Annotated in this window: 98 protein-coding genes, 2 tRNA genes and 1 pseudogene (2 of these 101 running past the window's edge); 27 read left to right on the top strand and 74 right to left on the bottom strand. The window is 41.8% G+C overall.

What is annotated here, in order from left to right; all coding sequences use genetic code 11:
* Positions 1–435 carry the 3' portion of a succinate dehydrogenase/fumarate reductase iron-sulfur subunit gene (locus tag J4N22_RS08385; protein ID WP_242692097.1) on the top strand. It extends 336 nt beyond the left edge of the window, so 435 of the gene's 771 nt are visible here — the last part of the coding sequence; its start codon lies beyond the left edge, outside the window; its stop codon occupies positions 433–435.
* Between the two features lie 141 nt (positions 436–576).
* On the opposite strand, the gene J4N22_RS08380 is transcribed toward J4N22_RS08385, so the two are convergent.
* The 9 genes from J4N22_RS08380 to J4N22_RS08340 all read right to left on the bottom strand — a co-directional run bounded on the left by J4N22_RS08380 (position 577) and on the right by J4N22_RS08340 (position 11,943).
* Entirely contained in the window at positions 577–2,043 is a 1,467-nt protein-coding gene (locus tag J4N22_RS08380; RefSeq protein WP_207493476.1) for a pectate lyase, read from the bottom strand.
* Positions 2,044–2,313: 270 nt separating this feature from the next.
* Complete coding sequence (locus J4N22_RS08375; protein ID WP_207493475.1) at positions 2,314–4,629, bottom strand: PAS domain-containing sensor histidine kinase; 2,316 nt, start codon at positions 4,627–4,629, stop codon at positions 2,314–2,316.
* 62 nt (positions 4,630–4,691) lie between these two features.
* Complete coding sequence (locus J4N22_RS08370) at positions 4,692–6,176, bottom strand: Lcl domain-containing protein (protein ID WP_207493474.1); 1,485 nt, start codon at positions 6,174–6,176, stop codon at positions 4,692–4,694.
* A 245-nt stretch (positions 6,177–6,421) separates the two neighbouring features.
* Positions 6,422–6,724, bottom strand: coding sequence for an RNA recognition motif domain-containing protein (locus J4N22_RS08365; RefSeq protein WP_207493473.1), 303 nt, complete (start codon positions 6,722–6,724; stop codon positions 6,422–6,424).
* A gap of 121 nt (positions 6,725–6,845) precedes the next feature.
* Entirely contained in the window at positions 6,846–8,084 is a 1,239-nt protein-coding gene (locus J4N22_RS08360; protein ID WP_207493472.1) for a DUF2254 domain-containing protein, read from the bottom strand.
* Positions 8,085–8,198: 114 nt separating this feature from the next.
* Positions 8,199–9,824 carry a L,D-transpeptidase family protein gene (locus J4N22_RS08355; RefSeq protein ID WP_207493471.1) on the bottom strand — a complete coding sequence of 542 codons (1,626 nt, stop codon included), beginning with the start codon at positions 9,822–9,824 and terminating at the stop codon, positions 8,199–8,201.
* Positions 9,825–10,042: 218 nt separating this feature from the next.
* Positions 10,043–10,579, bottom strand: a complete 537-nt coding sequence (locus J4N22_RS08350) for a YciE/YciF ferroxidase family protein (RefSeq protein ID WP_207493470.1) — start codon at positions 10,577–10,579, stop codon at positions 10,043–10,045.
* 127 nt (positions 10,580–10,706) lie between these two features.
* The gene (locus J4N22_RS08345; protein ID WP_207493469.1) at positions 10,707–11,483 is read right to left on the bottom strand and encodes an ion transporter; all 777 of its coding nucleotides are present in this window, start codon (positions 11,481–11,483) and stop codon (positions 10,707–10,709) included.
* A gap of 25 nt (positions 11,484–11,508) precedes the next feature.
* A complete protein-coding gene (locus tag J4N22_RS08340; RefSeq protein ID WP_207493468.1) occupies positions 11,509–11,943 on the bottom strand; it encodes a hypothetical protein in 435 nt (144 codons plus the stop codon).
* A 226-nt stretch (positions 11,944–12,169) separates the two neighbouring features.
* On the opposite strand from J4N22_RS08340, the gene J4N22_RS08335 reads away from it, so the two are divergent.
* Entirely contained in the window at positions 12,170–13,201 is a 1,032-nt protein-coding gene (locus J4N22_RS08335) for an AI-2E family transporter (protein ID WP_207493467.1), read from the top strand.
* A 110-nt stretch (positions 13,202–13,311) separates the two neighbouring features.
* Entirely contained in the window at positions 13,312–13,485 is a 174-nt protein-coding gene (locus J4N22_RS08330) for a DUF3606 domain-containing protein (protein ID WP_207493466.1), read from the top strand.
* Positions 13,486–13,572: 87 nt separating this feature from the next.
* On the opposite strand, the gene J4N22_RS08325 is transcribed toward J4N22_RS08330, so the two are convergent.
* The 4 genes from J4N22_RS08325 to J4N22_RS08310 all read right to left on the bottom strand — a co-directional run bounded on the left by J4N22_RS08325 (position 13,573) and on the right by J4N22_RS08310 (position 17,700).
* Positions 13,573–14,508, bottom strand: a complete 936-nt coding sequence (locus tag J4N22_RS08325) for a DUF2167 domain-containing protein (RefSeq protein ID WP_207493465.1) — start codon at positions 14,506–14,508, stop codon at positions 13,573–13,575.
* 137 nt (positions 14,509–14,645) lie between these two features.
* Positions 14,646–15,728 carry an acyloxyacyl hydrolase gene (locus tag J4N22_RS08320; protein ID WP_207493464.1) on the bottom strand — a complete coding sequence of 361 codons (1,083 nt, stop codon included), beginning with the start codon at positions 15,726–15,728 and terminating at the stop codon, positions 14,646–14,648.
* 41 nt (positions 15,729–15,769) lie between these two features.
* Complete coding sequence (locus J4N22_RS08315) at positions 15,770–16,933, bottom strand: prolipoprotein diacylglyceryl transferase (RefSeq protein ID WP_207493463.1); 1,164 nt, start codon at positions 16,931–16,933, stop codon at positions 15,770–15,772.
* 353 nt (positions 16,934–17,286) lie between these two features.
* Positions 17,287–17,700 (bottom strand): BrxA/BrxB family bacilliredoxin, encoded by a 414-nt coding sequence (locus J4N22_RS08310; RefSeq protein WP_207493462.1) that lies wholly within the window; start codon positions 17,698–17,700, stop codon positions 17,287–17,289.
* 210 nt (positions 17,701–17,910) lie between these two features.
* On the opposite strand from J4N22_RS08310, the gene J4N22_RS08305 reads away from it, so the two are divergent.
* Together J4N22_RS08305 and J4N22_RS08300 are read left to right on the top strand one after the other, a co-directional pair.
* The gene (locus J4N22_RS08305; protein WP_207493461.1) at positions 17,911–18,333 is read left to right on the top strand and encodes an Hsp20/alpha crystallin family protein; all 423 of its coding nucleotides are present in this window, start codon (positions 17,911–17,913) and stop codon (positions 18,331–18,333) included.
* Positions 18,334–18,502: 169 nt separating this feature from the next.
* Positions 18,503–19,369: a TraB/GumN family protein gene (locus J4N22_RS08300; RefSeq protein ID WP_207493460.1), complete on the top strand. Its 867-nt coding sequence runs from the start codon at positions 18,503–18,505 to the stop codon at positions 19,367–19,369.
* On the opposite strand, the gene J4N22_RS08295 is transcribed toward J4N22_RS08300, so the two are convergent.
* The 8 genes from J4N22_RS08295 to pyrR all read right to left on the bottom strand — a co-directional run bounded on the left by J4N22_RS08295 (position 19,366) and on the right by pyrR (position 25,007).
* The gene (locus J4N22_RS08295; protein WP_207493459.1) at positions 19,366–19,818 is read right to left on the bottom strand and encodes a nuclear transport factor 2 family protein; all 453 of its coding nucleotides are present in this window, start codon (positions 19,816–19,818) and stop codon (positions 19,366–19,368) included. The genes J4N22_RS08300 and J4N22_RS08295 overlap by 4 nt on opposite strands.
* A 225-nt stretch (positions 19,819–20,043) precedes the next feature.
* A complete protein-coding gene (locus J4N22_RS08290; RefSeq protein ID WP_207493458.1) occupies positions 20,044–21,441 on the bottom strand; it encodes a type III PLP-dependent enzyme domain-containing protein in 1,398 nt (465 codons plus the stop codon).
* Between the two features lie 119 nt (positions 21,442–21,560).
* Positions 21,561–21,905: a 50S ribosomal protein L20 gene (gene rplT, locus J4N22_RS08285; RefSeq protein WP_207493457.1), complete on the bottom strand. Its 345-nt coding sequence runs from the start codon at positions 21,903–21,905 to the stop codon at positions 21,561–21,563.
* 88 nt (positions 21,906–21,993) lie between these two features.
* Positions 21,994–22,191, bottom strand: coding sequence for a 50S ribosomal protein L35 (gene rpmI, locus J4N22_RS08280; protein WP_207493456.1), 198 nt, complete (start codon positions 22,189–22,191; stop codon positions 21,994–21,996).
* 209 nt (positions 22,192–22,400) lie between these two features.
* Positions 22,401–22,835, bottom strand: a complete 435-nt coding sequence (locus J4N22_RS08275) for a hotdog fold thioesterase (RefSeq protein ID WP_207493455.1) — start codon at positions 22,833–22,835, stop codon at positions 22,401–22,403.
* A gap of 54 nt (positions 22,836–22,889) precedes the next feature.
* Positions 22,890–23,363, bottom strand: coding sequence for a pantetheine-phosphate adenylyltransferase (gene coaD / locus J4N22_RS08270; protein WP_242692096.1), 474 nt, complete (start codon positions 23,361–23,363; stop codon positions 22,890–22,892).
* 115 nt (positions 23,364–23,478) lie between these two features.
* The gene (locus J4N22_RS08265; RefSeq protein WP_207493454.1) at positions 23,479–24,405 is read right to left on the bottom strand and encodes an aspartate carbamoyltransferase catalytic subunit; all 927 of its coding nucleotides are present in this window, start codon (positions 24,403–24,405) and stop codon (positions 23,479–23,481) included.
* A gap of 77 nt (positions 24,406–24,482) precedes the next feature.
* The gene (gene pyrR, locus J4N22_RS08260; protein ID WP_207493453.1) at positions 24,483–25,007 is read right to left on the bottom strand and encodes a bifunctional pyr operon transcriptional regulator/uracil phosphoribosyltransferase PyrR; all 525 of its coding nucleotides are present in this window, start codon (positions 25,005–25,007) and stop codon (positions 24,483–24,485) included.
* A 772-nt stretch (positions 25,008–25,779) separates the two neighbouring features.
* Here pyrR and J4N22_RS08255 point away from each other — a divergent pair.
* Positions 25,780–26,277: a ferritin gene (locus J4N22_RS08255; protein ID WP_207493452.1), complete on the top strand. Its 498-nt coding sequence runs from the start codon at positions 25,780–25,782 to the stop codon at positions 26,275–26,277.
* 35 nt (positions 26,278–26,312) lie between these two features.
* Here J4N22_RS08255 and J4N22_RS08250 read toward each other — a convergent pair whose 3' ends face one another.
* A complete protein-coding gene (locus J4N22_RS08250) occupies positions 26,313–27,488 on the bottom strand; it encodes an MFS transporter (protein ID WP_207493451.1) in 1,176 nt (391 codons plus the stop codon).
* Positions 27,489–27,596: 108 nt separating this feature from the next.
* A complete protein-coding gene (gene pruA, locus J4N22_RS08245) occupies positions 27,597–29,228 on the bottom strand; it encodes an L-glutamate gamma-semialdehyde dehydrogenase (protein ID WP_207493450.1) in 1,632 nt (543 codons plus the stop codon).
* A gap of 237 nt (positions 29,229–29,465) precedes the next feature.
* Here pruA and J4N22_RS08240 point away from each other — a divergent pair, with 237 nt between their 5' ends.
* The gene (locus J4N22_RS08240) at positions 29,466–30,494 is read left to right on the top strand and encodes a metal-dependent hydrolase (RefSeq protein WP_342450931.1); all 1,029 of its coding nucleotides are present in this window, start codon (positions 29,466–29,468) and stop codon (positions 30,492–30,494) included.
* An 84-nt stretch (positions 30,495–30,578) separates the two neighbouring features.
* Here J4N22_RS08240 and J4N22_RS08235 read toward each other — a convergent pair whose 3' ends face one another.
* Positions 30,579–30,797, bottom strand: coding sequence for a hypothetical protein (locus J4N22_RS08235; protein WP_207493448.1), 219 nt, complete (start codon positions 30,795–30,797; stop codon positions 30,579–30,581).
* 143 nt (positions 30,798–30,940) lie between these two features.
* Complete coding sequence (locus J4N22_RS08230) at positions 30,941–33,715, bottom strand: T9SS type B sorting domain-containing protein (RefSeq protein ID WP_207493447.1); 2,775 nt, start codon at positions 33,713–33,715, stop codon at positions 30,941–30,943.
* Between the two features lie 132 nt (positions 33,716–33,847).
* Between J4N22_RS08230 and J4N22_RS08225 the strand changes: the two genes are divergently transcribed.
* Positions 33,848–34,129, top strand: a complete 282-nt coding sequence (locus J4N22_RS08225; RefSeq protein WP_207493446.1) for a hypothetical protein — start codon at positions 33,848–33,850, stop codon at positions 34,127–34,129.
* Positions 34,130–34,251: 122 nt separating this feature from the next.
* Here the strand turns inward: J4N22_RS08225 and J4N22_RS08220 are convergent, their stop codons facing one another.
* On the bottom strand, positions 34,252–36,564 hold the full coding sequence (locus J4N22_RS08220; RefSeq protein WP_207493445.1) for a T9SS type A sorting domain-containing protein: 2,313 nt from the start codon (positions 36,562–36,564) through the stop codon (positions 34,252–34,254).
* A gap of 480 nt (positions 36,565–37,044) precedes the next feature.
* Here J4N22_RS08220 and J4N22_RS08215 point away from each other — a divergent pair, with 480 nt between their 5' ends.
* Positions 37,045–38,559, top strand: coding sequence for a hypothetical protein (locus tag J4N22_RS08215; protein WP_207493444.1), 1,515 nt, complete (start codon positions 37,045–37,047; stop codon positions 38,557–38,559).
* Between the two features lie 306 nt (positions 38,560–38,865).
* Positions 38,866–40,437, top strand: a complete 1,572-nt coding sequence (locus J4N22_RS08210; RefSeq protein WP_207493443.1) for a hypothetical protein — start codon at positions 38,866–38,868, stop codon at positions 40,435–40,437.
* 98 nt (positions 40,438–40,535) lie between these two features.
* Here J4N22_RS08210 and J4N22_RS08205 read toward each other — a convergent pair whose 3' ends face one another.
* The 37 genes from J4N22_RS08205 to J4N22_RS08025 all read right to left on the bottom strand — a co-directional run bounded on the left by J4N22_RS08205 (position 40,536) and on the right by J4N22_RS08025 (position 82,366).
* The gene (locus tag J4N22_RS08205) at positions 40,536–41,219 is read right to left on the bottom strand and encodes a tyrosine-protein phosphatase (RefSeq protein ID WP_242692095.1); all 684 of its coding nucleotides are present in this window, start codon (positions 41,217–41,219) and stop codon (positions 40,536–40,538) included.
* A gap of 103 nt (positions 41,220–41,322) precedes the next feature.
* Positions 41,323–43,290 carry a polysaccharide biosynthesis protein gene (locus tag J4N22_RS08200; protein WP_207493441.1) on the bottom strand — a complete coding sequence of 656 codons (1,968 nt, stop codon included), beginning with the start codon at positions 43,288–43,290 and terminating at the stop codon, positions 41,323–41,325.
* A 196-nt stretch (positions 43,291–43,486) separates the two neighbouring features.
* The gene (locus J4N22_RS08195; RefSeq protein ID WP_207493440.1) at positions 43,487–44,086 is read right to left on the bottom strand and encodes a sugar transferase; all 600 of its coding nucleotides are present in this window, start codon (positions 44,084–44,086) and stop codon (positions 43,487–43,489) included.
* Positions 44,083–45,297 carry a DegT/DnrJ/EryC1/StrS family aminotransferase gene (locus J4N22_RS08190; protein ID WP_207493439.1) on the bottom strand — a complete coding sequence of 405 codons (1,215 nt, stop codon included), beginning with the start codon at positions 45,295–45,297 and terminating at the stop codon, positions 44,083–44,085. The genes J4N22_RS08195 and J4N22_RS08190 overlap by 4 nt, the downstream gene beginning before the upstream one ends.
* On the bottom strand, positions 45,294–46,364 hold the full coding sequence (locus J4N22_RS08185; protein WP_207493438.1) for a glycosyltransferase family 2 protein: 1,071 nt from the start codon (positions 46,362–46,364) through the stop codon (positions 45,294–45,296). The genes J4N22_RS08190 and J4N22_RS08185 overlap by 4 nt, the downstream gene beginning before the upstream one ends.
* A gap of 5 nt (positions 46,365–46,369) precedes the next feature.
* Positions 46,370–47,401: a glycosyltransferase family 4 protein gene (locus J4N22_RS08180; protein WP_207493437.1), complete on the bottom strand. Its 1,032-nt coding sequence runs from the start codon at positions 47,399–47,401 to the stop codon at positions 46,370–46,372.
* 3 nt (positions 47,402–47,404) lie between these two features.
* Positions 47,405–48,814 carry a phenylacetate--CoA ligase family protein gene (locus J4N22_RS08175; protein WP_207493436.1) on the bottom strand — a complete coding sequence of 470 codons (1,410 nt, stop codon included), beginning with the start codon at positions 48,812–48,814 and terminating at the stop codon, positions 47,405–47,407.
* Positions 48,811–49,902 carry an exostosin domain-containing protein gene (locus tag J4N22_RS08170; protein ID WP_207493435.1) on the bottom strand — a complete coding sequence of 364 codons (1,092 nt, stop codon included), beginning with the start codon at positions 49,900–49,902 and terminating at the stop codon, positions 48,811–48,813. The genes J4N22_RS08175 and J4N22_RS08170 overlap by 4 nt, the downstream gene beginning before the upstream one ends.
* 21 nt (positions 49,903–49,923) lie before the next feature.
* Entirely contained in the window at positions 49,924–50,388 is a 465-nt protein-coding gene (locus J4N22_RS08165) for an acyltransferase (protein ID WP_242692094.1), read from the bottom strand.
* Between the two features lie 8 nt (positions 50,389–50,396).
* Positions 50,397–51,413: a Gfo/Idh/MocA family protein gene (locus tag J4N22_RS08160; protein ID WP_207493434.1), complete on the bottom strand. Its 1,017-nt coding sequence runs from the start codon at positions 51,411–51,413 to the stop codon at positions 50,397–50,399.
* 16 nt (positions 51,414–51,429) lie between these two features.
* A complete protein-coding gene (locus tag J4N22_RS08155) occupies positions 51,430–52,068 on the bottom strand; it encodes a GNAT family N-acetyltransferase (RefSeq protein WP_207493433.1) in 639 nt (212 codons plus the stop codon).
* Positions 52,028–53,329, bottom strand: a complete 1,302-nt coding sequence (locus tag J4N22_RS08150) for an O-antigen ligase family protein (RefSeq protein ID WP_207493432.1) — start codon at positions 53,327–53,329, stop codon at positions 52,028–52,030. The genes J4N22_RS08155 and J4N22_RS08150 overlap by 41 nt, the downstream gene beginning before the upstream one ends.
* 25 nt (positions 53,330–53,354) lie before the next feature.
* A complete protein-coding gene (locus J4N22_RS08145) occupies positions 53,355–54,512 on the bottom strand; it encodes a glycosyltransferase (RefSeq protein ID WP_207493431.1) in 1,158 nt (385 codons plus the stop codon).
* Complete coding sequence (locus tag J4N22_RS08140; protein WP_207493430.1) at positions 54,509–55,903, bottom strand: glycosyltransferase family 2 protein; 1,395 nt, start codon at positions 55,901–55,903, stop codon at positions 54,509–54,511. The genes J4N22_RS08145 and J4N22_RS08140 overlap by 4 nt, the downstream gene beginning before the upstream one ends.
* Positions 55,890–56,936, bottom strand: coding sequence for a glycosyltransferase family 4 protein (locus J4N22_RS08135; protein WP_207493429.1), 1,047 nt, complete (start codon positions 56,934–56,936; stop codon positions 55,890–55,892). Before J4N22_RS08135 ends, J4N22_RS08140 begins: the two co-directional genes overlap by 14 nt.
* Positions 56,933–58,123, bottom strand: a complete 1,191-nt coding sequence (locus J4N22_RS08130) for a glycosyltransferase family 4 protein (RefSeq protein ID WP_207493428.1) — start codon at positions 58,121–58,123, stop codon at positions 56,933–56,935. The genes J4N22_RS08135 and J4N22_RS08130 overlap by 4 nt, the downstream gene beginning before the upstream one ends.
* Position 58,124: 1 nt before the next feature.
* Positions 58,125–59,975 carry an asparagine synthase (glutamine-hydrolyzing) gene (gene asnB / locus J4N22_RS08125; RefSeq protein ID WP_207493427.1) on the bottom strand — a complete coding sequence of 617 codons (1,851 nt, stop codon included), beginning with the start codon at positions 59,973–59,975 and terminating at the stop codon, positions 58,125–58,127.
* Positions 59,976–59,982: 7 nt separating this feature from the next.
* Positions 59,983–60,603, bottom strand: coding sequence for a methyltransferase domain-containing protein (locus tag J4N22_RS08120; protein WP_207493426.1), 621 nt, complete (start codon positions 60,601–60,603; stop codon positions 59,983–59,985).
* Positions 60,596–61,849 (bottom strand): glycosyltransferase family 4 protein, encoded by a 1,254-nt coding sequence (locus J4N22_RS08115; protein ID WP_207493425.1) that lies wholly within the window; start codon positions 61,847–61,849, stop codon positions 60,596–60,598. The genes J4N22_RS08120 and J4N22_RS08115 overlap by 8 nt, the downstream gene beginning before the upstream one ends.
* A complete protein-coding gene (locus J4N22_RS08110) occupies positions 61,849–63,108 on the bottom strand; it encodes a glycosyltransferase family 4 protein (protein ID WP_207493424.1) in 1,260 nt (419 codons plus the stop codon). Before J4N22_RS08110 ends, J4N22_RS08115 begins: the two co-directional genes overlap by 1 nt.
* A complete protein-coding gene (locus J4N22_RS20200; RefSeq protein WP_207493423.1) occupies positions 63,105–64,502 on the bottom strand; it encodes a CDP-glycerol glycerophosphotransferase family protein in 1,398 nt (465 codons plus the stop codon). Before J4N22_RS20200 ends, J4N22_RS08110 begins: the two co-directional genes overlap by 4 nt.
* 1 nt (position 64,503) lies before the next feature.
* Positions 64,504–65,397: a glycosyltransferase family 2 protein gene (locus tag J4N22_RS08100; RefSeq protein ID WP_207493422.1), complete on the bottom strand. Its 894-nt coding sequence runs from the start codon at positions 65,395–65,397 to the stop codon at positions 64,504–64,506.
* Positions 65,397–66,314, bottom strand: a complete 918-nt coding sequence (locus J4N22_RS08095) for a glycosyltransferase (protein ID WP_207493421.1) — start codon at positions 66,312–66,314, stop codon at positions 65,397–65,399. Before J4N22_RS08095 ends, J4N22_RS08100 begins: the two co-directional genes overlap by 1 nt.
* Positions 66,311–67,360, bottom strand: coding sequence for a glycosyltransferase family 9 protein (locus tag J4N22_RS08090; RefSeq protein ID WP_207493420.1), 1,050 nt, complete (start codon positions 67,358–67,360; stop codon positions 66,311–66,313). The genes J4N22_RS08095 and J4N22_RS08090 overlap by 4 nt, the downstream gene beginning before the upstream one ends.
* Positions 67,350–68,327, bottom strand: a complete 978-nt coding sequence (locus J4N22_RS08085; RefSeq protein WP_207493419.1) for an FkbM family methyltransferase — start codon at positions 68,325–68,327, stop codon at positions 67,350–67,352. Before J4N22_RS08085 ends, J4N22_RS08090 begins: the two co-directional genes overlap by 11 nt.
* The gene (locus J4N22_RS08080) at positions 68,320–69,270 is read right to left on the bottom strand and encodes a hypothetical protein (RefSeq protein WP_242692093.1); all 951 of its coding nucleotides are present in this window, start codon (positions 69,268–69,270) and stop codon (positions 68,320–68,322) included. The genes J4N22_RS08085 and J4N22_RS08080 overlap by 8 nt, the downstream gene beginning before the upstream one ends.
* Entirely contained in the window at positions 69,270–70,541 is a 1,272-nt protein-coding gene (locus J4N22_RS08075) for an ABC transporter ATP-binding protein (RefSeq protein ID WP_207493418.1), read from the bottom strand. Before J4N22_RS08075 ends, J4N22_RS08080 begins: the two co-directional genes overlap by 1 nt.
* Position 70,542: 1 nt before the next feature.
* Positions 70,543–71,451, bottom strand: a complete 909-nt coding sequence (locus J4N22_RS08070) for an ABC transporter permease (protein WP_242692092.1) — start codon at positions 71,449–71,451, stop codon at positions 70,543–70,545.
* Positions 71,444–72,598, bottom strand: a complete 1,155-nt coding sequence (gene neuC / locus J4N22_RS08065; protein WP_207493417.1) for a UDP-N-acetylglucosamine 2-epimerase — start codon at positions 72,596–72,598, stop codon at positions 71,444–71,446. Before neuC ends, J4N22_RS08070 begins: the two co-directional genes overlap by 8 nt.
* 3 nt (positions 72,599–72,601) lie before the next feature.
* Positions 72,602–73,645 (bottom strand): N-acetylneuraminate synthase family protein, encoded by a 1,044-nt coding sequence (locus J4N22_RS08060; RefSeq protein ID WP_207493416.1) that lies wholly within the window; start codon positions 73,643–73,645, stop codon positions 72,602–72,604.
* 90 nt (positions 73,646–73,735) lie between these two features.
* Entirely contained in the window at positions 73,736–74,536 is an 801-nt protein-coding gene (locus tag J4N22_RS08055; protein WP_207493415.1) for an SDR family oxidoreductase, read from the bottom strand.
* Entirely contained in the window at positions 74,514–75,227 is a 714-nt protein-coding gene (locus J4N22_RS08050) for an acylneuraminate cytidylyltransferase family protein (RefSeq protein ID WP_207493414.1), read from the bottom strand. The genes J4N22_RS08055 and J4N22_RS08050 overlap by 23 nt, the downstream gene beginning before the upstream one ends.
* On the bottom strand, positions 75,224–76,228 hold the full coding sequence (locus J4N22_RS08045; RefSeq protein WP_207493413.1) for a Gfo/Idh/MocA family protein: 1,005 nt from the start codon (positions 76,226–76,228) through the stop codon (positions 75,224–75,226). Before J4N22_RS08045 ends, J4N22_RS08050 begins: the two co-directional genes overlap by 4 nt.
* 27 nt (positions 76,229–76,255) lie before the next feature.
* Entirely contained in the window at positions 76,256–76,771 is a 516-nt protein-coding gene (locus J4N22_RS08040) for a UpxY family transcription antiterminator (protein ID WP_207493412.1), read from the bottom strand.
* A gap of 86 nt (positions 76,772–76,857) precedes the next feature.
* The gene (locus J4N22_RS08035) at positions 76,858–79,245 is read right to left on the bottom strand and encodes a GumC family protein (protein WP_207493411.1); all 2,388 of its coding nucleotides are present in this window, start codon (positions 79,243–79,245) and stop codon (positions 76,858–76,860) included.
* Between the two features lie 41 nt (positions 79,246–79,286).
* Positions 79,287–80,012 (bottom strand): polysaccharide biosynthesis/export family protein, encoded by a 726-nt coding sequence (locus J4N22_RS08030; RefSeq protein WP_207493410.1) that lies wholly within the window; start codon positions 80,010–80,012, stop codon positions 79,287–79,289.
* Between the two features lie 230 nt (positions 80,013–80,242).
* Positions 80,243–82,366, bottom strand: a complete 2,124-nt coding sequence (locus tag J4N22_RS08025) for a carboxy terminal-processing peptidase (protein WP_207493409.1) — start codon at positions 82,364–82,366, stop codon at positions 80,243–80,245.
* 159 nt (positions 82,367–82,525) lie between these two features.
* Here J4N22_RS08025 and J4N22_RS08020 point away from each other — a divergent pair, with 159 nt between their 5' ends.
* The 4 genes from J4N22_RS08020 to J4N22_RS08005 all read left to right on the top strand — a co-directional run bounded on the left by J4N22_RS08020 (position 82,526) and on the right by J4N22_RS08005 (position 86,686).
* Complete coding sequence (locus J4N22_RS08020; RefSeq protein WP_207493408.1) at positions 82,526–83,125, top strand: hypothetical protein; 600 nt, start codon at positions 82,526–82,528, stop codon at positions 83,123–83,125.
* A gap of 52 nt (positions 83,126–83,177) precedes the next feature.
* A tRNA-His gene (locus J4N22_RS08015) sits at positions 83,178–83,251 on the top strand.
* A 61-nt stretch (positions 83,252–83,312) separates the two neighbouring features.
* Positions 83,313–83,918: a DUF445 domain-containing protein gene (locus J4N22_RS08010; RefSeq protein ID WP_207493407.1), complete on the top strand. Its 606-nt coding sequence runs from the start codon at positions 83,313–83,315 to the stop codon at positions 83,916–83,918.
* 116 nt (positions 83,919–84,034) lie between these two features.
* Positions 84,035–86,686, top strand: a complete 2,652-nt coding sequence (locus tag J4N22_RS08005) for a TonB-dependent receptor (protein ID WP_207493406.1) — start codon at positions 84,035–84,037, stop codon at positions 86,684–86,686.
* Positions 86,687–86,763: 77 nt separating this feature from the next.
* On the opposite strand, the gene J4N22_RS08000 is transcribed toward J4N22_RS08005, so the two are convergent.
* Positions 86,764–87,510: an N-acetylmuramoyl-L-alanine amidase gene (locus J4N22_RS08000; RefSeq protein WP_207493405.1), complete on the bottom strand. Its 747-nt coding sequence runs from the start codon at positions 87,508–87,510 to the stop codon at positions 86,764–86,766.
* A 275-nt stretch (positions 87,511–87,785) separates the two neighbouring features.
* On the opposite strand from J4N22_RS08000, the gene J4N22_RS07995 reads away from it, so the two are divergent.
* Positions 87,786–88,052, top strand: coding sequence for a hypothetical protein (locus tag J4N22_RS07995; RefSeq protein ID WP_207493404.1), 267 nt, complete (start codon positions 87,786–87,788; stop codon positions 88,050–88,052).
* A 332-nt stretch (positions 88,053–88,384) separates the two neighbouring features.
* Here J4N22_RS07995 and J4N22_RS07990 read toward each other — a convergent pair whose 3' ends face one another.
* Genes J4N22_RS07990 through J4N22_RS07975 form a run of 4 tightly spaced genes read right to left on the bottom strand, consistent with a single transcriptional unit; the run spans position 88,385 to position 93,165 of the window.
* Entirely contained in the window at positions 88,385–89,524 is a 1,140-nt protein-coding gene (locus tag J4N22_RS07990; RefSeq protein ID WP_207493403.1) for a hybrid sensor histidine kinase/response regulator, read from the bottom strand.
* A gap of 10 nt (positions 89,525–89,534) precedes the next feature.
* On the bottom strand, positions 89,535–91,742 hold the full coding sequence (locus tag J4N22_RS07985; protein WP_207493402.1) for a 7TM diverse intracellular signaling domain-containing protein: 2,208 nt from the start codon (positions 91,740–91,742) through the stop codon (positions 89,535–89,537).
* Between the two features lie 13 nt (positions 91,743–91,755).
* On the bottom strand, positions 91,756–92,394 hold the full coding sequence (locus tag J4N22_RS07980; RefSeq protein ID WP_207493401.1) for a methyltransferase family protein: 639 nt from the start codon (positions 92,392–92,394) through the stop codon (positions 91,756–91,758).
* Between the two features lie 12 nt (positions 92,395–92,406).
* Positions 92,407–93,165 carry a hypothetical protein gene (locus J4N22_RS07975; protein ID WP_207493400.1) on the bottom strand — a complete coding sequence of 253 codons (759 nt, stop codon included), beginning with the start codon at positions 93,163–93,165 and terminating at the stop codon, positions 92,407–92,409.
* Between the two features lie 160 nt (positions 93,166–93,325).
* Here J4N22_RS07975 and J4N22_RS07970 point away from each other — a divergent pair, with 160 nt between their 5' ends.
* Both J4N22_RS07970 and trxA read left to right on the top strand, forming a co-directional pair.
* Positions 93,326–93,790: a response regulator gene (locus tag J4N22_RS07970; RefSeq protein ID WP_207493399.1), complete on the top strand. Its 465-nt coding sequence runs from the start codon at positions 93,326–93,328 to the stop codon at positions 93,788–93,790.
* 142 nt (positions 93,791–93,932) lie between these two features.
* Positions 93,933–94,274, top strand: a pseudogene (trxA, locus tag J4N22_RS07965) (thioredoxin); the annotation flags it as partial.
* Between the two features lie 69 nt (positions 94,275–94,343).
* Here the strand turns inward: trxA and J4N22_RS07960 are convergent.
* The gene (locus tag J4N22_RS07960; RefSeq protein ID WP_207493397.1) at positions 94,344–94,850 is read right to left on the bottom strand and encodes a GtrA family protein; all 507 of its coding nucleotides are present in this window, start codon (positions 94,848–94,850) and stop codon (positions 94,344–94,346) included.
* 75 nt (positions 94,851–94,925) lie between these two features.
* Between J4N22_RS07960 and argS the strand changes: the two genes are divergently transcribed.
* Positions 94,926–96,818: an arginine--tRNA ligase gene (gene argS, locus J4N22_RS07955; RefSeq protein ID WP_207493396.1), complete on the top strand. Its 1,893-nt coding sequence runs from the start codon at positions 94,926–94,928 to the stop codon at positions 96,816–96,818.
* Between the two features lie 159 nt (positions 96,819–96,977).
* Complete coding sequence (locus J4N22_RS07950) at positions 96,978–97,820, top strand: CHAD domain-containing protein (protein ID WP_207493395.1); 843 nt, start codon at positions 96,978–96,980, stop codon at positions 97,818–97,820.
* A gap of 24 nt (positions 97,821–97,844) precedes the next feature.
* On the opposite strand, the gene J4N22_RS07945 is transcribed toward J4N22_RS07950, so the two are convergent.
* Positions 97,845–98,651, bottom strand: a complete 807-nt coding sequence (locus tag J4N22_RS07945; protein WP_207493394.1) for an SDR family oxidoreductase — start codon at positions 98,649–98,651, stop codon at positions 97,845–97,847.
* 170 nt (positions 98,652–98,821) lie between these two features.
* On the opposite strand from J4N22_RS07945, the gene J4N22_RS07940 reads away from it, so the two are divergent.
* From J4N22_RS07940 to J4N22_RS07925, 4 genes are all read left to right on the top strand, one after another.
* Positions 98,822–98,894 (top strand) — tRNA-Lys (locus tag J4N22_RS07940).
* A 656-nt stretch (positions 98,895–99,550) separates the two neighbouring features.
* Complete coding sequence (locus J4N22_RS07935) at positions 99,551–100,378, top strand: SAM hydrolase/SAM-dependent halogenase family protein (protein ID WP_207493393.1); 828 nt, start codon at positions 99,551–99,553, stop codon at positions 100,376–100,378.
* Entirely contained in the window at positions 100,378–100,674 is a 297-nt protein-coding gene (locus J4N22_RS07930; RefSeq protein WP_207493392.1) for a putative quinol monooxygenase, read from the top strand. Before J4N22_RS07935 ends, J4N22_RS07930 begins: the two co-directional genes overlap by 1 nt.
* Positions 100,675–100,704: 30 nt before the next feature.
* Positions 100,705–101,493, top strand: a complete 789-nt coding sequence (locus tag J4N22_RS07925; protein ID WP_207493391.1) for a lysophospholipid acyltransferase family protein — start codon at positions 100,705–100,707, stop codon at positions 101,491–101,493.
* On the opposite strand, the gene J4N22_RS07920 is transcribed toward J4N22_RS07925, so the two are convergent.
* The gene (locus J4N22_RS07920; RefSeq protein ID WP_207493390.1) at positions 101,490–102,122 is read right to left on the bottom strand and encodes a 4'-phosphopantetheinyl transferase family protein; all 633 of its coding nucleotides are present in this window, start codon (positions 102,120–102,122) and stop codon (positions 101,490–101,492) included. The genes J4N22_RS07925 and J4N22_RS07920 overlap by 4 nt on opposite strands.
* 439 nt (positions 102,123–102,561) lie before the next feature.
* Between J4N22_RS07920 and dcd the strand changes: the two genes are divergently transcribed.
* The gene (gene dcd, locus J4N22_RS07915) at positions 102,562–103,098 is read left to right on the top strand and encodes a dCTP deaminase (RefSeq protein WP_207493389.1); all 537 of its coding nucleotides are present in this window, start codon (positions 102,562–102,564) and stop codon (positions 103,096–103,098) included.
* A 1-nt stretch (position 103,099) separates the two neighbouring features.
* Here dcd and J4N22_RS07910 read toward each other — a convergent pair whose 3' ends face one another.
* From J4N22_RS07910 to J4N22_RS07900, 3 genes are all read right to left on the bottom strand, one after another.
* Positions 103,100–104,569, bottom strand: coding sequence for a tetratricopeptide repeat-containing protein (locus J4N22_RS07910; RefSeq protein WP_207493388.1), 1,470 nt, complete (start codon positions 104,567–104,569; stop codon positions 103,100–103,102).
* 182 nt (positions 104,570–104,751) lie between these two features.
* Complete coding sequence (locus J4N22_RS07905; RefSeq protein WP_207493387.1) at positions 104,752–107,109, bottom strand: glycoside hydrolase family 31 protein; 2,358 nt, start codon at positions 107,107–107,109, stop codon at positions 104,752–104,754.
* Positions 107,110–107,191: 82 nt separating this feature from the next.
* Complete coding sequence (locus J4N22_RS07900; protein WP_207493386.1) at positions 107,192–108,094, bottom strand: sugar phosphate nucleotidyltransferase; 903 nt, start codon at positions 108,092–108,094, stop codon at positions 107,192–107,194.
* A 72-nt stretch (positions 108,095–108,166) separates the two neighbouring features.
* On the opposite strand from J4N22_RS07900, the gene J4N22_RS07895 reads away from it, so the two are divergent.
* From J4N22_RS07895 to J4N22_RS07885, 3 genes are all read left to right on the top strand, one after another.
* Entirely contained in the window at positions 108,167–109,063 is an 897-nt protein-coding gene (locus J4N22_RS07895; protein ID WP_207493385.1) for a 1-aminocyclopropane-1-carboxylate deaminase/D-cysteine desulfhydrase, read from the top strand.
* Positions 109,064–109,106: 43 nt separating this feature from the next.
* Entirely contained in the window at positions 109,107–109,937 is an 831-nt protein-coding gene (locus tag J4N22_RS07890; RefSeq protein WP_207493384.1) for a hypothetical protein, read from the top strand.
* Positions 109,938–110,176: 239 nt separating this feature from the next.
* On the top strand, positions 110,177–115,343 hold the beginning of the coding sequence (locus J4N22_RS07885) for a PKD domain-containing protein (protein ID WP_207493383.1). 6,629 nt of this gene lie beyond the right edge of the window; the window shows 5,167 of its 11,796 coding nt (coding positions 1–5,167); the start codon lies at positions 110,177–110,179; the stop codon falls past the right edge of the window.

The following is a 115,343-nucleotide window of genomic DNA, read 5'->3' as shown; positions in this document are numbered from 1 at the left end:
CCGGTTGTAAAAGACCTGGTGGTAGACCGCTCAGCTTTTGATCGCATTGTACAGGCTGGTGGATATATCAGTGTCAACACTGGTAATGCTGTGGATGGTAATGCTATCCCGGTTGAAAAAGAGAATGCTGATAAATCGTTTGCTGCTGCAGCTTGCATTAGCTGTGGTGCTTGTGTAGCGGCATGTAAAAATGCTTCGGCTATGCTATTCGTTTCGGCTAAAGTTTCTCACCTGGCCCTGTTGCCACAAGGCGCACCAGAGAAGAAAACACGTGTACTAAACATGGTTGCTCAAATGGACAAAGAAGGCTTTGGAGCTTGTACCAACATTGGTGCTTGCGAAGCAGCTTGTCCAAAAGAGATCAGGTTAACTAACATTGCAAGGATGAATGCGGAATATCTTTCTGCTGGACTTAGCTACGACAAAGACAATTAATCTTGAACTTCTTTATATCAAATGCCATCCCTCACCGGATGGCTTTTTTATGTCCTGGATTTTTAGCAGAAGGAAAGAGCTTTTTAAGTACAAAAAAAGCCTGGCAATTGCCAGGCTTACGTTCTTTATATATATGTGCTATTATAAGCTATTGATATACACTTCCACGTTTGTATAACCAGTGCTCAGGTTATACCGTCTTGCATCAGATGCATCGTTAGGATTGAGGCCTTTGCTTATTTCCCATGCATCCGGCATACCATCTTTATCAGTATCTACAGGTGGTGTAGCTGAAGCATGGTTAAGAAAACCTCCAACGGTTACTTGTGAGTCAATGATACCAGATTTTCTTCCACCCACACGGCTATCATAAGCACCACCATATGTTACGGTTCCTGTTCTTACTTCATTTATAATGCGAGCATCAATAGCATCACGAACTGGTTTGTTAGCTCCCACTTTTGCCAGTACAGAATCATAAGCTTCTACAGCAGGTTGTGTACTAACGGGCGCAAAAGTAAATGGTGAATTCATTCTTGCAGCCGCTACCTGTGCAGCAGTTGCAGTATTATCTCTTTGTACACCCAGCGTCCAGTTATCAGCTGACACATTCGCATTTCCGTGTACATGGTTTCCATCTACATAGAATTTACCACCGTATAAAGTATCCGGACGAACATTTCTATCTACATAATAACCTGTGTACTGCAGTATACGATATTGAACAGCTCCTGAAGAAGTAGCCGGACCTGGACGGTAGTAGTTGTTTACAATGTTGGTATTTCCACCTTCACCACCATATATGGAATTGAAGCCCCAGTTAAAGATCACATTGTTTCTAAAATCAACTATCTCCAGTGCTGGTTGGTTAGAGTACCTGCTGCCATTGATGCGAGGATTACGATTACTATGATGCGCCAGTAGATTGTGATGGAAAGTAGCTCCTTGTCCACCCCAAATTCCACCATATCCATGGTCGCCTTTGCTATGAACAGAGCGGTACAAACTTTCGCTGAAGATTGACCACTGAATGGTTAGGTTCTTAATATCATAAAAGCTTCCTATCTCATCTACTCCCCAACTAAGCGAACAATGGTCAACGATGATATTTTGCCTGTTTCTACCGGTAAGCGCATCATCCTCTACCCTATTTTCATCACCCAACCTGAACCGCAAGTAACGGATGATGATATTATCGGCGCTGATGTTAACGGTATAGTTGGTAATGGTAATTCCTTCTCCAGGAGCAGTCTGACCAGCAATGGTAAGATCGCCATTACGAATAGTAAGAGGAGATTCTAGTTTGATACGACCTGCTACTTTGAACACAACGATCCTTGGTCCTGATGCAGTAATTGCCGCACGTAAAGTGCCGGGCCCATTATCAGCAAGGCTGGTAACTTCTATAACACTGCCACCTCTTCCGCCGGTGGTGTTTCTTCCAAAACCTTCGGCACCAGGAAAAGCATAAGCCGTTTCATTAACCGGGTTGAAAGTAGTACCTGTGTTACCGCCGCCACCACCTGTGCCGCTAGTGATATCTTTTTTACTACATGCTGTAGTGAACAGCGCCAGCAAGGCGATCAATAAAATGTTTCCTCTTGTCATAGTTCGTATTAGCATTCATTAAAAAAATCAGCGGATGTGCTTAGGAGGATTTGCAAAGCATAGATGCGGGTGTTGCATCTCAACTAGTTATGCGCAGGAAAAGGTGTACCTGGCAAAGCAAACAATCATCATTAAGCATAACAAGTTTACGAATTGTAACTGCGTCTTTGGCTGATTAACAATTGTTTAATTACGCAAACGATGCCAATGGTTAAAATGTATGGTTTAATAATAAAAGATGATAAGAACGAAGCCAAGCCCGGGGAGTGATCAGGCATTGCTATGCGCCGTGGTGTCAACTGGTAGAAAGACATAGAAAGCGGAACCTTCACCCAATGTACTTTCTGCATATACATATCCTTTATGGTTTTGAACCACTTTCTTCACTATCGATAATCCAACGCCTGTTCCTTTATACTCCTTCTTTCCATGAAGCCGTTGAAAAACCTGGAAGATCTTTTCTGCATATTCCTGCTCAAAGCCAATCCCATTGTCGGCAACAACGATCTTGTGGTAATCGACAGGTGGCACTTCCTGCGACAACATAGCTTTCAGCTCATCAGCTGATATAACAGATGAAGAAATTTTAACCACAGGTGCTTCACCTTGTTTTCTATACTTAATGGCGTTGCTTACCAGGTTTTGGAACAGCTGGTGTATTTGGCGGTCTGAACCATGAATAACCGGCAATTCACCAACCTGCACATCCGCAGAAGCTTCTTTGATGTCTACTTCCATATCTTCTAAAACACGACCAATCTTTTCGCCTAAATCAATTACAGAGTATACTGGTTCAGGTGTGCTTGCCTGCGCATACTCCAGCAGATCGTTTATTAGCATCTGCATTCTTTCAGACGCAGAGTACATTTTATTAAAGATCTGCAATTCATTTTCAGTCAGCCTGCTTTCCAGTGCCCGCTTCAGTAGCTCAGAAAAAGTTTTTACTTTCCGTACAGGCTCCTGCAGATCGTGTGAGGCTACATAAGCGAACTCCTCAAGATTTTTATTCGATTGCCGCAGCTTATCCACCAATACCTCCTGCTCCAGCTGCAGTTTTTTTACAGGCGTATAATCAGAAAATGTAACCAGCACCCCTTCCTCGAAGGAAGTGCACATCATATTGATCCATGCATCTATACCATCAGCATTGTAATGCAGGTCGAACCTGTTGGTATTGCCTGTGGTATACGTATCAAGAAATAGTTCAAACAGACCATTCTTTTTATAAGCAGGAAACCATTCGTCACCGGTACCTCCAATTAGCGTTTCTGGTGTTTTTTCAAGGTACATTGAAAGCGCCTGGTTTACCAGCACAAACCGAAAATCAATCACCTTCTTATCTTCATCAAATACGGGTACAATGGTGAAAATTCCGGTTTGTGTACGATCGATGATCGTTTGCAATTGACGGGCAGAACGCTCTATATCAAGTTGTGCTTGTTTCGAAGAAGTTATATCGCTGAAGATAGTTATTAGGTGGTCTTCGTCAAGCCGCGAAATGGTTAATTCAAGCCAGCGATTTGTAGGGCCAATATTGAATTGAGTTGAATTTGGTTTACCTGTACGCAAAGTTTCAATACAAAGCGCAGCATAATCCGTTTTAAGGAAATCCGGTTCTAATTCCACTGCAGATCTAGATAGGTAAACATCTTTGGGTATTCCAGTAAAATTAACCGCAGCATCATTAGCCAAAATGGTTCTTCCATCTATCACCGCGCCTTCGCTGTTGCGAAGGATCTTTGTGACCGAAATCCCATTGAAAGAATTTTTCAGGATATCATTCAGCAAGTTCTTTTGCTGTTCAACTGTTACTGAAGAAAGTTGTCGTTCGGTTATATCAGTCAGAACAAGGAGAAATGCATCGTCAAGTTTTACCACCATGCACGACAGCCAGCGCTGCAGTTGTTTGAAGTGAAACTCAAACGAAAATGGTTTACCTGTTTCTACTGTATCTACATATTGCTGGAACATAGGTTCTACTTCCAGCCGCCACAGCAAATCTTTCAGGCTAATGTTTCTCCGTTCATCTCTGCTGAAGCCGGTAAGTTGCAGCACTATCTCGTTGTACAATACAAGCTTAAAATCTGTGATATCGTTTTGCTCATTGCGAACCGCATCATATACCATGATGCCCACTGGCGAATGATCTATGACAGTGTGAAGAAGCTTTGTCTTTTGTTGTTCCTTTTGTTCTGCAACACGCTGACCAGCCCTGTCGCGGGTAATACTCAAGACGCCATGCTTGAATTTGCGACGAACCGTTTCAACAGCTTCATTTCTGTGAGGAACCTTGAAGCTGAACTCCTGCGGAGAATTACTTTCCAGTATCTTTAAGAAGTTAATAAAGTTCTTGTGGCATTCGGTCGCACTAGGAATTTTGTCTTCCAATATTTTCAGACCTGCCAGCTTACCTTTTGGATGATCAGTAAGTTCATTTGCTTTTGAATTGGAATACTGAACCTTGAAGTCGATTACCTCCTCATGCTCGTTTACGACTGGCACCACCCATAAAACGGAGTCAGGCAACTCATCTAATATTTCGTGTAGAATTGGCTCTTCAATCACAAATACTCCTTTTGAAGGCAATATACTCGCATTTAGTTATTGCTACACATGAATACAGGTATTGGTTGAAGCCAACTTAGACATCAAAATGCGCGGATAGGACGCACCAGGTGGGCATCGTCCTTGTTATCTTCTTCCTGGCGGCCGCCATTGCTTCCTGAGAATTCTACTATCCATGCTTTGTTCTTATCCACTTCAGTTGAGCTCCAGTAAGAACCTGAACTGGTATTGAAACCACCTACTACTGCCCTTTGCTGGTATAGCTGGCTTAGCTGGTTGCGGGAAGGCAAAAACCAATCTGAAAAACCCTGGCTGGAATAGTTTGTGCACAGCTGTGCCGCATACGATTGGCTGGTACCCAAAGCTGTTATAATCTTGGTAGTATTGGTTTTACCATCTGTGGTACTGTTAGCCCCGATTAACTGCGTGTTCGAATTATAATCCCATTTAGTACCTGAAGTGCCGCCTACATCCTGTGTTGCTGCTATCAAACCATGCTGACCAGTGGCATCAACAAAAAAGATGATCCCTCCTCCATAGCTTTGGCCGATGGTAAATGTTGAGGATGCATTTGTGTTGATGGTGACGCTATTTCCATACGTGGTTCCAACGCTGTTGGTGGCATAGGCGCGGATGTAGTATGTACTATTAGCCGCTACTGATGTAATACTGCTGGCAAAGCTGCCTGTTCCGGAACCGTTAGATGTAGCGTTTGTACCTAAAACCGGATTAGGTGATGTAGCCCACACTACGCCCCGGGCAGTTACCGCCGCACCACCATCAGATGACACATTACCACCTGTAGAAATGGTTGCTGTGGCAGCATTATAAGAAGCTGCGGTGGTAGTAACAACCGGAGCGGAAGGCGGAGTATTATTACTGGTAGTAAAATTCTTGTTCGACCCGTAGCCAACGCCGGAACTATTGCGTGCATATGCTCTTACATAATAGGTAGTGCCGGCTATCAGCCCGGTCAACTGGCTATTGAAATTGGCTGTACCTGTTCCATCTATAGTTCTGTTATCCTGTACTGAAGGATTAGATGACGTGCCCCAGCAGATACCTTTCTCCGTTATGGCGCTACCACCATCTGCTGAAATAGATCCTCCTGATTGAGCTGTATTACTGCCTGCTACATAAACAACATCATTGGTACTAACTGTAGGTACACCTGTGGAAGAAGCAGATGTGGTGGTAAAGCTTACTTCGTTTCCATATGCTATGCTTGCACTGTTCTTAGCAAATGCTCTTACATAATATTTTGTAGAAGCAGCCAAATTGGTGATGCTGCTGGTAAAGCTACCTGTACCCTGGCCACTAGTTATAGTGTAATTTTGTATAGTTGGAGAAGTGGTGGTAGACCAACAAAATCCTCTTTCTGTTACAGGCGAACCTCCTTGATTTGTAACGTCTCCGCTTAATGAAGCTGAACTAGAAGTTACTGTTGTAGGAGTATTGGTTGTTACTGCCGGTAACCCATCTTTTGCGGCAGGCGTTACTTCATGCTTGCAACTGGAAATAAAGTGTAGCAAGAAGATCAGGAAGGCAAATGCAATCAATCCTCTCATAGCAAAGTGTTTAGTTGGTAAGAAAGTTAATGGTCAATTGCATAATTAGCAAAATAGAAGAAGCATTATTACATCAACCTTCCTGAACAGGGAAAATAGTAAGCTGAATGGATAACGCAGCAACACATAACACAGGTGTAAAGGAATAACAGGACATCATTGATACCAACAAGTTTATCGTAAAGTATGGGCAACAAAAAAGTGGAGTTGTTGGCTCCACTCTTTTAAAAGTCTATAGGGTAAAATCAATACCGATTGTTCGGGCGCCTGTTATATCCGCCGCCGCCACCACTTTGGTGCCTCGGCTGCTCCTCAGCTTGCTGAACCGACATTTTCTTCCCTCCTTTCAACCCAGCACCATTCAATGCCTGTATAGTCTCCTTTGCTTCAGCATCATCAGCCATAGAAACAAATCCAAAACCTTTACTTTTTCCAGTTGCACGATCTACAACCAGCTTTACAGATGTAACTTCTCCATATAATTCAAACATTTCTTTCAAGTCTGTTTCATCAAAATCATTGGGAAGTCCGGCAACAAAAAGTTTCATGAAAGTACATTTTGATGCTAAGGTATGACTTGAACCTTAAGTATGGCTTAAAAAAATGGAAGGAAGGAAAAACTTATATGTGAACAAGCCATCATGTTTCCTTTTAAGATCTCAATCTTATTTAAGCCGGAACAATTGCATCACGGGTATTGGCCATGTGAACTTCGTGAGCAAGCTTTTTCAATATAGGTGAAGCAGTGAATTTAGAAAGTTGTTCTACCAGCATTCTTAGTTCATTTCGCAGCAGTCGGTCTTCTTTTCCATAATCCCAGATTGGCAACAAACTGTATTCTACAATTTCCTCCGCACTTCTTTCCGTTGTAATGATCCTTAGTTTTCCTTCATCATCTTTGATAACTGTATCAGGAAAATGCTTCAGCCGGTAAATGAGTATTGACGCCAATGCACGCAAACTGCTAATTGCTGTTCCCGGATCATTGATGCCCGGGCTCAATGCTTTTATGGCAACCTCTACCAATTGCCTGATGCCATTGTAGTAAGATGAGTCAATAGCATCACCTCGGTGAATGTTTACCATCAACCTTATCCTGCTTTCGAGGTTGTCATCAATTTTCTTTGAAGTAACGGCATAGGCGGTGCCTTCAGTTAAAAATGTTCCGGGCGCATGCAGCAGTTTTATCAACAAGTCCTCACTGTTGCACACGTTTAGCAATCCATCTTTATCTATACCCTGGTATATACCTGTGTCAGGTGTATAAAGTACTTGACCATTTACTTTTTCCAAACCTTCCACCTGTTTAACAGGCTCTTCATCCAACCTGCACGATGACTTCATGGATGCAAGTGTCTTCTCATAAATACGATGAATGATGGTTTCATATTTCACGGATTGGGTAATGTAATGGAGGAAATATATAAATAGGAAGATGTCTACAATAGTGAGAACGATCAACAGGTAAATACTTATGGCAGGGATGTAAATACCTGAATCTATATCGCGGATGGTGCTTAATAAGAAAAGAGAATAAACAATGGTTCCGATATAAATTCCCAAAATCACCTGCTGAAAACGATTGCCGATCAGGTTATCCAGCACACGATTACTCATTTGAGAAGCAGCCTGGTTCAGCACGATCATCACCATGGAAAAACTAAATACAGTTAAGGAAATGATACCCGCTGCTATTGCTGATATTATACTCCTGGCAGTGCTTGCATCTTTTAGTCTTACCCAATCAAGATCTGATTTCAGATCTTTTCCTGTTTCAGAAAAATCAAAAGCTACCATCAATACAGATAGGAGCAAATAACAAGTAGCAATAATAACAGGATAAAAAGCGATGCTGGTGACCACTCTTTCAAACCTCAATTTTATCCATTTGATAAATGCTTTGCTCATAAGGAAGCTTATGGCGGTTTATATGCAATAACTATGCATTCAAATCATTAGACACTATTAGGGAAATGTGTTGATGCTATTGCGACAATTCAAGAATTAAAGTCAATATTCTTCTTAATCATTCTCAAAAAGCCTCGCCATCATTTTCTTATCATGACCATAAATATCATTTCTAAAATGAACCACACCATCTTCTACCCAACTAGTAAAGTAGGTGATTAGTACCGGCACCTTTTCATCCAGCTTTATCCATTTCTCAGTGCCTGCATACATTGCATCAGTAATTGCGCTAGTAGTCCATTCTGTTTCATCTTGTAAAAGATATTCTGCCAGTCGTTGCGGTTGTTCAAGTCTTATACAGCCGTGGCTAAAGGCTCGGTCGTTTCTATCGAACAAATGCTTTGCAGGCGTATCATGAAAATAGATATTGTAGTTATTAGGGAATATGAATTTCACCCTACCTAAAGAATTACTGCCGCCCGGCTTCTGTCGAATTACTGGCAACCCGTTGCGTGTACCTGTTTGTTCCATGTTTGCATTTGCAAGGTAATTAGGGTTACGCTGCATTGCTGGCAATATTTCGTTACGTACAATACTTGCAGGCACGTTCCAATACGGACTAAAGACAACATACTCCAACTTATCAGAAAATATCACCGAACTATTACCTGCCGTACCTACTACTATTCTCATAGTAAATGCTTCCCGGTCGCCTTCATAAACATGCAGTTTAAAATCAGGGATATTTGCCACCAGCCTTGTCCCTTCTTCTTTTGGCGGCATCCATTTCATCCTTTCCAGGTTCACCAACATTTGCTTGATACGCTCTTTTACAGGCACGTTCAATTCTCTAACAGTAGCAGGGCCCACTACCCCATCATCAGCTAAGCCTAACCTGCGTTGCGCTTGCTTAACAGCAGCTTCTACACCAGGTGTATAAACGTGTGAAAGATCTGCAGAAGCAAGTTCGCCTTCTGCCATTAGCCTTTGTTTCAATTGAACAACCGATGCAGATGAGTCTCCGGGCTTCAGCACTTTTTCTTGCATCTCAATTATCGGCCATCCTCCTTTTTTATCTATCTCATTATATCGTACCAGCTGCTCTTTTAGTAACCGATATTCCTCGTTTACAGGCTCCCATTTTTCAAGTTTACCTGGTTGTGTTTTCACTAAGGAATCAAGCAGTGCTACAGGATTGATTTTCTTCCGCGGAATATGCCATTGCAGTTCAGCAGGATCAACCTTTCCTTCATATGCATACTTTGAAAAATCAAAGAAGTGTTGTGTTAGATGAAGTTCAGTTAACGTTAGTTCTGCAGGTGAAAGTTGAATAGCCTCTGCATCATTTATTAGTTGCTGCATTATTTCATGCAGCTCTTTGTCATAGCTTGCACTATCCTTTGTTGATTGTACATAGCTGTTGTGCAAATTCCAAAAACCTCTTGCCTGCTCCGATAGACCATCAGCTGTAAACCAGGCAAAATGATAATTTCTGCTATTATAAAAATCGCGCATCTGCCTGGCAGCAGCTTCATCTACATTATGCTCTGCAATATAACTTTCCAGCTTTGCACTATCCAGGTCCAATTCTGAAAATGCATTTTCTTCCGTAATGGATGTGTCTCGCTTTATTTCAGTATTTGTTTTACCAACTTCCGAATTACCACAATGACTGAAAATAATAGATAGGAAAATCGGTAAAAAGATTTTTATAATTGATGGTAAATATTTCTTTTTCATAGGATAAAATTTAAAACTTCATCATACGGTGCAAAGGTCAATGAAGTAACTTGTATAATAAAGTAGAGGTATACAAACTCTATTTTTTAATAAAGAAAAAAGCCTACCATTTAATCATTCTCAGCATTAGATTTTGATTATAATTCTTCGCTGGTTTCATAAATAAAAAAACAGGCTGAAAACGTTCAGCCTGTTTTACAATAATTTATTTGGATTACTTATTGCGCCTGAACATTAATATTACTTACAGCAAGCTGTGTCAACAGCTCATCAGCTTTGTACTCCTCATCAAGCGTTTGCTGAAGCAAAGCGGCTACATCAGTTAATCCTAGTTGCTGTGCATAGGTACGGGCAGTGCCATAGCAGGCAATTTCAAAATGTTCTATCTTTTGATTACCACCAATGATGGCTGCATCCATAACTTCATCGCTCATACTCTCCGCCATTATCTTTTGCCCTTCATCAATTATACCTTCCATGGCTTTACATTTAGCACCACCACCCATAAGCCGTGATAACAGGCCTGTATGATCAGTAACAGAGTCTTCAGTTGCACCAATCATTTCACGCACCCTATCCAATCTTTCTACCTGGCCCCTGGTTACTGAAAGATGTTGCTCCAGTACCTGTTTAAGTGCCGGGTTGGTAGCTTTGGCTATCATAGCAGGCATGGCTTCAACTATTTGTTGTTCCGCAGAATATAGCGACTGCACATCGTGTCTTAACAGCTCTCGCAGATCATTCATTTGTTCCATAACATTGATTTTTTAGATGTATACCAGACAAACAATCATGCCGTAAAAACAGCTGTTGCCACACATTACAATCATTTAATACTGCAGTGAGTAAATGATGATGAGCCAATTAAAATGCAAAGAATATTTAGCGAGCTGGAAGCTTTGCATTCATTTCTTTTACCAGTTCAGTAAGTTCGTTTACTTGTGCTTGTAAGGCGGCAACTTCTTTTGCACCAGCCACAGGAGCATCCGCCTCCTCTGCATCCTGCCCAATGAAAAAGCTGGCGATGGTAGCGGTGACATAACCAAACACAGCATAGCCATATATAGCAATGATGAAAGCAAGAAATCGTCCTTCTGGCGTTATAGGATTATACTCGCTACCTGCAGTTATCACACGCATCGCTGTCCACCAAAGGGATAAACCATAAGATGTGAATCCTGCGTTGCCACGTTCTATAGCCAACATGCCAGCGGCTCCGCCGAAGATCACTACCAGCGTTAGTATCACTACATATAAAAAGCCTCTTCGGCTCATGGTTTTGCTCAGGCTTCGCATGCTCCTGTTGAGCGAAGAAACAACACGGATTACCTGTATACCACGTAGTCCCCTTAGCAACTTAATTACCCTGACAACTCTAAAAATGCGAATAGCAGGAATGATCAATGATAAGGCAGTAAGAACATTTTGCCGTAAATAAACAAGCTTGGCAGGGGCAAGAAAAAATTTGAGTAAGAAGTCAAAAATAAAAATGATCCAGATGGTAGTGCTTACATATTCCCAAACTTTAGGAAGACCATTGATAAATTCTATGATCAATAAAACAAACCATGCAAAGCCGAGGAAGATCATTGGTGCTTCCAGCAGATCTTCTATCCGTTTTAAAAGTCTATTCCGTTCTTTTTCTAATTGATCTGGCATTTGTAAGAAAATTACAGGACCACATCTAGAAGCTAGGTGTATTCAATACCACCTGCGGCCCGGGCACCTGCACATCAGCATTGTCTTCTGCAGTTATATAAACGCGGGTAGGTTTAGAAACACTCACTGTTCTTAATGAACCTTTTAAAGTACTGGAGAATAAACCACTGCTACTTTTTAGTTGACCAATATTCAGCGTTTGATTTTGTGCATTCTGCAGCCAGACCACATAAACATTTCTTGATGGTGTGAGCTTATTGGGAGGTGCAAGATTAGTCACATTTACTTCTATTGTGTGGTTCTTATTCGCATCTCGTTTTACTGTTACTCTACCCTCCGCAGCCGGAACCACCGTTGAAGTAGCAAAAGCAATTTTTCGACTACATGATGAAAATGAAACTAATAAGGCAATAAGTAAACAAGAAAGGGTTGTTGTTTTTAAAAAAGAAAAAGAGTTCATGGACCTGCATTTAGATTGGAGATGATTGAATATAATTATTCATGATTTTACAGATAATTTTTAAACAACCGTGCCATCTGAAAGGTTCAAGGCTGATAGTGTCGTTATACTCCGTTTTCTAATTGCTTTCTAATCTCCAGTGGAATAATGTTGAACATTTCGATGGTATAGCTTTTATTGACTTTATCATTAACTGCCTCAATTAAGAACCATAAAATCAAGTAAGATGCTGGACACAAAAGAGTTTACTAAAAGAGTGTGGATTGCTGTAGCCATTACGGCACTTTTCACAGTTGTCCTATTGTTGCTGAAAGCTACATTCAGTGTTTTATTATTGGTACTGGCAGGAGTTCTTATAGCTATTTTCTTCAGAGGATTAGCAAACATGATCTGCAGAAAAACAAATTGGAAGAGTGGGCTTTGCCTTACTATCTCCATCATCGGTACGTTTCTATTGCTGGCAGGTTTGTTCTGGCTTATCGGGGCTAAAGTAGCTGCCCAGGCTCAGCAATTAACCGAAGAATTTCCAAAGATCATCGACAACGCCAGGCAACAACTGAGTCAACACCCACTTGGACAAAAGCTGATAACAGAAGTCTCATCACCCGAATCTGCAGGCAAAGCAAAAAAGCTGGCAGCCAGTTTTTTCAATTCTTCTTTTGGCTTACTAGGCGATGTCTACATCGTTTTATTACTTGGAATATTCTTTACTGTAGCTCCTTCCAGTTATACAAAAGGAATGATCCTGCTCGTTCCGCCAGCAGGTAGAAAAAGAGCGGAAGAAGTAGTGGCGACTTTAGGTGACAATCTAAAGAAATGGCTGAAAGGAAAAATCTTCGCCATGTTTGTTGTGTTCGTACTTACAGCAATTGGCTTGGCAATCATTGGTGTACCGTTATGGCTTGTATTGGCATTGATAGCAGGGTTGCTCAACTTCATCCCGAACTTTGGACCCTTGCTAGCCATTATACCAGCTGCTCTTGTAGCATTATTAGAAGGGCCTGTAGTGGCTGCTATTGTTGTTGGTTTGTATATACTTATTCAAACGGTGGAAAGCAGTGTCATCACGCCTTCTATTCAAAAGAAACTGGTAGAGATGCCGCCAGCGCTCATCATCATCGCGCAATTATTGGTGGCTCCGCTTACAGGTGTTTGGGGGTTAATTTTGGCTACACCTATCATACTCATCATAATGACATTGGTAAAGCAACTTTATATCGAGAAGAAAGATGCTACTGGAAAAACAAATAAATCCTGAAGTTGATTGAATTCATCCACCTTTGTTCTTCTACCACGACATTCGGAAAATAGGAAGCCATAGCCATTACCGGATGTAAAGAAAGTTAACAAGCAAAATCAAAATCAAAGTTGGACTACTCAATTAAGAAGCCGCAAGACTTACAAAAAATAAACGCAAACGAAATAGGTGAACTGTTGTGGTGGGCCTGTGCTTTAGGTACAAGTCCTGAAAAGATTTTAGCAGCTATTAGTGATGTAGGCGAATCAGCAGAAGCTGTACGCAGGTATATAAACAACCTGTAAATGAAAAAGGATGAGTGCTTCAAACAACTCACCCATAAAACTTAATTGAAAGCAACAGGAGGTAAAAGCCTCCTGTTGTTGTATAGATTATACTGTAGTTTCTTCTTCCTGTTCTGGTTCCTGGTACGTCTCTTCCTTCTTTCTGCCAAAGAACTTGCGAATACCATAGCCTACTGCTACAATTCCGCCAACGATCAACTTCCAGAACTTAAGCAGCAATGCAAACAATCCTGCTTTTGCCAATACCTTTCCTGCTACCAGGCCACCCACAGTATATGCAGCCACCTGGTCCACATCAGGATTGAAATCTGAATATTTATTTCCTTCAGTGAAATCGGGCATGGCGAGCACTTTATCTATGTCTTGCTTCACCAGTTCAAGTCCACTCATTCCTGCAACAGCATTAAATGAAAGCACACCTTTTCTTCCCAACAGGCGGATGTCGTAGTTTAGTGTGTTCTCTCCTTCCTCGTCACCAAAATGGATTTCTTTAGCCCAATGGAGTACCTTCTTATTCTTATCGTAAAAAGGCTTTTGCGCCCAACCTACAAAATGTAGTGTTCCGAAGCCTTGTTGAGTGCGTTCCTTATTTACTTCAGCTTCTGAGTCCTGCATTTCTTTAAGCATGGCATCGTAGTCTATCTCATCTGCATCATCATCTTTTACATGCCCTATAGCATCATAGCTTATAATGAAGGCATAGCTGCTATCAGCAAAAGGAGCACCGTGCTGAGGAAACAACATTCCCAGCACATCTGGCCGCTGCGGGTTACCCCAAATCTCAGTAATAACATACTGCGACTGCTCTGCGTTCAAGAATTTGAAACCTGCAGGAATATTGAGTGTTGCAATACCATTGCTTAGTCTTACTGTTCCGGTCTCATACTTCATAGCACCGTTCACAGAGTCAACAAACTTTATCATCCTGGAAAGTTCGGCGGCTGAAGAGTCAATTTTGTCTTTAGCGAATGTGGCTGTAGAAAATAGTAATGCAGCCAACAAGAGTGGAGTTAGAAATCTCATTAGTTAGGTTTAGGTTGATGTCAAATATGACGCTAAATACTTATGGTTGGTATGCCAGGGAAAATATTTTATTTAATTAAAGGTATACTTCCCTGACAGCGTGCTCCTCTATGTAAAACGAAGATGAAGTTTAGGAACTAAAATCGGTAACTAAGCCGCAGGTCAATAAAATCTGCTACCTGCCTGTGAGCCTTCAAACCAAAGCCAAGAAGCCAGTGTTCATTTACCCTGTAACGCAGCGCCCACCGGTGACACAGCCGGTTGTAATAAGGAGATCTGCTAAATGCGTACACGCCTAATTGCTGGCTAAGGAAGAATCTTCCTAAAAGAAATTCATGACCGAACAAAACGCCAGCCCGTACAGCCGAGCCAGCAACGGAGTCATGTACGAGCCTTTGATAAAGCGCATTATCAAAACTTAATTCAATGGCAGAATTGAGCGCGCTTGTTCTGCCTACCTGTTTCGAAACCTGTAAGTTTACTCCACCTAAAGCTGTACGGGCTGTACCGCCACCCTGCTGCCTTCCCTGCTTTGCAGAGAGCCAAACCGTAGCCTCTACATAAGGCTGGTTGTTGATGAGTTGATTTAGATTGCGGCGGCGATAGAACGGCAATTGATAAGGCTGTCTTTGCCAGGTAGCTCCAACTGAGGCAGTAGGCCAGTTGATGCCTTTATTGGGTTCTTTTACTCCACCATTTGATATATGCTGGTAATTAACTGCCGCCTGCAACAACCATTGTGGAGCAACCTGTAGACCTGCTCCAACTCCTAATTGCAAATAGCCACCAAGCTTGGTGCTATAGCTCATATTGGTTGGGTTAAAATGCGCATCGTAAGGATCAGTTAGATAACTCAGCCCGATGCCGCCTCTAAACCTAAACTGACCTTTTCGCCCTATACGATAAGCAGGCTCGAGAAAATATGAGACGGTAACAGAATGACCGAGTATAGGCGTATTATAATTAAAATAAGAAAGACTGAGGCCTGTGGTTGGATAACAGCGGCAGTTATCCCATGTAGTAGTATCAACCTTTTGCTTTACATATTCTATCTCTATGCCTCGTGGATGCGCACCTGCGGTATTCTGAACATGCTCACTGTGGGCAAAAATAAATCCATAATGTAGCCGCGCCTGCAGTCCTTTGTAAGCACGCAGCGTATCCGTTTGCGACAGGACCGGCAAAACATTCAGGCAAAGTATTATTGAAAGCCATCTCATCAACCCCATTCATTTATAAAATGAATAACGGCTGCGTCAATTTATGTAGTTGGTGAAGCCGTCTTCTTTTTTTGTGAATAGATAACCACCAACATTATTGTACCAGCTAATACCATAGCGCCAGAAATAAGCTCTGCCTGCGTAGGTGTAAAACCAAACAATTGGTACTCGGTATTTACCCTGATTTTTTCTATAAGGAAACGTTCAATGCCATTTAATATTAAATAGAGTGCACTCATAACACCAGCATACTTTATTCGTTTACGAATACTCCATAAAAAGAAGAAGATGATGAGCGCCATAATGATCTCGTACAGCGGAGTTGGATAAACCGGTTGCGGAAGTTGAGCACAGTACTGCCCTACACAACCCGGAATAGGAACACCTTCACCCAAAACATTATTAGGATAGGTATAACTCCAAGCCCAATCAGGTATCCAGCTGTATGGCTTCTGGCTAGTATTCACAATACCCCAATCACCATCGCCAGCTACCTGGCAACCAATACGACCAATACCATAAGCCAGTATCATTGCAGGCGCTATAGCATCAGCCACATGAATGGGTTTCATATTGTTGCGCTGGCAATAGATCCAGATAGCAACACCGGCACAGATCAATCCACCATAGAATGTAAGACCACTAAAAGAAAGCAAAGAAACTATTGGATCGCGGCGCAGTTCGTCAAGGTTCTCGAGGTTGTGAAATATTTTAGCACCAAGGAAACCGAAGACTGCAGCATAAATAACCATATCTCCTACCCTGTCTGCAGGCCAGATGCGTATCATTCTTTCTTCTGGCTTGGCAAGTTTCTGCTTGTTCTTTTCCCAAAACTTTAGACCAGCGAAAAGAATACCTACGAGTATACCTGCAGGCCAACTGCCTTCAGAAGACATGATGTAAGACTGCGTATCAACCAATGCATCGCGCTGAAGGAATGCACCGATCAGTTTGAAGCCAAAGATGAAGCCCACAAAGAAGTTGAGTAGCAGATCTGCTATGGATGCTGGCTTGCCTACAGTGAGTTTCTCTTCTTTATAAGTAAGTAAGCCTTCGGTGCTCTTGCGGCGCAGTTCCAAGGTTAACACCCATGCAGCAACCAGGAAGGCAATAGCTACAAAAAAACCAAACGAATTCACAAGCTTCAGCCCGGTCCACTCTACACCAAAAAGATCTTTAAAGGCAAAATATAGGTTAGGATACATTGATTAACAACAGTTGGTAAAGCTGCAATGTTAAATAGAAAATACGAGTATCAGAGGGATTATACTCATGCTGTACACGTTAGGCTTTAAGTAGTAAAAGTTATATGCACAATCTCATAAAGTAGTTAATGAATTAAAAGCCATGCATAATGTTCCGGCTACGCAGAGTACAGCGATTGAAATTTGAAGCTCAAGTTGCCCTAAGTAACAATGTACAAGTGTGCGACGCAACAAAAGCTGAAGCATGTCCAAAAGCTTGTACAAAAAAAACCTCCTCCCTGGAAAAGGAGGAGGAATATTTACTAACCCATCCGTGGCAAAAACTAAAAACTGCCGGATAGAAGTTTAGCTGCTTAGCAATGTTCTTCGAAAGCAGCAATAAGATTACCAGCGATCATTTGTGCAGGGCGACCTTCAATTTGGTGCCTCTCTATAAAATGAACCAGCTGACCGTTTTTAAATAAAGCAATAGCAGGTGAAGATGGAGGATAAGGAAGCAAATGCTCACGCACCTTTCTTATCGCATCTGTATCGAAGCCTGCAAAGCTTGTTGTTAAGTTATCAGGTTTTTTGCTTGCATTAGCAACAGCCATTAAAACACCCGGACGTGCAGAACCTGCGCTACATCCGCAAACGCTATTGATCATAACAAGGGTTGTCCCCTCTTTTGTTACATATTCTTCTACCAGTTCAGGTGTGCTAAGATCTTCAAAGCCGTTATCAGTCAGCTCAGCTTTCATTGGTAATACTATCTCTTCAGGATACATTGTTCTATTTGGTTTTTTAGAGATACAAAAATAATCAATTGAGCTGTTGCTGAAATGATAAGTTTCAGAAATAGTAAAAGTTGCAGAAAATTTCATGTGCAGCAGCCATTATGTCATTATGAAACGACTAATTAAGCCATAATAGCAGCCAAAGCAGCTCTTTTTGCCAAAGGAATACAGTTTGTACTACTGGAGAAAAAAATAAACACTATGTATACAACTAGAAACTACACTCCAGGCAAAACACTCTCTACTGTGTTCGATGAACTTTTCAATGCTTTTCCTGCTACTCCACAAAAGGCATGGCCTGCAGCGGTACCGGTAAACATTCATGAAGATGAAAAAGGTTATCACCTGGAACTGCAAGCACCCGGCAGATCAAAAGATGCATTTGAGATAAAGCTGGATGAAAAGATATTGACCATTAGCAGCGAAGTAATACAGGAAGAACAAACAGCTTATAAAACTATCCGCAGAGAGTTTTCTTCTAAGAGCTTCAAGCGTTCTTTCACTCTTGATGAAACTATAAATGCTGATGGCATAGAAGCTAAATACGAGGATGGAATACTGAAGGTGTATTTGCCAAAGCGTGAAGAAGTTAAAAACTCGCCAAAGCAGATAACCATTAGCTAAGTCCTTTAAACCTGTAAGGCAAAACGATGTTTAATAGGCAAGAAAAAGATTTAAGAATGTTTCCATAGCAGTTGGTTTTGGTTTATTAAGGCCCGTTGTTTTCACAATGGGCTTTTTTGTGCCCCGCATTTTGCATAGTAAACATCTATATTCACCAAAATTGTCACTAATGCGATTCTTCATCTTTTCCATCATCTTTTTCCTCGCCGCTATCAACATTGCAACAGCACAAGTTCCAACCGAGAAAACACTGTTGTGGGAAGTGTCTGGGAATGGATTACAAAAGCCTTCTTACTTGTTTGGAACGCTTCACCTGATATGCCCTTCAGATCTTAATATGTCTAAAGAAGTAGTGCAGCGTTTTAGAACCACGAAGCAACTATACCTGGAAGTAGACATGGATGATCCAAACATGATGACAGAATTCATGCAGGGTATGCAGATGCACGATGGATCCACCTTACAAGGATTACTGAAGGATGACTTTGACAGCGTCAATAGTGTATTTACTAAAAAAACCGGCCTGCCTTTAAACATGCTAAATAGCGCCAAGCCTTTCATGCTTGTATCAATGATCTATCCTTCGCTACTGGAATGCCAGCCGGTAAGCCTGGAGGGTGAGTTTATGAAACTAGCCAAAGACAGCTCGATGGAAGTTCATGGACTGGAGTTCGTTGCTGACCAGGTAAAAGTTTTTGAGAAAATACCTTACGATGTACAGGCGTCTATGCTAAAGCGTACGCTGTTCAATATGGATAGTGCCAAGACAGCTTTCAATGAGATACTGCAGGTATACAAACAGAAGGACATAAAAAAGATGCACGATCTATCTACTAGCGATCCCGACTTTGGCAAATATGAAAACAGCTTACTAAACAACCGTAACCAGAGTTGGATCCCGATCATTGGTGAACAGGCTAAGAAAATGCCGACATTCTTTGCATTTGGTGCAGGGCACTTAGGCGGAGAAGAAGGTGTGATAAGCCTGCTGCGCAAAAATGGTTTTACCGTAAAACCTGTGATGTATAAAGATTAATCCTCTTTACAATTGGTTTTCCTGCGAGTGTCGATGATATACTGGATTTTCCACTGGCCGCTGATGCGTACAAGCTGGAAAGAATTTACGCCGCAATGGCTAAACTTGCCGTTGTAATAAAACTGGTAAGGCGTCCAAACAGATGCAAGGTCTCCATCGATGTTGATAGACTTAAAGGTGATCCTTTCATCCGCTGCGCCTTTAGGTAGTCTTTGTAAAGAAGATGCAAAAGCAGAAACAGCATCTGTCTTAACTACTACTTTTCCTTGCTGCACCGCTATGGTTTGAAGAATGGCGCTGTCAGCAAAAGTTGATAGCATCTTTTCACTATCACTTTCTTTCATGGCAGCAAATAAATTTTTTACTACCTGCTTCACCGAATCCTCTGCTGACTGGCTATAAGCCGAAAAAGAAAAAGCAACAAAAAGAAGTGAAAGTGAAATTTTCATGTGGTTACATTTCCTGCAAAATGAACCTTTTCAGTTAGATACAATTGCCATTCATAAAAAATTTTGTACAAAGAAAAAGCTCATGGCAAAAACCATGAGCTTTTATTATATAAAGTAACGTATTGATACCTATTCAACTGTCACACCTGCCACTTCTAAACTAGCACGCTTTGCTACTTCGCACTTCATACCTCGTACTTCCTACTTCGTACTTCGTATTTATTCTTACATGTATCCTAAGATCTTCAGCATACTCTGTGCTGTTTGTTCTTTAGCATATACCCAATCAACCAGCTTACCATTTTTATCGTGACCAACAATGATGTGTTTAGGACTTGGGATAAGGCAGTGCTTGATACCACCGTAGCCGCTTATCTGGTCTTGGTAGGCGCCGGTATGGAAAAAGCCAACGTATAATGGTTCATCGCCCTGCAGCTTTGGCAAGAACACTTCATTGATGTGTTCTTCACTATCATAATAGTCGTGGCTATCACAAGTGATACCTCCCAATACCACGCGTTGATATTCTACATTCCACTTATTGATGGGCAGCATCAGGAACTTTTCTCCTATACCCCATGTATCAGGCAGCGTAGTGATGAAAGAAGAATCGATCATGTACCAGTTCTCACGGTCGTTCTGTGTTTTCTGGCCAATCACGCTGTAGATGTGCGCCATGCTCTCTCCTACTGTAAAGCTTCCAAACTCGGTGAAGATGTTTGGCATTGGCACCTTGGCGTTCTTACAAGCCTTCTTAATGTTACCAACGATCTCGTTGATCATGAACTGGTAATCGTAATCGAAACCTAGCGAGTGCTTGATAGGGAAACCGCCGCCAATGTTGATGCTGTCAAGCTCAGGGCAGATCTTCTTCAACTGGCAATACAGGTTGATCACCTTGTTCAATTCACTCCAGTAATAGATATCATCTTTGATGCCCTTGTTCAAAAAGATGTGCAACATCTTTAGCTGGAACTTGTTTTCAAAACCTTCTATATGATCTACGTAGAATTCAAGAATATCTTTAGAACGCATACCAAGGCGTGATGTATAGAACGGAAATGAAGGCTCCTCTTCTGCAGCTACACGTATACCCAGCTTGAACGGAACTTTTACCGACTTGCGATAGTCATTTATCTCGTCAATATTATCCAGGATAGGGATAACATTTTTAAACCCAGTATTCAAGAGGTTGGCTATGCGGCGTGTGTAGTTCTTTTGCTTAAACCCATTGCAGATAAGATAAGTATCCTTACTTATCTTTTTCTTTTCGTACAGCTTCTTGAATATCTCGATATCATAAGCGTACGAAGCTTCAAGATGAATATCATGCTTTAAAGCTTCTTCAACTACAAATGAAAAGTGAGAACTCTTGGTACAATAACAGTAATTGTAAGTGCCTTCGTACTTATGCTTTTTAAAAGCATTGGCAAACATCTGTTTCGCCCTGTTTATCTGCATCCCAATCTTAGGCAGGTAGGTAAGCTTCATAGGCGTACCGTACTTATCTATCAATGCTTTGATGTCAAGATTGTTGTACTGCAGGTAATCATTTTGTAAATGAAATCCTTCCTGTGGAAAGTGGAAGGTTTGCTTCACCAGGTCGGTGTAAGTATTATTCATTGATGTAGGTCAGTGCTTTTAAAAAAATAATCAGCAAAAATAGTTGTTTGACACATATACGGACATAAAAAAACCGGCAGCACAAAGCTACCGGTCTATATTTTAACTAAGCTGAATGATTACTTAACAGAAGCAACCAAAGCTTTGAATGAAGCTGGCTCATTCATAGCGAGATCAGCCAAAACCTTACGGTTAAGATCTAAACCTTTTACAGAAAGTGCATTGATGAATTCGCTATAAGTGATACCCTCTTCGCGAACTGCAGCGTTGATACGTGCAATCCATAAAGTACGGTATTCACGCTTCTTCAGCTTACGACCTACATAAGAGTAAGTCATACCTTTTTCTACAATATTTTTGGCAACGGTATAAACGTTTTTACGTTTACCATAATAACCTTTAGCCTGGTCAAGTACCCTTTTCCTTCTGGCTCTTGATGCAACCGCATTTTTTGAACGTGGCATAATTTGAAATTTGAAATCCGAGGTACGATGTACTTACGGAACAGTTTTTAAAAATTTGAGTTTTACTTTCCCTACATGGGTAGTGGTCTTATTTAAGACCAAGCAAGCGCATTACAAAGTGCTTGTTAGCTGGATGAACAACACCATCTTGACGCAGTGAGCGCTTACGCTTTGTGCTCTTCTTAGTTAAGATGTGACGTTTGAAAGCTTTTTGGAAAGTGATCTCTCCTGTTCCGGTTACTTTGAACCTCTTTTTTGCGCTGGAGTTTGTTTTAACCTTTGGCATTATTGATAATCTTGTGAAGATTACACCCTGCTGGCGTTCCCGAACGGACGGGACTCTTATGGAGCCTTGTGGGTAATGTAACTTTATTTTTGGTAAAGCGGTCGCAAAGGTAAGGGAATGCACCTGCTCTACAAAGTGTTTAAGAAAGTTTTAAACGCATTTCAACCCATAAATGCTGGTTTGGCAGCAGAAAACACAGGATCAGCGGGTTAAATTACTTCTTTTGATAAGACTGCTACTGTAAGGCGGCTGATACAAACCAGCTTTTCCCTTTCATCAACTATTCGTATTTCCCAAACCTGTGTAGACCTGCCAATATGAATGGGTGAAGCAATACCTGTGACCAACCCGCTTTGCACCGACCTGATGTGGTTGGCATTGATTTCCAATCCTACTACCTGGTACTTCTCCCGATCCACCACCAGAGCGCCGGCTACACTGCCCAATGTTTCGGCCAATGCCGCCGAAGCGCCACCATGCAGCAATCCATAAGGCTGGTGTGTACGATGATCCACCGGCATAGTGCCTTTTAGAAAGTCCTCTCCTATTTCTGTGAACTGGATGCCCAAATGTGAACCCAATGTATTTTGGGACCAATGCGCAAAATCATTAAGCGAAAGATCTTTTTTAAACCAGATGGACATGTGCTGAAGTTGGAGATTATAAGTATGGAAAATCCTCGCAGTACACTTATGATACTATACAGGATTTTGGATGCTTCTTAAAACTTCAGCAGGAAGAAACTGCGTAACATCTCCACCATTGCGTATCACATCTCTTACCAGTGTAGAGGCAACAGAAGTATATTGAGGTAAGCAGGTCAGGAAGATTGTTTCTACTGAAGGATCCAGGCTTCGGTTCATATCTGCAATCGCTTTTTCATATTCAAAGTCGCTAACATAGCGGATACCTCGTAAAATATAGCTGGCACCAATGCGCTTACAACATTCTGCCGTTAAACCTTCGTACACCAGTGCATCAACCCGCGGCTCGTCTTTGTATATCTCCTTTATCCAATCCAATCTTTCATCTTCAGAAAACATTGGTGCTTTATTAGCATTGCGACCAATGCCAATGTATAACTTATCAAACAGATCCAACGATCGATTGATGATATCCACATGCCCTAATGTTATAGGATCAAATGTTCCGGGAAATAAGCAAATCCTCATTATTGCAGATTTAAGATTGCAGATTGTAGATCTGCTGCAATCAATCAAAGTTCATAATTCATTTGTAGAGGTGATCAGATAATCTACGATCTAAAATCACCAATCTAAAATCCGGTTAGCTTTCTCTTCCTGCCAGCAAATACAACACAGCCATTCTTACTGCTACACCATTCTCTACCTGCTGTAGTATAATGCTGTCGCTGCCATCTGCTACATCACTATCCAATTCTACACCACGGTTTATTGGGCCAGGGTGCATGATGGTGATCTTTTTGCCAATGCTATCAAGCATTTTCCTGGTAATGCCATATGCCTGGTTGTACTCACGCAGCGACGAGAACAGTGGCTGGTTTTGACGCTCCAACTGAATACGCAAAACATTGGCTACATCGCACCACTGCAGCGCTTCACGAACATTGTATGTTACATTGATGCCCAATGCCTCTTTTAGGTAAACCGGTATCAAAGTAGGCGGACCAGCTACAGTTACTTCTGCACCCATTTTAGTAAGCAGGTAAATATTGCTTAATGCCACGCGACTATGCATGATGTCGCCAATGATCGCGATCTTCTTTCCTTCTAATCCGCCTGTTGCTTCTTCTATACTTAATGCATCGAGCAGTGCCTGCGTGGGATGTTCATTTATTCCATCACCTGCATTTACAATGGCAGCAGGTATATGCTTGGCCAAAAAATGCGGTGCTCCGCTTGCACTGTGTCGCATCACTACCATATCTACCTTCATACTTAAGATATTGTTCACCGTATCTAGCATGGTCTCTCCTTTTGCTACAGAAGAAGAACTGGTGGTAAAATTGATCGTATCTGCACTCAAACGCTTTTCAGCAAGCTCAAACGAAATACGTGTGCGGGTAGAGTTTTCAAAGAACAGGTTCACTATGGTCACATCGCGTAGCGACGGAACTTTTTTAATAGGTCTTTGTAAAACTTCTTTGAATTGTTTGGCAGTGTCAAGAATCAAACGAATATCCTGAGGTTGCAGATCTTTTATACCAAGTAGGTGGCGCGTAGATAATTTCATCTCAGGAAGCGAAGTTAGTGTTTAAAACAGCCGGTGAAAAAACAGGGGCTAAAAATTTATCAACCCGTGGTGTATAATTACTTGGTGATGATGACTTCAGTAAGTTCATCTCTTTCTTTCCATAGCACTTTTACTTTTTCAGTAATGAGTGCGTCAATCACTTTACCCACGTAATCTGGTTGTATAGGAAGCTGGCGACTAAAACGCCTGTCAATGAGTACACAAAGCTCCACCTTTGCAGGACGTCCAAAATCAAGCAAGGCATCCAACGCTGCTCGAATGGTCCTGCCGGTATATAATACATCGTCTATCAGTATCACCTTCTTATCTTCTATGCTAAAGTTGATGGAGGTTTCATTTGGCACATGCAAACTTCTTCTTACATCATCGCGGTAAAAAGTGATATCAAGCAAGCCATATTGCACCTGTTTACCAGGCAGGTTCTTTTGAAGCTGAGCCACAATTTTATCGCTAACATAGATACCGCGGGGCTGCAAGCCTATGATCACCGTATTCTCCAGGTCTAGGTGGTTCTCCAAAACCTGGTGCGCCAGGCGCTGTATGGTTAGGGCTATTTGTTGTTCAGAGAGAATGGTTTTCAATCACGAGAATTTGCGATAAAAATACGTGCATTCGCATTAAGGTAAAAAAGATGGTTTTGCAACAGAGATTGACGGCTCCACAATATGCCGCCTACTGACCATACTGCCATGATGTTCCTTTGTATTGCATAAAAAATTTACCACATAGAACATAGTTAACAAAGAAGAGTTTATTGAGCTATTTATGTGTCCTACTGTTCCTATGTCCCTATGTGTTGCTTAAAAAAACCTAACACATAGAAAGTAGTTAACAAAGAAGAAATTATTGTGCTATTAATGTGTCCTATCGTTCCTATGAGTTGCATAAAAAAATAACACATAGAACATAGTTATTAAGTTATTTATGTGTCCTACTGATCCTATGTCACTATGTGTTACAAAAAAACCTAACACATAGAACATAGTAAGCAAATCAAATCTTATGTGACCTACTGATCCAATGTCCCTATGTGCTACAAAAGAATTTTAAAAACATAGAACATAGTTAACGAAGGAAGAAATCTATGTTGCCTACTGTCCTTATGTTCCTATGGGTTCCAAAAAATTCAACACATAGGACATAGTTATCAAAGAAGAAACCTAGCCACCTCCTTTATTATGGCATTATGTATTGCAAAAGAATTCTAACACGACGGCATCAATTTTTCATGCTCTAAATATGGGTCTACAAAACAAGATGCAGCACCTACTTCTTTGATTCACAACTGGATCATGAAAAAGTTTCTGCGTAACTTGTAACCTAATTCTGAAAATATATAAAACTCATACAGCTATGTTATCGAACGTTATGAAAGATGCTTTGAACAGGCAGGTTCTCATGGAGGCGCAAAGTTCACAGGCTTACCTGGCTATGGCCAGTTGGGCAGAAATACAACCTGGGCTTAAAGGTGTTACCAAATTCTTTTTCCAGCACAGCGATGAAGAAAGAATGCATATGCTTAAACTAATTCACTACATCAACGAACGTGGTGGTTATGCAATTATACCAGCATTGGCGCAGCCGGCATTGACATATGTTTCTCTAAAGAAAGCATTTGAAGAACTGCTAAAACATGAACTGGCAGTTAGTGACAGCATCAACGAGCTGGTAGATCTATCGCTGAAAGAAAAGGATTATGCGACACATAATTTCCTGCAGTGGTATGTAATGGAGCAAATGGAAGAAGAACGGCTGGCGCGTGAATGCAACGATAAACTGGAAATGATCGGCGACGATAAAAGCGGCCTCTACCTGTTCGACAGGGACATTATGACCATGGAACAGGATTAATACTTCTGTATTTATTTAAAGCGCTGGTGGAACGATTAAACCACCAGCGCATTTTTCTTCATATACCAGGCTATAATGGAAATACCAGCAGCCACTAATCCTATAACTGCAAAAGCCACCTGCATACCATACGCTTCGGTTATACTTCCTACTACTAATGGTCCTGACAAGAAACCTATATAACCAATAAGTGTTACAGAAGCAATGGCATAATTAGCCGGCATTTTATCTGTTCGGCCAGCAAGGATAAACAACAAAGGAACAACTATTGAAATTCCAGCACCTATCAGCAGGAAGCCAAGTGTAGCAGCTACTACCTGCGGAAACATTACAACCACGTAAAAACCACTTGTGATCATGATGCCGTTGATCATCAACAGTCTTACCGGCCCGAGCTTTTCAATCAATTTATCTCCCACAAATCTTCCGGCAGACATGGTGATGATGAAAGCAGTATAACCCGCCGTCACATAAGCTTTATCAGGGTTTACCACCTTTACATAATAATTCACGCTCCAGTCAAACATTACGCCTTCGCACATCATACCGCACAGCGCTATAAGGCCCAGCAGGAACAGGTACCTATCCGGCTTTATAAAGAAAGGCTTTCTTCCAGGTGCAACTGCCTGAAGTCTTTTTGTCCGCCTTTTAAACAAAAGGATGAGCAAAACAGAAGCAACGGCCAATATTAGAAAATGATAAAATGGTTCAATATTCAGGTTGATGAACAAGGTGCCCAGCGCAGCCGCAGCCAGGCATGCCAAACTCCAGATGCCATGAAACCTTGCCAGCACCGGCTTTTTGTACAGTCGCTGTACTTCTACCGAATTGGTATTGTTGGCCAGGTTAGTAATGTTTCGCGACACACCAAACAAGAACAAGGTGATCGCCAGTGTAAGCACAGTTGGCGATACAGCTAAGAGGCAAAGCAGTATCAGGTATATGATACCACTAATTGTCATCATACGCGGTGAACTGAATTTTTCTACCAGCCAACTGGCTACTGACAAGCCTGCTGCCAACCCAATTGACATAGCAAACAGCACCATCCCCCATTCTGCATCATTTAGCCTGAACTTTTGCTGCATCTCGGGTATGCGTGATGCCCATGTAGCAGTAACTACTCCCGATATAAAAAAGAAAACAGTGGTCGTCCACCGAAGTTTGCTCCGCGTCTTCTGTAAATTATTTGTTGCTGTCGCTTCACTCATTGTTCCGGTCGTTCATCTCTTTCTAAAAAAACTAAACCCTCCGTAGAGGGTTAGCTTATCATTTACCAGGAAGAAACTTGTTGTAAAGTTTCTCTGTTTTCTTTACTACTATGCCTCCTGCAGGAAAGGATACTTGTAATCTGTTGGAGGATTGAAAGTTTCTTTCACTGTTCTTGCACTCAACCAACGATACAGGTTAATCATACTACCAGCCTTATCATTAGTACCACTTGCACGGCCACCACCAAAAGGTTGTTGTCCTACTACTGCACCAGTAGGTTTATCGTTGATGTAGAAGTTACCAGCAGAATGACGCAGCTTATTTGAAGCCAGTTCTATTGCTGCCCTGTCTTGCGAAAGCACCGCACCTGTCAATGCATAAGGCGAGGTAGAGTCAATCACTTCCAGTATCTCTTCGTAGCGATCAGCATCGTATACGTGTAGCGTCAGCACCGGCCCAAAGATCTCCTCGCACATGGTGATGTAGCGCGGATCTTTAGCTTCAATAACAGTAGGTTCAATGAAATAACCTTCCGTTTTATCACAACGTCCGCCAACCAATATCTTAGCTTTCCTGTCGCCTTTCAAGTTGTCTATATAGCCTTTGATCTTATCAAAGCTCTTCTCATCAATTACCGCGTTCACAAAATTGCTAAAATCTTCTACCGAGCCCATCTTCATTGTCTTGATCTGCGCGATCAGCTTCTCTTTTACTTCTTCAGCTATGTTGCTAGGTATATATGCACGCGATGCAGCACTACACTTCTGCCCCTGGTATTCAAAAGCACCACGAGAAAGTGCCGTAACCAGTGCATCTACATCAGCACTTTTATGCGCCAGCACAAAGTCTTTTCCGCCTGTCTCTCCTACTATACGCGGATAGCCTTTGTAACGCGGAATGTTTTCACCGATCGTCTTCCACATATGATTGAATACACCAGTAGAACCAGTGAAATGTACACCCGCAAAATCAGGATGACTAAAACATACATTTCCTACTGAAGGTCCATCAACATAAATAAGATTAATAACACCATCAGGCAGACCAGCTTCGCGGAAAACGCGCATGATCATTTGTGCAGAGTATACCTGGCTATTAGCTGGTTTCCAAACCACCACATTACCGCACATAGCAGCACTTGATGGAAGATTACCTGCAATAGCCGTGAAGTTGAAAGGAGTCACTGCCAGCACAAATCCTTCCAATGAACGCCATTCAGTACGGTTGTGCATACCTGGGCTGGAGATTGGCTGCTGCTTGTATATCTCAGTAAGGAAGTAAACATTGAAACGAAGAAAATCGATCAGCTCGCATGCACTGTCTATCTCTGCCTGGTAAGCATTCTTGCTTTGCCCAAGCATGGTGCACGCATTTATATATGGACGATATTTTGTCGCCAACAAGTCAGCAGCTTTTAAGAAGATGTGTGCCCTGCTTTCCCAGCTCATATTGCTCCAGGCTTCTTTAGCGCGAAGAGCCGCATCTATTGCCAGGCGCACATGCTTTTCTTCTCCCACATGAAAATATCCAAGTGTATGATTGATTTCGTGAGGCGGGTTCATCGGGAGCTTGTTCCCTGTTTTCACCAGCTTGCTGCCAATATACATCGGTACATCTATCTGTTTTTTCTTCAGCTCCGCCAGCGCTTTTTTCAATGCTGCACGTTCGGGGCTTCCCGGTGCATATTGAAGTACAGGCTCATTGGCCGGCATTGGGTAGCTGAAATATCCATTGTTCATATTGCTATGGTTTAAAATGGGCCGCAAAATAATCATTTATAGCACGTGGTTCTTCTAACTTCTGAGTAACGCAGAAGATGAGGATGAACCCGGCTGATATTTTCATAGCAACAGCGTTGCTGCCTGTCCCGCCAGTATTGCGGGATCGCACACTTGTACAGCATATCAACGAGCAGCCAATATCAACTTGCCTATACAAGTGTGCATGCGCATTAGCAGCTACTTCACGTAAATGGAATAATTTGCAGTAAACAACCAGCTATCGACTCACTTACACATATTGTATTCGGCGCTTGCATGGGTGATGCCATTGCAGGCAAACAATTGGGCAAAAAAGCAATGGTCATTGGTGCCATTGCCAATAGTCTTCCTGATATAGATATCATCAACGGCTTGTGGATGCCTACAGCCAAAGAGCTGTACGAGCATCGAGGAATCACCCATTCATTGTTCTTTGTTGTTCTTTCTACCATTGTACTGGCGCTATTGTCGCAAAAAGTATGGAAAAATAAAATGGACTTTGGCAGGTGGATTGCGTTGTGGGGCATCAATATTTTCATTCACATCTTCATCGACACCTTCAATGCTTATGGCACCGCCTGGTTTGAGCCTTTCAGCAGCAAAAGAATAACTTTCAACACGTTGTTTGTTGCAGATCCACTTTTCTCCATCGGTCCGCTCATTGCTTTTTTGTTGCTGCTTTTTTATAAAAACAACAACCCAAACCGTAGGCGCTGGATACGCAATGGTTTTATTGCCTCAGTAGTATACCTCGGTTTTGCACTTACAAGTAAATGGATAGCGGCAAAAGGTGTAAAAGAAAGCCTGCAGTCGCAGCAACTGGATTACCAGGATTATTTTACCACACCTTCCCCTTTCAATACGCTCTTGTGGTTTTCGGTGGCTAAAGACACAAGCGGCTACCACGTTGGTTACCGCAGCGTATTTGACACCAGGCCTACTCCATTCACTTATTTCAAACAAGATAAAGCGCTGCTGAAGGAATATGAGAAACGGGAGGATATACAATACCTTCAAAAGTTTGCCAGTGATTTTTATACTGTAGAAAACAGGAACGACACAATGCTATTCAACGTGCTTAGGTTTGGCCAAATAGTAGGCTGGCACGATCCGCATGAGAAGTTTATGCTGCATTACTACATCAATTATCCAAACGATAATGACCTTGTTGTGCAGCGTGGCAGATTTCAACGATGGAATAGGGAAACATTAGCCAGCTTCTTACAGCGGATGGCTGGTAAATAATTGACCAAAAGAAAAAGCAGGATGCCATGGCTACACCACAACACCCTGCATTGTTTTGATATTCAATTTTACTAAAACCAGAAGCTAGTTTTTATATCCACCTGCATTGGTAGCATCTTCTTTGTCTACATTACGATTAGGATTGTTGGTTCGTATATGATCCGCAATATCCTGGTCATCTTTGGTATACATATCTGTAAGTTCCTGGTCCTTTTCCATCTTTTCCAGGTCAGAAGGTATACCTGTACTTTGCTCTCCCGATTTATTTGTGCCGCTTGGCTGGCCTACATGATCTTGTCCCATAGTTCTCTATTTTGGAGTATTAGCCCAAAATATTCATGCCATTATCAGCGGCAGCAGCAGTGACCTTGCAGGCGCTGCAACTTGAAGAACTGGATATTTTTAAGGAAAAAGTATTTCAGCACAACAACTTGTTATTGCATATACTACTTCATAAGCAGTATGGTGCCCTTCAGTACTTTCTTTGGCTGGCCACTAAATGAATATTCTGCCACCCAAACATATACACCTGTTGGTGGTTCCATGCTGTTGAACCTACCATTCCACCCCTTGTTTGGATCATTGGTTTGAAAAACCACCTGTCCCCACCGGTTGTACACTATGAGTTTATAACCAGACAAAGCTGATAGCGTACCCAGCGGCCGGAAGAAATCATTTTTGCCATCACCATTGGGTGTAAAGGCAGTAGGAAAAACTATCTCTCTACATTCACCTTTCGCTACTATACTGTCGCTTGCTACACAACCTTCTGCACTGGTAACCGTAACACCATAGGTGCCTGCAGTCGATATTTCTAAAGTAGCATTGGTGCTGCCATCACTCCATAGAAAGGTGGCGTATGCACCGGGCCTGAGGACAATGGGTGAGCCGGGGCAAACAGTAGTATCACCACCCAACGAAACCTGTAGTGGAACAGACGAAGCAATCTCCTGGCTTTTACTGAAAGTGCATCCATTAGCATCAATAACAGAAAAGGTATAAGTACCGGCCCGCAAGCCGGTTATAGCAGTGGCAGTTGAGCCGGTATTCCATTGGTAGCTATAGGGGGCTACACCGCCGTTAACTGTAGCAGCAGCACTTCCATTGTGAAACCCGCAGGTCGTATTGCTGGCTGTGAAATCAATAATCATTGCAGGAGGTGCTGCTATGTTGAAACTGCTTGAGTCTTTACAACCCGCAGCATCAGTGATCAAAAGTTGATAATCTCCTGCAGCAGCATTTTGTAAACTAGCTGCATTTGAAGATTGTGTTCCACTCTTCCACACATAAGTATACGGAGTGACACCACCAGATACAGAAGCAGATGCGGCTCCGGTAGTTTGACCATAGCAGTTGATATCTGTTACTGCTACACCTGTTATGGTTGGTTTTGTGGAAGGATTAATCACCACGCTATCTTTTGCTATGCAACCCTGTTCATCTGTAACAGTAACAACATATTTACCTGCAGCCAATCCATTAATAGCACTGGTAGTTGCTCCTCCTGGCGACCATGCAAAATCATAAGGAGCAGTACCACCCGTAACGGCTACTGCTGCAGTTCCATTATTATTAGCGCAGGTTGTATGGGTAAAGCTCGTTTGCGTTTGTATGGCTGCAGGTTGGTTTATTACCACCTGGCCGCTTCCGGTACAGCCGGCAGCATCCGTTACGGATACAGTATAAGTACCGGCGGGCAAATTAACCGCACTGGCACTATTACCTCCTGTTGGACTCCATGTGTAGGTGTAACCTCCTGAACCACCCGCCACATTTGCCGTTGCTGATCCATTGTTTGCACCGTTGCATTGAGCATGATTCACATTTGAGAAATTAACCGCAAGTGCAGGTGAATTTTGTACCTGTATATTGGCTGTTTGTGTACAACCATTTGCATCTTTTATTTGTACCTGGTAATTACCCGGCGCCAGGTTATTTGCTGAAGAACCTGTTCCACCTGTTGGTAACCAATGGTAAGTATAAGGAGCAGTTCCGCCTGATACAGTTACTGAAGCTGCGCCATTGGCAAGTCCACAGGTTGAGTTTGTTACATTTACAGTACGCGATAGAGGCTGCGGGTTTTGAAGTGTCACAGAAGCCTGCGCAGTACATGCACCTTGTGCAGAGACCGTCACATCATAAGTTCCGGCCGCCAGTCCACTTGCCTGTGGAGTTGTTTGCGCCGGAGATGTATTCCATTGGTAAAAGTAAGGACCGCGTCCTCCTGTTATATTCACTTGCGCTACGCCGTTACTTTCACCAAAACATTGTATGGGCGAAACAACCTGAGTATTAGCCTGCAAAATAGTAACTATTGAGGTTACTGTTGACGGTCCTCCCGGTAGAATGGTAGTGGTGTAGCTAACGGTATAAGTACCCGGTGCAGCATATAAGTGAGTGGGATTAACGCCTGTGGCAGTGTTGGCCGCTCCTGATGCGGGATCACCAAAATTCCATGAATGATTGATGGCACAGCGCCCGTCTACTCCTTCAAAAGCAACTGTATTTGCACTAAGACAGGTACTAGTAAAGCTGGCTGTTACAGGCTGGTACTGCTTTATCTCCCAATCATCAATGGCAAAGCCATCAAAATTATTGCAGGTGGTACCGGCTGTAAACGTAAATCGAAAGCGGACAGATGATCTTCCGGCCAAGGCAGGAAAAGTATTTTGCGCCTTTACCCATTCACCACTACCACCGCCACCCAGGCAACTGCCCGATGTTGGTTTGATACTACCCGACCACCCATGCCCAACACCATTGATGTTTGGATGATTGAACCAATTTTCAGTTTCACATTTGCTGGAATCGTTTACACTCCCTGCCCTTACCCAGGTATTTCCACCATCAATAGAATATTGCAGGCTGGCACCATCCCAGCGGTTTTCTGTTTCCCAGAATATGCTGAAACTGACAACCGGAAGCGTAAGGGTGCTAAAATCATAACACGGGCTCATGAGCCACGAGTTCTCGCCATTGTTGTACGAAGTGGCAGACAAACCACCGGCAATCCAACAACGTGTACCACTGGCCGCACGTGAAATAATTTGTTTGGCGGGTGTTCCATAAGTCCAATCAGAAGCTATACCTCCTGTTGTCCAGTTGCCATTGTTTGCTTCAAAATTGGTGAAATGAGGAAAGGTATTGATTGGATTAGTGCATTGGCTCCAACTTGTAAAACTTATGAATAACAAGAAAGGCAAAAAAAACGAAACACGCATGGGGGCTAAAACTGGTGGTTGGGCGGTAAATGTAAAACTTCAACACGACTAGCAACGGTGAAATCAGCTGCCATACTTGTTTTAACGGCATATTTTCAATTGCTGCTGTACTTTCAGTGGGTAATAAAAGTCATGGAAAAACCTCTTCCCTCTCTCGCCTTTTGTGTTATCATGGACCTGGTAGGTTATGCCACTTTCGCTATTCCACTGCTAGCAGAATTTGCTGATGTGGTATGGGCGCCTATATCTGCAGCCATTTTCTACAAAACCTTTGGCGGCTGGAAAGGTGCTGTAGGTGGTATGGTGAATTTCATTGAAGAGATTTTACCTTTCACCGACTTTGTTCCTTCGTTCTCCATTATGTGGGCATACCAATATTTTAATGCACGCCAAACTCCTGTTTTAAAGAAATAGCAGGTATACCAAAAGGAAAAAGTAAATCATCTTGCCCAGCTTGTGATTACTCTATTAAGGCTGTGATAAATAAAAAACCACCGGTTGAAGCCGGTGGTTTTTTCTATACTAATATTTAAAATCTACTTTACAAACTGAACTTGTGATGTTTCCAGTGTTCCCTGGTGAACCACGCGGATCATGTAAACACCTGGTTGTAGTGAAGCACTATTGAAAGGAATGATATTATCTCCCTCTTTTACAGAAACATTTCTTTGAAGAACATTCTTACCTGCAGCATCTGTTACTACAACAGAAAGGTTACCGCTCTTAGCTGTACCAATTACAACATTGAAGTTGTCTTTAACCGGGTTAGGGTAAAGATTGCTGATAGAAACGGTAGTAACGCCCTTACCTTTTATTGTTACAATATTAGAGTAAGTGAAGCGGCCGTCTTTATCTACCTGCTTTAACCTGTAGTAGGAACTAGCAGAGAAAGGTTTCATATCATCGAAGCTGTAGTTGAGCGTAACTGCAGAATTACCATTATCAGATTTTGATGGAACAAAACCTAATGGACGGAAGTCAACACCATCTGTAGAGCGCTGAAGCTGGAAGCCAGCATTATTACTTTCAGAAGCAGTAGCCCACTGAAGTTGATTGTATGTTCCTTTAGCTGCACCAGTGAAAGTAAATAGCTGTACAGGAACCGGTCCTCCTGGCTCATCAGCACCTTTGGTAGGAGCAGTAGCTGGACGCGGGTTATCATCAATATCTGTAGTGATACCTGTTACTGGCACTCCTTTCAGCGTTGGATCGGTAGTAGAAGGAGGTGCAAGATGCAGGTCAGTGTTTGACACAAAAGTTACAGGACTGAATGTAGTGTTTTGCTCTTGTGGAGCTATTGCTGTTTTGTAAGCAGCAAGATTAGCGTTTGAGTATCCATTGAGCGTGGTTGAAGATGTTTGTATTGCGGCCGCAAAACTAGCTGCAAATCCAGAGCCATGGAAGTTATTATGATCTGCTGATATAGTACCGGTAGTGTTAGACCAATACATGCCGGTTGCATTGTCCCTATCTACTACAGATATGTTATTCATCATATTGAATACTGAGCTTGTATTTGCATCAGCCTTGAAGATACCGTAGGCACTAACACCTGTAGTGCTGCTTGATCCACCTAACCTAATAGAATTGAAGTATAAGTTTGTAGTGTAATTAGCCCCAGTTGTATTTCCTAAAAGAATACCAAAAACAGCTGTTGCAGAAGCATTGTCTGATGTGACAGCAACAAAATTGTTATCAATATTCAATGTAGAACCTCCAAGTGGGAAGATTGACATCCCACGGATATTAGCTGCCCCGGTAGAACTTAGACCAGAAAGCTTATTCTTGGAAACATTAAATGTAGCAACTGATCCTCCAGTAGCCGTTCCTAAACTGATGCCCACGATGAAATTACTAGTAGCAGCAGGATTGGTTGGTATGGATAAGGCAGTTATAGTATTACGAAACAAATTATTTGTTCCACTTGCAGAATTGCTGATACCACTAAAACTATTCACACTTGTAGAGCTGGTGGTCATAGAAATGGTATTATCTGAAATGGTAGAATTATTGGTAGCATTGGTAGACTGTTGAGAAATGCCTGAAACAGCTGTTGTCACAACGTTGAAGTTATCTAGTGAAATAGTATTTCCCTGGATCACCATGTTCTGCTGGCCGCTTCCAGCAAAAATTCCGATAGCACCAAAATTCCTAACCAGGTTATTCAAAACCCTTGTACCAGAATTGGCTAATGCATCACTGGTTCCAAAATCCTGTACCCCACGTAATCCACCAGTAACAACGTTGTTTTGAATGGTGTTGTTGTTGTTAGGCGTACTTGTAGTTCCTGCTACAAAAATGTTTCTTGAACCAGCAGTTGCTGTTGCTTCTGCGGCAATTGAATTGATAAACTGGATGGTATTGTTGTTAGCAGAATTAAGAAGTTCGATATTTCTGCTTGCGTTGTTACCAATTGTTGGATCATTAACCGTAAGGTAGTTAGCGGTTGACGATGGGACTCCTCCTGGTCTGCCGTCTAAGATTACATTGTCTGCACCATTGAACTGGATTACTGCTCCTGCAGCAGGCGTAACACGTTGAATTGTTTCACCATTATTACCGGCAGCCGGACGAATAGTGATGGTTGGTCCACCGGCAGTAAGACCTTTATCAGTTAATTGAATAGGATATACTTCGCTTGCATCTGTTCCATTGTAAGTAGGTAATATCTCAATGGTGTAATTCTGCGATGGTGATGCAGGAATGGCCGCATAAGCCGAAGTGATACTTGGAAATAACAGTTGTGTACCGGAATTCGGTATCAATACTACTGATGCAGGTTGTGCATACGCCTGGTATCCAAAACCAGTACATGCAGCCATAGAAAGTGCTACGTAAATTTTTCTCATCTGGTATGTTTTAGTTAACAGCGAAAAGTTAGGGGCTTTTCGATGAACATTAACTTTTTTATGAAGAAAAAATTACCGGTTATATAAGTCTCACATCCAGCGAGAAGGAGAAAATAAAATCATTTATACTTGATGTGTAGCATGACTTTTAGTGTAACTAAAGAAACATCTAACTAGTCATCTCCGCAATCTATGTAGCCGCATTTCGGACATTCATAGCATTCCTCTTTCTCATTCATTTCCAGCACACCTGTACACCTGGGACAGTCGCGTTCTGTAGATTTTGTTATTATGGCTTCCATATGATCTTTGTATATGAGTGCAAATTATAAGATGTTGGCAGCAACAGACGGATAGCTGTTGACATTTTATGCACAGCAATTGCAAAATAAATTCTGCACGCTATTAGCTAAGATGTTACTTTGATGGTTTGAAAAGCATCGGCTTGCTTTTTATTATATGAATGAAAGTGTGAATTAAATGATTGGATCAATTCCTGGCAAACCTGCTTCAACCTTATCCTTCAGTGGATGGAAACCTTTTGATGGCTTATTTACTGAACGATACCAGGTAGTAGTACTTCTAATATATATAGCTGTTATTGCAGTTGGAGGTTTTTACCACGAGCCTTGGATGGATGAGGCACAGGCCTGGCTGCTTGCTAAGGATGCCTCTATCAAAGACATCTTTTTTACTTACCTAAAATATGAAGGCACTCCCGGACTTTGGCACCTTACTTTATCCATACCTGCCAAGCTTGGTTTACCGTATGCTTCGCTAAATATTATTGCCGGCTTGTTTTCTGTAGCGGGTGTATATGTTTTTGTTCGCTTCTCTCCCTTCTCACCGGCTGTAAAATGCCTGTTCCCGTTCACCTATTTTACATTGTTTCAGTATGGCATTATAGCACGTAGTTACTGCATGATACCGCTGGTGATTTTTAGTGTGGCCATGGTGTATCATCATCGCATGAACAGGCCTTTCTTATACATGTTCTTACTATTCATCCTGGCCAATATTAGTGCACATACTTACCTAGTTGCAGGAGGTTTGGTCTTTCTTCATTTTCTGAATATAGTGGCGCAGTGGCCATGGCTTACTAATGAAATAAGAAAAAATCATGCATTGGCCATTGGCGCATATGGCTTGCTGGCTGGCTTTGTAGCGTTTACGCTCATACCTCCACGCGATCATATGTTGGCTGCAGGAATCAATTCAGACTTTTTTCATTTCATAGATGTTAGTGTAGATATGATTATGGGGAGCCTTACCTATAATCATCTAGGCTATGCACCTTCCATTCAGCTGGCTGTGGCTGCAGTGGTTTTCCTTGTCACTTTCTTTTGGCTACGTGAAAAGAAAATGCGTTCCATTTACTTGTTTCCGTTAGTCTTATTATGCCTTTTGTTCTCGTTGAAGTACAAGAACCTGTGGCACCAGGGCGTGCTGTTTTACCTATGGATCTTTGCCTTGTGGGTAAGCCATAGCAAACACACAATGCCTGTTGGTTTACGATTGACAAAAGCTGTGAACGCAGTAATGATATTGGTCTTTGCCGTTCATACTTATTGGGGAATAGCTTCAATTGTCTACGATATACAAAACAAATATTCCGGTAGTCGGGAGCTGGTGAAATACATCAAGCAGAACGGCTACGAAGGGAAGAAGATCTTTGCCAGTGGATGGAAGTCAGCCTCTATCCTCCCCTATTTCGACAACAATATATTTTACAACTACAACAATGGTTCTTCCAACCGTTTTTGGATATGGTCGAATGAGAACACCACTCCTATGGGTGCTGGTATTAGGGTAATGGATTCTATATCAATCAACCAACCTGACCTGGTGATACTTGCCTCACATTATATCCCATCTTCTAAGATTATCTCATTTGAGGGCTACCAGGTAGTAGATAACTTCAAAGGATTTTTGTGCTGGAAAGGTAGAAGAGCTGAACCGGAATGCTTCCTTGTATTTAAGAAAAGAGTTTTATAGAAGCCGTTGAAAAGTAATGCTAAAAGCCTCGTGATTTGAGTAAAGAACTCATAGCAGAATTCTTCATATTTTTTTACCTGAGAGCCAACCTTTATTTTTGCAGGTGTACTTGCCAGTTTTATTGATAAATTAATCTTCTTTATTTCTCTACGATTGCCTGCTACTGTAAAATTGCACTGCCGAACGAAGGTAGATCAGTTCCTGCTTTTCCTACTTTTTAAATTTGGCTTTGTTCTGTCATTTGGAAACCTATAAAAACCTGCTGAAACGTAGGCCACTAGTGGCTTTCAGCACAACATACTTACGATGCCTAACCGGTCTACTGATACATTATACCAACTTATAAAATCACTTGAGAAGTCAGAGAAAAGACATTTCAAGCTATACATAAAACGGAGTTCAGGAAACGAAGACCTTAAGATCATACAGCTGTTTGATGCATTGGACAAAATGCAGGAATATGATGAAGTAGCCTTACTAAAAAAAGTTCCGGCAATAAAAAAACAACAGCTATCTAATATAAAAGCACACTTATACAAACAGGTTCTTGCAAGCTTACGACTGCTTAAAAGCAGCGAGAATGTAGAACTGCAGCTGAATGAACAACTGGATCATGCGAGGATTTTGTACAATAAAGGCCTTTACCTGCAAAGCCTGAAGATATTGGATAAGACCAAGGAAATGGCTTTCTATTATCACCAGGACAGCTTCCTTATCCAAGCCATTTCTCTGGAGAAAAAAATAGAAACGCTGCATATAACACGCAGTATGCAAGGCCGAGCCGAAAAGCTTACATCGCAAGCAAACGAGGTGCACGAAAGGCGTGTAATGATAGCGCAACTAAGCAACCTGGCGTTGCAGTTGTATAGCTGGTATATTAAAAATGGACATGCCCGTAATGAAAAAGATGAAGCAGGTGTAAAGGAATTTTTCATTGACAAACTGCCTGAAAAAGCAAGGGAGCAAACCGGCTTCTATGAAAGGTTATATCTATGTCAATGTTACTGCTGGTATGCATTCATCAGGCAAGACTTCTTGATGTATTATCGTTACACACAAAAGTGGGTGAACCTGTTTGAAGAAGAGCCGCATATGATAGAGATGGAGCCGGGGCATTATATCAAGGGCATGCACAATCTATTAAATGCCCACTTCGACCTGCGCAACTACCAGCTCTTCCAGATCACCCTGCGCCAGTTTGAAGCATTTTCTGAAACAAAAGTGGCCACCGAACATGACAATGCCCGGATACAAACCTTTGTGTACATCAACAGTGCACGGATCAATCAGCATTTCATGCTTGGCACTTTTGCCGAAGGTGTAAAGCTGATACCGCAGATAGAAGAAAAGCTGGAAGAATATATCTTATACCTGGACAGGCATCGCATCCTTGTACTCAATTATAAATTTGCCACCCTTCACTTTGGAAATGGCGACTACGACAGGTGTATTGATTACCTACAGAAGATCATCCATGATCATGTAGACCTACGTACGGACCTGCAATGTTATGCACGGCTATTACACCTCATTGCACATTATGAGTTGGGCAACTTCGACATTATTGAATACCTGATCAAGTCGGTGTACCGGTTTATGGCAAAAATGGAAAACCTTACAGTGGTTGAAGAGGAAATGTTCAGGTTCCTGCGTAAGTCATTTCATGTACCACGACATAAACTGCAACCAGAGTTTGAAAAATTCCTTGGAGTGATCAAACAGTTTGAAAAGAGCCGGCATGAAACCAGGGCATTTGCTTATTTGGATGTGATTTCGTGGGTGGAGAGTAAAGTGTATAGAAAGCCTATGAGTACTATCATTCACGAGAAATACCTGGCAAGTAAAAAACGTAGCTATTCTAAACTAGAGAATGCCTAGAAGCATAAAAAAACAAAACCCTGCGACGTGCAGGGTTTTGTTTTAGAAAGCATATTCCAAAATATTTTGAGCTTCTAACAAAGCTTCAGAATCAGTGATCACATCAACCGCTTATTCAACATTTCATGTCCTTCCATCAGCTCATAAAAGTCTTTTGTTGAAGCTAATTTCTGCAGCATTTTCATATGCATTTCGTGGTGCATATCCGTTCCTACAAAATCTATAAGGCCGTTCTTCAGCAGCTTTTCACCTGTTTTCTTTACATGAGGGCCGTAGCCGCCGGAAAGAGACAATAGGTTCAACTGCAGCTTACACCCTAGTTCCTTAAACCGTTCGTACTGCTCAAAATTGTGGTGGTAGTAGTTATATCTTTCGGGATGAGCAAGGATAGGCTGCAGCCCCAACATTCTAAGGTTGAAAATGATCTGCTCTACATGTGGCGAAGCCGCCAGGTAACTCATTTCAACCAGAATGTATTGGTTGCTTATGGTTAGCAGGTCTTCCTTTTTAGATCTTTCTACCAGCTCAGCAAATTCATGATCCATCATGTATTCCGCAGCTGCTTCTACCTTCACAGGAATATTGGCTTTGGCCAACTCTTCACGCAGTGCATATAACTTAGGCAGAATTGTCTGGCGAGAGTTTGGGTAAATATCTGAAAGTATATGTGGCGTGCAGATCAGCTTGCTATACCCCAATTCGTGCAGTTGGCGGATGTAAGCTATGCTTGTTTCCATCTCTTTCACACCATCATCCAATCCCGGCAAGAGGTGGGAATGCATATCAACCTGTATAAATGACAAATCGGGCTCAATTTTACCCGATTTAAAAAAGAAATTAAACATTTCTGGACCCCTTTTTTTCAGCGTTGCAAGTTACACTACATTATCCATGTGAAGAGAACGAGGGGGTTAATATCTCTTCGTCAAGCGCTTCGTATACTGGGTTTGTGCTCACAAATTCAGGAACTATTCTCTTCATCTGCCGCACTACATCCATGTCCTTATTTTCCGAAGCTATATCAATCAGTTTATCTATGCTTTCCGATACCGTCTCATAATCATATTCTACTACTTTAGCCACCAGTATCTTTTTATTATGAGTTGGAATAACCTGTTCCTCATCGTTCAATAGTTCTTCGTACAGTTTTTCTCCCGGGCGAAGACCTGTATACTTTACTTCAATATCCTTGCCGGGGGTTAAACCAGCCAGCTTTATCATCTTGCGGGCAAGGTCAATTATCTTAACTGGCTCACCCATATCAAACAAGAATACTTCGCCTCCATTACCCATTATCACCGCATCCAACACCAGTGAACACGCCTCTGGAATGGTCATAAAGAAGCGGATGATCTCAGGATGTGTAACCGTAACAGGTCCCCCCATGGCTATTTGTTCCTGGAAACGCGGGATAACAGAACCGTTAGAACCCAAAACATTGCCAAACCTGGTTGTAATGAATTTGGTTTTTGAATTACGACGGTTCAGGTGAATAATTCCTGTATCAACAACAGGCGGCGTTTCCTTGTTTTGCAGCGACTGGCAATAGATTTCAGCTATACGCTTAGATGCACCCATCACATTTGTTGGATTGATAGCCTTATCTGTCGATACCAGTAAAAATCTTTCTACACCATAGGCTTCCGAAAGATCAGCCAACACCTTAGTTCCAAGAACGTTGTTCCTTATTGCTTCAGATGGATGGTTCTCCATCATTGGTACGTGCTTGTAAGCTGCCGCATGAAATACAACTTGTGGCATGTACATGCCAAACATGTTGTTCATGGAGTTCTCGTCTTTCACATCGCCGAGGAAAACCTTGAGCGTGCTGCCGAGATTATATTTTTTCTGCAGCTCGTACTCCAGTTCGTATAACCCTGTTTCAGTTTGATCGCAGATGATAAGTGAATGAGGATGTATGGAAGCAACCTGGCGAGCCAGTTCGCTACCAATAGAACCAGCAGCGCCGGTAATAAGTACATTCTTACTGCGCAGCATATCCAACACATGATCGTTGTTCAGGTTGATCTGTGGACGACCCAATAATTCTTCAATACGTACTTCACGTAGCTGGCTAATGTTCAGGTGACCTTGTATCCATTCGCGCATGGGCGGAATGTTCATCACCTTTATATTATGCTCCAGGCAATAATCAACGATCGCATTCTTTTTGCTCAATTCAAAGTCCTGGCGAGCAAAGAATAGCATCTTTATCTGCCATGGCTTTATAACGTTCTTAACCTGGTTGAGCGAATAGATCTTTACATTATCTATGGTTTTGCCCATCAGGTTCTCATCATCATCTATAAAAGCGACAATCTTGAACCTGTTGTTGGAAGTTTGCTCTATTGTCTTCTTAAGCACCGAACCATTAAGTTCTGCACCATAAATCACAACATGAATATGATCGTCCTGGTTTACACTTAACCTGTACAGGTGCTTTACCAGTAGCCTATAGCCAAAAACAGAAAAAGAAGAAATGAAGAAGTAGATGAAAAGAACAGAAGTTGGTATAAAAGGTGGCATCTGGAACATTCCAAGACCAACATTTATAACCAGCATGATGAAGAAAGAATAGAAAACTGCTGAAATACTCCGGGACGCTTCCTGGAAATCGGAAAGCCGGATGATACCGTGGTAGGTTCTAAAAATGTAGAAAAGAACAGAGTTAATAACGATGGTTGCAGCCAGGTCGTCAACAATATCCTTGAAGTGAATGAGTGAAAAATCAAAATTAAGACGGAGATAATTAGCGTAAATAACAGCAACGCAACAGATGGAAAGATCAAGCAGGAAAATCAGCCATTTTGGAGCGATCCTGTTACGCAGTAAAAATTTCCTTAAGTTTTTCACGCCAGTTTTAGTTTAGTAAGATACAAGCCTCACCTAATTTCTCCTTCCAAAAACACATAAGAATATTGAAAAATGCTTCTCTTCTTTTATCATTTTCCTCTTCGTCTACCTAAGAAGCTAGCAGTCAATAGAAATTGACGAAAAAATATAATAAAAGGTTGCCCTAAACCTGTTGAACAGTTTTGGCGGCTATTCTTTACTTGCCACGGATGGCGGAAAAAATGGTTTTGAAAATGATTTGCAAGTACCCCCTGGTTGTTTGGTTACGGATGTATTTAAAATTTAGTTCAATTTTCCCCGGCATGATCTCAGTGATATAATACTGTTCAGGATCGGGGTGGGCGGCAAGTAGTTCGTTTTCGTTTCGGTAAACAATAGATGCAAGATCAGTGATACCCGGTCTTACACTCAGTACCTCTCTTTGTTGTTCATTATACAGGTCTACGTACTTTTTCACTTCAGGTCGCGGGCCTACCAGGCTCATCTCCCCTTTTACCACATTCACCAGTTGAGGCAATTCATCCAGCTTATATTGACGTAAATAGTAACCTATTCTTGTAATCCGGCTGTCTTTACCTCCTACTGTCAGCAACCCATTTTTATCAGACCCGGTGCGCATTGTCCTGAACTTTAGTAACAGGAACGGCACACCATTTTTTCCTACCCGGGACTGCCTGTACAAAACAGGACCTTTTGAATCCAGCTTGATCAACAATCCTATAATTAGCAACAAAGGCGACAAAACTATCAAACCTATTATAGAAAACGTGCAATCCAATAATCTTATTGTTTTCATTCAACTATTTGCTTGTATGCGTTAGCTACTGTTTCAATAATTAGTGAACATATTTCATCCGTCAGTTGTGGGTAAATGGGCAAAGAAATCTCTGTGGAATAATTAAGGTAGGTTACCGGGTAATCATCTATAGAATACCCTTTTTCTTTAAAGAGGGAGAGTAATGGCAGTGGGATAAAATGAACATTTACAGAAACATCATTGGCTGCTATGACCTCCATTACCCGGTCGCGCTGTTGCTCGGTGATGTTCTTAATGCGTATGGGGTATAAATGGTAGCTGCAACGGGCTCCTTCCATTTCGTAAGGCGGCAACTCAGCCCATTCATATTTCGCAAAGGCTTTCGAATAAGTTTCAAATACACGTTTTCTTTCCAACCAAAGCTGGCTGTCGTACTTACGCAATTGTGCCAGGCCTATAGCCGCACATATATCCGGCATATTTATCTTGAAGCCTGCGTAAACAATATCATATTTCCAGCCACCAGCCTGGCTTTTGGTAAATGCATCTTTGGTCTGACCGTTCAGTGTCCATAGCCTCAGTGTCTGATAAACCTGTTGATTATCGAATGGCGCAGGTAAGGTTATACAAATGGCTCCCCCTTCGGCTGTAGTAATATTTTTTACTGCATGAAAAGAGAATACAGTAAGATCAGCCAAGGAACCTACCCTTCTATTTTCATATTCAGCTCCTATAGAATGGGCCGCATCAGCTATTACGGCTATCCTTCCTAACTGCTCCTGAACTGCTCCTACAGGTTGAAAAACCTGTTTGGTTGTATCATCTGTTACAATTGCAAACAGCGCATTATAATCGCATGGCCAACCAGCAAAATCAACAGCGATGATGGCTTTGGTTCGTGTAGTGATAGCTGCTTTTACTGTAGCAGGATCAATATTGAAATCATCTTTCACATCTACCATCACAGGCGTAGCACCCACATGCATTACAGCCAGTGCAGTGGCACAATAAGTATAGGCAGGTACAATCACTTCGTCGCCGCGGCCTATACCAAGCCAGTGAAGCACCAGCATTAGACCTGATGTAGCAGAATTAACACACAAAACATGCTCAACACCTGCATAGGCTGCAGTCTCTTGTTCCAGCGCTTTTACTTTTGGACCGGTAGTTATCCAACCGCTATCCAGTGCAGACAGCACTTCCTGTTTTATATCATCATCTATATACGGCGGCGAGAAAGGTATCTTCATTTAAATGGGTAACTAAGTTGTTTTTTACCTGTATTAGCAGATATAGATGGATCGGAAACTAAACCTGCAAGAAAACCTGAACCATATGCAATATGTATGGTGAAATAAACGGCAGGTATCAGTATCATTTCACGGAAAGTCTTTTTACTAAGCAAGGCTAACCCAAGTGCAAATAGTACATATAATGCAAGCGGTGCCAAAGCAAGCGTAACACCGGCCAGCAATAGGAAAGGCAACAACAATAAATAACATACAAAACCAGATGGCACAATATGCCGCAGGTTGATGGATGACTTGATCTTTTTAAGCACCAGCGGCTTGAACAAACCATACTGGAAATACTGGTTGTACAATTGCTTAAGCGACTTACGCGGATGGTAATACAGTTTTATTGAAGGATCCTGGTAAACCTTAAAACCCATACTGTTTGCTCGGTAGTGGAATTCATCATCCTGGTTGCGTTTGAAAACAGTATCAAATAACCCGGTGGTTTCAAACATTTCCTTTTTCCAGGCGCCTAAATACACACTTTCTGTAAAGCCTTCAAAGTCTTCGAAATGAAATGAACTGTTGCCAACACCAAACCGGGTGGAAGTAGCATAACCAATAGCATTTTGAACTGCATTACCATTGGCTATGCGCATAGGACCACCTACAATGTCGGCACCTGTTTTATTGAACGTATCTAGTATGCGCAAAAAATAATCAGGACTATATTCTGTATGTGCATCCAGTCTTACAATAACGTTTCCTTTGGATGCGGGTATGGCTTTGTTTAAAGCATAAGGCACATAACGGTCGGGATTGTGCAGTAAGTGAATATTATCAAGCCCGTTTTTTTCTTTATATGCTTTGATAATTCCGCAGGTATCATCGCTGGAATTTCCGTCGATCAGTATCAACTCCTTATCTGCAGGCAATGCCTTCACAAAAAAATCGAGCAGCCCACCAATATATGCTGCTTCATTGTAAACAGGACAGATAACACTGATCATAACAGGCTGCGAAGTTGTTGCAAAATTTTCATTTACAACCAGGGTAGCTAGCTTATCTGGATTATCCTGCATTTAATCTAATTCTTTAGTGGCATGTTGTTTAATAAATCACGCCATTGTTGTCTTACTTGTTCTTCATCAAATTTTGCGGCTGTATTACGGGCCGCTTTGCTTAAAGAAGACGCATGCTGTGGATTCTGAACCACCTTGCGAATGGCTGAAACAAATCCTTCCCACTTCTCGTTTTCAACTAATAAACCATTCACTTCATCCTCTATAAGAAAAGGTAGTCCTCCAACATTGGTACTAACAACAACCAATCCCAAAGCCATTGCTTCTATCACGCTCACAGGCAAATTATCAAAACGGGAAGTATTTATAAATATATCATGATCAGCTCCAAGTGTTGTCCACTCTAAGCGGGATAGACGGCCTGTGAACTTTATCTTTTGTTCTACCCCAAGTTGCTGTGCCATCAGATTACATGCTTCCATACTTCCATCTTTATCTGGCCCAACCATGGTAAGTGTGGCTGAAGGAAATTCATATAAAAGTTTATGCAGCACCTGTATCGCCAGCTGCGGGTTATATATCTGGTGAAACGACCTTACCCATAACAATTTTGGGTTGCAATGGTTGCGCTCTTTGAAGGAGTAATCTTTGAGTGAGATGGCATTTGGTATCACCAGCTGCGGCCATCCATTTTCCTTCATGCTCCTGGCCAAATAGCCTGAAACAGCTACATTGGTAATACTGTTACCAAACAAAGAAGCAGACAAACCTTTAGAGCGAGCTATACGCGATGGCAAGTTGCCGCCATGAAGGCAGGTTATGTATGGGATATTGAGAAGCCTGCAACATTTACCACAAGCATAAGCAAAATAAAAAGCAGATGTGCTATAGGTAGCGATCATTACAATTGCCTGCTGCCGGTTGCTAACTATGGTAGACAACATATGGAACAGGCGCAGCAGTTTATTCTTTTTGCTGCTAGCATGTACAACGTGGAAACCTTCTTCACGAAGCAGCTTAACAACAGCAATACCTGTGGTGGGTGTATGTCCGTGCCCGGTTAGAAAATTATCTATGTATACGATCTTTCGCTTCATCTCCTATTGCACATCCACCAATTGCTTCCGCTTTACTTTTGATATCACTGCCTGGAACTTTCCATTAGAAGTTAAAGGTATAGAAGCAGGATATTCGATATGAATAGTCATCTCACCCAGCTGGCTGATTACACGTTGCCTTACCTGGTTCTCTTCTTCCTTTGATAGTTTGGTTTCGGCTACTATTTTTACCGTTATCTCATCTACCCTTTCCTGTATTACCTGCGCAGCTTTTATTTTATCTATTCCATAGAAAACGCTGTGGAAACGCACCATCTCACGACCATCTTTACCTATTACAACATCTTCTGTTCTTCCAACAATTTCCTTGATTACCGGCATTTCCCTGCCGCATGCACAACGCTCATCACTCCATACCATCCGGTCACCGATCTTATAACGTATCAATGGCTGGTCAAAGTTCAACAGGCCGGTGCAGTACACATCGCCGGCAACCCCAGCAGGTACAGGTTGTAAATCATCGTCTAATATTTCTATGATAGCAGAATCAGGGCTTAGATGAAGTTTGCCGTGTTCGCATTCGCTTACTATACCACAAGCTTCTACACTTCCCCAACTGTCATAGGTTTTACAATTGTAAACACGCTGAAACAGCTGCCGCATCTCAGGCGTCAGTATTTCACTTGATGTGATCACAGCTTTCAAAGCAGGCACCTCAAGATTATTTTCTTGTATAAACCGCGCCAGGAAAAAATTACTCATGGCATACCCGGTCATGTATTGCACGCCATACTTCCTGATGCCTTTTACATAGTTAGCAGTGTTAGCTGCATTTATGTGATAGGCAGAAAAATATACCTGCTTCTCTACCGCATTGTACCGGTAGAATGGCGCCTTGCCTTCAGCAGCGGTGATGACTCTCCGGCCACCGATCATACCGCGTGGTGTAAAACTGCTAACGCCTGCCCAGTTCCTGATGCGTGATTCATATATACCAAACCACCGCTGGTGCATGGCTGGTGAATACAAAATACTAACCGGCGTACCCGTACTACCACTGGATGAAAGGAAGTATCCGCCTTTCTCTCTGACTGATGATAACAGTGTTGTCTTTCCGTACTTGCGTAGATCATCTTTTGAAAGCACAGGCAACATGCTAACCTGTTGCAGGTCCATGTGGTTTAACTGCTGGCGCGAAAGCCCACGTTCATTGAACGTTTTCTTATAATAAGGAACAGTATCGTAAGCATGAACCAGTAACTTCTGCAGCAGTTGTTGCTGGTAATGCTGCCATTGAGCAGTTGTAAAATTTTCACGCTCTTTAGCTGCAGCATGTTCATGTTTGAAGATGCCACCAAACCTTTTCTTATTCCATACATAACCAAAAGCAGATATGTACAGGTTCTGTAGAAAAACTGGGCTGTTATTATATATAGTTTCAGTTAAGCTCATTGGTTGATAGAAATTGCAGCTACTGGCTTTTCCTCGCTGATTGGAGTATATCTTTTGGTGAAGTGTTTCATGAAGCCTTTGTAAGAAAGATACTCCTCGTATAAAGCACGTGCCTGTTGTTGTAGCGCAACAAATGCTTCGGGTGAAAGTGCATCATGAAAATTGCTGATTATGTTAGCGGTGTTCCTGCATTTATCAGCTGGCACTAAAGGAAACATCTGCCAGTTGATCTCGCTTTCAAATGGAAGATTATTATCCGATAAAACAATAACAGGTATTCTTCCTGATGCTAATGTTTCAAACAATCGTACTGAAAAATTTCCTGCACCGCGATAGCAAAGTATATACTGCGATTCCTGTATGTTTTTAAAAAACTGTCGGCTGCTCTCCTCTTTGCTTTCCTTCGTTTTCATTCCCGCTCTATAGCGTGTATGCCTGATAAAGTTGCTAGAAACTTTTTGGGACGCTTCCAGGGCATCCAGTATTTGATTACGACGGTAGGTGCTGCTAAGCAACACCTCAAGATCATAATAATGTCGGCCTGCAAAGTGATCAACCCGCTTCTTCAATCCCCTTAAAATGTCAATTCCTGCTTTTAATAATCCTGCTTTACCCTGCCCGCAAAAACCTACTACAGGCTTGGCTGTTTTAGGTTGAAACGAAAGTTGATCCTTAAAATATTTAGGCAATGGATCTTCAATAAAAACAGGAACAGCAAATTGATTACCCTTGTTCTTTGACTTATAACCACCAAGCCTGTACAAATGAAAGTTCTTCAGCGGAGGTGTGATGCCTTCGTCACCCTTGATCCAACAAATAGTAGTCTTTCCTGCTTTGATTGCTTCATTATTTATAGCAATAAGTTCTTGGAGCTTTTTGTATTTGTAATAATAACCTACTTCATACAGCAGCACTACCACATCACTTTGCTCAATACTTGTAACAATCTTCCATTGAAGTATCCAGTCACCATATTGCTTTACCAATTCCTCGTTATTCAGCTCTTTATTTAAAAAAGGATAAAGAGGAGGAATTGTATGTGGCCTGTTGAAATTATCCGTCCAATCAGGAATATAGATTTTCAGCACCTGCTTTCTGATAGTGAATGATCAGTTTATATCTCTTAAGAACCTTGCAGGATTACCTGCATATACGCCTGGTTTGGTGATGTCTTTAGTAACAACTGCACCAGCACCAATCACTACATTATCGCAAATGTTCACCGGCAGTATAGTAGCATTGCTTCCAACAGAAACATTGTTACCTAATCTTGTTTTCTTCCACGATTCTTTTTTACCGGCAGCAGGTCCACCAGTAGCAAAAAGGTCGTTGATGAACATCACACCATGACCAATAAAACATTGATCTCCGATAGTTACCAACTCACAAATAAAACTATGGCTTTGGATCTTGCACCGCTGTCCTATCACCACGTCCTTTTGTATTTCTACAAACGGACCAATGAAAGTGTTGCTACCAATTTTACAACCATAGATGTTTACCGGTTCTATCACCGTTACATTTTCACCAAAATCAACATCACGAATACTTACTTGCAGGGAGATATGTTTCATTGGAGCATTTACTGGCATAGTTGTTTGCATGACTGGTAGATTTTTTCAATGATCTCAACAGTTTTCAATCCTTCAAACGAGTTAGTGGAGATGGCACTTCCATTCTGCAATACATCCACAACATTCTTATAGATCTTGTCGTGGTTCGACATAGATCCGACATAGGTGCCGTAGTTGTTAGCCTTATTACCTTGTGGTAAATTGGTTATTTCAAAATCTTTTATATTCTGGTATTCCAGTTCATTCAGGTATTCACCACCAATTTTTACAGTACCATTTTCAGCAAAAATGGTAAGCGAGCCTTCCATGTTTTTCCTGTAACTATTCACTGTATAGTTGATGGTACCAAGCGCTCCGTTTTGAAATTCCAAAGCAACAACTCCTGTATCTTCAAATTCGATAAGGCCCTGGTGAGCAAAATTTTTTGATAAACAATAAGCTCTTTTTACATCGCCAACCATCCAGTACAACAGGTCGATAAAATGACTGAACTGCGTGAACAAAGTACCGCCATCCAGGTCTTTAGTTCCTTTCCATGAGTCGCGGTAATAAGCTGCATCACGGTTCCAAAAGCAGCTGAGCTGAATGCTGTAGATCTTTCCCAATATCCCTTTATCAATGGCATCCTTTACCGCTGCAACTGGAGGATTGAACCTGTTCTGCTTGATAGCAAACAATCGCTTGTTGGCTTTCTCCGCTTCCTTGATCATCTCACCACAATCATATACGGAAATTGCCATTGGCTTTTCGCACAATACATGAAAACCTGCGCGCAAACTTTTTATACAATGTTCTGCATGCAGTCCATTAGGCGAGCAAACAGATACTACATCAATATGCTTTTCAGCCGCCAACATATCATCAATACTTATATAATGATTGCCGCCAGCTTTGTTAGCTAATGCCTTTGCTTTCTCTTCTACTATATCACAAACAGCTACGAGATTTCCATTGTTAGCTATATGTTCTGCATGTCGTTCTGCAATACGTCCACAACCAACAATAGCAAAATTCAATTTCTTCATACAGTTACTCCCGTTCTTATAGTAGTACCTTTTTCATCAGGTATGTGTCCTTCTTATCCTCGTCTATCTTCCACCCAAAGTTTTGATAGGCTTTAATGGCGCGTCCATTATCTTTTTTTACCGATAGATATAACTCCGTTTGTTTATAAGCCTTTACCTGCCTTTCAAACTCAGCCATCAAATGCTGCGCTACACCAGATCCACGATGCTGCGGATGAACACCTATCACCACCAATCCTACAAATGGTTTAAATTCTTTTTGAGGACCATTGGTTGGAGCTGGTTGTACTTTGCCGGTCATCTTCCTTTTAATGTTTCGCCAGATGAATGGATAATATTGAACGACCTCGTTATGGAGCACCAGCCATGGCTTTTTTATAATGCCTTTTATCGCTTCGCTAAATGCATGCTGCAACATCCCGCTGCTACTTCCGTCCCCAATCTTTCTTGGAATAAATCCGCCACAGTACCCTGCTACCACACCATCCTGTTCTATTTGAAACAAGAACCTGTTCTCATCAACAAGGAACCACTCCAGCGACTTGCGCACATAAGACGCTCCTAGTTTTGTAGAAAGGCTACCGGGGAAACAAGCCATATGGCAAGCCGCTACCTTATGCAGTAACTCTTTGCTGGTAGGTACGACTGTAAACATTTTTTACTTTCTGTGGTAATAACGAAGGAGTTGCTACGGCAAGCATCAACAGGAACGGCTGAATGGATATTTTGAGACCGTTGTGAATAATGATCATACACATGAGCACTGTAAAATACATAGCATACTGCTTTTGTATATGGGCCCTGCGCGATATGTTATAGAACAATGAAAAGAAGAAACCCCAGTAAAGTATAAGGCCAACAATTCCATGTTCTGCAGCAGCACGAATGAACTCATTATGCGCACCTGACTCCACGGGAAATAGTTCATCACGCACAATAACCGTATTGAAGTTTCCTGTACCTACTCCTATCCAAGGATGTTTTTCAAATACTTTATAACCAGCCATCACCAGTACATCACGGTTACTTGAACCTTCCTGTTGATAGCGTTCCAGAATTTTTCCTTGTGTTTGCTCTACCACAAAATGATATGATATAAGCACTACCGGCACTAGCAGAATAAAAAGTGCGTAGTTTCTTGCTTTAGCCCTGTTGTACCACAGGTACATCACCACGATCACGCCTAAGAAATATAAACCACCTCTTGAGAAAGTCAGCACCATAGCAGTACCACAAAAGCCAAGTACAAGTATGTTTAGCCACCTATGCTGCGACTGCTCATTATTCATGATTGAAAAGAAAAAGAAGGAACAGGCTACTCCTATATACCCGCTCAATTGTACCGGTGCCAAACCATTACTCGCATCAGAATTTGAGTGCCCGCCGTAATCAATATTCCCAGAGATATGAGCCACATACACCACACCTACCAGGAACAGGCAGGCGATCTTTACATTGTTGATAAAGCGATTTAGCACAACAGGTTTCAGTGGATGATAAGAAGCCCATAAAACAGGCAACATTAGTGCAGCAGAATTAACCAGGATAGCACGGCTTACATCTACTTTATACGGAAGTACATTGTTTGCCAACTCCAGCAGCGTAAAGAGCAACAAAAACATATAGCCCCTGAAATGGCATTTTTGTAATGGCGTTCGAAAGATGAGAACAATGAAACATGCAATGAGGCTATACTGCAACGTGAGGTACGGCACCCATTTCACGAATGCTCTCATGAATATTTCACCATAGATGGCATATGGTATTACAGAAAGAAAACCCGCAACATTACCCTGCAGGCATCGGATGAATGCCAGCAGTATAATACCCATATATGCATATCCAACTATATTGGAAGGAAGGGTTTTAAAACCAACGACTAATCCAATGATGAATGCCGCAATAAAGTGCGGCAAGTATCCTTTATGTCTAAATATATTCTTAAGCTTCATTGTAGTAAGCACTCACAGTTTCATAATATTCACGAGCCCATGCTTCTAGTGTTTGCAACTTTGCATACGTTCTTCCTTTATTTATCATACCGGCAAACAAATGTTGCTGTGCCGGCAAAGACAATAACGTCTCCACAAGATGATTTGGTTTAGAGGCATCAAATAAAAATCCTCTTTCGTTTGCACCAATCATCTGGCTTGCCATGCTAATGTTATTGATGACAGGTATAACACCATGAAAAAATCCTTCAATAGGCACTTTACCGAAACCTTCTTTCAACGGAGCCTGGACTACAAAATCGTGTTCACGGTATAGCTGGCGAAGCGATACATGGTTCTGTTTACCTACCAGCTTTACTTCTTCCTGCAAACCATTTTTTATCACATATTCTTCAAGTTCAGCTTTCATAGGTCCATCACCTACAATGGTCAATTGAAAAGAAAATCCCTTTTGCTTCAATACATGACATGCCTGTACAATAGCTAACTGATTTTTATAATCTATGATGGTACCTACTGTTAGAAACTTGTAGGTCGTCAAGCCATTCTCTATCCGTTGCTTCCTCTTTTCAACCTGAGCTGTTTCTTCCTCCCACTCTGCTACACTGTACGATGGACTAAAGCCGTTCCTGATCCGTCCTTGTTCTTTTCCCTTTTCATCATAAACCCAAACAGGGCCACGAAACGGAGAACGCAAGATCCAACGCTGCAAACGATAAGATGCAGCCTCACCTTGGTAGCCACTCCACGTGCCGGTGTAGGTAGCAAAAACTTTTTTGCGCTGCAGCCAGAAGTAAATAAATCCAGGAATGTTCAGGTTGTTAGGGAAACGCTGGTAAACAACATCGCACTGCCTGTGAAGCATTTTAAAAGCACGCAACCATTTAGGAACAGTAACTAATAATTGAACTTTATCTTTCATTGCATTACCACCAACCAATGGAAGTTGATGAAACTGTATATTGGATGAAGTATAAGTTGTTGTCACCTTTCTATCATCAAACTTTCCAAATGGGCAAAGGATGATGGTCTTTTCAAAATATGCACTAAGATGCTTGAACTGGCGCAGCAGTATATGGTTCTCGGTACATACTTCACCAGAAGGTGATGTATAATGTGTACAATCTGTTATGATGCCAAGTATCATGCTGCAGCTACTTGTTTTAAAGGTTGAATACCATTATCACGTAACAGCATGGCTTCAGCTATCTTCTTCGACTTCCGATATTGGTAATACAGCAACGGGCTCTTAATGATGAACATGAGCGAGCTAACAACCAGCATATACTTATTGCGCTTATGTTTCAGGTGAACGTTTGATAACAACAACCCGATCAATACCGCATGCTTTGCAAGATCTGCCGTTAAATATTTTTTATACTGGAAAAGTACGCTGGGCACAGGCTTTGGCTGAAACCACTTCTTCTGCCTAAAGCCATCCCACGAGCCGATCTCTCGCAATCCGCCATCTTTTACCTTTAAATGAACACGCTTTGCAAGCGGGTTACTAATGCTCACAAATCCATTTCGAAATGCCCTGAAGCCAAATTCTCCATCACCCTGGCGCATCTTGTTGTATTGCAGATCGAACAAGCCGATCTTCTCGAACACGCTGCGTTTCACCAATGCATTGCCACTATCAAATTGATCAGCCCATTTGAAGTACTTATATCCTTTAGGGATCTTACCACCGATAGTGGCCAGCGATACTCCTGCAGATATGTCTGCTTTATAATATTCAAGAGCCTTCAAATGCTGCAATATCCAATCCGGCTCTACCCGTGAGTCATCATCAAAGAATAAAAGATAATCTGCATCAGAAAGTTGAATGGCTTTGTTGCGTGCAGTCCATAATAGCTTCTCTTTTTGGTGCTGCACTTTTAGTCTCAGATTGAATTGATCGTAAAAAGCTTCATCAAAGTTTTCGCTTTGATCAATGATGATCACTTCAAAGTTGCTGTAATGCTGTTGCACCAGGTCATGCAATGCATCCTTTAACCAGGTATAACGGTTAAGCGTAGGAATGATAACAGACACAAGCGGCTGTTGGGCAACAAGAGCAGATTCAAAAGTTTCATATTCCTGCTTATCATTTACAAGCGGAACAAACAGCTCTACCTTTTTTACTTTCAATGAACGGGTAAAAGCGGCTATCTCTTTTATAGGGTTATGCAAACCAGCCAATCGGCAGATCAATGCAAACACACTAAAAAAGCCGCCCCAATATTTTGCTACAAACCTGTATTCATCATTCAAAGAAGGTGATGGCAACGAAAGAATAGCTTCTCGTTCTTCTTCACTGCAGAATGTCATATAGCCACCTTGCAGGTTTCTATACCCTACGTCTGTCCATCGTGCTGTATCTGTTTCGTACCCCACATCTTCGTGCAAGGATGCAGCTTTGTGCGGTTGGTGTACAGGATGATAATAAGCAGTAGCAACCGGTTTACCAGTAACAGGCATGACATTAAACTGCCACCCTGGTTGGGTGTACTTAATGAAACTAAAAGGAAAGGTTCTTTTGTTATGCCTGTTCATAAATGTTTAGCAACGACTGGTAATAATCTTCTGCATTCAGCAAACGTTTGGCAGCAGTTTCTATCTGCCGTACAAACGCATGATGCTCTTCTTTAGATAACGAATAATATCCATTTATCTTATCTGCCCAGGCTTGCGCATTGTACGAGCTCATAACTACTTGCGGTATGATGGGTGCCATCAGCGCTGGGGATTGTCCTGCAGATGAACAAAAGAAAGGCATATGCACTGCCAGGTATTCCAATACTACCAATGGTCCGGTCTCGTTGTTTGCAGTGTGCAGTGCAAGATCATATTTAGCGAAATGCTGGTAAACCTCTGTTTCGCCAGTGATGAAATGTACCCTATCCTGCAGACCATAATTGCTGATTGCGCCCTCTAGCTCCTGCTGGTAAAGTGGGTCATTCACATTCCCATAAATATCGAGCGCTATAGATGCAGGTAATTTTTTGATGATCTCTATAGCAAGCTCATAATATTTTTCCCTGCGAATATTGCCTACCATCAGTATCCTGTTCTTCTTTTCAAACTGGGGCAATAATTTATAATTGGATGTAACAATATTGGGCAACAGGTGGACCTTTTTCTTAGGTACATCTGCCTGTTCTGCTTCGTTAGCCTGTATGGGATGAACAGCAATGAAAGCATCAAGATTGGACAGTAGTGCTTTATCAAAGCCCTTCATCTGCTTCATATCAGAATGCTCATGCAGGATGATCCTTGCATCGCCAACTCTAAAGAGTACAGAGGTAAGATAGAAGTACCGCCAGTTGTAATAAGAATGGAGATGAATGATATCAGCCTTTTGACATGCAGCAGCTAAATACTTCATCTTAAATATTGAATACTTGTTTTTTCTATGCAGGTAAACTACAGGTATGGCAAAATTGAGTGCCGTATCTAAAGCTGAAGGTTCCTTTAGAATAATCACCTTCACCTCGTGGCCATGATCGTGGAGTAGATTAGCTATGGTAACAATCAAACGCTCTGTGCCGCCTGTGTTCAGCTGATCGTATACAAGTACTACTTTCATGCAGTTACAGGAGTTAACAACTGTTGATACTCTCTTTCAAAAACATCCAGCTGTCTTTCCAAATCAAAATGAGCCTGTATGGTTTTGCGTGCTTCAATGCCTAAACGCTTTCGCTTTTCTTTATCAGCTATAAGATCAAGCAGTGATGCAGCCATTGCATTCACATCATAATTGGGAAAGAGCATTCCATCTTCATTCTGTGTTATCACTTCTTTCATTCCGCTGCAGTCCGATGAAACAACAGGCAGTTGCATCGCCATTGCCTCCAATACCACGTTGGCTATCCCTTCGTATACACTTGGTAAAAAGAAAATGTCAGCATTTTGAAATAGTGCCAACACCTGTTGCTTTACTACAGCTCCTGCTAATGTTACATGATCCTGCAATCCAAGATCGTGGATGTAAAACTGTATCTCTTCACGCATAGGTCCATCGCCTGCAATTGTCCAGTGTACATCTTTATCCTGCTTTACCACTTGTTGCATTGCCAACAAACCTAGCAAGTAACCTTTTTGAAAAGAGAACCTGCCGATAGAAAATATGTTTACAGAAGTTCTTGAAGCCTTTGTTTCTGCAGGTTTGAAGAAAGATGAGATGATAGCTGGCCTGTTTACAAAAACCTTTTGACGTGGCGCACCAATGCCAACAACAGTTTGAGCCATATCTTCAGAAACACAGTGCACTTTATCAACCTTAGCAAACAACTGCTGCAGCTCCATCTTACGTGAAGGTTGAGTAACAGCTTTTACTTTTTCTGCAGTACCTCTACAACTGACAACTATTTTTCCTCTTAGGTTTTTAAACAAAGGCAAGTATTGAATGGCAAGACCTGAAAATTCAAAATGATAAATATCGCAAGGGTTCGTAGCGAAATATTTATCACGGATAGCTGATACTATTTTACCAGCAAGTGATGAAGAACCAGAAGAAAGTGCAGATACAGCCACTGAAGGATTTCTTAATAAAGTACCTGTAGCCTGTATGGGATTGGTTGGCAGTTGCATATCTACCAACGTAAGGTTCGCCTTATTTGCTGAAAGCATTTGTGCTTCCAATGCCGGGTCATTATGCCTGCTGTTTCTGAATACTACCACGTTGTAGCCTCTTTTACAAAGGCCTTCCACTTTATTCAAGATGAACGTTTCGCTTACCGATGGAAACTTGTCTACTATGATACCGATTTTCAAACTAGGAGAATTTACTAAGATGATATGCATGCCAGTTGACAAGCGAATACATTGACCAGATAAGCCAGCCCCAGTCAGCACTGCCGCTGTTATGCTCTCTCAATATCTTTTCTACTTCCTGCTTTTTGAATAATGGCGCAAGAGCCTGTGGCATCCCAAGCAGCTTTTGTTGCACGTCGCTCTTCAGTTCTTTCCGCAGCCAATTACCAATAGGAATAACAAAGCCTTTCTTTGGCTGCAATACCAATTGTTCGTTTGAATGTTTGATCAGTAATTGCTTGAGGTTGTATTTACCTTGTCCATTCTTCACACAATCGCTATAACCGAGGCCAGTACTGTATTGTATGATATCATTGCTCAACAAAGGCACCCTTACTTCAAGCGAATGGAACATGCTGGCACGATCAACTTTTAGTAATATCCGTTGCAGGTGAAGGTCCATCTCCATCTTGCGAAGAATGTTCATTACATGTGCTTCGCCGGTGTTAAGTATATTGTTCTCTTTGTATATCTTCTTATAGAAAAAAGCTTCTTCTGCTTTTTGCTCAAACAAAGAATCCAATGACTGTTCGGCACCTGTTATAAAAAGAGAACGATAATAATACGCAGGAAAATCTTCTACCTCCAGGTGGCGTTTACGCAGTATCCGCTTTCCACCTACCAGTTTTTGTTTACCCAAAGCAAGCACACGTTGTAACTTGCTTTTTCTAAACATCATACCTTCCTGAAGCATACGCATATTGCGAGGATACCCCCAGAAAAGTTCATCGCCTCCATCGCCACTAAAGGCAACGGTGACTTTTGTTCGTGCAAATTTTGATAGCAACAGCGTAGGTATAGATGAGAAATCAGCAAACGGTTCTGTGAAAGCAGCTGTATTATCATCTATGGTAGCCAGCAGATCCTGCTCTGTTATATGCAGCGTATGATGATCGGTTTTGAACAGTGAAGCATAAGCTGCTGCAGCTTTGGATTCATCTATCGATGGATCATCGACACCAATGGTAAATGAGCTGAGTGGCTTTTGCTTTTTTGCATAATAAGATACCAAAGGACTATCTACACCACCAGACATGAATGTACCAACCGGCACATCACTCACCAGTTGTTGCTGTATAGTTTGTTGCAGTAACTCTTCAAATGAAACAACTGGAGCAGTGGTATTGTCAAGTGGATAGTTATAATACCGATGCATGGTATAACCTGTTGTATCTACACGTAGGTAATAACCATGAGGTAGTAAAAACGTTCCATCAACCGCACCGGTATTTTCAGGCACATATCCAAGCTGAAGATAACTACCCAATGCAGCTGCATTCAATGCATTGTTGCTGATGTAAGGATGATTGATGATATGATCATACTGCGAACTATACACCAATCCCTGCTGGCTGTGACCAATGTACAATGGCTTGATGCCTGTACGATCGCGGGTAAGCAACAGCTCATTTGTTTGCCTGTTGTAAAAAGCAAAAGCAAATATTCCATCAAATTTTTCAAGCACTGCCTCAACACCAAAATGTATAAGTGCATATAGCAGCACTTCGGTATCAGTAGTTGATCTAAAGCTAACGCCAAGCTTCTGTAACTGCTGCCTGAACCTTTCCGTATTATATATCTCTCCATTGAACGAAAGCACATAATTTCCGCACTGCGATACCATAGGCTGGTGGCCATTTGCAGAAAGATCGCGGATAGCAAGACGAACAAAGCCGGCAATATAATTATCATGACTCCAAACACCATTGGAATCAGGTCCACGGTGCTGCATGGTTTGAAGCGACCAGTTAATAAATCGCTCCTGGTCCTTTATATCCTTCTTATAATTAAATACGCCTACTATGCCGCACATTGCGGTGTTACTTTTTTATTGAGAAAAGAATACCGGACGTTTTGTGTCGCTTGCCTAAATAATATGCTACTCTTTCGCGGTAGCCCCACAATGGAAAACGTGAAGGCCTGATGCGATAATAAGATTTATCAGAAATAGAGATGATGTGTGCATCAAGTATATGATCGCCTGCTTGTGCAAACAACTGATAGATCTCTTGTGGCGTAGGACGCAGACCATTATCAATTGGATCAAGATGGATCCTGTACTTATAAGGAACAGTGATTAGTATATGACCACCTGGCTTGGTAATAGCAACCAAATTTTGAACTACAAGATTTATATCTTCTACATGCTCCAATAAGTTGGTGCAAATGGTCAAGGCGAAACGATCTTTGAACGGCTCTGCAAAATGGGGCTTCGTTACATCAGCCACAAGGTCTACACCCGGCTCCTGTTTCAGGTCTACATTAAAAACTTCCCAACCTTCAGCTTCCAGTGTAGCAATGATATTGTGATGAATATGTGGTTGTATAACTTTGCGGAAATGTTCTGTTGACGAACCAATATTTGCAACTGCATTTTTACCAGCAACTGGCTTTAGTTTTTGCAATGCATTTTTTATCCAGACAGATTCTTCTCTAAACATTTACAGCTGTTGTTTTACTTGTATGGTATTGCCCTTTGTAGCAGTCCCTCACTTTCCTGGTGATAATATCCCAGGTATAATTCTCCATCACCTTCTCATAACCTCTTTCTCCCATTGTTGCCCTGAGTTCTTCATTGCTTACCAGCAGTGAAAGATGTTGGCAAAGACTATCAACATCATTCATCTCCATCAATAAACCATCAACCTTATGGCTTACCACATCTCTTACTGCACCAATGTTCGCTCCTATTACTGGTTTCTTGCAAACCCATGCTTCAAGGAAAACGATCCCAAAGGACTCATTGTTACTAGGCAATACGAGAATATCTAACGCATGAAAAAGCAGTGGCTTTTCTCTACTGTCAAAATTTATCTTCCACTTGATCTTTTGCTGCACCTCTGGTGTTAACGTACTTGTGAATTGCTGCAAATCCTTAGCATGATCACTACCCGCACCTGCTATTAATAGATAAACAGGTTGACCTTGAGCTTCCAGCTTTAGAAAAGCATCGATCAACAACTTTACATTCTTTGGCTTTTCAATACGGCCAACATAAGCAATGACAATAGCACCAGGCGCTATACCTAATGCTGCACGATAATCATAAACCTGCTGCTGGTCTACTTCAAAAACTTTGTCATCAACACCAACCCCAATTACTTTGATTTTATGAGCAGCAATGCCTTCTTGAATAAGTCGCTGCTTTTCGTATGCGGTATTGGCCAGGTATAAGGAAGAAGCCTGTATAGAAGCTCGTTGCGTTTTAGTAAGCACATCTGAAGCATGCTGCTCGCTGAAGTGAATGCTGCCAAAGTAGATAAAATGCAACTGCCTCCATATTGGAAGCTGCATGTAATAATAATTAGATGATCCTGCACAAACCACATCTGCATTGGCTGTTAGCAAGTACTGCTTCATGCTTTTTGAAAGTGGCCCATACAAACGCTTTCTTAGTATTCCAGGTACTGGTAGCGAAAGTTTGGATAAGGCTTTTATCAGCAGCCGGTAGTATGGGATGTGCCAGCGCTTGTAAGGAAACCGCAGCACCTTTACACCATTGATGATCTCTTCAGCAGGCTCTATCTTTTTGTACAAACTCCGCTCAGGGCCATACATAGAATCTGTTGTCACAACGGTCACATCATCACCATAATCGTTTACCAAACGCTCCGAAACATTCTTATAAAACCACTGCACGCCTCCTTTAGATGGATAATAGCAATGGGTAACATGAATGATCTTCATTAAAGTGCTGCTGCCGTTTTATAGGTGCGATGAAAATTTTCAATACCGATTTCGTATGCATTACGATATGCTGCAACAATAGAAGGCCAGGTAAATTTTTGCTGCACCTTCTCAAACCCGTTGTTACCTAAACGTGCCTGCAGTTCCTTGTTGTTCATTAGTAACTGCAGCTGGTGGCAAAGCTCATCCACATCACCACCTGTAAACAAGAGGCTACCTATACCTTCATCCAGTAATGATTCTGTAGCGCCCATACGAGTTCCAATCACAGGTTTACGACATGCCCATGCTTCCAGGAAAACAACTCCAAATGATTCACTTTGCGAAGCAAGTACAAAGACATCAATAGAATAGAAGATGATCTTTTTCTGCTCTTCAGGAAAATCCCTGATCAATATGATTGGCAAGCCTTCTTCGTCAATCGCTCTTTGTATTACAGGAACATAATCAGTAGTACCACCAGCAAGCAATAGTTTCATGTTGCTGTTGGTTTTATGCATTTTTCGCAAAGCATCAATAAGAATAGCAACACCTTTTCCTTTAACCAATCTTCCTACAAAGCCTACAACACAGTCATCTTCATTGATGCCATGCAGCTTTCTAAAATGGTTTACATCATCAGCATTGCAATGGAAACTATCTAGATCTATACCTGTTCCTATAGTTACTATTTTCTCTTCAGCTACGCCATAATTGATGAGCTCATGCTTTTCAAAATCTGTGTTGGCTATATAACAATCACAAGCTTTAGCTTTTGCCAAAGAAGGATGATCGTGCGGTAAGGCTTTATGAAGATGAATGGCACCATATAAAACGAACGGCTTTGGATCAGCAGTTTTATGTCGCCACATCGGGTAATTGCAAAAATTGTAATTGATGGTTGTAGCCATTATCACATCTGCATCAGTAAGTCGCATGGCGCGATCAATGGCAGGACTATCAAGGCTCCACCTTAGCTTCGAGATAGAATAAGGCAAGCTCTTATTGAAAAGCTTACCATACACTTTTCCGCCATATTTTATAAGTGGAAAGTGCCAACGATTGTATGGATACCTGGTTACTTCTACTCCATTGATAACTTCCGATGCAGGATCCACTCTTTGGTATAACGGAGACTCCGGGTTGAACAATGAATTGGTAGTAGCCACCTTCACCTCATCATTATAATACTCCACCAGTTTCTCCGATACGTGCTGCATGGTATACTGCGGCCCTCCGGCAGATGGATAATAATTCTGCGTTACGTGAAGGATCTTCATGCAGTGAAGAATTTTATTACTGCAGCTGCTGCACGCTTTGCAGATCTGCCATCATTATAAGTGATGATCTCTTCTACACAACGCATGCATTGCATGGTATAGTTGGATGGTTGTTTCAAACAATCATTTACCAGTTGCAGGTATTGCTGCTTCGTATGCGCAAGATTGACAACTTTCGTTTTCATAATTGGACGATAGTGCTCCTGGTAATACATGCCGCGAAACAATTCCTCACTCGCCTTATTCACATCATCATAATATGGCCCGACCTGAGGTTTATTGAATGCACTTCCATCTACTGCCATAGTCGACACAACATTAATATGAACAGCAGTGTGCTTTAGTGTAGACATCAGTTTCACCACATCATCATCCTTCACATTTACATAGTCCAGCTTATCCTTTCCATTGGGTGCAGAGTCATACACAATATGATCGCTTTCACCTACATATTCCTTCCATCGCTCTACCCTATCCAGCGGATGACACCTGAATAGAACAACTGTATCAGCAGGTAGTACTCCTTTATCATAAGCTTCTTTCAAAGCCAGTAAATATTGCGGTTCGTCGGGTAACAAAGACACAGGCCCGCCAGAATAAAGGATTACTTTCTTGCCTGCAGGAATATTCAACTTCCTCCTCCACGTCTCTACGCTCCAGGTGAAGTTTGAGTTGAAATGAAAATCGAATTGTGGAGCACCGGCAATAGTGATAACATCTTTCTTCTTCAGGGATGGATGAATACGCTCAAGCTCTGCTTTATTGTATTTATTCCATACAATGTATTCATCAAAAACCACAGATTGCCATCCGCGCTTCGTTACATTATCAAAGGAATGTATAGAAGCAATAACAGGTATATTATTCTGCTTGAGTATTCGTGCTACCAAATCCACTTCAGGAAGAAAGGGCGTAACAGTAAAAAGGCCATCAACATTGATCGCCTTTAGCCATTGCTGAAAAGTATCAAACGCAGGCTCTGTTTGTATCAGTTGCTTTTCGCGATCAATAAGAGTATCAGCATAGCCGGGCTGTACTGCAAAACGTGTTTCGTAATACAACTGGCGTAGCCGCTTGATCAATCTACTTTTACCAGTGCGGTTATGCTGCTGCAGGTATGCCTCTTGTATCTTAAAGCTCGGAGTCTTTATCCTAAACTTTTTATACCAGAGGTTGATCTTATTGCGATGATTGGTATAAGCAGGACTAACATTGTATTCAGGAAAAAGATGTACTTCGATTCCCTGCGCTTCCAGTTCTTCTACCAATTGTTTTTCATTCCAAAGGAGTGCAACTACAGGAACAATATGTTCTTTTAACTGGTCTAGAATGCCAGTCCTGATGATATGTACAATAGAACCTTGTCCTACAATGGGTATCAATACACGCTTCACTCTATCTCCCTTTCTTAATTAACAACGGCAGGCTGCGAAAGAACATACCTGCAAAAAATAAATTCCATGTCTTCAGCAATGCTTTCAACGAGAACCAAGCTGTTTTATTATAGCCGTTATAAAACAGGCTTTTCAAACTAAACCTCAAACGTTCATCAAATACAGAACGATAAGGCTTCCGCTTATCGTAATTGTAGTAGTAAACAAGAAATCTTGTCCTAAACCTGTTTATGCCTTTCTTGTTGCTTAGTGAATTTTCCATGATGCGGTACTGCATGGTAACATCATCATGATATAAGAAACGAAACTGTTTGGACGCTCTTATCCAAAAATCAAAATCATCAATGGAAAGATTTTCATTATAACCGTTTAACGTTTGCAGAACTTCTGTACGCATCAACGCTGTTGGTGTAGAGATGAAACATGTCTTGATCAGTTCCTCGTAGACCACACCATTGCGTGGTATGTTGTAATTGTTCTTTTCAAAATGGGTAGCATCTTCTATTGTACCATCTTCACGCATCCGGTACATGTCAGAATAAACGATATCAATGGTTGGATCTGCTTCTAAGATCGCCACCTGCTTCTCGATCTTGCTTGGCAGCATGATGTCTTCGCAACCAAGGAACTGGTAGTACTTTCCTTTTACATGTTCCCGTGCAGAGTTCAGGTTCTTCGTCAGTCCAAGATTAACCGGGTGATTGATGAAAGTAGCTGTTGGCCAATGCTCCTGTATCCAATGCCTGATGATGTTCTTAGTTCCATCTGTAGAACCATCATCTGCTATGATCAATTGTATGTTCGAATAGGTTTGCGCTTTGACACTATCAAGAGCATCTGCAACAAACGCCTCCTGGTTATACGATATGGCTACTATGGTAACGAGTGGCTGCATTATTTGGCTAACACTACTCTTGGTGATGAATTATTTTGCTGCGCATACTGGCGTACCAGCCAAACAAGTCCTTTCAGGTAATCCTTTGTACAAGCAAGTAGATTAGGCTTTTGATCAAGTAAACTGAAGTAGCCATTATAGAACCTCACCAGCTGCCATAGGTTTAGGTTGTACTTAAAAAGCGAGGCCATATTCCTGCGTAACAACCTCCAGTCGCTGTTGTAAGTGAAGAAATTATTGTCTGCACTAGCTAAAGTAGCTGGTAGCCTGCTCTTCCATTTCTTATGTACAGCAAGCATTGCCTCCATCCACTTGATATTATCGTTGCCAGTGGACTGATGATCGATCAGTACATCATAAACGATAGCCAGCTTGTATTCCTGGCTAACCTGCATTGAGTAGTCCAGGTCATAACCATGAAATCCGGTAAGTGCTTCATCAAACCGATACTGATCGAACACTTGTTTTTTAGTAGCAAGAAAAACACCATCGATCGACACTACCTCGCTACGTAGCTCGTTATGCGGGTTGTATAGAAGATGATCGCCAGCCTGGATGATGTTCATTCGCCTGACATCTTTGGAGTTGCTTTCAAACTGCCACCATCCACTGGCCATCCTCGATTTGTAGATACCTCCGGCTACGCCAAGCAAGCCTATGTTATCATCAGCATTGAAATGATCGATGATCTTCTGCCCCCAACCTTCAGTCATGAAGGCTATGTCTTCATGAGCAAAACACAGGTAGGAAAATTTTGCTTTATCAGCACCTGCATTGTAAGCAGCACATAAACTGTAGCGTCTGGTGGAGTTGTCAACACGCACTACCTCATGTGGCAGTCCTATCGTAGCTGCCACGTTGGCCGCCAAGGCCTCAAATGCTTCTTTAGAGCGTGAACAAACGATTACAGAGATCAATCTACTACAGTTTGTTGTTTTATAGCAGGCGAACTGGTAACAAGCTGCGGCTGTAACACCGGCAAGAGGTTGTCGATCACTTCATTTACTTCAAGTTCTTGTAAAGAGCCATGTTTGGTGTAGATGATATAAGACGGATCAGCGTATTTACCTGCGAAAGGATTGTAGTAGTTGAAGTGGAACTTGCCGGTAACATAATGTCCCATAAGCACACGTCCTTCAACTCCTAATGCGTTTGCCATATGAGCAAAGCCGCTATCTACTCCAATGAAAAAAGCGGACGTCTTTATGAGCTGTCCTATCTGCGCCAATGAACGCTTGCCGGTAAAATCAATAAAGCCAGGACTTCGCGTTTCGATCTGCCTGTTCAAACCTACCTCTACTACATAAAAGCCAAGTGCAGAAAGTTCGAGGCATAGCTGTGTCCATTTAGCAGGCTGCCAATCTTTATGCGGATTGTTAGACTGCGTATGAACGACAATGTAAGGCTTGGTGGGAAAGGGCGGCATTTGATCTTCATCCAAATAAAGAACAGGCGCTTCATTTAGTTCAGGCAATCCTGCCGAACGAGTAAAAGCTTGTAACAGGCTGTTCGATGTAAAGTATTCGTGGTGGCGCGAAGTGTTCTTGTGCTTTAATTTGAAGCCATACTTCTTGCATCGCCTGCTGTCAATATGGAGGTCTACTAGCTGGTCTACCAGCTTCATTGTGCTCTTGAGAATATTTTGCAGGAACACCCACTCGCTATAAGACTGTAAACGCAAGACTGTATCCACTGCAGGATGCTTTTCTACCAGCTCTGCATAACTTGTATTGATAGCCCAGGTGAGGTGTATCTTCTTTGATTGCTTCAGATGACGAATGACAGGCTCGCAGGCGATGATATCGCCAATGTGTTCGTACAGCGAAACCACGACAATCTTTTTACCCGTGACAGCACATGCTATTCTTATACAAGCCAGCTTCATCAGCGACACCAGCACATGCCAATAAAGTGAACGTAGCTCCCAATGCACTTTCATACTACCTGTAACTCTAGATAACACTCTTCTTCTTTTTTGCAAATGCCGCCTCGGCCAGCTGAACCGCATCGATCGCGTCATCATTCAATGCTACCACATCATAATGCCAATCATCATCATGCTTGTTATTGAAACAAAGCTGGGAGAGTGACGAAAGCGCTGCATGGTCAACATGGTTCATGAAGTGGCTGAACTGTCCGTACTTGGTGAAAAAGACAAACTTGTTGTAACCTGAACTGGCAAGTATATCGAATGCTTCGTGGGTTTGATTGCCTGTCTTGCTTACCAGTATCGGGTGCCATTCGAAAATCACTGCTGGCTTGTGCTGGCTAAGTATATTCTTAGCACCCAGTAGTACTTTACCATCAAAGCCATCTGTATCGATCTTTAGTAGATCTACCTGTGGCATGCCTGTTTGTTCTACCAGCTCATCAAGCGATATAGCTTCCACCTCGCTATCACCTTGTGCGCTTGCCGTACCTGCGTGCAGCCTTACCAGGCTCTTCTCCATGCGACTCTCCGAGCTCAACAGCGTGTTCACTGACTGCACGAAAGGAAACTGCTGCATGTTTTTCTCGAGGTAAGAGAAGAAGTCCTTGTCACCATCTACGCATAGTATCTTTTCAAAAGCACCAGGCATATTTCCTTGTAGGAAGAACACGGTATCACCAATCGCGGCACCTACGTCAATCACATAGATGGGACGTTGTTTAGCCTGGTGAACCTGGTGCGCCAACTGCAACAGTGGGTTATTGAATTGACCATTGGTCCGCGCCACCAACGGATAGCTAAAGCCGGTGTTAACAACCGCAGGAAATCCGTGCAGCGTAGTAGCAACAGGCTTCTGCACATTAGCTAATATGATCTGCTTCCATGCTTTCTTCCATTGCTTGCGTAGTGATTTTCTGGAATAAACACGCACTAACAGATCGTACATCGCCGAACGAAAACGATCATTTTTACCAGCGAAAGAAGCAAGAAAATTATACATGATCTCCAACAGTTTCCATGGCACCTGTAACCACATTTACTACAGGCATATCCTTGATCAATTCTTTTCTTTTGAAGCCACTAACAAACGTAAGTCTACCTTCTGCATCTCTTGAAGAACGAAATTTAGAATCAACAAAAGACGAAGCAGACGTATGAACCTTTAGCTGGCCTACTTTATCGTTACGCACAAAAAACGCATTGCTGCCGTTCGTGTTAGAACCAACATAGCTATAACCTTTTTGTGTGGCAAGATGTATCATCGCCGGTAAAGAAGCACCAAAGTGAAGATGACTATAGTGGGCATCCTTTAAATAAAAATCCGGTTCATAAGGGATAGAAATTGCGCGTTGGTTACCAAACACGCTATTGTATTCGCAGACAACAATAACAGGATTTACAACATCGATGGCATTCCATATCCAGTAGTCGTTACCGTCTACATCCACGCTCAGTAAGCCGATCTCGCCATTGAAGCCGTGCTCGCTAATGATGCTGTTGATGTTTTCAGCAGTGATGAATTTCGCAGCAGCATATAGATCGAAGCGGATATAGAATTCATCCGATTTTATCTGTTCTACATTTTTATCAGAGCCATCAATTACCAAGCCTGACCAATTGTTGTTGGTTAAAAGGAATCTCGTATTAGCCTCGCGGTAATTCTCTACACCAAACTCAACGAAGGTTGGTGGCATTCCTTGTATATTATTAACCAGGTATTGGATGATGCCATCTTCACCTGCCTGGGAATACACTTTGAATTCAACCTCTTTCAGATCGTCGACAATACCGAGCGAACGAATATGTGCTACCTGTTGCTTTGCCACCAGTTCCTTCACAACATTCACCTCGCGCTGCACAGCAGCTATCTGTTTACCAACAGTATGAAATTGCCTGTAGTTACCAAAGAACCTTCTGAACTTGCTTCTTACTTTGTACAACATTATGCCTTGATTGAATAGCGGGGGTATACAACGCCGTAATCCACTCCTTCATAATCGGAGAACCTGCTACCAGAGTCTACGATATTGAACTTGCAAACATCGTCGAGGAGGTGAAACTGCTGCATGTGCGGGATATGTATAGCCGCCAACAATGAATAACTGCCGGGTGTAAGAAAATCAGCATCGATCTGGAGCTGAAACTCGTTGCGTCCCTGCCTGTATGAATTGCTTAGAACCGAAAGCGGCTCGTGGATGGTGAAGATGCGGTTCTTGCGATGATCTAGAACACTGAAGGCTACTTCGACAGCGTTGGACGGTGAAGCGGGTGCTACGAAACTACCACCGATGTAGATGGGATCGCTTGTACCCAACGTAGAAGCGAGCTCACCTCCCCTGTTCCTGATCTGTACATTCTCGAAGTAGTAACTACGCTTTGCTTTATCAACTTGCGAGATGGTATATTCCGATGATGTATTGGTGTTGATGGAGCCGAGGTAGTTCTTGATGACCGTGTTGGTATCGCCATATTCTACCAGCTTACCGTTCATCAGCATCATTGCTTTGGTGCAGAGTTGAGCCACACTTCCGAGCTGATGGCTAACGAAAAGTACAGTGCGACCATTATTTACACTCACATCTTTCATCTTACCCAAACACTTCTTCTGAAATTCTGCATCACCTACTGCCAACACTTCGTCAACAATCAATATCTCTGGTTCAAGATGTGCTGCAACTGCAAACGCCAAGCGTACATACATGCCACTGCTATAGCGTTTAACAGGTGTATCTATATATCGCTCTACGCCAGCAAAATCAACTATTTCATCAAACTTTTTACTGATCTCGTTTCGTGTCATGCCAAGGATAGCGCCGTTCAGGTAAATGTTGTCACGACCAGATAATTCAGGATGAAAACCTGTACCCACTTCAAGTAAAGACGCCACACGACCAGCCAATTTTACATTGCCTAAAGTAGGTGCAGTTACTTTTGATAATATCTTTAGAAGAGTAGATTTACCAGCACCATTGCGACCAATGATCCCCAGCACCTCTCCTTCCTTTACTTCAAAATTGATATCGCGCAAGCTCCATACATAGTCGCTGCTGCCCTTCACAGCGCGATCATTCTCTTGCCCTATTTTCAGGTATGGATCTTCTTTGCCACGCACCGTATGCCACCACCGATTGATGTCGTGGCTAAGGGAACTCCTGCCCACTTTTCCAAGCCGGTACTGTTTCGACAGATCTTCTACCTGTATAACTACACTCATGCTACACCGTGTCCATAAAGGACCGTTCTACTTTATTGAATAATATGATCCCGATAAGCACAGCAACTACAGCAAAGCCAATACTGTACGTGGCTAATCCAACGTCAACAGTGCCTGTTCCGAATATGCTATACCTAAAGCCTTCAACCAATGATGATAAAGGATTGAACAACATCAGCCCGCGATATTTCGACTCCATCGCATACGATAAAGGGTAAGCAACAGGTGTGATGTACATCAGCAATTGAACACCAAATTGAATGAGGACAGCCACATCGCGGTATTTGGTCGTAACAGACGATATGATGATACCCATTCCAAGACCGAGCATAGCCATCACAACTGCAATAGCAGGCATCAGCAATAAATGAGGGCCAAAAGAAAATACAATTTCTCCTTTAAGAAGATAATAAGCATAAACAATGATGAGCAAGCCAAGCTGAATACCAAACTTCACCATGTTCGACATTACGATGCTCAATGGTAGAACAAGTCTAGGAAAATATACTTTGCCAAAAATGCCTGCATTGGCAACAAATGTATTGCTGGTGCTGGTAAGGCAGGCAGCGAAATAGTTCCAGATGGTAAGACTGCTCATGTAAAACAAGATAGCAGGTATACCATCAGTAGGAATTTTAGCAAGGTTGTTGAAGATAACAAGGAAGATAAGCGTGGTAAATACTGGCTGTATCACATGCCATAGCGGCCCCAGTATCGTCTGCCTGTATTGTGCTTTGAAATCACGTTTTACAAAAAGAAAAAGCAGGTCGCGGTAGCGCCAAACTTCTTTCAACTTCAGATCGAGCAGCTTGCTTTTAGGCGTAAGTATTTCTGTCCACTTTGGTTGTGGCTTCTCCTCTTGCATTTCTATCTTTTCCAGCTGTACCTTTTCCTGCGTAAGATCAATCATAAGTTTCGTTGACTATAGCTGATTGATCAGCGAACAATTTTTGTTTTGAAGTTTTCCAAATGGCTGCCGATTGCATGATCTCAAGAAAAAGAACATCACTGTTACCAGCGCCAAATAATGATGTTGGTTGCACCTGCACTGATAAAGCTTTTTGTACTCCCTCCAATATTTCTTCTTTACTATACCCGGTATGAATGATCTGCCGGTTGCGCGTTCTTCCATTTTGCCTGCTACCAACATTTACAGTTGGAATACCATAATAAGGTGCTTCGCGTATACCGGCACTTGAGTTACCAATGATAAATTGTGCATGCTTCATCATTACAAGGAAAGCTTCGAAACGCACAGAAGGGAACAAGCGGAATTTGCTGTTCAACTGTAGGCGCTTCAGCTTGTTGAAAATGAAGGCAGCGCCTTTATCATTATTTGGATAGATAACAATATAATTCAGCCCCGTCTCTTCCAATGCATCTACATATTGTTCTGCATATACATCCATTTCCTCCACTTCCGTTGTTACCGGGTGAAACATAGAGATGCTAAACTTTGAAAAAGGTATCTCGTAAGCTGCAGCAACATCTTCAATGGAAGGCAATTGATCGCTCAGCATTACATCCATATCCGGAGAACCAATGATGTATACATTCTCTTCACGCTCTCCCATTTGCACCAGCCGCTTCTTTGCTTCATCATTTGCTACAAAATGCAAATGGCTGAGTTTAGAAACTGCATGCCGGATCAGTTCATCTACAGTACCGGATACTTCACCGCCTTCTATATGTGCAACCAGTATATTGTTCAATGCACCAACAGTTGATCCAGCCAGCGCTTCAGAGCGATCGCCATGAACTACAATTAGATCAGGCTTTATAAGATGTACATAGTTGGCAAAACCTTCAATGGTGCGTGAAAGCGTTATGTCCATTGATGAGCCGCCATCGTGATTGATGTATTTGAAGATGTTTTGGTAGCCGCACTTTTCAATTTCGCGTACAGTAAAACCATATTGCTGGTCCATGTGCATGCCAGTAGCAAATATGTGAACTTCAAATTCCGGCTGCTCGTTTAATATATTTATGAGCGATTTCAGCTTCCCGAAATCCGCACGTGTACCCGTTAAAAAAACGATCTTCTTTTTCAATATCATGCTTTAGTTGCTGATGTCCTCCCAGTTCACTTGTACGTCGGGCTCTATATCTCTTGCTGCTGTTTTACCAATGATGGTATTATATTCTTCTGCCAGTATGCCTCCCTTACCCGGACGTTTTACCCAAATGTTCTGGTGATTAAATATGTCACCTTTCCTGATGGGTTGAATAGAGCAAACGGTTGCAAATGCAAAGTCAATAGTAACCTGTTCTTCCGCTGCAGGGCCTTTTGTACCACCACGTTGCTGCGCCATGATCTTGCTGCCTTCTATGAGTTCTTTACAAGCCTGCACATCCATTGAACAAACAATGTCCGGCCCTGGCCTGTCCATGTTATCAGTAAAATGTCTTTCTAAAATAGATGCACCCAATGCCACAGCACCCAAACATGCATGATTGGTAAGTGTATGATCACTCAACCCAACTACAGCGCTAGGGAAAGCTTGTTGCAGTTCCACCATTGCACCTAAACGAACAAGATGATTGGGTGTGGGATATAAGTTAGTGGTATGAAGCAAAGCATACGGCACGCCATGTTTCTCAAAAATGGCTACAGCCTTCTGAACACTTGCTATCGTATTCATACCTGTACTTAAAATAATAGGCTTACCGAATGAAGCTATATGCTCGAGCAATGGATAGTTGTTGCATTCGCCGGATCCGATTTTATAAGCAGGAACATCCCATTTGTGTAAACGATCAGCAGCCGCACGGCTGAATGGTGTGCTAATGAAGATCATCCCTTGCTCCTCTACATACTGCTTCAGCGCATATTCATCTGCTTCATTCAATGAGCAGCGGCGCATGATTTCGTAGATGCTTACGTCTGCATTCCCGGGAATAGTATTCTTGGCAGCACTGCTCATTTCGTCCTCTACTATATGCGTCTGGTGCTTTACCACTTCCACACCCGCAGCTTTAGCCGCATCCACCATTTGCTTCGCTACTTCCAAAGAACCTTCATGATTGATGCCTATCTCCGCTATCACCAAAGGAGGAAAGTCGTAACCGATTTTGCGGCCGGATATTGAGAAACTGTTATTCATTCTATTGTAAAATGCAAAATGAAAAATGTAAAAGGAAAGCTCAGGAAGTGCCCTGTTACATTTGGCATTTTTAATTTTTAATTTTCTTATTTACCACGCTGTCCATCCCCCATCAATTATCAAGTTATGCCCAACAACATGGCTGCTTGCATCGCTGGCTAAATACACAATACCTCCACGGAGTTCAGTTTTGTCACTCATTCTTCCTATAGGGTTCAGTTGCTGGAAGCGCTCAAGGAACAGGCCTTTGTGCTCGTTGAAGATGCCGCCTGGCGTAAGCGCATTTACACGTACGCCTTTCTCTGCCCATAGTGTAGCCAAATATTTTGTAAGTGCTACAACTCCATGTTTACTTACACTATAAGCCACTGGTTGTGATATACCTGTACCCGGATAGATGCGATGATTTGGACTAACCACACCGTATAAAGAAGCGATGTTGATAATAGAACCTTTGCCGTTTTCAACCATGTGCTTGCCCACCACCTGGCAACCTAAGAAGGCACCGGTAAGGTTTACATTCATTATTGCGTTCCAATCTTCCAGAGGAAAATTTTCAAATGACGCATCAAAGTTGGCTGACTTGCTTTGGTTCGTAAAACCTGCATTGTTGATCAAAATATCAACCTTTCCATGTTCTGCTACTACATCAGCCAGTAGTTTTTCCCAGCTCTCTCTCTTTGTTACATCGCAATATTTGGCAGCTACAGTAACTCCTTCCTTTTCTAAATTAGCTGCGGCCTCATTACATTTTTCCTCATTGAAATCAGCCAATATAACGGAAGCGCCATGCGCATGTAATGCTAGAGCATGTTCAGATGCCAGCAAGCCTGCGCCGCCCGTTACTATTGCTACCTTGCCTGTAAGATCAAATAAGTTCAGCTGGTTCATTTCTTCGTGCCATTAAAAATTCTACTATTTCAAAATCAATTGCTGTATCTATATCTATTGCTCTTTCTCTCGGTATGGGATGTATCTTACATTTGGCTTTGCTCCAATGTTCGTATGCATACAATGCTGATCGTTTTATAACATAGGCAGCAGGTGTAAGACTATAAACTGCCGGTGCATCCTGCCGACGTACAATGGGGCGCTCAGTTTGTTTCACTATTGCAGCATAACCATCTTCCTTCACCTCCATCATATTGAAATATGGATTGCGCTCAGGCTCGTACCCTGTTATCACTACGTCAACTGCTTGATCATTGAGGGCAGCCTGTATAGCACCATCAATATCGGCAGCAGTTTTAAGCGGAACGGTAACATCCAGGTCCACTAAATATTCAACCGAATTTCCGGTAAGTTTTTCATAAGTCTCCACAGCATGAATGAACACCGGCCATTTAGATGCAGTATCACTGGCAAGATCAGCAGGACGCATGAAGGGCACCTTTGCTCCATATTCTTTCGCTACTGATGCTATCAGTTCATCATCGGTTGAAATGATGAGATCATCAATAAGAGATGATTGCTTGGCAGCTTCAATGGTATATGCTATGAGCGGCTTACCCGCAAGTGCTTTTATATTTTTTCCCGGAACACCTTTAGAACCACCACGACAACAGATAGTTGCTAATATCATTTTACGAACTGTTCGGTTTTGAAGGTGTTTGGATTTACAAACGAATTATGTTCTGCGGAATATTTAGCCGCAACCACCCAACGCAAGCTTTCCAATCCTTCAGCAAGGCTGGTAAGGCGAGGATCTTCTGCACCTGACAGGAAAGATTGCATACTTTCGATGAATCGATCGTTGCGGTTGAAGCCCACATATTCAAACTGCGTTTCTTGTTTGTTCTTATTTATCCACGACACACGGCAGTTTGAAAGATCCCAAAAGATGCTTCCATTGTGGCCGGTGATCATGCAGTTCCTAATCATTTTCTGTTGCAGGTAATCAAGATGTATGGTTCCAATGGCGCCATTAGAAAAACGAATAAGCACTTCGCACACATCCTCTGTTTCTATTTCCAACGCGCCTGAATTTGTATACTGGCAGCAGATATTTTCAGCTGGGCCGAAAAGCCAATAGAGATAATCAAATTCGTGAACAAGGTCAAGCATTACACCTCCACCCGTTTCTTTTTTTGCACTCATGCCTTCACGATAATCCTGCTGCGGCCGCCAGTCAGGAAGGTACTGACCTACCTGTGCATTTACAGATACAATTTTTCCAATCACATTCTGATCTAGCAGCTCCTTTACTTTTTGCATGCCCGGATCGAAATGAAGATCATAGCCTACAACAATATTATTGGTATACGAAGTAGCCAGCCTCACCAGTTCATCCAAACCTTCCAGGTTGTGGCTAACTGGTTTTTCTATATAAATATTTGGAACCTGCGCCCTGAGTAAAGGAAACAGCGACGCAAGATGTAAAGCTGTAGGGGAACAAATGATGGCAGCATCAAAGGAGCGTGCTTGCAGTGCATCGTCTACGGATGCATAGCACGTAAGCCTGGAGAATGAATCGGGTAAAACGCCTGCCCGGCTTACTACTGATACATCAGTATAACCAAGATGAAGCAGGTTGGTAAGATGCCGCTGGCCTATAGAACCAAGGCCTATTAAAAGTATTTTCAAAAACGGAAATGGATTTATCTTCTACAACTAAAGGGGAGTAAGATAGTCGATCGGGAACTCCACGATCATTACCTGTTCAAGGCTTTCAAGTTTTACATAAACCTTTTTCTTACCGCCTTTTACAACCGTTCCAGTGGTATCCATAAAGACACCATGGTTCACTTTTATCCTTGTATTTTCATCTAAAGAGCCAAGCGACTGAATAGAAATGCTGGCATCTTTTTCTGATAGATATTTCTGTATTACTTCTACTTCTTCATCGCGAATGATGGCAGGCTTTCCTAAGTAATAGACAAAGTTCAGGATGCCATCAGTCATCAGCACGTTCGTCTTCTCACCTTCCAGTATATGCACAAAAACATAAGACTTAAATAAAGGCTCTTCAACAATCTTTTTCCTGTCGCTCCACTGCTTCTGTATCTTTTGAAGCGGGCACCAAACTTCTACGCCTTTGCGCTCTAAAACAGTTGTTACTTTCTTCTCCCACCTCGGTTTAGTGTAAAGTGCATACCACTTTTTCTGAACTTTTTTTCCCTCTTCCATTTTATCTTAGTTTATACAGCTTCGCCACCTCACTCCCATTGCAGTTGTTTTGGAATGAAATAACAAAATAAGCCATATCCTATCTATTAGTCTTTTCGGCTAAAGTTGCCCATAAGGTTTCCTAAGAAACCCTTCTTTTTCTCCTGTACATAATAGCCATAACCGTAACCATATCCATAGCCATAACCGTAGCCATAGCCATATCCATAGCCGAACGAAGATTCATCTTTGATGCCATTCACGATTAATGAAAGGCTCTTAAATTTCTTATCTCTATTAAGCTTTTCAACATAAGGTATCACCAGCTTATTGCTGAACTTATGCCTGATGATGAACATGGTCATATCAGCATATTTCTCCAGCAATAATGCATCTGTAACCAATCCTACCGGAGCCGTATCAATTATAATTGTATCAAAATTTTCCTGCAGGTATTCAAACAACTTGGTTGTCTTTGGACTTAACAGTAACTCCGCCGGGTTAGGTGGAATAGGTCCTGAACTGATCACGTAGATATTGTCATTGTTAGGCACCTTTTGAATAATGCTTTCAACCGGTATATCCTTGATGATATAATTAGATATTCCCAGCTCTCCCGGTACATTCAGGTACTTGCTGAGTTTTGGCTTACGCAGGTCAAATTCAAGAATGATGGTCTTAGCACCTGTGATACCCATGCTACTTGCCAGGTTCAGCGATACAAAACTTTTTCCTTCACCACTCATAAACGAAGAGACCAATATTGTTTTCACCGGCCTTTCCGCACCCATGTACTGGATATTGGTACGAATAAGACGGAATTGTTCAGAGATAGGGCTGCGGCTCTTAGTATCGATCACTATCTTCTTACTATTCTTCTCGTAGGTCAATTCACCCAAAATAGGAACAGTTGTACCTTCTTCTATCTCTTTACGATCATTGATCTTATTGTTGAAGAAGTCGCGCAATACGATGATTAGTGTAGGCACAGCAAGCCCGATCAATAGTGCCAGGATCTGGATGTTAGATGCAATAGGTTTGATAGGACCGGTATTATAGGCGCTGTCAATGATACGCGTATTGTTGATGTTGGATGCAAGCGAAAGCTCTGTCTCTTCCCTCTTTTGAAGCAGGTAGTTGTACAGGTTTTCTTTCAGGTTGATCTGGCGGCTAATATTGATAAGCTCCCTTTCTTTAGCAGGAAGGCTGGCAATTTTTCCTTCAATCTGGCTGTAGTTGCTGGATATCTGGTTGAGCGTTGTTTTATAACCACTTTTCAAAACTGCAATATTGCGCAACAGGTTCTGCTTGATGTCGGCTAACTGCGAGTTGAATTGCTTGATACCCGGATCGTCATCAGTGCTTTTTAAAGCAACACGCTGCTTCTCAAGCACCAGTTGGTTGTGTGTAGAAATCAAAGCCATTAAGGATGCTTCTGTTATACCTAAACCTGAAGGAAGCAACTCATTTGAACCTTTCTGGTTTACCAGGTAATTTTCCAGCGTTTCCAATACTTTCAACTGGGTATACTGGTCCGACTTCTGGTTATCAACAGCAAGCGCCTGCGAAAGGAACATACCAGCCTGGCCCGATACGTCACTTATCTTATTAGTAGATTTGAAGCGTTGCGCCAATATTTCTACTGTATTCAGTTCCTGCTGAACAGTGTCAATTCTTTCGTTCAGGAATTTAATGGTACGGCGTCCGGCTATGTTCTTATCATCAAGACCTGCAACGTCGTACACTTCCATCAGCTTGTTTACAATAGCAATGGCACGTTCAGGAATTTCATCCAGCATGGATATTTCAATAATACCGCTCTGGTCGTGTGTTGGTCTTACATCCAATGTGCTTTTAAAAGATTTTGCAACACTAACCTTATCCCTGTAAGTAAGGGTGTAGCCTTTAGGATCTATCTTGACATCGGGATTGCGGTACACGATCAGGTGCCCAAAATCTGTTTCGAACTCCTGCCCGTAAGGATGCGTTTCATTCGTTCCTTCGCCAGTAAGTGTAAAATGGCGTTCAGTTAAAAGTATCTTCAGCGTTACCGGCCTTGGGTTCTTTTTCTCATGAACCAGTTTGAATGTAACAGGCGATTGTTCACCAAAAATGGGTGCTGCGGTCACACGGCCTTCGCGGTATAAGTTGATGTTCAGGTTGAGTGAATCAACCACGCGGCTCATCAGGGAGAAAGACTTAATGATGTTCATTTCATTCTGAACATCTTTATTGCCCATCACCAGTCCCATTTCTTTCAAAGTCTTATACTCCGAGTTACCATCATCCTGGCTTTTGATAAGAAGGAAAGCAGAAATTTTATAAACAGGTAATGTATAGCGCAAATAGATCCTGGCGATGAAGATGGAGATGGCCAAACTAAGTATGAACCAGGGAAGTAAGCCAACTATTTTGTAAACGAATTTCTTAACGTCAAACTGGTTGGCGTTTGAAATTGCGTATTCGTTTTCTGAAGTATTAACCGGGTAACTCATTTAAATAATGGATTGAAATGCAGCTGCTTCAAACAGCAAACTTATCTGAAAATTGTTAAACCGACAGCTATTATACTTACCAGCGTAGCCACTATAGAACCTATACGTGTCGCCTGTTCTATCTGTCCTTTGTTCTTTTCTGGTTCTACATATATCACATCGTTGCGCTGCAGGTAATAATAAGGAGAAGTAAGTACACCTTTATCATTGAAATCAATAATACCTATATGCCTTACACCACTACTGTCTCTTATGATCCTTACGTTGTTACGGCGGGCAAACTGGGTCATGTCCCTGGCCATACCCATACCTTCTAGTATGGTCACTCTTTCGTGGTTAACGGTATAAGTTCCAGGAGCGGCTACTTCGCCAAGAACTGTAAAACGAAAATCAACAAACCTAACAGTCACAAGCGCATCTTTTAAATACCGTGAAGCTTTTTCAGTCAGGTGTATCCTAAACTGGTCGCGGGTTAAACCAGAGGCTTTCACTCTACCTATTAGTGGAAATTCTACCATCCCATCTGCATCTACTAAATATGAAGTGGCTTGCGCTGAAGCTGTAGTTCCGGTAAAACCATTGATAATGCCTACGGTTACTTCGTTGGCACCTGAGATCCGGATCTCAAGCTTATCATCAGGCATGATGACTGCTTCAGAACGTTTAAGCTCAGGAAGTTGCACAAGAGCAGAGTCTGATAGATTAGTGAAATACTTCAGTTTTCGTGGAGATGTACATGAATACATACCGGACATGATCACCATCATGAAAAAAAGAAAATAGGTATATACGGGCCGGCCGCAGAAGGCTCTTTTGAGACTAATGAACATAAGGGTATGGAAACTTTTCAACCAACAATGATATTGCTTAACTGAAAGAACGCCAAATTATGTACAAACATTGTGATGCATCTAAAATTGGCGAAATGGTTTGAAACAGTTGGTTCTACAAAAAAGGCGCTGAGATCTCAGCGCCTAATGTTTTATAAAAGAAGAAATTAATTTTTAGCTACACTTTTCTTCGCATTAATCATATCGCTAACCACTGCGGTAGCTTCATTAATATAGATATCGGTTCTTAAGTTTTTAAGCCACGTTTTGTAGCGCTCACCTTTTTCCTTATCTACATTATTATACTTAGAATTATCTGCTTTCAAACCTTCAAACGGCAATTCATTCTCCAGTTTTGTCAGCTTCTCATTCTGCTTTACAGTAGAACGAATAGCTTGCTGTTCAGCACGATATTTCTCCAGGTTTAGGCTGTAGATCTTGTTGTTTTGCTCAGCCAGCCACTTAGCATTCTTATCAAGCAATTGAAAATTGGTATTGCTTTTTACTCTTTGCTGGCTAGCCTGTGCTACTTCAGAAAGGTTTACGGTTCCGTTCCATTTCCTGAAACTAGCCTTGCTGATCTGGTCCCAAGGCATTGCATTCTTGTTATCCTTTTCGCGGATTTTCAGGTATTCGTATTCATCAGGTAAAACCACATCAGGAATAACACCTTTCAATTGTGTAGATCCACCATCAATCCTGTAATATTTCTGAAGGGTAAGTTTCACTGCACCAAATTCAGTTCTGCCAGAGAAAAAGTCTAGAGGCTTACCAAAAGGAATGGCGCGCTGAACTGTTCCTTTACCATAAGTGGAAGAACTACCCAGCACAATACCACGACCGTAATCCTGGATAGCTGCAGCAAAAATTTCAGAGGCAGAAGCACTTTGCTCATTTACCAGCACTGTAAGTGGACCAGTATAAAGAACATTCTTTTCATTTACTGTGTAAATAGTTGGTTTGCCTTCCCTGTCTTTCACCTGCACTACAGGACCTTCAGGAATGAAAAGTCCAACCATTTGTATAACCTCGTTCAGGTAGCCACCGCCATTGAAACGCAGGTCAATGATGATACCTTCTACATTTTCAGATTTCAGCTTTATGATCTCGCGGGCTACATCTGAAGCCGAACGTGCACCATTAGGCTTTTCGTAATCCGCATAAAAATCAGGAAGATAGATATAGCCGATTTTCTGCTTACCATTTAAGATAGCACTGCGAACATATACTTCGTCCTGAACGATTTCATCTCTTATAAGTGATACTACTTTGATAGAGCCATCCTGCTTACGCAGCGTCAGACGCACCTCAGTTCCTTTTGTTCCGCGGATGATCTTTACAGCATCTTCAACAGCGAAACCAGTAAGGTCTACTGCTTCTTCACTTCCCTGTCCTACTTTCAGTACTACATCACCTACTGTTAATTCACCGCTCTTCCAGGCTGGGCTACCAGTAAGTAAGGTGGCAATTTTGATGTTGCCATCCTCTTCACGAAGTGATGCGCCAATACCAAAGAAACGACCACTCATCTGCTCATCAAAAGAACGTTTTTCTACAGGAGGAAAATAATCAGAATGCGGATCCTGGAAACTGGTGATAGCATTGATGTAAACATTAAAACGCTCTTCATCAGTGAATTTCGCTTTCAAACGATCAAAGGTTTTGTCCATTATTTTACTCACTTTATCCCTTGCTTCCTTTTCCAGGTCAGCGTCAGATTTAGCTACATAATCTTTTGTGGATTTATTCTTTTCACGTTGATCCAAAAGGTCAGTATAACGCTCAAGCGCCATGAACTTTAGTTTCTTTCTCCATTTTTCGCGGCGCTCAGCTTCATTTTTTCCATAAACTGTCTTTTCATTATCCAGCACTATTTCTTCATCCTTGCTGTAATCGAAAGGTTGTTTAAGAATGTCTTTGTATAGGGTAGAAACCTCTAACAGTCGTTTATTATAAACATCATTAACTGCGGGAACAAATTGAAGCGTGGCACCATGAATTTCATCATCAATAGTGGTCTCATACTTCCGCAGCGCCTGAATATCAGATTGCAATAAAATATTTTTATCCGGATCTAAAGATTGCAGGAAACGTTTGAAAACTTCTTTTGAAAAAGCATCATTTATAGGTTTGGGGCTATAGTGATTTTGCTCAATGATAGAACCAAGAGTAGTAAGGATCTTTTGTTGGGTAGTAAGGGATTTTCCATTTTCGCCCTGCGACTGGAAGGCCCAGAACACACCAGCGAAAATCATCACCAGTACCAAAGGCAGTACTTTCCGATTAAGCATAATTTGAAACAGTTTATTCATTAGACTCAAAAATAAAGTATTAAGAACGAGTAAAGTTGGTCATGGTGTATCTTAACAAAGGTTTTTTGGATGGATGGTATTAATTTTTAGTCGTAATTATTGTGCCGTAACATAATCATCTGCACGGCGTTAAGAATTATGAAACATATCCTATTAGCTTTTATCTGCGTATCCTTATTATCAGCAACGTTTGCACAAGACAACCCAAGGCCTACCAAGAGCCGCTTCTGGAAGAGTAAAGAATCAACCTTTGCCATAAAACCTGGCGATATTCTCGTTTACCAGGTACAAGATAACGGTGAAACGTACGATCTCCTGGTTCATGTAAAGAGCTTTGGGAACAGTATCAATTTCACTTATGATGTTCCTCAAAAAAATAACCGCTCTGCTGTAATGATAGAAGCAGCTGCCGTTAAAGACAACACTGCATACAATAACATATTCTCAACAGCGGGTAAAGGCAAGAGTACACTTTGGCTAAGTAAGAAAAACTGGCGCGACATTGCAACTGTAGGAGCAACTGCAATGGACTTTGGAAACGGCTCACAACAATTCACCCGTGTAAACAATGGCACCATTAAGATCAACTACAAAGGAAAGCCGAAAATACTTACTCTATATAATGTAACTGCCGAAGAAGGAAACAAAAGAAGCTTTGGTGTTCTTACAGAAGAAAATAATCCTTTGTTGGTTACAGCGGATGATGGGATAAATTTCAAATTGAAAGAGGTAAGATAATTTTGTTTTTCAAATAGTTTTTCCCCTATTTTTGCGACCGGATTTGAAAATGGAGGTCGTAGCTCAGTTGGTTAGAGCGTCAGTTTGTGGCACTGAAGGTCGTGGGTTCGAAACCCATCGGTCTCCCAAAAAGATAAATGCCTTGTTGCTTATGTAACAAGGTTTTTTATTGCTTTAAAATGAAAAGATGAATTGGTGGCTTCTTATTATTCCTGTTATTTCTGCATTTATAGGTTGGTTCACTAACTGGATAGCGATCAAAATGCTGTTTCACCCAAGAGTACCTAAGAAAATCTTAGGGATCACTTTCCAGGGGATATTTCCAAAGAGACAACGACAGTTTGCAGAAAAATTAGGCAAACTTGTTAGCAATGAACTCCTCTCCTTTTCTGACATTGAAAAAAAAGTAACCAACCCGGAGAACCTTAAAAAGGTGATGCCGGTAGTGGAAGCGCACCTAGATCATTTCTTAAAAGAAAAGCTGAAAGACCAGATGCCAATGATCGCCATGTTGGTAGGCGAAAAAACATTGGATATGATGAAAGCTGTTTTTATGACTGAACTGGAAGAAATGTTCCCTGTCATCATGAACCAATATATGGGCCAGTTACAATCTGATCTTGACCTTGAAAAAATTGTAGTTGAAAAAGTTAGCAGCTTCTCTTCTGATAAGTTAGAAAGTATTCTTAACCAGATAATGAGCAAAGAATTTAGGTTCATCGAGATCATTGGCGCCTTTGTAGGTTTCATAATTGGTCTTCTTCAAATCCTGATAACCACCTTGTCTCAATAGTTTTCACCTCCTCGTTACCTGCCTATCCAGTTACCGCTGCGAGTTGCCGCTTATCCTTATTTATCACTTCTGATGTAGAATCACACCAGATTTTTGCACCGAAATCAATTATGTACATGAAAAATATAATGTTACCTATTCTCCTACTTATTGCTACAGCATCGTTGGCTCAAATGCCTGGAGGCCGTGGAATGGGAATGGGTCAAAACATGAACGTTGGCCATTTGTATGGCAAGATCGTAAACAGCAAAACCAACAAAGGCATAGATGGAGCCTCCATCCAGTTGATGGGAAACCGCTTTGACTCTGCAACACGCAAAATGGTACCTGCCACTATTCGTGCTATGGTAACTGCTTCTAACGGTGATTTTAGCATGGATAACCTGCCTGTAATGGGAAACTTTACCCTGAAGGTTTCCGCCATAGGTTTTAAAGCATCAGAACAAAAAGTATCGTTTGGCCTGCGTCCTCCTGGTCAGGGTGGACAAGGCGGTGGTGGTATGGAAGCCATGATGAGCATGGTAGATAAAGACCTTGGTAACATTAAACTGGAAGAAGACGCTGCAAATCTTGGTAATGTAACCGTTACATCTACTTCACGTTTATTTGAAATGGGTGTAGACAGGAAAGTTTTTAATGTAGATAAGAACCTGACAAGTGTAGGCCAGACTGCTACCGAAGTGATGAGAAACATTCCATCCATCAGTGTAGATATAGATGGTAACGTAACACTAAGAAATGCAGCACCTCAGCTTTTTGTTGATGGTCGTCCTACCACACTTACACTTGATCAAATTCCGGCTGACATTATAGATAAAGTAGAATTGATCACAAATCCTTCTGCAAAGTTTGATGCATCTGGTGGTAACGCCGGTATCCTTAATATCGTTCTTAAAAAGAACAGGAAGGTTGGCTACAACGGTGGAGTAAGAACTGGTATTGACAGCCGCGGAATGGTGAACCTGGGTGCAGACCTGAACCTGCGTCAAAACAAGGTAAACTTCTTCCTGAATGGTATGCTAAACCAACGTAAGTCACTTTCGTGGACAGATAACGACAGAACAAACCTTAATAATCCTGTGCGAATTCTTCAGGACGGGCAGGGAATAAATAAAGGAGCTTTTGGCTTTATCAGGGGAGGTTTTGATTACTTCATTGATAACAGGAACACTTTATCTTTCTCTGGTAACTACAACCGTGGATCATTTGACAATACCAGCGACCAAAGAATTGACTCTATTGTAAATTCAATATTCAAATCGTACAACCAGGTAGATCTAGTGAGCAACTTCAACATGAGAAACTATGGTTCGCAAATAAGCTTTAAACACCTGTTTGCAAAACCTGGACATGAGTGGACCGCCGACGCGAACTACAATAGCAACAACAACAGCAATACAAGCCTGATCGATACAAGAACCTTCAGAGCTAATGAAACTACAAGACAGGTTTTGCAACAATCGATTGGTGGTGGTAAAACCAACAACTACGTTTTCCAGACTGACTATGTAAACCCAATTGGTGACAACAAGAAAATGGAGTTTGGTGGCCGCGTAGCTATCAGGGATTTCGAAAACGATCTTAACCAATCATTCTTCAACTTCAATACAGGTAAATACGAGATATCTCCAAATATCACCAACAGGTATAAGTTTACAGATAAAGTGTATGCTGCATACGGCAACTATAGCTTTAAAGTAAACAAGTGGAGCTATCAACTAGGCTTACGTGTAGAAAGTTCTGATTATGATGGAACGTTAAAGCTGAAGTCTGTTTCTGGGCTTGACAGCAACCTGAACTTCAAAGTAAAGTTCCCGGTATCGCTTTTCCCAAGTGCATTCATCACTTACAGGTTATCTGATAAGGAAGACCTACAGGCAAACTATTCAAGAAGGATCAACCGCCCTAACTTCTTCCAGTTGATGCCTTTCATAAACTTCTCTGACCCGCAGAATATATCTGTTGGTAATGCAGGATTGAAACCTGAATTCACCAATTCATTGGAACTATCGTATAACAACTCGTACAAGCGTGGAGCTAACTTCCTGGCAAACGCATTCTTCAAACACAATACGAACCTGATCACGCGTTTCCAGTATGTAGGTGTAAATCCTGATACTGCAGGCTATTACAGCACAAGCGACAGCCTTCCTTACAATACTTTCGTAAATGCTAATACCGGCTTTACTTATGGTATTGAATTGACTAATCGCGTACCTGTGACCACGTGGTGGGATAACACCATCAACTTCAACTTGTTTAACAGCAAGATCAATCTTTCTGACGCGCAGCAAGGAAACCTCACCAACCAAAGAACCAGCTGGTTTGTGAAATTGAACAACAACTTTAAACTTCCTAAGAACTACTCGATCCAGTTCTCAGGTGATTACTATGCAAGAACTGTTTTACCACAAGAAGGTGGACGTGGTGGCGGTCGTGGTGGCGGTATGTTTGGCTCACCAAATATTGGTACAGCACAAGGTTATATCAACCCTCGCTACAGCTTTGATATTGCTATTCGCAAAGACTGGACTTGGAAAGGCGGAAACAGTGCATCGCTTACTTTGAGCATGAACGATATCTTCAGAACTCAGATCTATAGTACGTATTCTGTGTCTCCTATTCTTGTTCAGACCACTGAGCAAAGAAGGGACCCGCAAGTAGCGCGTTTAAACTTCAGCTACCGCTTTGGTAAGTTTGATGTGAACCTGCTAAGAAGAAAGAATACACGTGCAGATCAGGGTGGTGGTGATATGATGATGCAATAAGATCATTGTCTTATATAAAGTAGAGGCTGCCTAAAAAGGCAGCCTCTTTTTTTTATGGGAGAATTCGGACGGACAGTTTAATTAGTTATAGAAACATAATCTTCTTTTACCCATTGGTTGGGGCCAATTCTCAACCAACCATTTTTACTTTCGTATATAGTCACTACATGATTATGTGGAATTGTTTTAACCAGGTTATTTTGTTCAACAACAGGCGTTTTTCTAACATTTAAAGCCTTGGCTATCACTTTACCACTATGAACTGTGATAGCGCTCATTCCCGTAGTCTTTGCATAAACATCATTCTTAAATTGTATCCATAGCGCAGGGTCCTCCACCATCATCTTAGGGCACACCTTGTGGGTTATATCAAAATGCCTAAACACCTTCTCAACCGTTAGGTTATACTTCAGCAACAAGTGTGCTGTAAGGTCTACGGTGTTCTGGTATGTCTTCGACCAATTACAGTCTACATTCACACACATTTCTATTCCTATTAAAAAATCATTGGCAGACTTACCTTGTCTTATTTCGTTAGCCAATTCAGTATAAGGTAATCCTGGTCCTGAACCGCAGTGGTAGGCTACTTCTTTGTCGGGTACACAATGAATGATTTTACTATCATCAACAAAATAATGAGCGGAAACTTTTAAAGGTGAGCCATTCTTAGAAGTAAGATCCCTGCCAATGTATTTGCGGTGTGCATCTGCATTTGCTCCTTTGCCGTAGTTGGCTGTGTAATGAATAACGATCCCTTTTAACTGGGTAAGATTCTTAAAAGGCCGGTTGCGGTTGGTAATAAAATTTTGAGTGATAGCTATCATATGGAATGTTTTATATCACTAATTTAATATATAAGAAGGGCAGTTGCAAGTACCGGAACAGCATATTTCAAATTCTTCTTTTGCTGTAATATTAACCTTCAGCCCCGCCGGCGTATAATCTTCTAAAACTCGTACGTATGCATTCATTACAAAAACAAGGGCATCTAATCATCTTCCTGCTTTTCAAGGCTATTTTTTCAATTGCTGGAAATCTACACGCAGAAGACAATCTAAATGGAAGTTGAGAATATAAAGAAGGAGGCAACCATCATGTATTGCTTTTTGTGGATGGCTATTTTACGCATACAGCTTATAGTTCTGATCCCAAAAATTTCAACTACGCCAAAGGAGGTCCCTATACTGTAACCACTAACCAACTGGCTATAGCGGTAGAATTTGATACGCAGAAAAAAGAGAACATTGGAGACACGCTGAAGTTCCTGGTGACAGTGAAAGATGATAAGCTAACCCTGGATATTGATCAACAACAAATGGTTTTTGAAAAGATAGATAAAGGTGAAGAACACCTGGCTGGGCTATGACATATTACTGCTCGTAAACAGGGAGATTCGCTGCAAACTATTCACCAAACAGGCCCAAGAAAAACCATCAAGATCTTAAGCGGTACAAGGTTTCAGTGGGCAGCAATCAATCCAGCTACCAAGGAATTCTTCGGCACAGGCGGCGGCACATACACTTTTAAAGATGGAAAGTATACAGAGCACATCAATTTCTTTTCAAGAAACAATAGCCGCGTAGGCTCCTCTCTTCAATTTGATGGTCACCTGCTAGGCAGCGACTGGCACCACAGTGGTTTGAGCTCACGAGGTGAACCAATATTTGAAGTGTGGAGCCGGAACAAGAAGTAAGCTAGTTATATTTCTTCCGCTACCAGCTGGCTAGGTTTATTGGAAGTAACAGGCAATTTATTCGGAATAGAAACTTCGAACTTGGTTCCGTCACCTTGTTTTGACTTAACAGAAATTTCGCCGCCTATTCGGTTCAAAGCTTCTTTCACTATATACAGACCAATCCCTAATCCATTAACAGTGAAATTGCTTCTAAAGAACATCTTGAAGATATTGTTGACATGATCTTCTAAAATACCAACACCATTATCTTCTATACTGATAACCGCCTTTTCGTCGGTTACATCTACCACCAGTTTTACAATTGGATTTAGCTCATCCGGCTTCTGGTATTTAACCGCATTCGAAATAAGGTTATTCAGTATCACTGACATCCTAAATACATCTACATAAAACTGTCGTGGCTGGTTTACTTCTACTTTGAAAGTTATAGCCGGGTTTTGCATCCTGCACAGTTCAATGCTTTCGTTGATGAGCATTTTAAAATCTACCGGCTGGTTTACTTCCTCTACCCTAATGCTTTTATAGTACTCGATCACTTTCAGGATGAAGAAATCCATTTTCTGGATACAGCTTTCTATCATCTGCATGTAGCCATTAGGATCTATCACCGACTTTTCCATTTTGGCCAAATTCAAAACACCCATAACAGAAGCCAGCGGCGAACGCAGATCATGTGATGTGCTATAAACAAAACGATTTAGCTCATCGTTCGTTCTTTCCAGTTCTTGTACTTTCTCTTTGAGTTGAAGACGTGTATGATAAACTTCAAAAGCGTTGTTGATGGCTGTTTCCAGTTCCAGTTCATCCCATGGCTTTTTGATGTAACGAAAGATTTGTCCTTTATTAATTGCATCAACAATGGCTTCTACATCTGTATAACCTGTAAGCAACATCCTTACAGGTTCAGGATGTGAAACACGCACAATATCAAAAAATTCAACACCAGTAGACTGAGGCATCCGTTGATCAGCAATAACTACATGAACCATTTCGGAGTTGAGTACAGAAATACCTTCAGCAGCAGAATGAGCAGTGAAAATTTCAAACTTTCTTCTAAACGAGGCTTTGAATGCAAGAAGATTATTGGGCTCATCATCTACATAAAGTACCCGGATTTTATTTGCTGGTTGGATTGTACTCATTGTACTGGATTTAAATACTTGGTTTTTCAGGAATGATCCTATGTAATTGGATAATGAATTCTGCCCCTTCTCCTTCTGCACTCATTACATCTATCTTGCCTGAATGCTCCTGGATGATCTTAAAAACTATTGCTAAACCTAAGCCAGTTCCTTCGCCTACATCCTTTGTAGTAAAAAATGGCTCAAATATCTTCTGCTTTACCTCGGCTGACATGCCCGGGCCGCTATCTTTTATTCTTATTTCTATTGCGTCTTCACCTACATCAGTGGTAGATATATTGATGAACTCCGGTTGCTTATTAGCTTTACCCTTTATAGCCTGTATCGCATTGCTGATGATGTTCATGAATACCTGGTTCAACTTACCAGGGAAGCATTCAATATTGCCATCGGCTTTAAAATCCATAGTAATTTTTACATGATCAGGGCTGCTGTTGCGCAACAATACAAGGGTAGACTCAATTCCTTCGTGAATGTTTACTGTCTTTATCTGGCTTTCATCTAACCTGCTAAAAGTTCTCAACCCACGCACTATTTCGGCTGTACGTTCTGCTCCGTCTTTTATACCATTGAGCAGGCTATCAATTTCCGATTTTAAAAAATCAATGTCAAGTTCCTGCTTCAGTTTAATTATGTTTTTCAGCTGCGAAGCAATCTTTTCATCTTCCAGCGTATGCAGTTTTTCATACGCATCTATCACTTCTACCATATCAGCAAAATCGAGCTGCAGTGGCTTGATGTTCGATTTCACGAAGTTGATAGGGTTATTTATCTCATGGGCTATACCTGCAGTAAGTTGACCAAGCGAAGCCATTTTCTCTGCTTCCACCAATTGTATCTGCGCATCTTTCAGTTCTTTAAATGCTTCAGAAAGTTGCTCGTTCGTTTCCTGCAATTCCTCTGTCCTTTCTGCCACTTTTCTTTCAAGGATCATGTTTTGCTCCCGTACCAGCTTTACATTTTCCCTTGAAGCATTTAGTGCTTCAGCCTGTGAGGCTTCTTTTTCTCTACGCAGCGTGTTGATCCTGTCAGCAAGTGCAATGGAAAGAAGCGCAACTTCTATGGCAGAGCCCATATAGAAAACGTAGGCAGTAAACGTGTTGTAAGGCATCACGTTCAGGTTGCGCAAAATGAGAACGATGAAAGAAAGTAACAATGCCAACCAGGCAATAAGATAGAAGTACGCTGAACGAAAACCTTGACGTGCTATATAAATTGAAGCAGACAACAATGCTATAGCAACCAACAAGCTGTTGTAGTTGAGTATCATGTAGCTCAAAGTAGTACCGCCAAGCAAGCATGAAATCATGCCGATGATGTAAATGCCGATAAGCGCCAGGAGTATGTTGTGCAGTCTTGGAGAGTAATGTTTTGTTCGCAAAAAGAACATGGAGAATACGATGCCTGCAATCGCTGACAAAGAAGATGTCCAGATAACCGAGTACTTATTGAATTCTGTAAAAGCAGGCCAGAAATACATGTAACCATAACCGCTCATTGCTAACTGGGCAAGTGCCACTAAGAAAATATAAAGCGTGTAGTAGAAGTAGTTCTTGTCCCTGGTTACCATAAACAAGAACAGGTTGTAAACGAACATTATGAGCAGTATGCCCATATAGGAACTAACGATGAATGCCAGCAGCGTGTTTGATTTATGAACAGAGACATCACTGCCTACAAAGGCCGGCAGAATAACAGGATGATTGCTATACACGTGAAGGATAAACTCCTTTTGCGCGCCTGGCGGCAGTTGCAGATCTAATACATAATTAGGTGTAGCTGCTACTTTTTCCTGTATGGGTAAAGTATTACCATCCTGTGCAAGTAGCGCAAAATTCCCCTGTTGCTGGTGGTAAAGCTTTAGCTGCGATAAGTTGGTGTAAGGTATCTCGAGGTAAAGGGTTCTCCGGGGGGTATTATTTTTGACCGTAAACCGCAGCCATACACTTTTAGTGTTCAATCCATAGTTCGGAATCTCGCCAACAAATGGGGTAAATTCTGCAGATGATAAAACCGATTCAAGAGTAGATACTTTGTCTTTAGGATCGATGTATTGCTGCAGGTAAGGTGCTATAGAAACTGCATTATCGCTGGAAGTGACTTTGACAATTGAAGGATTGGCAAACGAGGCATAATTCAACAAGCAAAAGCATATCACCCACATCCATCCGCTAAAGATGAAGCGGGGCCAATGCCTGCTACCTGATAAAAACCTCATTCTCACAATTGTATTACCAGATAAACGGAATAATTCTCTTGGTAGTATGTTGGTACTGTAGATATACCTGTCCAAAGTGCGCAGTCAGCTTTGTTTCTTCAATTCTTATCCGCACATAATAGGCTATGGTCATACAGGCAAATGCTATAGCAAAGCCTATCCAACTATGTAAAACAACAGCACTTCCAACTATAGAAAGAAAAGCACCGGTATAACTCGGATGACGTACAATGCTATAAGGACCAGCAGTAACCAGTTGATGATCATTTTTAATCTGAACCGTAGCAGTGAAAAATTCGCCCAATGTTTTTACAGCCCACGCCCTGAAGAGCATTCCGCTAAGCATCATCACAATTCCTAATGAAGTAACCCATGTAAAGGAAGATTGATCTTGCATAAAATAAGCCCAATCTATCACAGGCGCCATCACACTTATTACAGACATGATCAATATCAGCAGCACCGAAAACTTGTCGCTATCCTTCTTCTCACTGGTTTCTTCTGCTGTTACTGCAGGCATGGTTAGCCACATAGCAACGCTGATAACAATAAGCACAAGGATCTTATAATGCAACATCAGTGAAGGAACAGCCAGTAGCGGCAGCACTATCATAAGCACATTGCTCACAATAGCCAGTGTTACTTTTTTCATAGAATATGTTATTTAAATGGATTGGGTTTCCTTTACTTCCTGCTTCATCTTAAACTCTGTTGGATTGGCTGAAGCAATACGCAAAGCATAATGAACATTGATCATCTGGTTCTTAAAAGGTGATCGCTCCTGCTCTACGCACTCCGGGTCCTTTCTCAGTGCAAATATCTTTTCTCGCTCCCTGGCATGCGCTGTTGGTAAACGTACGGTGTCAAGATTATACAAAGCTGTTGCTAACAGGTCGATCTTCGGGTAGTAAAATGTTCCTTCGTTACCTATTTCTTTGATCACGGTACCTCCTATCCAATCTTTAAATCGAACAGTGGCCGGCGAACAAAGGGTGAAGATGACATCAATACCTATCTGGTCGCATATGGCCACTGCCACCCTAGAAGGAAATAAACTTCCTATACCAAAACCGGCTACTTCCTTTGAGTTCCAAAGACCGGATAATTCGGCCGCACCAAATTGTGAATAATGCTTTACCAGGTCGTGGATACGCGGATCCATTTTACCAGTAGCCTCTTCTATAGGAAGCGGATGAATACCATCAGCTGCCTGCACACGTGCACCGCCATAGAGTTTTTCGCCATCAAGGCTTTCTACTACTATGCAAAAAATGCTTGGATTGTACATCCAGTCATCGGTGTTGGTGGTAATATTTTCTATACCATAGATAGAAAGTACATGGCGGTGTCCTGCAATAAATTTCAGGCATGTCTCGGGATCATCAACAGCTCTAAAAGCTCGTATACGTATTTCTGTAATCATGGGGGGTGCTGCAAATTTTAGCTAAAAATCCCAATATTGAACACCAGCAATAGAATAGATATTTTAAACATCTGTTATGCTAGAATCGTCATAGACTTTTAAACCCTAATTTCGTTTGCTCTTTAAGCAAAATTTCATCTTAAATCCATCCTCATAAATTATGAATACCGACAAAATAAGCGTTCTATACATCGATGACGAAGACCATAACCTGGTATCGTTCAAAGCATCGTTTAGAAGAATATTTAATGTTTATACTGCTGACTCTGCGGAACAAGGACAAAAAGTATTGGAACAGGAAAACATACAGGTAATACTGAGTGACCAGCGAATGCCTAGAATGACCGGTATTGAATTTTTCGAGTCAATAAAAGATAGTCATCCAGATCCGATACGAATTTTAATTACAGGTTATACTGATATTAATGCGGTTATTGATGCCATCAATCGTGGGCAGGTTTATAAATATTTAACAAAACCATGGAACGAGGAAGATGTAAAGAACTTTGTAGAGAAAGCTTACGAGGTATATCGACTGAGGAAAGATAATATCGAGCTTACTAACAAACTCTTAGATGCAAATAAGAAGCTGGAGTTCCTGGCAAGGCAGAACCTGTTATCGTAACCTTGGGTCAGTGTCTTTTTGTCACAGGTAACATGTTTAGCGAAATCAACAGGTGGTTAACAAGTCAATACTGCATATTCCTACGAATGGCTGTAAATTTGTTCCTCTTTAAACAGATCCGGTAGCCAACCGGTCAGAAAATTCAAAACAATTAAATTTATACAACATGGCTTTAGAATTTACCGATGCCAATTTTCAATCTACTGTTCTGGATAGCGATAAGCTTACAGTTATAGATTTTTGGGCTGAATGGTGTGGTCCTTGCCGCGCTATAGGTCCGGTAGTAGAAGAATTGGCTAAGGAATACGATGGTAAGGTGAACATAGGAAAAGTGAACGTGGACCAAAACCCGACACTGAGCGTGAACTATGGTATCACTTCTATTCCTGCCATCCTGTTCATCAAAGGTGGACAAGTAGTAGACAAGCAAATTGGTGCAGTACCAAAATCTGTACTGGATAAAAAGATACAGTCGCACTTATAAGCTAAGTGCATCGCATAAAAAAAGCAGGCATAACGCCTGCTTTTTTTGTTTATATACATTTCAAACTAGTTAGAGATCCGGCTTCTCCAGGTGATGTAGCTTTATCGTCTTCACCTTGAAAGTAAAATGCTTTTGGCTGAGATAACTAAATGTAACCACTATCACTGTTGTCAAGATTTTCGCTAGTACAGGTAATAACTGCATTTGCTCAACAAAGAATTTAATGAAGATATAGTTGAGCCCTATACATGCAAGCACCAGTACAAAATACCGTACAAGCTGTATGCGCCCACGAAGATTACTTTCAGTAAAAACAAGGTAACGACTAAAATAAAATCCTACAGGGAATGAAACACAAAATGCAGCCAGGAATGCGGCAATATGCGGTTTCAAAGCTATGGGGCCTAGATGAACTACAGGCTCGGTAAACCAAAAGTTGATAGAGATAACATACAGGGTAATATCAAGCACTGTATTGAAACTTCCGCATGCGGCATACCGGAACGTTTGCAGCGGCATGATGCTGCGAAACGGCGGATAAAAAAAGTCTATAACATTCAATAGCAATCCTCGCATAGGATTAGGGGTAACTGATAAGGCCTGCGAAGATAAGGTTGTAAATTGTACTTTTGAGCCCCAAATCGTTAAAGAATGAGTGTTGTAGCACAGATAAAAGAAGCCGCCGTACAAGCTATAAATCAATTATATGGCCTATCCATCTCGCAGGATGCCATTACTGTAAATGAAACCAAACCAGAATTTGAAGGTGACTATACGTTGGTATTGTTCTCGTTTATAAAGCAGTTAAAGAAAGCCCCGGAAGCACTGGGAAATGAACTGGGAAGTCACCTGGTACAAAACAATAGCTCGTTCTTTACCAATTTCAATGTCATCAAAGGTTTTCTCAACCTTTCTATTTCAACCGATGTCTGGACCAACTTTTTACAAGCCGAATATGCAAATGCCAATTTTGGTCACGCTGCGCCTTCGGGTAAAAAAGTGATGGTTGAATATTCATCGCCCAACACCAACAAGCCTTTGCACCTGGGTCACCTGCGCAACAACTTTTTAGGCTGGAGTGCAGCTGAAATACTGAAGGCAAATGGTAATGAAGTATTCAAAGCTTGTATTGTAAATGACAGGGGCATCCATATCTGCAAAAGCATGATTGCATGGCAAAAACATGCTAATGGCGCTACTCCTGAATCTACCGGTAAAAAAGGCGATCACCTGGTTGGTGATTACTATGTGATGTTTGAACAAGACCTTAAAGCAGAGGCAGAAGTTGTGATGGACAATCTTCTTAGCCGCCAGTTAAAAGGATTTGAAGAAGAAGAAGTAAAGAAAATTACTGGCCTTTTACAGGCAATGGAAAAATACACCGCAGAAGGCAATAAAGAGAAACATGCTGAAGTAAAAGCGGAATTAAAAGAGTTTGCACGCAACCATACACCCATAATGAAAGAAGCAAAACAAATGCTGCTGAAGTGGGAACAAGGAGATGAAGAAGTGCTTAATCTTTGGAAGCAAATGAACAGTTGGGTGTACAAAGGCTTTGATGAAACCTATCAAAGAATTGGCACCGACTTCCATAAGATATACTATGAAAGCAATACGTACTTGTTGGGCAAGGACATTGTAGAAGAAGGTTTACAAAAAGGTGTGCTCTTCAGAAAAGAAGATGGAAGCGTGTGGATAGACCTGACAGCTGATGGCCTTGATGAGAAGCTTGTATTGAGAAAGGATGGAACATCAGTATATATAACGCAGGATATTGGACTAGCTAAGCAGAAGTATGAAGAGTTTGGAATTGATGAAAGCATCTATGTTATAGCAGATGAACAGAACTACCACATGAAGGTGCTGAAGCTCATCATGCAGAAGTTGGGTGCGCCATATGCCAATGGTATACAACACCTAAGCTATGGCATGGTAGAACTGCCACATGGTAAAATGAAAAGCCGTGAGGGCACTGTGGTAGATGCAGATGACATGGTAGATGAGATGGAGAAAATAGCTGAACAGAAGACCAAAGAACTCGGCAAAGTAGAAGACTTTACTGCAGAAGAATTGAAGCACCTGTACCACATTATTGGCCTCGGTGCACTCAAGTTCTTTTTACTACGTGTAGATCCAAAGAAGCGCATCATATTCAATCCTGAAGAAAGCATAGAATTCCATGGATTTACTGGTCCGTTCATTCAGTACACGCATGCACGTATCAAGAGCATGCTTCGCAAGCAGCAACCTACAGGAGCAAGATTGACTGGTGAACTTTTACCTTTAGAAAAATCCTTGGTTGTTCTTTTGGAGCAGTTCCCTTCTGTAGTAAGAGAAGCAGCACAGGAGCACGATCCTTCCAAGCTGGCCATTTATGCATTCAACATGGCACAGAGCTACAATTCATTTTATACAAAACATTCTGTTCTGAATGCTGAGAGCGAGGAGAAAAAAGAACTGCGTTTACAACTATCACAATTCACTTCCCAAGTAATCAATACTGCTATGCGTTTGCTCGGTATAGAAGTACCTGAAAGGATGTGAATAATATTTCTTTTTTCAAAACAGCCGGCAGCAATGTCGGCTGTTTTTATTTGCACCTGCTGCTGCTCCATGAGGACAATCAACTTTTTCACTGATGGTTGTCGTTTTTACAGGCAATACAAGAAAATAGTTTTGCCTGTTGATAGCAAACCTATAGTTATGAAAGAGAAAGCATTTGCACAGGCTATACATGAAAAGTTTAAAGACGTAAATAAAGGCGCTTGCAAGCTGCTAAAGGACTTTGATACTGGCGCCATCCACGACTTTAGAATTGAAGTAAAGAAATTGCGTGCATTTCTTGGGCTGATAGGATATCATTACCAAAGCGTCATCACTCCTACCCTTACAAAGAAGATCAAAAACTTTTATGGCTATGTAGGTATTATCCGGAACCTGCAGCTACAGCAGCAACTGGTAATTGATTATTGCACCATGAATTCCAATTCTGTTCCAGAAGAATATTTAGCCAAGCTAAAACGTGAAGAGATATACTGGAAGAAACAAGCGCTTGATTGTATGAGCAATGACACCAACTTCAACGAGGATGAAGAGATGATGGTTGGTAACCTGCCTTACCAGGCGAATGAACAAGCGATTAAAAGATATGTTGCTGATAAGCTTTACGAACTTGAAACACTACTTGCTGCCACTTACAAAGAGATTAAGATACACCAGGTAAGAAAACTGTTGAAGAACCTGCTATTCAACTGGCACTTCTTCCCGGTTAATGCACTGCCAGCAGCGCTTGATAAGAAAGAAATCATTTACGTTGTGCAAACCTTGGCTTGTTTTAGAGACAAGTGTATTGCTATCAATCATCTCCAGGAAGAGATTCAATATCAATCAACCGTAGCAAGAGAATTAGAAATTTTAGAAGCAATTGCCACACAGCTTCAGGTAGAAAAAGAGCAGGTACGTTTACAGGTTATTGAGATGCTACACAAGCTGAAGACAAAGATGCAAGCCCCAGGTAGATCAATGAAAAGAGAGTGTGCATTGTAACCCTACATGGACATGTAGCTAACCTTACTTTATCAACTTACCTTCTTTAAAATAAAACTTGCGGATCATTTTATCTGCAACCTGCGGCAGAAACCGCGTCATGAATAAAGTACGTTTAGCCAGCGAAGTAAGTATAAGCGACCTGTGCCTTTTCCTTATAGAAAACAGGATCTTGTCAGCACATTCTTCCGGTGTCATCATCTCTGCTTCGTTCATAGGCGTTTTGCCTTGTGGCTTTGCATCCTGGTTCAGTGCCGCATTTCTTATGTTACTCGACACAAAACCTGGGTAAACCCACATTACATTTACACCCTCATTCATTACCTCTGTACGCAGTGCCTCCAAAAATCCATTTACAGCAAATTTACTGGCACTATAACCCGTTCTGCCAGGCAATCCCCTGAATGCAGCTACAGACAAAATGCCTGTAATGGTTCCTTTAGTTTTGATGATTTCTGGTAATGCATAGCGGGTACAATAAACAGTGCCCCAAAAATTCACATCCATTAGTTGGCGCAGCGTCTCCAGTTCTAATTCCTGGAACATAGCCCGCATTGATATACCGGCATTGTTGATCAGCACATCAATACGACCATATGTTTTGGCTACGGTATCAATAAACTTCTTGCAATCTGCTTCTTTGCCTATATCAGCCGACATAGTAAAAAGCGGCCTTCCTGTTTGCTGCAATTGCAATTGGTACAACTTATCGTGGTTGCGACCACATGTTGCTACAGTGGCACCTTGCTCTAAAAGTTTTTCTACAAGAGCTTTACCTATACCATCGGAACCACCTGTTACTACTACTACTTTGTTACTGAAGTAAGACATCTATTTTATGTTGGCTGCAAAAGTAACAGAGTTGTGGCACAATAGTTTTGACCAATAATTTTGAGCAGAAGAAAAAAACTTTCAGAAAAAATTTGGCGCGAATATCTTCTGCCTGTATTTTTGCACTCCCAATTCAAACAACGCCTAACGGTAGCGCTTGAAAAAAGGAAGAACTCGTAGCTCAGTTGGTAGAGCAATACACTTTTAATGTATGGGCCCTGGGTTCGAGTCCCAGCGGGTTCACAAGATAAGCCTCACAGAAATGTGGGGCTTTTTTGTTTTACTCCATTCCCTCTCATTTTCTATTTTTTTTCACCAGCTACATTTCAACCATCAACATTTGTTGCGACGCTCCTTTCATCATTAGTAAGTATGGCGGCTTGCAAAATTTTTGCAAAGCTCATCATACGCTATGTGCTCTACTGTTCCTATGACGCTATATGTTCCAATAGAACCATTTAACACATAGGGTCATAGTTGTATAGGGAACATAGTTTATGGTATACAAGTTCCTGGTTGCTTTCAATCCTTGAAGAATATAAAACCGCATTGGACCAGAACCATCATCAATTAATAATTAACAAGTCCACCTATAGTGTGCATTTATGTAAATCATGAATACAGCCTGTTCATTCCTAACTTTTATTTTACCTCTTCTACCTGCATTCAAACAATCAAATGCATGATGTGGATACAACACTACCACCTGGAATTTTATCAACAAATACATATTATCCTTGATGAGTTGTAAATTTTATGGTCGCTTTGCAGTTGATACCTGCGTATAGCAGTATCACATATCCTGATCAGTGGTGTAAACCAATCAAGTACTAATCCTGGTATAGAACATTTGGTTTTATAAGCACCCGTACTACAACAACCGAAGAGTAACAGCACATATGCCCATAGTAACATTGACCTCCGATATTGGCTTAGAAGACTACCTGGTAGCGGCGGTTAAAGGTCAACTATACTCGGTGCTGGAGCAGGTGAACATAGTAGACATCTCTCACCAATTATCATCCTTCAATTACCCGCAGGCAGCATACTTCTGCTGCAGTGCATTTAAGTATTTTCCAAAGAATACTTTTCACATGGTGCTGGTAAACATGTTTGATGAAAAGCCAAAACAGATGCTGCTCGCTTACCACAACCAGCAATACATTGCCTGTGCCGATAATGGTTTACTAACAATGATATTGGATGGCACACCAGAGTATGTAGTAGGCTTGCCGTTGCCTGCAGGCGAACCTCCCACTACACTTACGTGTACTGCTACCATTATAGCTGCTTACCAGCAATTGCTGCAGGGTAAATCCCTGGATGCTATTGGCGATCCTGGTGTTGCTATTGTAGAGAAACTGCGGTTGAAGTATGTTACCAGTCCAACCACCATGGAAGGGCAGATACTCTACATCGACAATTTTGAAAATGTGATTGTGAACATTACCCGCAGTGACTTTGAAAAAGAGCGTAACGGCAGAAACTTCAAAATTGTATTTAAACGCGATGAAGTGATTGATAGCATAAGTGAATCTTATGCATGCGTTCCACAAGGCGAGAAGGTGGCATATTTCAACTCTGCCGGTTATTTGGAGATAGCCATCAACAAAGGGAATGCAGCGGGCTTATTCGGCTTACAAGGCTTTTCTGAGGCTATGCAAAAGCAAAGCATGTCGCTACAGAACAAATGGTTTTACCAAACCGTAAAAATCTTTTTTGAATAATGCTGGTGCGTGTAGTAAAAATGACTTTCAGGGACGATGCAATAGAAGAGTTCAAAACGTTCTTTGAAGGCCGTAAAAAACAGATAAGGAACTTTGAAGGATGCATGCACCTTGAGCTCTGGCAAGACCGTTTACACCCCGCTATCTTCTTCACGTACAGTCATTGGGTATCTGCTGATGCCCTGGATGCTTACAGGCATTCATCCTTCTTCGCCGATACGTGGCAACAAACCAAACAACTGTTTGCAGGCAAGCCCGAAGCATGGTCTATCAACCAGGTGGTGGTTTTACCATAACCTTTATCTTTAGCACCTAAGTACTGGTTGATGAAATACATCCTTAAACCGCTGCAGTGGATCTACTGTATATACGCCTTGCTCCTGTTCATCATCACTATGATCGTTGCACTTCCGTTTGTTATTGTAGGATCTTTTTTTGGCAAGGTAAAAGGCGGCAATTTCATCTATCAGGTTTGTAAAGTATGGGGACTCACCTGGTACTTCTTTGTTGGAATAAGACATAAGAATATTTACGAGGTACCGCACAACACAGAAGGCACTTACATCTTTGTCGCCAACCATAGTTCGTATATGGATATACCGCCTATAGTAATTGCAATGGATCAGCCGGTGCGGGTACTGGGTAAATATGAAATGGTGAAGTATCCGTTGTTTGGTTCAATTTACAAACGCGCAGTAATACTGGTAGAAAGAAAGAATGCAGAACGTCGGGCAAAAAGTGTAAGGCTATTGAAAACAGCCTTGCGCAAACACATCTCAATATTCATTTTTCCTGAAGGTACTTTTAACGAGACCGAACAACCACTGAAAGAATTTTTTGATGGGGCCTTTCGCATAGCAATAGAAACGCAAACACCCATCAAGCCTGTACTGTTCGTTGATGCGCTGGATCGCTTGCACTATAGCAGCATCTTTATGCTTACCCCCGGGCAGTGTCGTGTTGTTTTCCTGGAAGAGATACCTGTTGCAGGGCTGCACATGAAAGACGTAGCAGCATTGAAACAACTTGTACATAGAAAAATGGAGGAAGGCTTACGAAGGTATAGAAGCTACCCAGCTGCTACTGCAGCAAATGAAAGCAGCAATGATGCTTAATGATCACTCATCACTTGTACCATGCATAGATCATCAAACAACTGGTAATGCAGCGTGAGAGGCACCTGCATAGCAGTTCCAATAAAACATGCATCTATTGTTCCCTTGTTCGCTAGAATGAAAGGAAATACGCGCAGCATCTCGCTGAAGTCTACATCGCCATAAGAGTACCATTTGAACATAGCCTCTTTTGCACTCCATAACAAGGAAAGCAACTGTAACTGCTGAGAAGGCAATTGAGCATTTACAAAACGCAATTCATCAGGATGAAGAAACTTATGCTTGATCTTTTCAACTCTTGCGGTTACCAGTTCAACATCTACTCCTACTCTACTTTCAGTACTTACAATAGCGGCTGCATAACTACTACAATGCGAAATAGAGAAATGATATTGTTCGTTTGGAAGATAAGGCTTGCGTGTATCTGCGATCAGTATCTCATGATAAGGAAAACCAGGAAATAAATGAGCCAACATATAGCGGCCCGCAAGATGCTGTAACCTCTTTTGCGGGTGTGTAATGGCAGCTTGCAATGGAACAGCTTCGAGAAAAAATTCTTCTGGCTCTTCTATTCTCCAAATGCCCAACCGGGTGTGCTCGTTGATATTTTGTTGATAAAACAGCGGCAACTGTAGATTACTGGTTTTAGATTGCAGAATTACGATTTATTTGCAGAAGGAGGAGAAGGAGGTTGGAGTTTCAAGTTTAAGGTTTGATGTTTAAGGTTTGATGTTTAAGGTTTGATGTTTAAGGTTTGATGTTTAAGGTTTAATGTTCAATGTTTAGGGTTCCTGGTTTCTTGTTCCTGTTTGTCGGTGTCGGCAGTGGTAAGTTCATTAAGTTGTTGTTCTTATAAATCTAACAGCTTGCTGAGCCATACCACAAACACCAGCAGCAATTCACCATTGCCTATTGACAATTCACCATTGACTATTAACCATTCACTACTGCCTAATAACTGATCTCTGATCACTGAATTCTGCCCCCGCCGCCAAGCGATCTGCAGATGAACGGAGCGTCGCAACCACTGCATCAACAAAGTGATAAAGCTGGTTTAATAATACAGATATGATACTTACAGACAGTCGCATTTTAGAAGAGATGGAAAAGGGAACAATTAAGATTGAACCTTATACCAGGGAAGCATTAGGCAGCAATAGTTATGATGTGCACCTGGGCAAGTGGCTGGCTACATATAAAGAACATATACTGGATGCAAAGAAGCATAACCAGGTAGAACATTTTGAAATACCTGAAGAAGGTTTTGTATTATACCCGCATATTTTTTACCTCGGCGTTACGATGGAGTATACTGAAACGCATGCCCATGTTCCTTTCCTGGAAGGAAAATCGAGCACGGGCAGGCTGGGCATAGATATTCACGCTACAGCTGGCAAAGGCGACGTTGGTTTTTGTGGCAACTGGACACTCGAGATTTCTGTAAAACAACCGGTGAAAGTATATAAAGGCATGCCTATTGGGCAGCTGATCTACTTCCCGGTGGATGGCGAAATAGAAGTGAAATATAACCAGAAGAAAAATGCAAAGTACAGTGGCCAGCCCGACAAGCCGGTAGAAAGCATGATGTGGAAGAATACATTTTAAACTAAATAATAATAGCCTGCTTTGGCTGTACTACTACTTTCCGTTGCTTTTGCAGAGAAGGGTCTATAAGATAACCTACCGCTTTTAGATGCCGCTTTACCTGCTTCAACTCATGTTCGAAGGATTCCATCATCCACTTTTCGTGCGGTATGTTTGACGCTGCTTCATGCGCTGCCTGGAAGGCTTCCATATTACCTAAACCATAGTAAGCTTCAGCCTTATTTACCTGTATCCAGAACTTTTGTTCAAGGTCATTCTTTGTTTGCTCCTGCGACAGCGCATCATACTCTTGTTCATCATGCTGGTGTTTCTGTTCACGCTTCACCACTTCTTTCCAATCGTGGTTACACTTTTCAATAACCATCTTCCACATACGCCTGGCTGCTACCAAGTCAGCTATCTTTTCTTCTATAGTGCTGCTGATAGCAGAATTGGCCTGGCACAGGTACATGTACGCCAGGCTTATACCATTGTACCTGCTGTATAGCAGGTAAAAGCTTCGCTGAAAATATAGCAATGCCGCAGCCAGGTGATCATCACCTTCCTGCTTTTCGTACAATTTCTTTTCTATAGACCCGGCTAAAGAAAGTGTTTCCGGATCGTTGGTATGCCGCAGGTCGAGTTTGTTAAGGTATGTCATAGCTTCTGTTAGCGCCAGTAAATGATTTCCTTCTTTTGATTCGGTACCGTGTAAGCGCAACGGTTCTTTGCTTTTATAGATGGAAAAAGCGAGGCGCTGTAATATGTATGGGTTAATGTTGTTAGCAGGATCATCATCATTTTCCAACATGTCGAGCACAGATCCAAAAAGAAGTTTAGCTGTTTTGTATTTGCGTTTTTTGATTGCTTCTTCGGCCTGTTCTGTGGTCATAGACATGGTCTTACTTTGCTCGCTCTTCTTCTTTCTAGCTGGTTGATTTTTCTCGATGGCATTATTAATTTCAACAGCCACTTGTGCTGCACGTTCCTGCAATGCAGGCGGAACAAGACCATTGAGATAAGTGTACACCGGGCTATCCACCTTTGGCTGTTGCATCACTACATCAAGTGTTTTTCCCAGTACACCATGAAAGCGCATTACCTCATCGTAGTCTATAACATCGCATAGATGATCGTAAGAAGTTATCCGCACATGGTTAAGATCGAACGGGTATGGAAGCTTGCTTTCAGAAATAACGATAGTAGTATGAGGACGCAGTGCATGACGTATACCTAGTTCATAAAAAGCATTTGGATTAGCAGTGGATAGATCGGCTATAACAATGTCCGCTTCCATCAATTCCTTATACATCATTACATCAATGATGCCTGTGTGCAGAATTTCATCTGCGCGAATACAGCTAAGACCTTTGGCCGTAACCACGGGTTTGATCAACGCATTATAAGACTTGTTGAGATCTAACTTCCTGCCTGTAGCAAGATCGGTTTTGATTCCAAATCCCATTATCACAAAACATTTACCTGTACTCATAGATTATTGTTTAGATGATATAATGTATAAATTAAATACAGGAAAATGAAATTAAACTTGTGGCACCTATAAGTCCATTGCTCGAATGAGCTGGAAGCAAAGGAGTTGAAGAAAATTGACAGTTCATTCAAATAAAAAAGCCCGCATAAGCAGGCTCTTTCATGTATGAAGAAAAAGATTATTTAGTTGAGTGATAATTCAAAAGCTCCATCATTAAGTGCGGAAGTTTCATCTTTTCCTGCTTTACCAAAACCATGGAGTATAAGCTTTACACGTTTGAATTTGCTTGAAAAGTTTCCTTGCTTAGCTCCAAACAAAACCTTCTGCTGTTCGGGATCATACGATATCGTTCTTCTATATGAACTACCTTTTTCGTAATCATACGTTTCTCCATCATCTTCATAATAAGTAAACGATGTAGGAGTTGATCCTTTATAAACATGCAGGTAAAGTACACCATCACCTTTTTCTTTTGTATGCTGAATAACCGACTGCATCGGGATAACAGCCCCCTCTTTTACAAACACAGGAAGATCAGTAAGTGGTGCCTGCACATAAGTAGCAGCTCCACCTTTGAATATCTCATCATTGCTTAACCTATACCAGTTTGTATTGCCGGGTAAATAAACTTCAGCAACCTGCTTGTTGCTTTCAACCGGGGCAACCAGGATGTTATCACCAAACAGGAACTGGTTCTCAAATTTTCCCTGGTACACTTTATCGTCGTGTGTATAAGCAATAGGTAGCATACGATTGATAGGCATGCCGGTAACATGAGCCTGGTAGAAACTGCTGTATAGGTAAGGAAGCAACTGGTAGCGTTGTTCTAAAATACCGCGAATAATAGGTGTGTTGTTTTCACCAAACAACCATGGCTCGCGGTAGTTATAACCAAAATGCGTATGGTTGCGGAACAATGGAGAGTAAACCCCAAGTGACATCCAACGAACAAAAAGTTCAGGTGAAGGATTACCCATAAATCCACCAATATCCATACCTACGTAAGGCACACCACTAACGCCCATGCTATTCAGCAAGCGAAATCCTAAGAGCATATGCTCATCGCTGCTTACGTTATCGCCAGTCCATTGAGCGCTATATTTTTGAATACCTGCATAAGCAGCGCGAGTAAGCACAAAAGGACGTTGTCCATTCATCAATGCGCGTGTTCCTTCGTATGTTGCTTTGCTCATCAACGAGCCATAAGCATTCTTTACTTTATATAAAGTTGCTTTGTCTTTGCCTTCTCCAAATTCTATCAGGTTAGGAAATTCACGACCCCATGCTGCAGGCTCATTCATATCGTTCCAAAAGCCACGAACGCCATTGTTCACATAGCTATCCTTAAAGCTTTCGCCCCACCACTTACGCGTTTCCGGTTTCACAAAATCAGGAAAGTGACAACGCCCTGGCCACACATGACCAACATACATTCTTCCATTAGGATACTTAGCAAAAAGATCTTTAGCTACACCTTCTTCATATGCCTTATATCCTTTTTCTATTTTGATACCTGGGTCTATGATGGTTACCATATCAAAACCCATCCGCCTCATCTGTGCATTCATCTGCTTTACATTACTGAAGTTGTTTGGGTTCCAGGTAAAGATTTTATAGTTGTCCATGTAGTTGATATCACTCACAATAACATCTGCAGGCATTTTCTTATCACGAAAAGTCTTTGCAATATCAAGCAACTGCTCTTGGCTATCGTAGCCCCAACGTGATTGTTGAAAACCTAAACTCCACAACGGCGGCATGGTAGTGCGGCCAGTGAGAGAAGTGTAATCTTTGATGATATCAGTTACTGTATTACCACCAAAAAAGTAGTAGTTCATCTCACCATCTTCAGCACCAAAATGATAAAGCTCTTCATCAGCACCACCACCAAAATTGAAATACGTACGATGTGAGTTATCGAAGAAGATACCATACACCATCTTGTCATGGATACCAATGAAGAAAGGAATAGAAGAGTATAAAGGATCTGCATTCAAAGCATAACCCGGTACATCTGCATTCCAATGCGTATAGAAATTGCCACGCCTGTTTATGCCACCGGTCTTCTCTCCCAGTCCTATAAACTTTTCATCTTTATGAAGTTTTTTGTAACAGCTAACATTGTTGCCATACCAGCTTACACCCAATGCATCTTCATCAGCATTGATCAACTGTTTTGCCTTGTTATAAAAAGATACACGAAAAGGTGTTTTATGTACTACCACCATCAGGCTGTCTGTATACAGTCGCAGGTTGTCTCTATCCTCTTCCTTTGAAGTAAACTTACCTTTGGCAGTAAGATCATCAATCGCATACGACTGATCACCGGTGAACTTAGATTTATTAACGCGCACCCTTATAGTAGTGGCGTTGTAGGGTGTTACTTGCGCAAAGCCATTGGTTAGTTCAAAATGATATGTATTGTTTTCCTGCTTAACACTTTTAACTGTACCTGCCTGTTCGCTGAGCCTGTTTTGTTGTGCCATGGTAGAGGATATAGAAGTGATGAATATTGATATAGCAACTGTCAGATGTTTCATGAGAGATGGTTTAGAGGAGCAATTTATTGAATAAAAAAAGAGGAAAACTAGTTCCTCTTTTTCATTGAAAATATGATGATGGTTATGCCCACAGGTTCTGCGGGTACTCTCCGGACTCTATCAAGTTGTTGATGCTCTGCTGAACAGAAGGTGCATCTTCTTTATAGGTAACACCAAACCACTGCGATTGTGTAGGAATAACTTTGATAACTCCTTTTCCATCTTTGCTGTATTTATCAGCAACAATAGGAATGAAGAACTCTGATTTTGGATTGCTCATGTTAGCATCCAAGAATTCATGGAATTGAGCTTCTGTTATATCAAATACATTAGGCGCAAAACCCCAGAAGTTCATACTTACACTGCTGTCTTCACTTACTTCATGCAAGCCACCTTCATCTTCGTAAGTGATCTTTCCTTCTTCATTGCGGTAGATCTTTGTTCTTTCATTGATAGAAACAAGGTTCTGCTGCTCATCAACCTCGCATACACCACGGCTTACACTACCATTCTCGCTCAATGTTCTCTTTAGCTCATAGCCAATGATAGCCCAGGTACGGTCATTACATTCAGTAGTTAAAAAATCATAAGCTTTTTGAAATGCATCGCGGCCATAGTAATCATCAGCATTTATCACAGCAAAGTTTTCCTTTACTTGTTCTTTACAACACAATACTGCATGTGCAGTACCCCAAGGCTTTGTTCTGTCTCCAGGCACCTGGCGGTCTCCAATATATGAGTCCATCTTTTGGTAAACATAATCAGTAGCTATTTTACCTTGCAGCTTTGGTTCAAATGTAGCTTTGAAGTTTTCTGCAAAATCTTCGCGGATGATAAAAACAACTTTTCCAAAACCTGCACGGATAGCGTCGTAGATAGAATAATCCATTATCGTTTCACCTGATGGGCCGAAGGATTGCGTTTGTTTCATACTTCCATAGCGGCTGGCCATACCTGCAGCTAATATTACGAGTGTTGGTTGCATATTTATTATTTAAACTTTGCGAAACTAATTGATACTGCGTTAGACGCAAACAAAAGTTTGGGGGATGCAAAAATGATTCCAGTAGATTATAATAAAGCCATTATACAACCGGTCCATGCTTCGTGGTTAGAAGTAAAGAATATTGAATTGAATGTATTACGACTAGATGCAATTCATCCTGTAATTAGTGGCAATAAATGGTTCAAGCTAAAGTATCATCTAAAGGAAGCTGCCCTGCAAGGAAAAAATACCTTAGCCACATTTGGCGGTGCATGGTCAAATCATATAGCTGCAACGGCTTATGCATGTAAGGTTGCAGGATTATCATGCATCGGGATTATCAGGGGTGAAGCGCCAGCTGTTTATTCATCTACCCTTCTACAAGCACAAGCTGATGGCATGCAACTGCATTTCGTTTCACGCGAAGCATATCGATCCAAAGAATCGATTATGCAACAATATCAAAAGCAGGATTACTATTGGGTAAATGAAGGTGGCTTTGGTGAAACGGGTACTAAAGGTGCAGCTGAAATATTAGGGTTAGTGGAGGATGCAAAAACCTATACGCATATAGTTGCAGCAGTAGGCACAGGTACTATGCTGGCTGGTTTAATAAATGCTGCTGGCGCCTATCAAAATATCATCGGCATTAGTAGTATGAAAGGAAATGCACAACTACTACAAGATGTACAGGCACTAACACCAAATGCAGTAGCAAAGTATGCAATCAATCATGATCATCATTTCGGCGGCTATGGAAAACATCCAAAAGAATTGTTGGAATACATCAACCAGTTTTACCTGTCTCACCACATACCGCTTGATATTGTTTATACTGGTAAAAGCATGTTTGCCACGCAGCACTTAGTTGAAACTGGCTACATACCTGCAGGCAGTAAATTATTGTTTATTCATAGCGGCGGGCTGCAGGGAAACCAGAGTTTAGCACCTGAAGTCTTAGCATTTTAGAAAGTATCCACCCATTATCTTTGCCCGACTAATCCAGCGTACATTGAAAAAATATCTCTTCCTATATCTCTTAGTTGCACTTGTATCTATCGGTTCATCATTTGGCCAGGACACACTACCTAATTTCACTGTTGTAGAACGAGGAGAAAAGGTTACTGTAAGCTGGGTAAACCCATATCCGAATGTGATACAATTGAATGTACAGCGGTCATTTGATAGCATCCGTTTTTTCACAACCGTATTTTCTGCAGAATCACCCCAACTTCCACAGAATGGTTTTACTGAGATAAAGATGCCAACCAACAGGATATTTTACCGCATCTTCTATGTGTTAGAAAATGGAAGTTATTTCTTTACCCCGTCAAAGCGGGTTGGACTTACACCTCCTCCAACTGCCACTGCTGCCGGAAGAGATATCAAAAATCCTGCTTTTTCCAATATCTCTTCAACAGATAAAAGACTTGTAACTGTACGGATAAAAGACAGTGTATACAGGCAAATTCCCGCGTATAACTTCAGGCATTTCAGAGATAGCGTTCTCCGCCAGACAAAAGATACACTCTTAGCTATCAATGATTCGCTGGTGTTGCTAAAACCTTTTTTTGCAAAAGAAGTTTGGCGCCCATCATTGTATGTTTATTCTAACCGCGAAGGTTATATCAACATAGCACTGCCACTTTTCCGCGACAGGAAGTATAGGATCAAATTTTTTGAAGAAGATGGTCGTCCCCTATTCGAGATCCGCCATGTAAGAGAGTCGCCCTTGATTTTAGACAAAGCCAACTTCATCCACTCCGGCTGGTTCCACTTCGAACTCTACGAAGACGATAAGCTAAAAGAGAAGAACAAGTTTTATTTGCCGAAGGATTTTTAGGCAATACAGCAGGGTTGTTAAACGTTAAGCATAAAAGCTCCGGCAGGTTAGCTGGAGTTTTTTGTTAATATCAACGCAAGTCAGCTTGAATTTTATTGTTAGGTATAGAATACGATCAGCGAGTCCTGGTAATGAAGCACCGAATGCAATAACCTTCAAGACTGAGTGCTAGATAGCTTAATGATTAAACAAATAAGTCCTATAATTGCATCCCCCCGCCAAAACTGACAACCCATAATATGCCTCTTAAAAAACTAGGTAGCATAGCGATAGCTATGCTAATCAGTATATGCTGCTTCTCACAAAGAATAGATATCGTCAGGTTCAATAATTCCGTCTCCTACTACCAGGGTGGAAGTTTATCGATACATATCAAACCAGTTGGTGTATTTCCACTTAAGACAAGATTCACCCTTCAACTACTAAACAGTTCAGGGACTGTTCTTAACGCGAATATCGGCTCTGTAAGCGACTTCTTTACTCCGTTGATTAATGGCATCATTCCATCTTCTACTAGCCCAGGAAACTACTCATTGAAGGTTGTAGCAGATTCGGCTGGTGTCGTACTGGCTACATCTCCGGTTACCAATTCTTTTAATATTGAAACACACACAACTTTCAATTTATCAACTATTGGTAATCCAGGACTGAACAACCTACAGGTAAGCTGCTTTAGCCTCAATAACTTTTTCGGTTATCTTAATAACGGTACATCTGCCGCAAGTCCAACTGATAACACTTTTGAAATTATTAATTACAATTCAACGTACACATATTCAATCAAGTTAATAAACCATATTACTGGCGCTACAACAGATTTGGCTGTATCAAGCATTTTTGGTGGTGGAGCATTATTTACCATACCATCTGGTTTACCAAATGATTATTACACTATTGAGCTAATAACTACACTAAATGGTAAGACTCAAACCTTTAGTTATATATTTCTTTTTAACACTGGAAATACATCCCTAGGTAACCTTAGTAGTGAGAATGTTTGTGTTGGCAACGCCGTTAAGTTCACCATTGATCCAAATGTGATTGGCAAAAATTACCCCGGCTCTTTATATATAATGGACTATGGGGATGGCACCAAGAAAGACACTTTCACTCATGCAAAGTTGCTGCAAGACTCTGCCTTTGCCCACAACTACTCTTTAGCAACTTGTCTAGCACAAAACAACTTGAACTCGAATGGTGTGTTCAAGGTAGACTTCAATTTGTTTAATAAGGGAATCAAAATAGGTACAAACAACAATTGCGACACGTACATCAAAAATGGAAATGGAACGCAGAAATCAGTCAATACAAGCATAGCTCCAACCGCTGATTTCACGGCCCCTACACCTATTTGCATCAATACTGCCCAAACCTTCATCAACAACACGACGAATGGCTTTCATGGTACAGGAACAACTTGTAGCAGAGACGTCACGATAAGGTGGTTTATTAAATCTCCTAGTAATTCCTTCCAGTCTGTCAATTCATCGTGGTTTAATAATCCAAACAAAGACCTGCAGGTGCCTGCAAACGTTTTTAATGAAGCAGGCGTATGGCAGATAAAGTTGACAGCACAAAACACTGCTGGATGTAATACAGTCTCTGAGATGGTAAAAGATGTTTGTGTCCAACCTGTTCCTACTCCTAACTTCAAGATGAACAATGAAGACTCTCTTGCAGGCTGTGCTCCACTTTTAGTCAATCTTACGAATCTGACTACACCTGCTATGTGCGGTTCTCCAACACATTCTTGGCAGGTGTTAGACGCAAACAAGAACGTTATCACGGGTGGCACCCGTTTCACATTCACAAATTCTACCACCACTGGAACGTTTGAACCAATCATCAGGTTTGATAGCACCGGTAAGTATTTCATCCGGTATAGTATTACCAATTCATGCGGAAGCTACTCAATAGTAAAACCAGTACTCGTTCTGGGTGAAACCAATGTTACGCTTCCATCCTCAAAAAGATATTGCACGAGAGACACGGTGCTTGATTTTGCATCGGGTAACCATTTTCCTACATACAATGCAGCTCATTCTCCCATCACAACTTACAACTGGCAAATAACCGGCGGCACTTTCACCTTTGTGAACAGTAATGCCAGCGACCGGTACCCGAAGATCCGTTTCCACGACTACGGCACATATACGGTTTCTGTTACTTACTTCAATGGATGTGGTGCAGGCAAAACGGTTTCGCAGCAGATCATTTTTGACCAACCTGTGGTAGCCAATGCAGGCCCTGATACCACTGTTTGCTTCAATGCTACTTCTATCGCGTTAGCAGGTACCGCCACTGGCACTACCAGTTCGGTAAGCTGGAGCAGCACCGGCGGTGGAAGCTTTACAAACGGCAACACACCTACACCCACTTACACCTTTGGTGGAAACGATAAAACAACACTCTCCGTCACTTTTACCTACACCGCAAATCCTGTATCTGGATCATCTTGCCCGGCCACATCGGATAATTTGATCGTTACCATTCGCCCAGAGAACAAGATTACCAACGCCACTCCCAGGACTATTTGCAGCGGCGCTACCCTCTCCTATTCACCCACAGCCTCCGGCACCGGTAGTACTTTCACCTATACCAGCACCGTAACTTCAGGAGCGGCCACAGGCAATACAGCCACTGGTTCAGGAAATATCAATGATGTACTGGTAAACGCTTCGTCCACTGTTGATGCTGTGGTTACTTATACTGTTACGCCGCACAAAGATGGCTGTAGCGGAACCCCTTCTTCATTCACCGTAACAGTGAAGCCGCAGCCTAATATTTCAAGCACTGCTTTCACCCATCCAACAACTTGTGGTGGTGGCAATGGTACTATTACGTTGAACGGCCTCATACCATCAACCACGTTCACCGTTACTTACACAAAGAATGGAGGAAGTCCTACTACTGTTACGTTGTCATCATCAGCCGCAGGAGAGCTTATGATTCCAAGCCTGGGTGCCGGAACGTATACGAGCATCTCTGTATCATCATCGCCTAATAATTGTGCTTCCAATTCCGTTGGACCGATCACATTGACTGATCCAAGCGCACCGGCTGCACCAACCGTCAGCTCCAACAGCCCATTATGTAGCGGGCCGGGCAACACCTTGAACCTGATTGCCAACAGCACCACGCCTGGTGTCACCTATTCATGGAATGGTCCTGCCTCTTTCACAAGTACTTCTGCTACGCCATCAAGAACAGATGTGACTACAGCATTCAGCGGCACCTATAATGTTACTGTTTCACTTAACGGTTGTACTTCATCAGGATCTGTAAACGTGGTCATCAACGCCTCACCTGCCAATCCTGTCGTTACCACTCCTGTTGATTATTGCCAGGGAGCAACGGCATCGCCCTTGCAGGCAACTGCAACTGCAGGCAATACCTTGAACTGGTACGATGCACCCACAGGAGGTACACCTTCTTCTGCAACGCCAACACCGTCTACAACTACTGCAGGTACTGTAAAATATTATGTAAGCCAGGTTAATACTACCACCACCTGCCAAAGTGGTCGTAGCGAGATCGTGGTAAACATCAAGCCAAGACCAACCATTACCGCAACCGCCACTAACCCTACCAGCTGTAACTCAGCAACCGGATCTATTACCATTTCAGGGTTGGCCAACAATACAAACTATACTTATACCTATAGTAAAAACGGTACAGCACTGAACGGCTCAGGCACATCCACCAGTAGTGGTACATTGCAAATCAGCTCACTCACTTTTGGCATTTACGACAACTTAGTGGTAACCCTGAATGGTTGTGCAAGTAATGCAGTCGGCCCTTTTACCTTATCTGATCCTAATCCTCCAGCCACGCCAACTGCAACTGCTAATGGTCCTATCTGCGCAGGAAATACGCTGACTTTAAGTGCAAGCAGTACAACCAACGGTACACTCAGCTATACATGGACAGGTCCAAATAATTTTAGCAGCACAAATAAAGATGCTACGATACCTAATGCTACCACAGCTGCTATCGGCACATACAATGTAACGGTAACACTGAATGGTTGTACATCGCAGGCAGGCAGTGTAGCAGTAGTAGTGAATGCAACGCCTGCTGCACCAACAGCCAACAGCAACAGCCCAGTATGTACAGGTGATGCATTGAACCTTACCGCAAGCACCACCTTCAATGGTGCGGTTACGTATGCATGGACTGGCCCCAACAACTTTACCAGCGCTGATCAAAATCCAACCATTGCAAGTGCTGCGTTGATACATGGAGGAAATTATTCAGTAACAGCCACTGCCACGCAAGGAAACTGTACATCGCCTGCCAGAACTGTAGCAGTTATTGTAAACCCGACGCCATCAATCACCACTGCTTCCAGCACAGATCCTACGAATTGTAATTCAGCTACAGGTACCATAGAATTAAATGGACTTACCACAGGTTCAGCCTACCTGGTAAGCTTTACAAAAAATGGTGTTGCCGGTTCAAGAAACATCACTGCAGTAGCACCAGGTAAAGTTGTAATAGATAATCTTACTGCAGGTGTTTACAATAACATCTATGTAACCATTGCAGGTTGCACATCCAATGTAGTCGGACCATTTACACTCGTTGATCCCAATCCACCGGCAACGCCTGTTGCTACCAGCAACAGTGCGGTATGTAGCGGAAGTACATTGACCCTTTCAGCCACCTCTGCTACACAAGGTGCGTTGACCTATAACTGGAGCGGACCAAATGGTTTTTCTAACGCAGCACAAAACCCAACTATACCGTCGGCTACTACAGCGGCAAGCGGCACCTACAGCGTCACCGTTACGTTGAATGGCTGTACATCAGGTGCAGGCACTGTAGCTGTAGTAGTTAATCCTACACCGCCGGCACCAACAGTCAGCAGCAACAGTCCTGTTTGTACAGGTAATGCATTGAACCTGGGCTCCAGCCTGACTTTCGCTGGCGCAGTTACCTATGCGTGGACGGGCCCTAACAGTTTTACCAGCACGGAGAAAGATCCTGTTATAAATAATGTTACTACCAATGCAGCAGGAACATATTCAGTGATAGCTACAGCTACTACCGGCAATTGTGCTTCAGCACCTGGTAGTACCACAGTGGTCATTCATCCTACACCCAGCATCACAGGCAGTAGCAAATCAGATCCTACAAATTGTAATACAGCAACCGGAAGCATATCACTAACAGGATTAACGGCCAATGTCTCTTACCTGGTAACCTATACAGAAAATGGTGTTACAAAAACAGCCACCATTCCTGCAACGGGTGCCGGAACAGTGGTCATCGGTTCGCTGCCATCAGGCACTTATACCAATATCAGTGTGAGTGCTAACGGATGTCCTTCTAATGTTGTCGGACCATTTACCCTGGTTGATCCTAATCCGCCGGCAACACCGGTGGCTACCAGCAATGGTCCTG

This window comes from Aridibaculum aurantiacum (assembly GCF_017355875.1).
In the GTDB taxonomy this organism is placed as follows: Bacteria; Bacteroidota; Bacteroidia; order Chitinophagales; family Chitinophagaceae; genus Segetibacter; species Segetibacter aurantiacus.
The sequence above is the reverse complement of the archived record's forward strand: the minus strand, read 5'-3'. Positions and strand labels throughout refer to the sequence as shown.

Coding starts and splice junctions, on each gene's coding strand:
- J4N22_RS08380 (WP_207493476.1), bottom strand. CDS start 2,043: ATGACAAGAGGAAACATTTTATTGATCGCCTTGCTGGCGCTGTTCACT.
- J4N22_RS08370 (WP_207493474.1), bottom strand. CDS start 6,176: ATGAGAGGATTGATTGCATTTGCCTTCCTGATCTTCTTGCTACACTTT.
- J4N22_RS08365 (WP_207493473.1), bottom strand. CDS start 6,724: ATGAAACTTTTTGTTGCCGGACTTCCCAATGATTTTGATGAAACAGAC.
- J4N22_RS08360 (WP_207493472.1), bottom strand. CDS start 8,084: ATGAGCAAAGCATTTATCAAATGGATAAAATTGAGGTTTGAAAGAGTG.
- J4N22_RS08355 (WP_207493471.1), bottom strand. CDS start 9,824: ATGAAAAAGAAATATTTACCATCAATTATAAAAATCTTTTTACCGATT.
- J4N22_RS08350 (WP_207493470.1), bottom strand. CDS start 10,579: ATGGAACAAATGAATGATCTGCGAGAGCTGTTAAGACACGATGTGCAG.
- J4N22_RS08345 (WP_207493469.1), bottom strand. CDS start 11,483: ATGCCAGATCAATTAGAAAAAGAACGGAATAGACTTTTAAAACGGATA.
- J4N22_RS08340 (WP_207493468.1), bottom strand. CDS start 11,943: ATGAACTCTTTTTCTTTTTTAAAAACAACAACCCTTTCTTGTTTACTT.
- J4N22_RS08335 (WP_207493467.1), top strand. CDS start 12,170: ATGCTGGACACAAAAGAGTTTACTAAAAGAGTGTGGATTGCTGTAGCC.
- J4N22_RS08325 (WP_207493465.1), bottom strand. CDS start 14,508: ATGAGATTTCTAACTCCACTCTTGTTGGCTGCATTACTATTTTCTACA.
- J4N22_RS08320 (WP_207493464.1), bottom strand. CDS start 15,728: ATGAGATGGCTTTCAATAATACTTTGCCTGAATGTTTTGCCGGTCCTG.
- J4N22_RS08315 (WP_207493463.1), bottom strand. CDS start 16,933: ATGTATCCTAACCTATATTTTGCCTTTAAAGATCTTTTTGGTGTAGAG.
- J4N22_RS08310 (WP_207493462.1), bottom strand. CDS start 17,700: ATGTATCCTGAAGAGATAGTATTACCAATGAAAGCTGAGCTGACTGAT.
- J4N22_RS08305 (WP_207493461.1), top strand. CDS start 17,911: ATGTATACAACTAGAAACTACACTCCAGGCAAAACACTCTCTACTGTG.
- J4N22_RS08300 (WP_207493460.1), top strand. CDS start 18,503: ATGCGATTCTTCATCTTTTCCATCATCTTTTTCCTCGCCGCTATCAAC.
- J4N22_RS08295 (WP_207493459.1), bottom strand. CDS start 19,818: ATGAAAATTTCACTTTCACTTCTTTTTGTTGCTTTTTCTTTTTCGGCT.
- J4N22_RS08290 (WP_207493458.1), bottom strand. CDS start 21,441: ATGAATAATACTTACACCGACCTGGTGAAGCAAACCTTCCACTTTCCA.
- rplT (WP_207493457.1), bottom strand. CDS start 21,905: ATGCCACGTTCAAAAAATGCGGTTGCATCAAGAGCCAGAAGGAAAAGG.
- rpmI (WP_207493456.1), bottom strand. CDS start 22,191: ATGCCAAAGGTTAAAACAAACTCCAGCGCAAAAAAGAGGTTCAAAGTA.
- J4N22_RS08275 (WP_207493455.1), bottom strand. CDS start 22,835: ATGTCCATCTGGTTTAAAAAAGATCTTTCGCTTAATGATTTTGCGCAT.
- coaD (WP_242692096.1), bottom strand. CDS start 23,363: ATGAGGATTTGCTTATTTCCCGGAACATTTGATCCTATAACATTAGGG.
- J4N22_RS08265 (WP_207493454.1), bottom strand. CDS start 24,405: ATGAAATTATCTACGCGCCACCTACTTGGTATAAAAGATCTGCAACCT.
- J4N22_RS08255 (WP_207493452.1), top strand. CDS start 25,780: ATGTTATCGAACGTTATGAAAGATGCTTTGAACAGGCAGGTTCTCATG.
- J4N22_RS08250 (WP_207493451.1), bottom strand. CDS start 27,488: ATGAGTGAAGCGACAGCAACAAATAATTTACAGAAGACGCGGAGCAAA.
- pruA (WP_207493450.1), bottom strand. CDS start 29,228: ATGAACAATGGATATTTCAGCTACCCAATGCCGGCCAATGAGCCTGTA.
- J4N22_RS08235 (WP_207493448.1), bottom strand. CDS start 30,797: ATGGGACAAGATCATGTAGGCCAGCCAAGCGGCACAAATAAATCGGGA.
- J4N22_RS08230 (WP_207493447.1), bottom strand. CDS start 33,715: ATGCGTGTTTCGTTTTTTTTGCCTTTCTTGTTATTCATAAGTTTTACA.
- J4N22_RS08225 (WP_207493446.1), top strand. CDS start 33,848: ATGGAAAAACCTCTTCCCTCTCTCGCCTTTTGTGTTATCATGGACCTG.
- J4N22_RS08220 (WP_207493445.1), bottom strand. CDS start 36,564: ATGAGAAAAATTTACGTAGCACTTTCTATGGCTGCATGTACTGGTTTT.
- J4N22_RS08215 (WP_207493444.1), top strand. CDS start 37,045: ATGATTGGATCAATTCCTGGCAAACCTGCTTCAACCTTATCCTTCAGT.
- J4N22_RS08210 (WP_207493443.1), top strand. CDS start 38,866: ATGCCTAACCGGTCTACTGATACATTATACCAACTTATAAAATCACTT.
- J4N22_RS08205 (WP_242692095.1), bottom strand. CDS start 41,219: ATGCATTCCCACCTCTTGCCGGGATTGGATGATGGTGTGAAAGAGATG.
- J4N22_RS08195 (WP_207493440.1), bottom strand. CDS start 44,086: ATGAAAACAATAAGATTATTGGATTGCACGTTTTCTATAATAGGTTTG.
- J4N22_RS08190 (WP_207493439.1), bottom strand. CDS start 45,297: ATGAAGATACCTTTCTCGCCGCCGTATATAGATGATGATATAAAACAG.
- J4N22_RS08185 (WP_207493438.1), bottom strand. CDS start 46,364: ATGCAGGATAATCCAGATAAGCTAGCTACCCTGGTTGTAAATGAAAAT.
- J4N22_RS08180 (WP_207493437.1), bottom strand. CDS start 47,401: ATGAAGCGAAAGATCGTATACATAGATAATTTTCTAACCGGGCACGGA.
- J4N22_RS08175 (WP_207493436.1), bottom strand. CDS start 48,814: ATGAGCTTAACTGAAACTATATATAATAACAGCCCAGTTTTTCTACAG.
- J4N22_RS08165 (WP_242692094.1), bottom strand. CDS start 50,388: ATGAAACATATCTCCCTGCAAGTAAGTATTCGTGATGTTGATTTTGGT.
- J4N22_RS08160 (WP_207493434.1), bottom strand. CDS start 51,413: ATGAAGAAATTGAATTTTGCTATTGTTGGTTGTGGACGTATTGCAGAA.
- J4N22_RS08155 (WP_207493433.1), bottom strand. CDS start 52,068: ATGTTTACAGTCGTACCTACCAGCAAAGAGTTACTGCATAAGGTAGCG.
- J4N22_RS08145 (WP_207493431.1), bottom strand. CDS start 54,512: ATGATACTTGGCATCATAACAGATTGTACACATTATACATCACCTTCT.
- J4N22_RS08140 (WP_207493430.1), bottom strand. CDS start 55,903: ATGAACAGGCATAACAAAAGAACCTTTCCTTTTAGTTTCATTAAGTAC.
- J4N22_RS08135 (WP_207493429.1), bottom strand. CDS start 56,936: ATGAAAGTAGTACTTGTATACGATCAGCTGAACACAGGCGGCACAGAG.
- asnB (WP_207493427.1), bottom strand. CDS start 59,975: ATGTGCGGCATAGTAGGCGTATTTAATTATAAGAAGGATATAAAGGAC.
- J4N22_RS08120 (WP_207493426.1), bottom strand. CDS start 60,603: ATGTTTAGAGAAGAATCTGTCTGGATAAAAAATGCATTGCAAAAACTA.
- J4N22_RS08115 (WP_207493425.1), bottom strand. CDS start 61,849: ATGAAGATCATTCATGTTACCCATTGCTATTATCCATCTAAAGGAGGC.
- J4N22_RS08110 (WP_207493424.1), bottom strand. CDS start 63,108: ATGAAGATCCTTCACGTAACGCAGAATTATTATCCATCTGCCGGAGGG.
- J4N22_RS08100 (WP_207493422.1), bottom strand. CDS start 65,397: ATGCAGCCACTCGTTACCATAGTAGCCATATCGTATAACCAGGAGGCG.
- J4N22_RS08085 (WP_207493419.1), bottom strand. CDS start 68,327: ATGTATAATTTTCTTGCTTCTTTCGCTGGTAAAAATGATCGTTTTCGT.
- J4N22_RS08080 (WP_242692093.1), bottom strand. CDS start 69,270: ATGTTGTACAAAGTAAGAAGCAAGTTCAGAAGGTTCTTTGGTAACTAC.
- J4N22_RS08075 (WP_207493418.1), bottom strand. CDS start 70,541: ATGAGTGTAGTTATACAGGTAGAAGATCTGTCGAAACAGTACCGGCTT.
- J4N22_RS08070 (WP_242692092.1), bottom strand. CDS start 71,451: ATGATTGATCTTACGCAGGAAAAGGTACAGCTGGAAAAGATAGAAATG.
- neuC (WP_207493417.1), bottom strand. CDS start 72,598: ATGATATTGAAAAAGAAGATCGTTTTTTTAACGGGTACACGTGCGGAT.
- J4N22_RS08060 (WP_207493416.1), bottom strand. CDS start 73,645: ATGAATAACAGTTTCTCAATATCCGGCCGCAAAATCGGTTACGACTTT.
- J4N22_RS08055 (WP_207493415.1), bottom strand. CDS start 74,536: ATGAACCAGCTGAACTTATTTGATCTTACAGGCAAGGTAGCAATAGTA.
- J4N22_RS08050 (WP_207493414.1), bottom strand. CDS start 75,227: ATGATATTAGCAACTATCTGTTGTCGTGGTGGTTCTAAAGGTGTTCCG.
- J4N22_RS08040 (WP_207493412.1), bottom strand. CDS start 76,771: ATGGAAGAGGGAAAAAAAGTTCAGAAAAAGTGGTATGCACTTTACACT.
- J4N22_RS08035 (WP_207493411.1), bottom strand. CDS start 79,245: ATGAGTTACCCGGTTAATACTTCAGAAAACGAATACGCAATTTCAAAC.
- J4N22_RS08030 (WP_207493410.1), bottom strand. CDS start 80,012: ATGATGGTGATCATGTCCGGTATGTATTCATGTACATCTCCACGAAAA.
- J4N22_RS08025 (WP_207493409.1), bottom strand. CDS start 82,366: ATGCTTAATCGGAAAGTACTGCCTTTGGTACTGGTGATGATTTTCGCT.
- J4N22_RS08020 (WP_207493408.1), top strand. CDS start 82,526: ATGAAACATATCCTATTAGCTTTTATCTGCGTATCCTTATTATCAGCA.
- J4N22_RS08010 (WP_207493407.1), top strand. CDS start 83,313: ATGAATTGGTGGCTTCTTATTATTCCTGTTATTTCTGCATTTATAGGT.
- J4N22_RS08005 (WP_207493406.1), top strand. CDS start 84,035: ATGAAAAATATAATGTTACCTATTCTCCTACTTATTGCTACAGCATCG.
- J4N22_RS08000 (WP_207493405.1), bottom strand. CDS start 87,510: ATGATAGCTATCACTCAAAATTTTATTACCAACCGCAACCGGCCTTTT.
- J4N22_RS07990 (WP_207493403.1), bottom strand. CDS start 89,524: ATGAGTACAATCCAACCAGCAAATAAAATCCGGGTACTTTATGTAGAT.
- J4N22_RS07985 (WP_207493402.1), bottom strand. CDS start 91,742: ATGAGGTTTTTATCAGGTAGCAGGCATTGGCCCCGCTTCATCTTTAGC.
- J4N22_RS07980 (WP_207493401.1), bottom strand. CDS start 92,394: ATGAAAAAAGTAACACTGGCTATTGTGAGCAATGTGCTTATGATAGTG.
- J4N22_RS07975 (WP_207493400.1), bottom strand. CDS start 93,165: ATGATTACAGAAATACGTATACGAGCTTTTAGAGCTGTTGATGATCCC.
- J4N22_RS07970 (WP_207493399.1), top strand. CDS start 93,326: ATGAATACCGACAAAATAAGCGTTCTATACATCGATGACGAAGACCAT.
- J4N22_RS07960 (WP_207493397.1), bottom strand. CDS start 94,850: ATGCGAGGATTGCTATTGAATGTTATAGACTTTTTTTATCCGCCGTTT.
- argS (WP_207493396.1), top strand. CDS start 94,926: ATGAGTGTTGTAGCACAGATAAAAGAAGCCGCCGTACAAGCTATAAAT.
- J4N22_RS07950 (WP_207493395.1), top strand. CDS start 96,978: ATGAAAGAGAAAGCATTTGCACAGGCTATACATGAAAAGTTTAAAGAC.
- J4N22_RS07945 (WP_207493394.1), bottom strand. CDS start 98,651: ATGTCTTACTTCAGTAACAAAGTAGTAGTAGTAACAGGTGGTTCCGAT.
- J4N22_RS07935 (WP_207493393.1), top strand. CDS start 99,551: ATGCCCATAGTAACATTGACCTCCGATATTGGCTTAGAAGACTACCTG.
- J4N22_RS07930 (WP_207493392.1), top strand. CDS start 100,378: ATGCTGGTGCGTGTAGTAAAAATGACTTTCAGGGACGATGCAATAGAA.
- J4N22_RS07925 (WP_207493391.1), top strand. CDS start 100,705: ATGAAATACATCCTTAAACCGCTGCAGTGGATCTACTGTATATACGCC.
- dcd (WP_207493389.1), top strand. CDS start 102,562: ATGATACTTACAGACAGTCGCATTTTAGAAGAGATGGAAAAGGGAACA.
- J4N22_RS07910 (WP_207493388.1), bottom strand. CDS start 104,569: ATGAGTACAGGTAAATGTTTTGTGATAATGGGATTTGGAATCAAAACC.
- J4N22_RS07905 (WP_207493387.1), bottom strand. CDS start 107,109: ATGAAACATCTGACAGTTGCTATATCAATATTCATCACTTCTATATCC.
- J4N22_RS07900 (WP_207493386.1), bottom strand. CDS start 108,094: ATGCAACCAACACTCGTAATATTAGCTGCAGGTATGGCCAGCCGCTAT.
- J4N22_RS07895 (WP_207493385.1), top strand. CDS start 108,167: ATGATTCCAGTAGATTATAATAAAGCCATTATACAACCGGTCCATGCT.